Source organism: Vibrio sp. Isolate24 (assembly GCF_022398215.1).
Taxonomy (GTDB): Bacteria; Pseudomonadota; Gammaproteobacteria; order Enterobacterales; family Vibrionaceae; genus Vibrio; species Vibrio coralliilyticus_A.
In genome coordinates this window covers 115,344-230,686 of record NZ_JAKEUU010000001.1, presented here as the reverse complement: position 1 = coordinate 230,686, position 115,343 = coordinate 115,344, and the positions used below count along the sequence as shown (strand labels likewise).

General features: G+C 44.8%; 101 protein-coding genes (2 of these 101 cut by a window edge). 41 read left to right on the top strand and 60 right to left on the bottom strand.

Going from position 1 to position 115,343, the window contains the following annotated elements:
- Both L1D23_RS01025 and L1D23_RS01020 read left to right on the top strand, forming a co-directional pair.
- Positions 1-413, top strand: partial view of a YaeQ family protein gene (locus tag L1D23_RS01025; RefSeq protein ID WP_239863735.1) — the 3' portion only. The gene continues 127 nt to the left of window position 1, outside the view; 413 of the gene's 540 nt are visible here — the last part of the coding sequence; its start codon lies off the left edge, out of view; its stop codon occupies positions 411-413.
- Positions 406-942 (top strand): hypothetical protein, encoded by a 537-nt coding sequence (locus L1D23_RS01020; RefSeq protein WP_239863734.1) that lies wholly within the window; start codon positions 406-408, stop codon positions 940-942. The genes L1D23_RS01025 and L1D23_RS01020 overlap by 8 nt, the downstream gene beginning before the upstream one ends.
- A 41-nt stretch (positions 943-983) precedes the next feature.
- On the opposite strand, the gene hmpA is transcribed toward L1D23_RS01020, so the two are convergent.
- The gene (hmpA, locus tag L1D23_RS01015) at positions 984-2,156 is read right to left on the bottom strand and encodes an NO-inducible flavohemoprotein (RefSeq protein WP_239863733.1); all 1,173 of its coding nucleotides are present in this window, start codon (positions 2,154-2,156) and stop codon (positions 984-986) included.
- Between the two features lie 245 nt (positions 2,157-2,401).
- Between hmpA and norR (L1D23_RS01010) the strand changes: the two genes are divergently transcribed.
- From norR (L1D23_RS01010) to L1D23_RS00975, 8 genes are all read left to right on the top strand, one after another.
- The gene (norR, locus tag L1D23_RS01010) at positions 2,402-3,991 is read left to right on the top strand and encodes a nitric oxide reductase transcriptional regulator NorR (RefSeq protein ID WP_239863732.1); all 1,590 of its coding nucleotides are present in this window, start codon (positions 2,402-2,404) and stop codon (positions 3,989-3,991) included.
- 103 nt (positions 3,992-4,094) lie between these two features.
- On the top strand, positions 4,095-4,454 hold the full coding sequence (locus L1D23_RS01005) for a glutaredoxin domain-containing protein (RefSeq protein WP_239863731.1): 360 nt from the start codon (positions 4,095-4,097) through the stop codon (positions 4,452-4,454).
- A 20-nt stretch (positions 4,455-4,474) separates the two neighbouring features.
- Positions 4,475-5,122 carry an HAD family hydrolase gene (locus L1D23_RS01000; protein ID WP_239863730.1) on the top strand — a complete coding sequence of 216 codons (648 nt, stop codon included), beginning with the start codon at positions 4,475-4,477 and terminating at the stop codon, positions 5,120-5,122.
- Positions 5,123-5,188: 66 nt separating this feature from the next.
- Positions 5,189-5,809 (top strand): NAD(P)H-dependent oxidoreductase, encoded by a 621-nt coding sequence (locus tag L1D23_RS00995; protein WP_239863729.1) that lies wholly within the window; start codon positions 5,189-5,191, stop codon positions 5,807-5,809.
- Positions 5,806-7,725, top strand: a complete 1,920-nt coding sequence (locus tag L1D23_RS00990; protein WP_239863728.1) for a monovalent cation:proton antiporter-2 (CPA2) family protein — start codon at positions 5,806-5,808, stop codon at positions 7,723-7,725. Before L1D23_RS00995 ends, L1D23_RS00990 begins: the two co-directional genes overlap by 4 nt.
- A gap of 53 nt (positions 7,726-7,778) precedes the next feature.
- Entirely contained in the window at positions 7,779-9,113 is a 1,335-nt protein-coding gene (locus L1D23_RS00985) for an MATE family efflux transporter (protein ID WP_239835460.1), read from the top strand.
- A gap of 193 nt (positions 9,114-9,306) precedes the next feature.
- Entirely contained in the window at positions 9,307-10,197 is an 891-nt protein-coding gene (locus L1D23_RS00980) for a DMT family transporter (protein ID WP_239863727.1), read from the top strand.
- A gap of 52 nt (positions 10,198-10,249) precedes the next feature.
- Entirely contained in the window at positions 10,250-10,873 is a 624-nt protein-coding gene (locus L1D23_RS00975; protein ID WP_239863725.1) for a glutaredoxin, read from the top strand.
- Positions 10,874-10,928: 55 nt separating this feature from the next.
- Here the strand turns inward: L1D23_RS00975 and L1D23_RS00970 are convergent, their stop codons facing one another.
- Entirely contained in the window at positions 10,929-11,282 is a 354-nt protein-coding gene (locus tag L1D23_RS00970; protein ID WP_239863724.1) for a hypothetical protein, read from the bottom strand.
- A gap of 63 nt (positions 11,283-11,345) precedes the next feature.
- Positions 11,346-12,524 carry a multidrug effflux MFS transporter gene (locus tag L1D23_RS00965; RefSeq protein ID WP_239863723.1) on the bottom strand — a complete coding sequence of 393 codons (1,179 nt, stop codon included), beginning with the start codon at positions 12,522-12,524 and terminating at the stop codon, positions 11,346-11,348.
- A gap of 113 nt (positions 12,525-12,637) precedes the next feature.
- On the opposite strand from L1D23_RS00965, the gene L1D23_RS00960 reads away from it, so the two are divergent.
- Both L1D23_RS00960 and L1D23_RS00955 read left to right on the top strand, forming a co-directional pair.
- The gene (locus L1D23_RS00960; protein ID WP_239863722.1) at positions 12,638-13,531 is read left to right on the top strand and encodes a LysR family transcriptional regulator; all 894 of its coding nucleotides are present in this window, start codon (positions 12,638-12,640) and stop codon (positions 13,529-13,531) included.
- A 109-nt stretch (positions 13,532-13,640) separates the two neighbouring features.
- Positions 13,641-15,500 carry a GGDEF domain-containing phosphodiesterase gene (locus L1D23_RS00955; protein ID WP_239863721.1) on the top strand — a complete coding sequence of 620 codons (1,860 nt, stop codon included), beginning with the start codon at positions 13,641-13,643 and terminating at the stop codon, positions 15,498-15,500.
- Positions 15,501-15,520: 20 nt separating this feature from the next.
- Here L1D23_RS00955 and L1D23_RS00950 read toward each other — a convergent pair whose 3' ends face one another.
- Positions 15,521-16,009 carry a hypothetical protein gene (locus L1D23_RS00950; protein WP_239863720.1) on the bottom strand — a complete coding sequence of 163 codons (489 nt, stop codon included), beginning with the start codon at positions 16,007-16,009 and terminating at the stop codon, positions 15,521-15,523.
- 30 nt (positions 16,010-16,039) lie between these two features.
- Positions 16,040-16,552, bottom strand: coding sequence for a nicotinate-nicotinamide nucleotide adenylyltransferase (locus L1D23_RS00945; RefSeq protein WP_239863719.1), 513 nt, complete (start codon positions 16,550-16,552; stop codon positions 16,040-16,042).
- Between the two features lie 110 nt (positions 16,553-16,662).
- On the opposite strand from L1D23_RS00945, the gene nadE reads away from it, so the two are divergent.
- Positions 16,663-17,490, top strand: a complete 828-nt coding sequence (gene nadE / locus L1D23_RS00940; RefSeq protein WP_239835470.1) for an ammonia-dependent NAD(+) synthetase — start codon at positions 16,663-16,665, stop codon at positions 17,488-17,490.
- Positions 17,491-17,536: 46 nt separating this feature from the next.
- On the opposite strand, the gene L1D23_RS00935 is transcribed toward nadE, so the two are convergent.
- The 5 genes from L1D23_RS00935 to L1D23_RS00915 all read right to left on the bottom strand — a co-directional run bounded on the left by L1D23_RS00935 (position 17,537) and on the right by L1D23_RS00915 (position 22,591).
- Positions 17,537-18,205 (bottom strand): LuxR C-terminal-related transcriptional regulator, encoded by a 669-nt coding sequence (locus L1D23_RS00935; protein WP_239863718.1) that lies wholly within the window; start codon positions 18,203-18,205, stop codon positions 17,537-17,539.
- A gap of 169 nt (positions 18,206-18,374) precedes the next feature.
- Complete coding sequence (locus L1D23_RS00930; RefSeq protein WP_239863716.1) at positions 18,375-19,370, bottom strand: trypsin-like serine protease; 996 nt, start codon at positions 19,368-19,370, stop codon at positions 18,375-18,377.
- Positions 19,371-19,436: 66 nt separating this feature from the next.
- The gene (locus L1D23_RS00925; protein ID WP_239863714.1) at positions 19,437-20,402 is read right to left on the bottom strand and encodes a trypsin-like serine protease; all 966 of its coding nucleotides are present in this window, start codon (positions 20,400-20,402) and stop codon (positions 19,437-19,439) included.
- Between the two features lie 188 nt (positions 20,403-20,590).
- The gene (gcvT, locus tag L1D23_RS00920) at positions 20,591-21,709 is read right to left on the bottom strand and encodes a glycine cleavage system aminomethyltransferase GcvT (protein ID WP_239863712.1); all 1,119 of its coding nucleotides are present in this window, start codon (positions 21,707-21,709) and stop codon (positions 20,591-20,593) included.
- A 258-nt stretch (positions 21,710-21,967) separates the two neighbouring features.
- Entirely contained in the window at positions 21,968-22,591 is a 624-nt protein-coding gene (locus L1D23_RS00915; protein ID WP_239863710.1) for an XRE family transcriptional regulator, read from the bottom strand.
- A gap of 384 nt (positions 22,592-22,975) precedes the next feature.
- On the opposite strand from L1D23_RS00915, the gene L1D23_RS00910 reads away from it, so the two are divergent.
- The 3 genes from L1D23_RS00910 to gcvP all read left to right on the top strand — a co-directional run bounded on the left by L1D23_RS00910 (position 22,976) and on the right by gcvP (position 27,673).
- Positions 22,976-24,271 (top strand): serine hydroxymethyltransferase, encoded by a 1,296-nt coding sequence (locus tag L1D23_RS00910; RefSeq protein WP_239863708.1) that lies wholly within the window; start codon positions 22,976-22,978, stop codon positions 24,269-24,271.
- A gap of 37 nt (positions 24,272-24,308) precedes the next feature.
- A complete protein-coding gene (gene gcvH / locus L1D23_RS00905) occupies positions 24,309-24,689 on the top strand; it encodes a glycine cleavage system protein GcvH (RefSeq protein WP_006961445.1) in 381 nt (126 codons plus the stop codon).
- Between the two features lie 119 nt (positions 24,690-24,808).
- A complete protein-coding gene (gene gcvP, locus L1D23_RS00900; protein ID WP_239863706.1) occupies positions 24,809-27,673 on the top strand; it encodes an aminomethyl-transferring glycine dehydrogenase in 2,865 nt (954 codons plus the stop codon).
- A 180-nt stretch (positions 27,674-27,853) separates the two neighbouring features.
- Here gcvP and L1D23_RS00895 read toward each other — a convergent pair whose 3' ends face one another.
- Positions 27,854-28,129 (bottom strand): hypothetical protein, encoded by a 276-nt coding sequence (locus tag L1D23_RS00895; RefSeq protein WP_239863704.1) that lies wholly within the window; start codon positions 28,127-28,129, stop codon positions 27,854-27,856.
- Between the two features lie 719 nt (positions 28,130-28,848).
- On the opposite strand from L1D23_RS00895, the gene L1D23_RS00890 reads away from it, so the two are divergent.
- Positions 28,849-29,937, top strand: a complete 1,089-nt coding sequence (locus tag L1D23_RS00890) for an alpha/beta hydrolase (RefSeq protein ID WP_239863702.1) — start codon at positions 28,849-28,851, stop codon at positions 29,935-29,937.
- 464 nt (positions 29,938-30,401) lie between these two features.
- Positions 30,402-30,875, top strand: coding sequence for a GNAT family N-acetyltransferase (locus tag L1D23_RS00885; protein WP_239863700.1), 474 nt, complete (start codon positions 30,402-30,404; stop codon positions 30,873-30,875).
- A gap of 380 nt (positions 30,876-31,255) precedes the next feature.
- On the opposite strand, the gene pulA is transcribed toward L1D23_RS00885, so the two are convergent.
- The gene (gene pulA, locus L1D23_RS00880) at positions 31,256-37,300 is read right to left on the bottom strand and encodes a pullulanase-type alpha-1,6-glucosidase (protein ID WP_239863699.1); all 6,045 of its coding nucleotides are present in this window, start codon (positions 37,298-37,300) and stop codon (positions 31,256-31,258) included.
- A 413-nt stretch (positions 37,301-37,713) separates the two neighbouring features.
- The gene (locus L1D23_RS00875) at positions 37,714-38,193 is read right to left on the bottom strand and encodes a MarR family transcriptional regulator (RefSeq protein ID WP_239863698.1); all 480 of its coding nucleotides are present in this window, start codon (positions 38,191-38,193) and stop codon (positions 37,714-37,716) included.
- 128 nt (positions 38,194-38,321) lie between these two features.
- Here L1D23_RS00875 and L1D23_RS00870 point away from each other — a divergent pair, with 128 nt between their 5' ends.
- Positions 38,322-39,230: an EamA family transporter gene (locus L1D23_RS00870; RefSeq protein ID WP_239863697.1), complete on the top strand. Its 909-nt coding sequence runs from the start codon at positions 38,322-38,324 to the stop codon at positions 39,228-39,230.
- Complete coding sequence (locus L1D23_RS00865) at positions 39,227-39,820, top strand: NAD(P)H-dependent oxidoreductase (protein ID WP_239863696.1); 594 nt, start codon at positions 39,227-39,229, stop codon at positions 39,818-39,820. Before L1D23_RS00870 ends, L1D23_RS00865 begins: the two co-directional genes overlap by 4 nt.
- A gap of 55 nt (positions 39,821-39,875) precedes the next feature.
- Here the strand turns inward: L1D23_RS00865 and L1D23_RS00860 are convergent, their stop codons facing one another.
- Both L1D23_RS00860 and L1D23_RS00855 read right to left on the bottom strand, forming a co-directional pair.
- Positions 39,876-40,442 carry a hypothetical protein gene (locus L1D23_RS00860; protein WP_239863695.1) on the bottom strand — a complete coding sequence of 189 codons (567 nt, stop codon included), beginning with the start codon at positions 40,440-40,442 and terminating at the stop codon, positions 39,876-39,878.
- 171 nt (positions 40,443-40,613) lie between these two features.
- The gene (locus tag L1D23_RS00855) at positions 40,614-41,306 is read right to left on the bottom strand and encodes a flavin reductase (protein ID WP_239863694.1); all 693 of its coding nucleotides are present in this window, start codon (positions 41,304-41,306) and stop codon (positions 40,614-40,616) included.
- Between the two features lie 346 nt (positions 41,307-41,652).
- Between L1D23_RS00855 and L1D23_RS00850 the strand changes: the two genes are divergently transcribed.
- The gene (locus L1D23_RS00850) at positions 41,653-41,958 is read left to right on the top strand and encodes a DUF6482 family protein (RefSeq protein WP_239863693.1); all 306 of its coding nucleotides are present in this window, start codon (positions 41,653-41,655) and stop codon (positions 41,956-41,958) included.
- Here the strand turns inward: L1D23_RS00850 and L1D23_RS00845 are convergent.
- Positions 41,952-43,493, bottom strand: a complete 1,542-nt coding sequence (locus L1D23_RS00845) for a sodium:solute symporter (protein WP_239863691.1) — start codon at positions 43,491-43,493, stop codon at positions 41,952-41,954. The genes L1D23_RS00850 and L1D23_RS00845 overlap by 7 nt on opposite strands.
- Before the next feature lie 338 nt (positions 43,494-43,831).
- On the opposite strand from L1D23_RS00845, the gene L1D23_RS00840 reads away from it, so the two are divergent.
- From L1D23_RS00840 to L1D23_RS00830, 3 genes are all read left to right on the top strand, one after another.
- Positions 43,832-45,127: an MFS transporter gene (locus L1D23_RS00840; protein ID WP_239863690.1), complete on the top strand. Its 1,296-nt coding sequence runs from the start codon at positions 43,832-43,834 to the stop codon at positions 45,125-45,127.
- A gap of 99 nt (positions 45,128-45,226) precedes the next feature.
- Positions 45,227-46,243, top strand: a complete 1,017-nt coding sequence (locus tag L1D23_RS00835) for a nuclear transport factor 2 family protein (RefSeq protein ID WP_239863688.1) — start codon at positions 45,227-45,229, stop codon at positions 46,241-46,243.
- Between the two features lie 171 nt (positions 46,244-46,414).
- Entirely contained in the window at positions 46,415-47,293 is an 879-nt protein-coding gene (locus L1D23_RS00830; protein ID WP_239863685.1) for an AEC family transporter, read from the top strand.
- On the opposite strand, the gene soxR is transcribed toward L1D23_RS00830, so the two are convergent.
- The gene (gene soxR, locus L1D23_RS00825; protein WP_239863683.1) at positions 47,264-47,731 is read right to left on the bottom strand and encodes a redox-sensitive transcriptional activator SoxR; all 468 of its coding nucleotides are present in this window, start codon (positions 47,729-47,731) and stop codon (positions 47,264-47,266) included. The genes L1D23_RS00830 and soxR overlap by 30 nt on opposite strands.
- A 114-nt stretch (positions 47,732-47,845) precedes the next feature.
- On the opposite strand from soxR, the gene L1D23_RS00820 reads away from it, so the two are divergent.
- Positions 47,846-49,057, top strand: coding sequence for an MFS transporter (locus L1D23_RS00820; RefSeq protein ID WP_239863681.1), 1,212 nt, complete (start codon positions 47,846-47,848; stop codon positions 49,055-49,057).
- 140 nt (positions 49,058-49,197) lie between these two features.
- On the top strand, positions 49,198-50,790 hold the full coding sequence (locus L1D23_RS00815) for a bacteriohemerythrin (protein ID WP_239863679.1): 1,593 nt from the start codon (positions 49,198-49,200) through the stop codon (positions 50,788-50,790).
- A gap of 131 nt (positions 50,791-50,921) precedes the next feature.
- Here the strand turns inward: L1D23_RS00815 and L1D23_RS00810 are convergent, their stop codons facing one another.
- Positions 50,922-52,631, bottom strand: coding sequence for a S8 family peptidase (locus L1D23_RS00810; RefSeq protein WP_239863678.1), 1,710 nt, complete (start codon positions 52,629-52,631; stop codon positions 50,922-50,924).
- Between the two features lie 514 nt (positions 52,632-53,145).
- Here L1D23_RS00810 and L1D23_RS00805 point away from each other — a divergent pair.
- Positions 53,146-53,625, top strand: a complete 480-nt coding sequence (locus tag L1D23_RS00805; RefSeq protein ID WP_239863677.1) for a PaaI family thioesterase — start codon at positions 53,146-53,148, stop codon at positions 53,623-53,625.
- Between the two features lie 47 nt (positions 53,626-53,672).
- Here L1D23_RS00805 and ompW read toward each other — a convergent pair whose 3' ends face one another.
- From ompW to L1D23_RS00735, 14 genes are all read right to left on the bottom strand, one after another.
- The gene (gene ompW, locus L1D23_RS00800) at positions 53,673-54,317 is read right to left on the bottom strand and encodes an outer membrane protein OmpW (RefSeq protein WP_239863676.1); all 645 of its coding nucleotides are present in this window, start codon (positions 54,315-54,317) and stop codon (positions 53,673-53,675) included.
- Positions 54,318-54,569: 252 nt separating this feature from the next.
- Complete coding sequence (locus L1D23_RS00795; protein WP_239865340.1) at positions 54,570-55,820, bottom strand: peptidoglycan DD-metalloendopeptidase family protein; 1,251 nt, start codon at positions 55,818-55,820, stop codon at positions 54,570-54,572.
- Between the two features lie 219 nt (positions 55,821-56,039).
- On the bottom strand, positions 56,040-56,339 hold the full coding sequence (locus tag L1D23_RS00790) for an isoamylase early set domain-containing protein (RefSeq protein WP_239835990.1): 300 nt from the start codon (positions 56,337-56,339) through the stop codon (positions 56,040-56,042).
- 100 nt (positions 56,340-56,439) lie between these two features.
- A complete protein-coding gene (locus tag L1D23_RS00785) occupies positions 56,440-57,057 on the bottom strand; it encodes a hypothetical protein (RefSeq protein ID WP_239863675.1) in 618 nt (205 codons plus the stop codon).
- Between the two features lie 154 nt (positions 57,058-57,211).
- A complete protein-coding gene (locus L1D23_RS00780) occupies positions 57,212-58,465 on the bottom strand; it encodes an FAD-dependent oxidoreductase (RefSeq protein ID WP_275667187.1) in 1,254 nt (417 codons plus the stop codon).
- A complete protein-coding gene (locus L1D23_RS00775; RefSeq protein WP_239863674.1) occupies positions 58,465-59,847 on the bottom strand; it encodes an FAD/NAD(P)-binding oxidoreductase in 1,383 nt (460 codons plus the stop codon). The genes L1D23_RS00780 and L1D23_RS00775 overlap by 1 nt, the downstream gene beginning before the upstream one ends.
- The gene (locus tag L1D23_RS00770) at positions 59,844-60,164 is read right to left on the bottom strand and encodes a (2Fe-2S)-binding protein (RefSeq protein WP_239835987.1); all 321 of its coding nucleotides are present in this window, start codon (positions 60,162-60,164) and stop codon (positions 59,844-59,846) included. Before L1D23_RS00770 ends, L1D23_RS00775 begins: the two co-directional genes overlap by 4 nt.
- A gap of 275 nt (positions 60,165-60,439) precedes the next feature.
- Positions 60,440-61,723: an HD domain-containing phosphohydrolase gene (locus tag L1D23_RS00765; protein ID WP_239863673.1), complete on the bottom strand. Its 1,284-nt coding sequence runs from the start codon at positions 61,721-61,723 to the stop codon at positions 60,440-60,442.
- Positions 61,724-61,747: 24 nt separating this feature from the next.
- The gene (gene amt, locus L1D23_RS00760; protein ID WP_239863672.1) at positions 61,748-63,931 is read right to left on the bottom strand and encodes an ammonium transporter; all 2,184 of its coding nucleotides are present in this window, start codon (positions 63,929-63,931) and stop codon (positions 61,748-61,750) included.
- Positions 63,932-64,756: 825 nt separating this feature from the next.
- Entirely contained in the window at positions 64,757-65,782 is a 1,026-nt protein-coding gene (locus L1D23_RS00755) for an HEXXH motif-containing putative peptide modification protein (protein ID WP_239863671.1), read from the bottom strand.
- Positions 65,783-67,018, bottom strand: coding sequence for an MFS transporter (locus L1D23_RS00750; protein ID WP_239863670.1), 1,236 nt, complete (start codon positions 67,016-67,018; stop codon positions 65,783-65,785). It lies immediately after the preceding gene.
- A 707-nt stretch (positions 67,019-67,725) separates the two neighbouring features.
- Positions 67,726-69,270 (bottom strand): M28 family metallopeptidase, encoded by a 1,545-nt coding sequence (locus L1D23_RS00745; RefSeq protein WP_239863669.1) that lies wholly within the window; start codon positions 69,268-69,270, stop codon positions 67,726-67,728.
- Positions 69,271-69,352: 82 nt separating this feature from the next.
- On the bottom strand, positions 69,353-71,692 hold the full coding sequence (locus L1D23_RS00740; protein WP_239863668.1) for a M4 family metallopeptidase: 2,340 nt from the start codon (positions 71,690-71,692) through the stop codon (positions 69,353-69,355).
- A 729-nt stretch (positions 71,693-72,421) separates the two neighbouring features.
- Entirely contained in the window at positions 72,422-73,297 is an 876-nt protein-coding gene (locus L1D23_RS00735) for a LysR family transcriptional regulator (RefSeq protein ID WP_239863667.1), read from the bottom strand.
- 158 nt (positions 73,298-73,455) lie between these two features.
- Here L1D23_RS00735 and hisC point away from each other — a divergent pair, with 158 nt between their 5' ends.
- Positions 73,456-74,574 carry a histidinol-phosphate transaminase gene (gene hisC, locus L1D23_RS00730; protein ID WP_239863666.1) on the top strand — a complete coding sequence of 373 codons (1,119 nt, stop codon included), beginning with the start codon at positions 73,456-73,458 and terminating at the stop codon, positions 74,572-74,574.
- A complete protein-coding gene (locus L1D23_RS00725; RefSeq protein WP_239863665.1) occupies positions 74,558-75,331 on the top strand; it encodes an ABC transporter substrate-binding protein in 774 nt (257 codons plus the stop codon). Before hisC ends, L1D23_RS00725 begins: the two co-directional genes overlap by 17 nt.
- 33 nt (positions 75,332-75,364) lie before the next feature.
- On the opposite strand, the gene L1D23_RS00720 is transcribed toward L1D23_RS00725, so the two are convergent.
- The 8 genes from L1D23_RS00720 to L1D23_RS00685 all read right to left on the bottom strand — a co-directional run bounded on the left by L1D23_RS00720 (position 75,365) and on the right by L1D23_RS00685 (position 81,589).
- A complete protein-coding gene (locus tag L1D23_RS00720; RefSeq protein ID WP_239863664.1) occupies positions 75,365-76,159 on the bottom strand; it encodes a transporter substrate-binding domain-containing protein in 795 nt (264 codons plus the stop codon).
- A 210-nt stretch (positions 76,160-76,369) separates the two neighbouring features.
- Entirely contained in the window at positions 76,370-76,795 is a 426-nt protein-coding gene (locus tag L1D23_RS00715; RefSeq protein ID WP_239835977.1) for a YccF domain-containing protein, read from the bottom strand.
- Positions 76,796-76,822: 27 nt separating this feature from the next.
- The gene (locus L1D23_RS00710; RefSeq protein WP_239835976.1) at positions 76,823-77,116 is read right to left on the bottom strand and encodes an antibiotic biosynthesis monooxygenase; all 294 of its coding nucleotides are present in this window, start codon (positions 77,114-77,116) and stop codon (positions 76,823-76,825) included.
- Positions 77,117-77,156: 40 nt separating this feature from the next.
- The gene (locus L1D23_RS00705; protein ID WP_239863663.1) at positions 77,157-77,885 is read right to left on the bottom strand and encodes a sulfite exporter TauE/SafE family protein; all 729 of its coding nucleotides are present in this window, start codon (positions 77,883-77,885) and stop codon (positions 77,157-77,159) included.
- Positions 77,886-77,977: 92 nt separating this feature from the next.
- A complete protein-coding gene (locus L1D23_RS00700; protein WP_239863662.1) occupies positions 77,978-79,522 on the bottom strand; it encodes a cryptochrome/photolyase family protein in 1,545 nt (514 codons plus the stop codon).
- A 77-nt stretch (positions 79,523-79,599) separates the two neighbouring features.
- Positions 79,600-80,817, bottom strand: a complete 1,218-nt coding sequence (locus tag L1D23_RS00695; protein WP_239863661.1) for an MFS transporter — start codon at positions 80,815-80,817, stop codon at positions 79,600-79,602.
- 9 nt (positions 80,818-80,826) lie between these two features.
- The gene (locus L1D23_RS00690; RefSeq protein WP_006961513.1) at positions 80,827-81,009 is read right to left on the bottom strand and encodes a hypothetical protein; all 183 of its coding nucleotides are present in this window, start codon (positions 81,007-81,009) and stop codon (positions 80,827-80,829) included.
- A gap of 166 nt (positions 81,010-81,175) precedes the next feature.
- Positions 81,176-81,589: a rhodanese-like domain-containing protein gene (locus L1D23_RS00685; RefSeq protein ID WP_239863660.1), complete on the bottom strand. Its 414-nt coding sequence runs from the start codon at positions 81,587-81,589 to the stop codon at positions 81,176-81,178.
- A gap of 121 nt (positions 81,590-81,710) precedes the next feature.
- Between L1D23_RS00685 and L1D23_RS00680 the strand changes: the two genes are divergently transcribed.
- Positions 81,711-82,649, top strand: coding sequence for a helix-turn-helix domain-containing protein (locus L1D23_RS00680; RefSeq protein WP_239863659.1), 939 nt, complete (start codon positions 81,711-81,713; stop codon positions 82,647-82,649).
- A gap of 109 nt (positions 82,650-82,758) precedes the next feature.
- Entirely contained in the window at positions 82,759-84,288 is a 1,530-nt protein-coding gene (norR, locus tag L1D23_RS00675; protein WP_239863658.1) for a nitric oxide reductase transcriptional regulator NorR, read from the top strand.
- A gap of 261 nt (positions 84,289-84,549) precedes the next feature.
- Here the strand turns inward: norR (L1D23_RS00675) and L1D23_RS00670 are convergent, their stop codons facing one another.
- Both L1D23_RS00670 and L1D23_RS00665 read right to left on the bottom strand, forming a co-directional pair.
- Positions 84,550-85,032, bottom strand: a complete 483-nt coding sequence (locus L1D23_RS00670; RefSeq protein WP_239863657.1) for a hypothetical protein — start codon at positions 85,030-85,032, stop codon at positions 84,550-84,552.
- Positions 85,029-86,195, bottom strand: a complete 1,167-nt coding sequence (locus tag L1D23_RS00665) for an MFS transporter (RefSeq protein WP_239863655.1) — start codon at positions 86,193-86,195, stop codon at positions 85,029-85,031. The genes L1D23_RS00670 and L1D23_RS00665 overlap by 4 nt, the downstream gene beginning before the upstream one ends.
- Before the next feature lie 146 nt (positions 86,196-86,341).
- On the opposite strand from L1D23_RS00665, the gene L1D23_RS00660 reads away from it, so the two are divergent.
- From L1D23_RS00660 to L1D23_RS00645, 4 genes are all read left to right on the top strand, one after another.
- Complete coding sequence (locus L1D23_RS00660; protein ID WP_239863654.1) at positions 86,342-87,250, top strand: LysR family transcriptional regulator; 909 nt, start codon at positions 86,342-86,344, stop codon at positions 87,248-87,250.
- Between the two features lie 118 nt (positions 87,251-87,368).
- The gene (locus tag L1D23_RS00655; RefSeq protein WP_239863653.1) at positions 87,369-89,216 is read left to right on the top strand and encodes a M3 family metallopeptidase; all 1,848 of its coding nucleotides are present in this window, start codon (positions 87,369-87,371) and stop codon (positions 89,214-89,216) included.
- A 368-nt stretch (positions 89,217-89,584) separates the two neighbouring features.
- Positions 89,585-91,246 (top strand): hydroxylamine reductase, encoded by a 1,662-nt coding sequence (gene hcp / locus L1D23_RS00650; RefSeq protein WP_239835963.1) that lies wholly within the window; start codon positions 89,585-89,587, stop codon positions 91,244-91,246.
- A 61-nt stretch (positions 91,247-91,307) separates the two neighbouring features.
- Complete coding sequence (locus L1D23_RS00645; protein ID WP_239863652.1) at positions 91,308-92,339, top strand: hybrid-cluster NAD(P)-dependent oxidoreductase; 1,032 nt, start codon at positions 91,308-91,310, stop codon at positions 92,337-92,339.
- Positions 92,340-92,425: 86 nt separating this feature from the next.
- Here L1D23_RS00645 and L1D23_RS00640 read toward each other — a convergent pair whose 3' ends face one another.
- The 9 genes from L1D23_RS00640 to L1D23_RS00600 form a co-directional block, all read right to left on the bottom strand.
- On the bottom strand, positions 92,426-93,799 hold the full coding sequence (locus tag L1D23_RS00640) for a YjiH family protein (protein ID WP_040121942.1): 1,374 nt from the start codon (positions 93,797-93,799) through the stop codon (positions 92,426-92,428).
- Between the two features lie 293 nt (positions 93,800-94,092).
- Positions 94,093-94,992, bottom strand: a complete 900-nt coding sequence (locus L1D23_RS00635) for an AraC family transcriptional regulator (RefSeq protein WP_239865338.1) — start codon at positions 94,990-94,992, stop codon at positions 94,093-94,095.
- Between the two features lie 71 nt (positions 94,993-95,063).
- Positions 95,064-98,153, bottom strand: coding sequence for an efflux RND transporter permease subunit (locus tag L1D23_RS00630; RefSeq protein WP_239863651.1), 3,090 nt, complete (start codon positions 98,151-98,153; stop codon positions 95,064-95,066).
- A complete protein-coding gene (locus tag L1D23_RS00625; RefSeq protein WP_239863650.1) occupies positions 98,150-99,292 on the bottom strand; it encodes an efflux RND transporter periplasmic adaptor subunit in 1,143 nt (380 codons plus the stop codon). The genes L1D23_RS00630 and L1D23_RS00625 overlap by 4 nt, the downstream gene beginning before the upstream one ends.
- Positions 99,282-100,169, bottom strand: coding sequence for an ABC transporter six-transmembrane domain-containing protein (locus L1D23_RS00620; protein WP_045986534.1), 888 nt, complete (start codon positions 100,167-100,169; stop codon positions 99,282-99,284). The genes L1D23_RS00625 and L1D23_RS00620 overlap by 11 nt, the downstream gene beginning before the upstream one ends.
- A 95-nt stretch (positions 100,170-100,264) precedes the next feature.
- A complete protein-coding gene (locus tag L1D23_RS00615; protein ID WP_239863649.1) occupies positions 100,265-101,254 on the bottom strand; it encodes a succinylglutamate desuccinylase/aspartoacylase family protein in 990 nt (329 codons plus the stop codon).
- A 251-nt stretch (positions 101,255-101,505) separates the two neighbouring features.
- Positions 101,506-102,504 (bottom strand): succinylglutamate desuccinylase/aspartoacylase family protein, encoded by a 999-nt coding sequence (locus tag L1D23_RS00610; RefSeq protein ID WP_239863647.1) that lies wholly within the window; start codon positions 102,502-102,504, stop codon positions 101,506-101,508.
- 13 nt (positions 102,505-102,517) lie between these two features.
- Positions 102,518-102,946, bottom strand: a complete 429-nt coding sequence (locus L1D23_RS00605) for a MarR family transcriptional regulator (RefSeq protein WP_239863645.1) — start codon at positions 102,944-102,946, stop codon at positions 102,518-102,520.
- Positions 102,947-102,955: 9 nt separating this feature from the next.
- The gene (locus tag L1D23_RS00600; protein WP_239863643.1) at positions 102,956-103,582 is read right to left on the bottom strand and encodes a cytochrome b/b6 domain-containing protein; all 627 of its coding nucleotides are present in this window, start codon (positions 103,580-103,582) and stop codon (positions 102,956-102,958) included.
- 126 nt (positions 103,583-103,708) lie between these two features.
- Between L1D23_RS00600 and L1D23_RS00595 the strand changes: the two genes are divergently transcribed.
- Together L1D23_RS00595 and L1D23_RS00590 are read left to right on the top strand one after the other, a co-directional pair.
- Entirely contained in the window at positions 103,709-104,143 is a 435-nt protein-coding gene (locus L1D23_RS00595; RefSeq protein WP_239835953.1) for a cytochrome c, read from the top strand.
- A gap of 94 nt (positions 104,144-104,237) precedes the next feature.
- Positions 104,238-104,903 carry a hypothetical protein gene (locus tag L1D23_RS00590; protein WP_239835952.1) on the top strand — a complete coding sequence of 222 codons (666 nt, stop codon included), beginning with the start codon at positions 104,238-104,240 and terminating at the stop codon, positions 104,901-104,903.
- A 32-nt stretch (positions 104,904-104,935) separates the two neighbouring features.
- Here the strand turns inward: L1D23_RS00590 and L1D23_RS00585 are convergent, their stop codons facing one another.
- From L1D23_RS00585 to L1D23_RS00575, 3 genes are read right to left on the bottom strand one after another with little or no spacing between them, the layout of a single operon-like run.
- Positions 104,936-105,841 (bottom strand): DMT family transporter, encoded by a 906-nt coding sequence (locus tag L1D23_RS00585; protein WP_239863641.1) that lies wholly within the window; start codon positions 105,839-105,841, stop codon positions 104,936-104,938.
- A gap of 1 nt (position 105,842) precedes the next feature.
- The gene (locus L1D23_RS00580; RefSeq protein ID WP_239835950.1) at positions 105,843-106,586 is read right to left on the bottom strand and encodes a 2OG-Fe dioxygenase family protein; all 744 of its coding nucleotides are present in this window, start codon (positions 106,584-106,586) and stop codon (positions 105,843-105,845) included.
- Positions 106,587-106,598: 12 nt separating this feature from the next.
- Complete coding sequence (locus tag L1D23_RS00575) at positions 106,599-107,813, bottom strand: argininosuccinate synthase-related protein (RefSeq protein ID WP_239835949.1); 1,215 nt, start codon at positions 107,811-107,813, stop codon at positions 106,599-106,601.
- 105 nt (positions 107,814-107,918) lie between these two features.
- Here L1D23_RS00575 and L1D23_RS00570 point away from each other — a divergent pair, with 105 nt between their 5' ends.
- On the top strand, positions 107,919-108,830 hold the full coding sequence (locus L1D23_RS00570; RefSeq protein WP_239863639.1) for a LysR family transcriptional regulator: 912 nt from the start codon (positions 107,919-107,921) through the stop codon (positions 108,828-108,830).
- A 57-nt stretch (positions 108,831-108,887) separates the two neighbouring features.
- Here L1D23_RS00570 and L1D23_RS00565 read toward each other — a convergent pair whose 3' ends face one another.
- The gene (locus tag L1D23_RS00565) at positions 108,888-109,106 is read right to left on the bottom strand and encodes a helix-turn-helix transcriptional regulator (RefSeq protein ID WP_239835947.1); all 219 of its coding nucleotides are present in this window, start codon (positions 109,104-109,106) and stop codon (positions 108,888-108,890) included.
- Between the two features lie 10 nt (positions 109,107-109,116).
- Complete coding sequence (locus L1D23_RS00560; protein ID WP_239863637.1) at positions 109,117-109,644, bottom strand: DUF2975 domain-containing protein; 528 nt, start codon at positions 109,642-109,644, stop codon at positions 109,117-109,119.
- A 161-nt stretch (positions 109,645-109,805) separates the two neighbouring features.
- Between L1D23_RS00560 and L1D23_RS00555 the strand changes: the two genes are divergently transcribed.
- Positions 109,806-110,147, top strand: coding sequence for a hypothetical protein (locus L1D23_RS00555; protein ID WP_239863635.1), 342 nt, complete (start codon positions 109,806-109,808; stop codon positions 110,145-110,147).
- A gap of 112 nt (positions 110,148-110,259) precedes the next feature.
- On the opposite strand, the gene L1D23_RS00550 is transcribed toward L1D23_RS00555, so the two are convergent.
- On the bottom strand, positions 110,260-111,876 hold the full coding sequence (locus tag L1D23_RS00550) for an NAD(P)/FAD-dependent oxidoreductase (protein WP_239863634.1): 1,617 nt from the start codon (positions 111,874-111,876) through the stop codon (positions 110,260-110,262).
- A gap of 209 nt (positions 111,877-112,085) precedes the next feature.
- Here L1D23_RS00550 and fdxA point away from each other — a divergent pair, with 209 nt between their 5' ends.
- On the top strand, positions 112,086-112,409 hold the full coding sequence (gene fdxA, locus L1D23_RS00545) for a ferredoxin FdxA (protein ID WP_239835943.1): 324 nt from the start codon (positions 112,086-112,088) through the stop codon (positions 112,407-112,409).
- A 64-nt stretch (positions 112,410-112,473) separates the two neighbouring features.
- On the opposite strand, the gene L1D23_RS00540 is transcribed toward fdxA, so the two are convergent.
- Both L1D23_RS00540 and L1D23_RS00535 read right to left on the bottom strand, forming a co-directional pair.
- Positions 112,474-113,211, bottom strand: coding sequence for an RNA methyltransferase (locus tag L1D23_RS00540; RefSeq protein WP_239835942.1), 738 nt, complete (start codon positions 113,209-113,211; stop codon positions 112,474-112,476).
- A gap of 134 nt (positions 113,212-113,345) precedes the next feature.
- Positions 113,346-114,524, bottom strand: coding sequence for an MFS transporter (locus L1D23_RS00535; protein ID WP_239863632.1), 1,179 nt, complete (start codon positions 114,522-114,524; stop codon positions 113,346-113,348).
- A 213-nt stretch (positions 114,525-114,737) separates the two neighbouring features.
- On the opposite strand from L1D23_RS00535, the gene L1D23_RS00530 reads away from it, so the two are divergent.
- Positions 114,738-115,229 (top strand): GNAT family N-acetyltransferase, encoded by a 492-nt coding sequence (locus L1D23_RS00530; protein WP_239863631.1) that lies wholly within the window; start codon positions 114,738-114,740, stop codon positions 115,227-115,229.
- A gap of 30 nt (positions 115,230-115,259) precedes the next feature.
- On the opposite strand, the gene L1D23_RS00525 is transcribed toward L1D23_RS00530, so the two are convergent.
- On the bottom strand, positions 115,260-115,343 hold the 3' end of the coding sequence (locus tag L1D23_RS00525) for a phosphotransferase (protein ID WP_239863629.1). Its footprint extends 894 nt past the window's final position; the window shows 84 of its 978 coding nt (coding positions 895-978); the start codon falls outside the window, past its right edge; the stop codon is at positions 115,260-115,262.

The following is a 115,343-nucleotide window of genomic DNA, read 5'->3' as shown; positions in this document are numbered from 1 at the left end:
GTATATTGGCTTATTGTATTAAATATCAGCCTGAGTTGGCTTTTACTAAAGGTCTATCATCGATTGAAGAACCTGATCTCTGGATAAAGGATCTAGATGATTCTATTTTGCACTGGATTGAAATCGGTGAGCCTTCGCTGGATCGTATTAAGAAAGCGACACGCTTAGCCAAACGAGTGGATATATTCACATTCACAAGTAAGTCAGATGTCTGGTGGGAGCAAACAAAGAATAAATCCCATCAGTACGACGCTCATATTTATCGCCTCAGCTCAGAGGGTATTGAGTCTTTATCAGAAGTGGTTGAACGTGGTATGGATTTATCAATCATGATTACTGGCAATAGCCTCTTCATTGACTGTGATAAAGGCTCATTTGAAGTTCAGATTGAGACACTACAATCCAATGACTGATCTTCATCAGGCATTTGCGTCGATAGGTGCCGATGCCATTAACGCAGTAGCCGAAAACCCAGCCCTGTGGCAACAGTTTTTGCAACAACACACTGCCTTATTCGAGAAAGTGAAGCAGCATAAACCAGACAGTGCGGACGAATCCCATTTACTCGGTATTATGACCAAAGCACATATTGAATGTCTGTCACGTATTGAGGTCAATCGCGAAGCCGTCAAGGTCATGTGGCAAGCACTGCACGAAAACCTCGGTACAGACAACGCTAAACGCTTTGAATATCAAGATTACCAGATGCTGACTCTGGTTACTCATGTATGGCTCTACGTCCAAGGTTACCTCAAAATGGACTTCAGCCTTGCTAATGACCATGCTGAAACAACAGCACAATTACAAGGTGACTTATCTGGTTTGGACGTAGACACGATTCGAACTCAGTTTCTTGCCAGTTATTACCTCGGTTCAGACAATTCTCCGATATCAGAGCCTCACCATCCGATTTGGGACTGGTTTAAAAAGATCTTCGGCTAATCCCTCAAAGGGCTTCCTTTTCAGGAAGCCCTTTTTGACCTTTATAGATAGGCGTGAGGACCGAAGACCTCATAATGAATACGATCTCGCGACACGCCCAATTCCTCTAATTGTTTAACCATGACTTCCATGAATGCGACGGGACCACACAGGTAAAAGTCGCCGCGGCTGAGTGGTAATTCGGTTTCCACTGCAGACAAGTTCATCTGACCTGAGAAATGCGCTTGGCCATCCAGGTACCAGGTATATTGCTGCCAGCTATTCTCTCTAACCAACTGCTCTGTCTCTTGCTTAAACGTATGCTGGTCAGCACTGTGACATGCATAGAGGTAAGACACGTCTTTTTTGCCCATATCTGCCAATGTTTGCAACATCGCCTGAATTGGCGTTGCGCCAACACCCGCCGAGATAAGGACAACTGGTGCCTCTTTTTCCTGATAATAAAAATCACCTGCTGGCGCATACAAATGAAGCGTATCGCCTTCACTCACTTCTGCGTGCAAGAAATTAGACACTAGACCATGATGCTCTCCCACTTCACGCTTCACAGAAATACGGTAGTTTTTGCCGTTAGCTTTTTGCGACAAAGAATACTGGCGAATCTCGTTGTGCTCACCAGAGGAAGGCTTCACTTCTACCCCCACATACTGACCTGGGTAGTAATCTAGAACATCACTACCATCCACTGGCTCAAGCACAAAACTGGTCACAAATTCTGATTCTGGCTGCTTCTTCTTTACAACAAACTCTCGTGCGTTTTCCCAACCGCCCACCGCTTGTTTACGCTGAAGGTACAGTTCCCCTTCACGATCAATAAATACTTTTGCTAAAAATAGGTAGGCCGCTGTCCAAGCTTCTTCCACTTCTTTAGTAAACGCCTCTGACGCCAATTCTCGTAATGTTTCAATCAAGTGGTGCCCTACAATTTGATAATGCTTCGCTTGAATATTAAAGCTAGTATGCTTGTGCGCTATACGTTCAACTGCGGAAGTCAGTGCATCAAGGTTTTCGATATTCTTCGCGTAAGCCGCTATGGCTTCAAATAGCGCAACACTTTGGCGACCGGTTTTCTGATGCGTCATATTGAAAATATCTTTAAGCTCAGGGTTGTGCGAAAACATGCGTTGGTAAAAATGCTGTGTCAAAGCCGGGCCCGCACCTTCAAGCAAAGGAATAGTACTTTTTACGACTTCGATATGTTGATTGTTGAGCATTTTCATTTTCTCCTCATATGGGTATTATCTTTTTCCCCTTCCAAGAGCACAATTGATGCCAAGTTTGAACATGGCCTAATCAATTGGATTATCAAGTATTATTTGTTATTAAAAAGTCATAGTGACACTGTTGAACCATGTCTAAATGACTCTATAATAAAATAATCACATAATGATACTGGTTACTTTTACTTCATTCTATTCTCAGCCAACGTAACCCACGTATTCAGGAGCCTAGCTGTACCATGCAAGATATTTCAGTATCCACTCTGATTGATATGACAATCGGCCTAGCAACAGGTCACAATGAACATGACCGTTTCAATAAATTGCTTGATGCTATTCGAAAAGCTATCCAGTGTGACAGCGTTGCATTGCTCTCCTTACAAGGAGACACCTTGGTGCCCCTCGCGATTCAAGGACTAACAAGGGATACATTGGGACGCCGCTTTAGAGTCGATGAACACCCTAGGTTTGAGGCCATTTGCGCTTCAAAATCCGCTGTACGCTTCGATGCGGATTGTGAACTTCCTGACCCATTCGATAACTTACTTCTTGATTGCGATGGTGATTTACCCATGCACGCCTGTATGGGCTTACCCTTACTGTATGCTGACAAGTTACTTGGCATTTTGACTCTCGATAGTTTGACCCCCAATGTTTTTGACCAGATCCCTACTCGCAGTTTAGACGCTCTCTCTGCAATCGTGGCCTCAACTCTCAAAGTTGCGATGACTGTCAGTCAGTTGGAGCAGCAAGCCAAACAGACTCAACAACGATTTGAAGAACTCAATGAAGATGCATGGGAGCGCGAAGGGGGGGAGATTATTGGCGCAAGCGATAAGATGGCTACGTTAAAGTCCGATATAGAGGTCGTTGCTCCATCCAACTTCAACATTCTGATCAATGGCGAAACAGGGGTAGGCAAAGAGTTGGTCGCGCGCAGTATTCACCATTTGTCTCATCGTCGTAAACAGCCTCTGGTCTACGTCAACTGTGCAGCCATCCCTGAGAACTTAGTTGAAAGTGAATTGTTTGGGCACGTAAAAGGCGCATTCACTGGGGCTGATAAATCACGGCTGGGCAAATTTGCGCTTGCAGATGGTGGTACCCTGTTTCTCGACGAGATAGGTGAACTACCACTTGCCGCACAAAGCAAAATCCTTCGGGCTTTACAGAACAACGAAATCCAGCCGGTTGGTCAGGACAAGGTCGAGACAATCGATGTGCGTGTGCTCGCAGCGACTAACCGTAATTTGAAGGAAGAAGTCAGCCAAGGTCGTTTCCGTTCCGATCTCTACCACCGCCTCAGTGTTTACCCAATCAACGTACCGCCGCTTCGTCAGCGAGAAGGGGATATTGTCCTGTTAGCCGGTTATTTCCTAGAGCAAGCTCGTCGCAAGCTAGGTATCGTCCAAATCAAGCTAGGGAAAGAAGCTCAGCTGTTACTGTCGCGCTACAACTGGCCGGGTAACGTAAGAGAGCTAGAACATGTAATCAACCGCGCCGCTCTAAAAGCTCGAGCGAGAGGTAACAACCGTAAGCTGATCACCGTTTCTATTGATGATATAGGCGAACTCCATTCTCTCCCTGTAGAAGACTCCGTGGTAATCCCTAACTCAACTGGGAGCATGCCAACCATCGACTGGACTAAAGGGCTGCGCGAGTCAACGGAAGAATATCAGCGACAGCTCATCACTCTTGCCCTGACCGAAGCAGAGTACAACTGGGCAAAAGCCGCACGACAACTAAAAACCGACCGAGCAAACTTAATTAGACTGGCAAAACGACTGGGTATAACAGTCACTAAGCAGCACAAGATAAGTACTAATTAATCGGTAACTTGGGTACAATGCCAACGCTCATTATTAGCAATACAAAAGTGGGGCAACACCCACACTGAAGTCGTACTATTTATCTGTATTTTAAAGGAATATTATGAAGTTTATCCGTTGGTTCCTTGGCCGTATTATCCTCTTGCTTAACTTTGTATTTTCACCAAAAGGGGTGAAGCGTTCACAAGAAGAGCAACAAGCGGTCAATGAAAAAGCACAATCGCTTGCCTTGTACCAGTTTGAGGCATGCCCATTTTGTGTGAAAGTTCGCAGAGCTATGAAGCGTCAATCTGTCAATATTGAACTGCGTGATGCGAAAGCAAACCCAGCCCACCGTTCAGAGTTGGAAGCTGGTGGTGGCAAAGTGAAAGTACCTTGCTTAAGAATTGAAAAAGAAGGCAAAGTGGAATGGATGTACGAGTCTTCTGATATTGTTGCCTACTTGGAACAAGAATTTGCTTAAACCACAATCAGGAAAGTGCCATGGATGTCATTCCTCTGGACATTGCCAAAATTAAAGCGATTGTCTTTGATCTGGACAACACCTTGGTCAGCTCAAACCTAGACTTTCAGTGGTTAAGAGCTCAAGTCGGCTGCCCAAGGGACGTCGACTTGCTCACTTTTATCGACAAGCTGGATTGCTCTCATTCGGCGCTTAGAGCGAAACAGCTGGTACTGCAGCACGAATTGGATGATGCCGAACACTCAACTCCCATGCCTGGATGCCTCGCACTACTGGACTTTATTGCATTCAATCATCTCCATACTGCGATTATTACTCGCAATTGCCAACAGGCTTCCCAACGTAAAGTTGACCACAATCAGCTCAATATTTCTCGTATCATCAGCCGTGAACACTTCCCACCTAAACCGGCGCCAGATTCATTGCTTGCACTCGCCAGAGAGTGGCAATTGCCCCCAGAGCAAATCCTTTATGTGGGTGACTATATGTATGACTTGCAAGCGGCAAGCAATGCGCGTATGCCATCTTGTCTCGTCACTCACGGTAAGCCAACCACATTCAATCAACACGCTTCATTGAGCGTGGATCATCTGCATGATCTCCTCGATTTGTTCTCAGACAAATATCTACAGACAGTTGAAACCATTTCGTCAGCCACCAAAAAGTAACCAATGGTTAAAAGTTGATCGATATGCCACAATAAAACTTTCAGTCTACGATCTGCGAACTGGATAATGTCAAAAAATAAAGTTTTAGTGCTCTATGCGCACCCCTCTCAACGACGTTCCGAAGTTAACCAACCGCTGTTTCAAGCCAGCCAAAAAATTGTAGGGGTAACCGCTGTAGACCTGTATTACGAATACCCCACTTACAACATCAACATTGATCGTGAGCAGCAACGCTTAATCGATCACGATGTTATTGTGTTCCAATTCCCACTGTACTGGTATTCAACGCCTTCAATCTTAAAGGAGTGGCAAGACTTGGTACTGGAGTACGGGTTTGCTTACGGCCATGACGGTACAGCCTTACATGGCAAGAAATTCCTATGTGCACTGACGGCTGGTGGTCAGGAAGAGGCATATCAATCCGAAGGCTACAACCACTTTACCATTCGAGAGCTACTTCATCCTCTAGAGCAAATGGCAGCCCTCACAGGAATGGATTACCTAGCGCCATTTGCTTTATTTGGCTCACGTACTGCGAAAGAAGATGGGCGTATTAAATCCCACGTGCAGGCTTGGCAACATTTACTGGGCGCCTTAGTCGATGACAGAGTTGATTATCACAAGGCCGCGGAGGTAGAGAAACTTTGCCACTGCCTTGATGAAATTATTGTTGGAGGCGTTCAATGACCAGCTATTTCCTACAAGCATTCATCTATCTTATTGCGGCCGTGATCGCCGTTCCTATCGCTAAGCGGCTGGGCCTTGGTTCAGTGCTCGGTTACTTGATTGCAGGGGTAGTCATTGGCCCGATAATAGGTTTGGTTGGCGAAGAGACCACCACTATTCAACACTTCGCTGAGTTTGGCGTGGTTATGATGCTATTTTTGGTTGGCCTAGAGCTGGAGCCTAAAATGCTCTGGTCAATGAGAAACCGACTATTGGGCTTAGGCGGCTTGCAAGTAGGCGGCACTGCTGCTGTGATTACGGCAATCGTCCTCGTCTTTGAGCAACCATGGACAATTGCCCTCGCGATTGGTTTGATTTTCGCTCTTTCCTCAACCGCTATCGTCCTACAAACCTTTAACGAGAAAGGGCTGAACAAAACCGAAGGCGGGCAAAATGCCTTCTCGGTATTGCTTTTCCAAGATATTGCCGTTATTCCTATGCTGGCTTTTATCCCGTTATTGACCCTCCCTGAGTTGGTCGAACAAGCACAGCATGCCGTAGGCACTGCGGCAAAGCATCATGACGAATTGAGCTTGGTTGCCGGATTGCCTGGATGGGCATACGCCTTCGTGATTGTCGGTTCAGTGATCGGTTTGGTCGTCGGTGGACACTATTTAAGTCGGCCATTATTTCGTTTTGTCGCAAGCTCAGGGCTTAGAGAGATTTTCACTGCGACGGCTTTGATGTTAGTGGTTGGCATTGCAGCACTAATGAGTTTAGTCGGGCTTTCTCCTGCTCTTGGGACTTTCCTTGCAGGTGTCGTTCTGGCCAACAGTGAGTTTCGACACGAGCTGGAGTCCAATATCGATCCTTTTAAAGGCCTGCTGTTAGGTCTGTTCTTCATTACTGTTGGCGCAGGCATCAATTTTGGCATACTGTTCAACGACTTCTTTTTTATCATCAGCTTAACTTTGGGGGTTATGCTACTAAAAGCGGCTATCCTGTATCTGTTAGCATTTATCTTTAGAATAAGAAACAGCAACCGCTGGCTATTCACACTCAGTCTTGCACAGGCTGGTGAATTCGGTTTCGTGTTACTCAGTTTCACAGTGCAAAATCACGTCATTCCACAGGATATTGCGCAAACTTTGTCTCTGGTAGTAGCACTTTCTATGTTCCTTACTCCAGGGCTCTTTATCTTATTTGATAAAGTAATTTTACCTCGCTTCGAGCTTGAATCGAATGATCGTGAAACAGACAATATCGAAGAGAAAGGCACCGTTATCATTGCTGGTATTGGTCGATTTGGACAAATCGTTAACCGTTTACTGGTGGCCAATGGGGTTAAAACGGTTGTCCTTGATCATCAAGCAGCACAAATCGATGTTGTACGTCGGATTGAAACTAAAGCATATTTCGGTGATGCCACTAGGCCAGACATGCTACATACTGCAGGTATCGAAGAGGCCTCTATGCTGGTTATCGCGATTGATAACCCAGAAGCAAGTGTCGAGCTGACTAAATATGTCAAACACACCTATCCTAAGGTAGCTGTGTTAGCCCGGGCGTTTGACCGAGGCCATGGGTACTTGCTACGTCAAGCCGGTGCTGACATTATTGAGCTTGAAACCTACCATTCTGCCCTTGAACTTGGATCCCAGGCCTTGAAAAATCTTGGTTACCACCCATTTCATGTAGAGCAACAAAAAGCCGCCTATCGCCAAATTGAGGACAAAAAATCTGACGCGCTTTATCAAGCTTGGGAAGACGACTCTGAGGGCGAGCGATTTGACAACAATTACCGAAAACTCTTCATGCACCTTGAAGAACAAATAAAGCAGGCGATGAACACTGATCGCTCAGACAAGCACGAAACTGGTGAGCGAGGTTGGACACCGCCCCCCAAAGGTTACGCTGAAGAGTTCAAAGAAGAATGATTTCAGACCGGGGCAATGCCTCGGTCTTTTATTTTACCGAATGATTAAACAATATGACTGCTACATACATTGAAACATCCCCATCTCTGGGGCAACAACTATTCAAGATGACTTGGCCGATGTTATTTGGTGTGTTGTCTCTGATGAGCTTCCAACTGGTTGACAGTGCATTTATTGGCCAACTCGGGGTGTTGCCACTTGCAGCACAAGGATTCACATTGCCGATACAAATGATCATTATCGGTATTCAAGTGGGGCTAGGTATCGCAACAACGGCTGTCATTGCGAAGGCGATAGGAGCCAAAAAAACACGCTTTGCCCACCAGCTTGGCGGTTTAGTGATTGCGATAGGAACCATCGGTGTTGCCATTATTTCAGTTCTGATCTATCTGATACGTGTTCCTATTCTTCAGTTACTCAGCGCTCCTGAAACAATCTACCCTGTTATCGATAGCTATTGGCTCTACTGGCTAGCCAGTGCATGGACCGGGGCTCTACTCTACTTCCTTTACAGTGTTTGCCGAGCCAATGGTAATACTATGCTGCCAGGCACGATGATGATGGTCACCAGTGTACTTAATCTTATACTGGATCCAATTTTCATTTTTACTCTCGATCTCGGGCTGAACGGCGCTGCCATCGCGACCATTATCGCCTTTGGTATCGGTATCCTGATCGTTGCACCTAAGGTCACACGTAAACATTGGATGAGCTTTGACTGGAGTGATCTCGACATCATAAAGAGTGTGAAATCTATTGGTAATATCATGGGGCCAGCAATGATAAGCCAACTCCTTCCCCCTCTTTCGTCGATGCTAGCTACAAAATTACTCGCAGGATTTGGTACTGCCGCGGTTGCCGCATGGGCACTGGGCTCCCGGTTTGAATTCTTCGCCATTGTCTCGGTGTTAGCCTTGACTATGTCCATGCCACCGATGATCGGACGATTACTCGGGGCCAAAAACATCGCTGATATTCGCCGTCTGGTCATCATTGCTAGCCAGTTTGTGGTCGGATTTCAACTGCTGATTGCGTTGCTGACTTGGCTGTCGGCAGATTGGCTAGCCTCTCTAATGACCAGTGAAGCGCAGGTCTCTGAGATCCTTGTTTGGCACCTACTAATCGTCCCTTTCAGTTTAGGGCCACTCGGAATATGTATGTTGATGGTTTCCATTGCCAATGCACTCGGTAAGTCTTACACCGCCTTAACCATCTCAGCGCTTCGCCTTTTCGCCTTCTTCCTACCTTGCCTATGGTTAGGTGCAAAAATAGGTGGTATTGAAGGGCTTTTTTGGGGAGCTCTCGCTGGGAACATATTCGCTGGAGCGAGTGCATGGCTAATGTATCAAAAAGCCCTGAAGCAAATTGAAGAGAAGCTGGAACAATAGAACAGATTGCGGCTACCCACATTTGGTTTTATCTGGCAACAAAAACGCCCCAAAACGAGTGATACAACACGCTGCCAAGCAATATGCAAATCTTGTTTCTTCAGTTTTTTGATGAAGTACAACAGGATAGGCTGATGACGTACTCCTAAGAACATCGTATGATTCAGCCTATTATTTTTTTAACACAACGATTATGGCTTCAAAATCCCACCACCCTATACAGGGCGCGAGCTGGATGCTCACTGCAGGCTTGGCTTTTGCGTTGGTAAACAGCCTCGCACAAATCGCCAGCATCAATTTTGGCTTATCTTCGACAACCGTCGCTTTCATTCAGTATGCGATCGCATTAGTTGTGATTCTACCTTACCTAAAAACGCTAGGTATTAGACGCTCCTTACGCACTGAGCATCTCGGCTGGCATATTTTCCGTGTCTTTCTTTCTGTGATTGGTATTCAACTTTGGCTATGGGCACTCGCCTATCCTGTCCCAATTTGGCAAGGCATTGCCCTATTGATGACTTCACCGCTGTTCGCAACCGTTGGCTCTGGCCTGTTCCTAAAAGAAAAGGTGGGGCTCGCTCGCTGGAGCGCGACACTCGCTGGATTCATTGGTGCAATGATCATTCTTGAGCCTTGGTCTACTGATTTTAGCTGGGCAGCATTACTACCCATTGGCGCCGCTTTCTTCTGGGCTTGCTATTCCTTAATGGTTAAGAAACTGTCTTCTAATGACTCCCCCTCTACCATGGTGGTTTATCTGCTCCTTCTTATTACCCCTTTTAACATTCTACTGGCTATCCCTGACTGGCAAACACCCTCTGGCGGGACTATTTGGCTTGTGCTGTTCGCCGCTGGAGCACTGACTGCATTAGCTCAATGGGCTATTGTAAAAGCGTATTCCGTGGCCGATGCATCGTTTGTTCAACCTTTTGATCATGCAAAATTACCACTCAATGTGCTAGCAGGTTGGATCGTGTTCAGTTGGGTACCACCAGGTAGACTGTGGTTAGGAGCCGCCATCATCATTGCATCTGTCGCTTTTATTACTCAATGGGAATCAAAAAAATCCCGCAAATTGAAATAAATATCAGCGCGCGCCGTTCTATTAGTTAAAGGCATTTAAGGGAGAGAGCTCTATGACAGATCCAATCAAAGTAACACTATATCGCTGGGCCGGTAGTTGGGGACCGTTCAGTGTAAAAATTCCATGTGGCGAATGCACCCTGACCAAAGACATTCTCAAAGATACATTTGAGAACGAATTGGCCGATGTTCCCGTTGAATTGGAAGTGAAAGATTGGCTCTCTCATTGGTGGGAACCGTTGAAGGTTGGAGCTTGGCATGCTCCTATTCTTATGGTCGAAGGCAAAGTGGTCAGCCAAGGTGAAGCCTTGAATCGCGGTGTGTTGGTTCAGTCTATTATCCAAGAATGGACCAAACGCGATACGTTGAAAGGGAACATTGTCTATGGAAAAGCGACCTGCCCTTACTGCGTGAAAGCCAAGAAGTTACTTGATGACGCTGGAATTGACTACCAGTATCACGATGTCGTTAAAGACAGTGCGGCTCTGTATCGCATGATCCCGGAGGTGAAAGCCATTATCGGAGAAAAAACACCAGTAACCGTTCCTCAGATCTGGCTTGACGGTCATTACATCGGTGGCGCCGACAATCTGCAAGCTTGGCTAGCGGAAAAAGGGTTAAGTGGCGTACCCGACAATGTGGTCACTATGGATAACAACCAAAGCTCCGTTGGTTAAAAAAAACAAAGCCCCAAATATGGGGGCTTTGTTTTTACAGAAAACGTAAACTCGACTATTTAGCGCGTTTGGGTTGTTGGTACGTTTTACCTGCGGCCTGATAGGTGTCTTTACGCTTTACATCGAACATTACTTCAAAGAACCAAGCAACAAAGCGAATCACGTCATCGCCTTCGTTCATCACATGCTCAACGTATTCTTGTTCTTCACCCTGCTCATTTTCTTGCATCGTCACATGGTAAATACGCTGTTCACCGTCAACTTCTGCTAAAGCAAACTGACCAGTAAGAGACTGCGCCGCCTCAGCAACGTCTTCATTTTCATGTTTTTTCAACACTTCAAGAGCTTGCGGTAGGTTCTCTTTTGAACAAAGTGCCGTGACTAATTCTTCGAACTGTTTATGTTCCATCGTCGACCTCTCAGATCGTCTTTTCAATTATTGGGGCGCATTGTATCAGCCACCCAACGCCTTTCAAGCAAACTCTTGTTGGGCAGTAGCCTTAACTCGGCTTGAGTAAAGCACCATTGCCATGATACTGGCTGATACCATATAGAACATGCCTAATGCAGATTGACTCTGTATCCAATTTTCAACTAAATACCCCCCCAGTACACCAGCAAGACACATCTGAATGGAGCCAGTCAGGGCAGACACAGAACCTGCTTGCCTTTTATGAGGAACGAGTAACAGGCTGATTGACAAAGGGAATGATAAGCCTTGTGCTATGGTCATCCAAGTGAAAGACCAGATAACATTAAACAGGGTAAAGCCCGTGAAGATTAACCATCCTCCAGAAGCCATCATGATAAAAATGGCCAACGCCATAAGCTGCTGGGTACTTAAATAACGGTTCAAAACATTTAAAGCCAGTGTCCCTACGAGTAATCCTGCAGACGGAATAACCATTACCGAACCGTACTCTGCGGCGGTTAACCCCAACTCATGCTGTAACATAAATGGCATAACTGATAAAGAAACCAGACAAGCGAGGTAAGTTGTCCAGTTATAACTCGCACTACTGAGCACTTGTTTGTTCGTCATCAATTTACCGTAGTTCTTCACCACTTGCCTGATTTTAAATGGGGAACGACCATAACTCATAGTCTCAGGTAAGACGAGGTAACCCAATATAAAAATTGCCGCCAAGTAGAGCAGAACGAATATGAATACCGCTTCCCAACCTAGATAGAATGCCACCCAACCACCAAACACCGGAGCAATCACCGGCATAATAGAGGCGGTGACCGAAACATAAGAAAGGGCCTTGGTCAGCTCCGCACCGTCGTAACAGTCGCGAAGTACACTTCGTCCTAGGACCGAAGCACTTCCCGCCCCGAGTCCTTGTAGCAAACGTCCAAACACCAGCATCCACAAGTTATGAGAGAACAGCACACATATTACCGTCCCGAACAGATAGACTCCTTGTCCAAGGAGAAACACGGGGCGACGCCCTATCGCATCGGATAGCGGGCCATAGAACAGTTGAGAAGCCCCAAAACCGACTAAAAATAACGTCACAAGAAGCTGTACGTCAGCTTGATTGATCTGCAACGTTTCGCTGATCATAGGTAAGGATGGTAGATAGATACTCACGCCGACTTGGCCCGTTGCAATTATCATCATCGCCAGCAAAATTGGCGTTTTCTTCATAGCCTCACCTCGTTGCATCTGTATGCAATAAAGTTTAAATTCGTTGCTGATGAATGATAATATCCTCAATTGGAAACTGATTATTTCCTAATAAGAATCAATTGGAGAATGCCATGGACTGGATACAAAGTGTTCAAAGCTACATACGAGTAGTGGATGAAGGCAGCTTCAACGGGGCAGCCAGAAAGATGAACACTACCAGCTCAGCGATCAGCAAACGTGTCCATTGGCTGGAAGAACGTATTGGCGTGCAGTTACTTAAGCGGACAACTCGAACCGTCACCCAAACGGAAGCTGGTGCTTTATTTTATGAACGAGCGAAGGTCCAAATAGAAGGTTGGCAATCCATCGTAGATGAAACCCGCTCAGTCAATCAGACACCCGCTGGGCTGCTTAAGATCGGGGCAACCATTGCCGTTGGTTCTAAATTTCTAGTTCAGTATCTGAATGATTTTCTGCAAATGTACCCTGACATTCGCATTCAGTTAATCACCACCACTCCCGGCCAGCTACCTGAGCTCAGCCTAGATCTGTTCATCAGCCGTGAGATTGAACAACTTAACTCACTGAGTTTCAAAGCTTCAGCCCTTTTCGAACATAAAGCAGGATTTTATGCCTCTCCAGACTATCTAGAAAAGTATGGTGAGCCCAAAACCATAGAAGAGCTGACAGCACACAATGCTTTGATATGGGGAGAACGGCCTCATCGAGAAATCACATTGACTAATGGCAAAAAAATAGTGTTATCGGGTAATCTTGCGACCACTAACCCGGAAGCGCTTTTTTATGCTGCCAAAAATGCCATGGGCATCTTAATTTCCAATGATGTCATGATCAAAGATGAGCTCAAAACCGGCACATTGAAGCGGATTCTTCCCCGAATAACCGCAGATGAAGCCACCGTTTACGCTTATTATCCGAAGCTTGACTACCAACATACCCGAACCAAACTATTTCTGGATTACTTAAAGGAACGTTTGGCCAAAGAGCAAGGACAGTCTCATTGAATCCAAAAAGATTTTATTGATTTGAATTATTATGAGACTTGTACCATATTTTAATTGAACCAATACCAACAAATAAGTGATTTTAATCACGATAAGGTAGGTTAATTAAATGGCTAGGTTACAAGGAAAACTCGCATCTATTGATTTAGATGTGGTGAATAAAACGCTCCAGCTCGATGGTTCAGCGCTGCTGGATCAGGTCACCCTTGTCCTAAACAAACATTTTGAATCCTTTTGCACTTGTATCATTGAAATTGATAAATTCAATTTTAATGCGCATACCTTGTCCTATGCATGTAATCAGACTCTGAATAAACCGACCTCATATTCTCTACAGGGCACCCCTTGTGCCCATGTCAGTAAATCCGAGCTCGATTATGTCCTATATGCCAGTAATGTGGAGCAAGACTTCCCTGAAGATGTGTATATCCGAGACCACCAGTTACAAGCCTATCTCGGTGTGCCTTTGAGGACCCGTTCAGGTGATGTACTCGGTGTATTGCTTTCTACATTCAAGGCTCCTATTGAAACCAGCAAAGAGCTCATTTACTACCACACTCTTTTTGCGCACGTCATTGTGCACAGTTTGAGAGCGAAGTGGCTTTCCGCCCGATCTGAAAGCTTGGTTAATCAACTGAGTTATGAAGTTTCGCATGACAACCTTACAGGCTTACTCAATAGAAGCTTCTTGTCAGACAAATTGGAAAGATTGTCAGAAACCAGCAGTGATTCATTCACACTCGCTTACGTCGATATCGACAGCTTTAAATCCATCAATGATTTATATGGTAATTACGTTGGCGATCAGGTCATTAAGTTTGTCGCCCATGCTATCGAGTCATCGATACACGACAAGCAACTTGCCTTTAGAATTGCTGGTGATGAATTCGCATTTATCACTTACAGCGGCGATCCACTTGAAGTATGCCGAAACATTCTCAGTAAGCTAGAGTCGGGGTACAAAGACCCTGCCCACAACATTAAAGTCAGTGTCAATATAGGTATTGCACGCAGAACGGATAAGAGGCTGACTGCTGACCAATTAATTCTCAACGCCAGTTTAGCTTTAAAAGATTGCAAACAATCGAGGAACTCTCAGGTTCAATGCTATGACACCCACTTAAGTGCACAATACTACCGACGAACTATGGTGATTGACGCGTTACGTAACGAACTATCACCAGCGAACCTAAACCCATGTGAAATTTATGTCTTAGCACAACCGATTGTGCGCCGTAATCAAAGTCATTGGGATTATTTTGAAATTCTAGCCAGATGGGAGAGCAGTGAATTAGGAATGATTTCTCCATTAGAATTCATTGAAGCTGCCGAACAGTCAGGGCTCATTATAGAGTTGGGAGAGCGTATTATCGACCTTGCTTGCCAAGCAAAAAAAGAGCTCGAGCAAGGGCTAGGCTATAAAGTCAAACTAGGCATCAACTGCTCCGCCCATGAACTCAATGATACTAATCGCTACTTGGAACATCTCACTTCAACAGTAAGTAAACACGGCTTTAAGCCTGAAGAGTTCACGATTGAGCTGACTGAAACTGTACTACTGTCACAAACCAATGAAGTAAAATTCATACTTGAGCAACTACGTTTGCTTGGTTTCACCGTCGCTTTGGATGACTTTGGTACTGGATACTCAAGCCTTAATTATATTCACAACTACCCAATTGACTGCATCAAAATCGACGCTACTTTCATTCGCAACATGCTAAGTAATGAAACCTCTGAACGTGTCGTCTGGCTCATCATTCAGCTGGCAAAACAGCTCAAGGTCGATCTGGTCGCCGAAGGGGTGGAAAACAAAGAAGCGTTAGATAAGTTGCACGATATGGGTTGTAGCCAAATACAAGGTTATTACTACTCACGTCCAGAAAAACCAAAGGCCATCATTAAAGCACAAGCTAAACATTCCGTACCCAGTGAGCAGCCTGCGGTAGTAAATATGTTCAAATCATAAAAAGTGGTAAGTGGAAGGCGTCAGAAGGGAAGCTCAAGCTGCATAATAACATCACGTTCATAGTCATCATGCCAGCGATAGTCCAAGCGTAACCTTGGCTCACCAAGTTTCTTTTCACCGAAGCCAAGGCTTAGTTGTAACCCATGACTCATAATCCAATCTTCAGTTTCGGACACATGGACTTGCTCTTCCAATTCGGACGGCATCCAGACCCCGATTCCGATATAATTAGAAGCAAGGCTTTGGCTTAAAATAGGGCTGGTCTCAGTTTGTAGAACCCAATCAGCCCAATAAGAGGAATAATCAGCCGAAGGCTCTTCAGACACCCATTGTTCAAAAGCATCTAACTTATCTGCCGTGTATTGAATACCATCGAGTAACGAGAAGCAGACGCCTTGCTGAGAATGAAACAACACCGAATCCGATTGATAATCAGTACTATACAGCTCACATCCATCCGCAGCATAAGAAACCAACCCCATCAGAAATATCAGTAAAGGCCCTTTCATTCACCACCAAAATAATTAGTACGACATTCCTTAATAATACTCTCTTTCGACCAATAATTGGTAAACTTTTGGTGTCACAAGTGAGTGAATGTCTTTCTTATCGCTCAAAGCCCTTCTTATGTCCGTACTACGCACTTTCACCGTTTCAGGACATGCCATGACTGACCATCGCCTCAATATTTCATCTGCTTTATAAAATTTAGCAAAATTAAATAGGTTATCCGGCCCGATAACAAAGGTGATGGCACATTCAGGGAACTGACGCTGTAGTTCCGTTAACACAGCAAAGGTTGTCACGCTCTGCTCTGGTTTATAGAGCACTTCCTCTACGCCACTTCGTTCGACGTTACTCGACTGTAGATCTTCAATAAATACATCAACTAGCTCGCACCGAGCTTTGTAATCAAGCATCTCTTTTCCCCAAGCATGTGAAATGCTAGGAATCAAAAGCACACGATCAAAATGAGTGAGTGATTCAATAACACTCTTGTGTCCAAGGCTGGGCGGGTTAAAAGCACTACCGAATACAGCGATTTTGTTCATTTTCTTTCCTGATAAATGTGAATTCATTGTTCACAGTTTTCTAATTTGTTCATTTAGGTATGATACTACCATCATTTTCTTAAAATCATTGCTTGCAGGAAGGAAACATCATGGAACAGCTCATCCGCGACGAGATGCGCGTATTGCCGTCAATCGACCCTAAATTCGAAATCTCGCGTCGTGTTGAATTTATTAAGCGCAAATTGCAGGAAGCAGGTTGCAAAGCATTAGTTCTTGGTATCAGTGGTGGTGTCGATTCGACAACATGTGGTCGCCTAGCTCAGATAGCCATTAATGAACTGAATGAAGAAACAGAAGGTGGGTATCAATTTATTGCCGTACGTCTCCCTTACGGAGAGCAAAAAGACGAAGATGAAGCACAAATCGCCTTGCAGTTCATTCAACCCTCACAATCGGTTTCTGTAAACATCAAATCAGGCGTTGATGGCTTACACGCAGCCTCTCATGAGGCGCTGGCACACACCAACCTTCTTCCAACACAAGCCTCCAAGATCGATTTCGTCAAAGGCAACGTAAAAGCGCGAGCTCGAATGGTCGCTCAATATGAAATTGCTGGTTATGTGGGTGGCTTGGTACTAGGCACAGACCACTCAGCAGAGAACATTACTGGCTTCTATACCAAATTTGGCGATGGGGCTTGCGATCTGGCACCATTGTTTGGTTTGAGCAAGCGTCAAGTCCGTGAAGTTGCTGCGACGCTAGGAGCACCTGAACTACTGGTGAAGAAAACGCCCACCGCTGATTTGGAAGAGCTTGACCCACAAAAAGCGGATGAAGATGCACTGAACTTAAGCTACGACCAAATTGACGACTTTTTGGAAGGCAAGCCTGTCTCTCAAGATGTCTCAGATAAGCTTGTCGCGATTTATCAAGCAACTCAGCATAAGCGTCAACCGATCCCTACCATATACGACTAACCAAAACGGGAGCTCAAAGCTCCCGTTTTACTCACGCCAGAGAACTCTACACTCTTTCTTCTAGTGCCACATTATTATTGGCCCACAGCAGTGCCTGAAGGCGGTTCTTAGCATTTATTTTCTTAAAAATATTGTGTAAGTGCGTTTTCACCGTATTCTCACTCACGAATAACTCGTCAGCGATTTGGAGATTGGAAGCTCCATGTCCAAGCAAGCGCATGATCTCTTTTTCTCGTTTGGTAAGATTGGCATAAGCTTGTGAGGTGGTAACACTATTTGCACAGCGAAAATGCTCGATATAATCTTGAGCAACTTTTCGTGATAGCCACATTTCGTCTTTCATAATCTTTTCCATGCCCCTGAGTAGCAAAGAAAGATCATCATCAATATAAAAAACACCCACTAAATTTCGCCATTTGAATAGCTGGGTCGAGGGGACATCTTTTGGACAGTTAATTACGATTTCTTTCGGATTCTTAGTGCTTAATGAGCGGATCTGACTGTAAACATCAAACTTCTCATCGTTCAGGTAGTGGTAGTCAAACAGAATGTAATCGCCTAGGATAGATGTCTTGCCTTCACATGCTTCAAGCTCTTCAATTGGAACAATCGATACATTTAATTGAATGCCTTGCTCTAAAGAGTCTTTAAACAATTTGGATTGCATGCTTATATCTGAAAGAAAGGTTATCTCGTGAGTACATTGATTTGCCATCTGCGAACTCTCCGGCTCAACTTATTATGTAATTTAAAATTATCTTTTAGTTATAAATAGTCAACACGACAAATCATTAATAGATGCTCACGCGCACTATTTGAGGCGGAGGTTTCAAATAATTATAGTAATTTCTCATTTATGATACTTATTTAAATCTCAATTATGCCTAATTAAGCTGGTTGAGACGCCTCCCTCTCAATGCGAACACTGCGATTATCAGCCATACAGCAAAGTTAACGGCTCCACCGCTACCACCATCAGAGCGAGCACTCACACTGTCATCGACATTACTATTCAAGACACGGTTACCATTGATTGTGGTGACGTAATACTTGGGTGTAACCTGCCCATTCATAACGCTATTGATCCAGCCAGTATAGTCATAGACATCCGTGAATACCGAAGTTACATTGAATGCCGTATTACCACATAAACTCGGGCCAAAACTGGTGATACCAACCTGTATGTACTGGCTCCCATTATACCAATAGACAGGCCCTCCCGAATCACCACTACAAGTGGAGTTTTGATAACCTCCAGATTCAGGACCACCAAAACAGATCTGCTTGTCCGTCAGCTTACTACCATACTCAGATTGACAACTACTCAGAGAGATATATTCCAAAGAGGTTTCCAAAAGTTGAGTCCCACCTGCGACATTACCTTCAATGTATCCATGACCAATTGCTTTGTAATCTGCGGGGCTGGGGAAACTGTTATTGATCGAAGTGTTGAGGAGAGAGGTGTAATTAGATACGGAAAGTGGCGTCTCAAGTTTAATAATGGCAATGTCATTAGGCCAAAGCTCTGAACTTGAATCAATATAATCATCCGGATAATAAAATTCTTCTGCTTTTGCCTGCTGAGTGGACAAGAAGTTCGATTCATCCTCCAACTGGGGAACCACCACGGTATACAACATAGTACTTTCATTGTCATAAATACAATGAGCAGCAGTTAAGACAAACTGGCTATTAAGCATAGTGGCACCACAATAACTCGACGTACTGTAGGTGTTGCCGTTGCGATAAAACAGGCTGGCAAAAGAAGGGTAATTAGTAATGTCCGCGTTACTGCCATTCACGATGTAAGGCGAAATTTCCATCGCCAGTAATCGGAAGCTAACCAGTATCAGGCTAAGGAACCAAATTGGCTTTTTCATCTTCCCGTCTCCCTTTCGCAACCATCAACTTTAAGTTTAGCTTACGAAAGGGCAACGGGCTGGATTCTAACTTGTTAGTTTTCTTCTAAATAGAGCTGCTCCGATAAATAAGAAAGATAGGAAGCCAAGAGAGCCACCGCCGCCGCTACCACCACTCTGTGCAGTATTATCAACGAGAGTGCGGGTGCCACTGCTGTCAGTTGAGATATAATATTTCGGTGTTTGACCACCGGATATTACGCTGTTGATCCATGAATTATAATCGTAAGTTTCTGTAAAAACAGAGGTGGCAGGCTCATTGATATCACCACAGTCAGTAGGTCCGAAACTCGTTATGCCAATTTGTACATACTTGCTGCCATCATACCAATAAACAGGACCTCCAGAATCGCCGTTACACGTCGAATTCTTGTATGAACCACTTTGTGCACCATCAAAACACAATTGCTTATCAGTAGAGTTACAAACGGACTTGTCTTCTAACTCCAAACTTGTCTCTAATAACGTACCATCAGAAGAGACATTACCTTCTATCAGACCATGACCAATTGCCTTAAATGAATCAGAGCCGTTATTTTGGGCATAAGTATTATTTTCCGTGGTATTCAATAAGTATTGATAATCTTGAGTATTAAGCGGCGACTCCAATTTAATAATGGCAATGTCGTTGGGCCACCTTTGCTCTTCAGAATCAACATAATCATCAGGGAAATAAAACTCTTTAGCTCTCGATGATTGATAACTACCATAAGGATATTGCGACTGATCAGTTAACTGTGGGACAACCCAAGTATGTAGGTTTTGACTATTATCGTTATAAATACAGTGGGCAGCCGTTAAAATATATTGCGAGTTAATGACTGTTGCGCCACAGTAATTTCCGTACTGACTACCGTCATCGTAGTAAAGACTAGCAAAGGAAGGGTAATCACTAATGGATGCCGTTGTACCATTAACAATATATGGGTTGACGTCAAATGCGAAGCTCTTAGAAGCTAGGACAAAAGGCAAAAGTATGGATAGCTTTCTCATACAAATTTTCCATTCAATTATTATCATTAATATCAAATGACGATAATCTATCACATCCAGATGACTTCGAGCTATTTAATGACCTAAGCTACCTCTCGTTTTAGAGTATTCAGTTGATATGAGTACCAATAAAAAGAGTTCACCTAAGTGAACTCTCTGATATGACGTCATAGAATTAAATTTTTCTATCACCCACGGTAATAACGTTGTGGAACAAATGGCATTTTTTCAATCGTCATAGGCAGTTTCTTACCACGAACATCTGCAAACAGCTCAGTGCCAATAGTTGCAAGATCTGCGCGAACGTAAGCCATTGAAACCGGCTTTCCAGCACTTGGGCCTGCTGTGCCGCTTGTCACAATACCGACTTTGTTGTCATCAGCGTCAAACAGCTCAGCACCTTCACGCACAGGCGCCTTCGTCTGGCCGACTAGGCCTACACGCTTACGTGATACGTCTTTAGTTTCAATCTGTTTAAGGATGATATCCGCACCAGGGAAACCACCAGCGCGCTCGCCATCTGTACGACGAATTTTCTGAATACCCCAAAGAAGGCTTGCTTCTACAGGTGTCGTCGTTGTATCAAGGTCGTGTCCGTATAGGCACAGACCACACTCTAGACGTAGAGAATCACGTGCACCAAGGCCAATCCATTCCACTTCTTCTTCCGCTGTTAGCTTCTGCGCAAGTTCTTCTGCATACGTGTTCGGCACAGAGATTTCGTAACCGTCTTCACCTGTGTAGCCACTACGGCTAACAATGCACTCAACGCCTAGGATGTCTAACTTCTTCACATCCATAAATAGCATCTCGGCTACTTCTGGGTTGAAACGCTTAAGCACATCGACTGCTTTAGGACCTTGAAGAGCCAGCAATGCGCGATCATCGATGATCTCTAGCTCAACACCCGTTGGTAAGTGAGCTTCAAGGTGATTGATGTCCTGCTCTTTACACGCCGCGTTAACCACAACAAATAGGTGGTCACCTAAGTTTGCCACCATTAGGTCATCCATGATGCCGCCTTCTTCATTAGTAAAGAAAGCATAGCGCTGGTTGCCCTGTGGTAGGTCAATGATGTCAACTGGAACTAACGACTCAAGAAACGCTGCGGCACCTTCACCGTGCAAACGAAGTTGTCCCATGTGAGACACATCAAAAAGACCCGCAGCGTCGCGAGTATGTAAGTGCTCTTTCTTTACACCCAGTTTGTATTGGACTGGCATGTCGTAGCCTGCGAAAGGAACCATTTTCGCACCAGCTTCTACGTGAAGCGTATGAAGTGGTGTTTTGAGTAGATCTTGAGTCATTGTTGTCTCCATTTAATCAGGTTCGTTTTCCGTTCAAGGAAACCTTGTTTCCAATAATAAACACGAGTGGAGAATTTTTGCACCATTAACAACAGGGGAACAGTCTAAAGTGTGACATTTAACATCATATTCACATTCAAAGGGGCAAAAAGAAAGCGCCATTTCAGGCTATCTCTGCCTGAAATGGCGCTATTGTACTTATATAAACGACAAAGGCAATCGTTTGCTTTCACTATACGAAATTCTTTATAAATCGCATTATTTAGCAGTCACCCACAAAATATTAGCGTCTTTTTCACTGGTCGAGATCAGCATATGCCCCATATTCGCGTCATAGTAAACACTGTCGCCTTCACTCAATTCTACCGGCTCGTAAAACTCCGAATAGAACATGACTGAACCGGACAAAATCAGCAAAAACTCTTCACCGTCATGACGTACCCAATCACCGTACTCTTCAAAGTTTCGCGCATGAACTTGGCTTTTAAAAGGCATCATTTTCTTATTGGAAAGCTGAGTCGCCAAGAGCTCATGTTCGTAGGTCGGTGTCGGGTGTGGTTTTCCCTGCTTATTCTTAGTGATATCCCTACGTCCTGTTGCCACCTTTTTTCTAGGTGGTTCAAAGAGTTGAGGCATATCTATCTGCAATCCAAGCGCCAATTTTTGCATCGCCTGAAACGTAGGAGAAATCTGCTCATTCTCAATCTTGCTCAAGGTAGAACGCGCCAGCCCAGTACGTTGACTTGCCTCTTCCAGAGTAATCCCCAACTTACCGCGAATATCCTTGATTCTCTCGCCCAATTTTAGGGGTTCGATATTTTGATCGGCAGCTTCTTTCGCCAATGTCAAAGATGGGTACTCATCATAGATATCTTCGGGCATGTTTCCCTCTTATTAAACGTCCACTTCCTGTTCCATTTTCATTGTGCCCGAACATCATCAGAGTGGAAAGATGAGCACAGGAAATAAACCGTGCTCTTGGTAACAATTTTAGAAACCATGTTTCCAATAGGAAATTTTTGGTTGATTGTTCCTGTAACAACCGCTATGTTACCAACTTGTTAGTTGTAGAGATGCGATTTCCGAGCTGACTGATAGATTGATTTAACAGTGAGATTCGGCTTTTCCCCCGAGATTTGGCACATCGCTTAGGGGTATAGAATTCACCCTGTCTTCGGTGTTTTGAGGGCAGTAAACAGAAAGAGGACTAACGAGAACGATAACCCTATTAATAATCTCGTTAGCACGAATGGAAGGTCATCTACCATGAACAACACTTACCAAAATCACAGCCTAGAGAACTTTTTCTCGACTAATCTTGCTGCTACAGACGACGCGGTTTTCGCAGGTATCCAAGCGGAAAACACTCGTCAGAACGAACAAATCGAGCTCATTGCTTCAGAAAACATTGTTTCTAAAGCAGTGATGCAAGCTCAAGGCACTTGCCTAACCAACAAATATGCAGAAGGCTATCCTGGTCGTCGTTACTACGGCGGTTGTGAACATGTTGATACCGTAGAAGCCATTGCGATTGAACGTGCTAAACAGCTGTTCAAATGCGATTTTGCTAACGTTCAGCCTCACTCAGGTGCACAAGCAAACGGCGCAGTTAAACTTGCTCTGCTTCAACCTGGCGACACTATCCTTGGCATGTCTCTGGATGCTGGCGGCCACCTAACTCACGGTGCGCGCCCTGCTCTTTCTGGTAAATGGTTCAATGCCGTTCAGTACGGTGTGGATCGTGAATCACTAGAAATCAACTACGAAGATGTTCGTGCTCTAGCCCTTGAGCACAAACCAAAAATGATCATCGCTGGTGGTAGTGCTATTCCTCGTACTATCGACTTCGCAAAATTCCGTGAAATCGCTGATGAAGTTGATGCGATTCTAATGGTTGATATGGCGCACATCGCAGGTCTGATTGCAACTGGTGCTCACCCTAGCCCACTACCACACGCACACGTTGTCACAACGACAACGCATAAAACATTGCGTGGCCCACGCGGCGGTATGATTCTGACCAACCACGAAGACATTATTAAGAAAATCAACTCGGCGGTATTCCCTGGCCTTCAAGGTGGCCCACTGATGCACGTTATCGCAGCTAAAGCCGTCGCTTTCGGTGAAGCTTTGGGCCCTGAGTTCAAGACTTATATTGATTCGGTGATCAATAACGCAAAAGTTCTCGCTGAAGTGTTGCAAACTCGCGGTTGTGACATTGTGACTGGCGGAACAGACACGCACCTAATGCTGGTGGACCTTCGCCCTAAGGGCTTGAAAGGTAACAAGGCAGAGGAAGCGTTGGAACGTGCGGGGATCACATGTAACAAAAATGGCATCCCATTCGATTCAGAGAAGCCTATGATTACATCGGGCATCCGTTTGGGGACGCCTGCGGGAACAAGCCGCGGCTTTGGCGCTGAAGAATTCAAACTCATCGGTAACTGGATTGGCGATGTACTGGACGGATTGGTGAACAACCCTGAAGGTGACGCAGAAGTAGAACAACGCGTTCGCAAAGAAGTGAAAGCGCTGTGTAATCGCTACCCACTTTACCAATAAACAATTTAATCAAAGTTATATTTTTGGAGATTAAGCAATGGACAACACACTGAAGTTTGCAGATAGCCACGAGTGGGTACGTGACAACGGTGACGGCACAGTAACTATCGGTATTTCAGAGCATGCACAAGAAATGCTAGGTGACGTTGTATTCGTAGACCTACCTGAAGTTGAAGCAGAGATCGAAGCGGGTGATAGCTTCTCTTTGGTTGAATCTGTAAAAGCAGCTTCAGATATCTACGCGCCAATCACTGGTGAGATTCTAGAAATCAACGAAGAGTTAGAAGATAGCCCAGAGCTAATCAACGAAGAACCTTTCGAAGGCGGTTGGATTGTTAAAGTGAAGATGTCAGACGCATCAGAGCTAGACAATCTGAAAAGCGCAGAAGAGTACCTAAACTCGATCGAAGACGAGTAATTAGGACGAGTTTAAAGCTGCCCCCGAACGGGAGGCAGCTTTTTTTCAAAGTTCGGACGTATAATTATTTATATCAGTAATGATATCCGATACCCGAATGATGGAGTAGGTAAAGGACAATGACTGAATTACTTCAAAGCCTCAGCACACAAAATGAGTTCGTTGCTCGCCACAACGGCCCAAATAAATCTGACCAACAAAAAATGTTGGATGCGATCAATGTTGCCAGTCTTGACGCACTGATCGACGAAACCGTACCAGCTCAAATTCGCCTAGAACAGCCAATGACAATGGCTGAAGCATTGAGCGAAGCAGACATGCTGGCTGCGATGCGTGAATTCGCAGATCAAAACCAAATTAAACGTACATTCATAGGTCAGGGTTACTACAACACCTTTACGCCAAACGTGATTCTACGTAACGTATTGGAAAACCCAGGCTGGTACACAGCTTATACCCCTTACCAACCAGAAATTTCTCAAGGCCGTTTAGAAGCACTGCTGAACTATCAGCAAATGGTGATGGACTTGACGGGAATGGATATCGCTAACGCGTCTCTTCTTGATGAAGCAACTGCTGCTGCTGAAGCTATGACACTATGTAAGCGTGCCGGTAAGAGCAAGAGCAACGTTTTCTTCGTCGCAGATGATGTTCACCCGCAAACGCTAGAGGTAGTTAAGACTCGCGCCAAATACATTGGCTTTGACGTACTCATCGGCTCCCTTGAGTCACTTCCGGAACAAGATGTCTTCGGTGCACTGGTACAGTACCCAGGTACTACGGGTGAAGTCCGCGACCTGACGGACATCATCGCCAAAGCACAAGCCAACAAAACACTGGTTGCCGTCGCCACTGACCTACTTGCTTCAGCACTATTGAAGCCAGCAGGCGAAATGAGTGCAGACGTTGTCATCGGCTCCGCTCAACGTTTCGGCGTGCCTATGGGTTACGGTGGTCCACACGCAGCCTTTATGGCGACACGTGACAAGCACAAACGTACCATGCCTGGTCGTGTTATCGGTGTATCTATCGATACAAAAGGCAACCAAGCGCTACGTATGGCCATGCAGACTCGTGAGCAGCACATCCGCCGTGAGAAAGCGACATCAAACATCTGTACGGCTCAGGCGCTACTGGCAAACATGGCGTCATTCTACGCGGTATACCACGGCGCAGAAGGTCTACGTACTATTGCTCGTCGTACTCACCACATGACAGCTATTCTTGCAGCTGGTCTGACTAAGTCAGGCTATGAGCTCGCGCACAACAGCTTCTTCGATACCATTACTATCAACACTGCTGGTAAGACAGAAGAGCTGTACGCGAAAGCACAAGCAGCAGACATCAACCTACGCAAGCTAGACGGCAAGCTAGGTGTGAGCTTCGATGAGACAACGACAACAGGCGACATCGAAGCGCTATTTGCCGTATTCGGCGTAAAAGAAGAAATCAACGCGCTTTCTTCTGAAATCGCAGGCAACGAGTTCGCAGCAATTCCTGAAGCGCTTCGTCGTACTTCAGAATACCTAACTCACCCAGTGTTCAATACGCATCACAGCGAAACGCAGATGATGCGTTACCTGAAACAGCTTGAGAACAAAGACTTCTCGCTGACGCACGGTATGATTCCGCTGGGCAGCTGTACTATGAAGCTGAATGCCGCGGCTGAGATGATCCCTGTGACTTGGCCTGAATTTGGCTCAATTCACCCATTCGCACCAATCGAACAAGCAGCGGGCTACTCAGCTCTAGCGAAAGACTTGAAAGAGAAGCTGTGTGAAATCACAGGCTACGACGATTTCTCCCTACAGCCGAACTCAGGTGCGTCTGGTGAGTACGCAGGTCTCATCGCGATTCAACGCTACCATGACAGCCGCGGTGAAGGTCACCGTAACGTTTGTTTGATCCCAAGCTCAGCGCACGGTACTAACCCTGCGACAGCCTCTATGGTCTCAATGAAAGTGGTCGTAGTGAAATGTGATGACAACGGTAACATTGATATGGCAGATCTTGCCGCTAAGATCGAGAAGCACAAAGACAACCTGTCTAGCATTATGATCACTTATCCTTCTACGCACGGTGTATACGAAGAGCAAGTGAAAGAAGTGTGTGAAATGGTCCATGCGGCTGGCGGTCAGGTTTACCTAGACGGCGCAAACATGAACGCACAGGTTGGCTTGACGTCTCCAGGCTTCATTGGCTCTGACGTTTCTCACTTAAACCTTCACAAAACCTTCTGTATCCCACACGGTGGTGGTGGTCCGGGTATGGGCCCTATCGGTGTGAAATCACACCTAGCGCCATTCCTTCCTGGCCACATCGAAAACGGTGTTGAAGGCGAAGACTTTGCAGTCTCTGCGGCAGACCTAGGCAGTGCTTCTATTCTACCTATCTCTTGGGCTTACATCGCCATGATGGGTGAAGCTGGCCTTACAGATGCAACTAAAGTTGCGATTCTGAACGCGAACTACATGATGGAGCGCTTACGCCCTCACTACCCTGTTCTTTACCGTGGTACGAACGGCCGCGTAGCACACGAATGTATTATTGATATTCGTCCGCTTAAAGAAGAAACAGGTATCAGCGAAGAAGATATCGCGAAGCGTCTAATGGACTACGGCTTCCACGCACCAACTATGTCGTTCCCTGTTGCAGGTACGCTAATGGTTGAGCCAACAGAATCCGAAGATTTAGAAGAGATCGACCGCTTCTGTGACGCGATGATCGCCATTCGTGAAGAAATGAACAAAGTGAAGAATGGCGAATGGCCACTAGAGAATAACCCTCTGGTTAATGCACCGCATACTCAAGTTGATCTGTCTGCTACAGAATGGGATCGCCCATACTCGCGTGAGCTTGGCTGTTTCCCTTCACCTGCCACTAAGTCTTGGAAATACTGGCCTACCGTTAACCGTGTAGACAACGTATACGGTGACCGTAACCTAATCTGTTCTTGTCCTAGCATCGAGAACTACGAAGACTAAGTTATTGCTCCTGTACAGATAAAAGTAAAAGTATCCACCGGCATAGCCGGTGGTTTTTTGTATAGAGAAAAAACTCAGCTAGGCTGAGGGTCTCTATACAAAAAAACCAGCGACGATGTCACTGGCTGATATGTGCTTAGTTTGTACAGGCTAGCGGTTAAGGTACGCAACTATGGCGAATTACTGCTTCTTACCGCTTACTTGTACGTAATCGATGCCAATAATACGGTTGATGATACCCATAACAGAGCTTGTATCAGAATTTGTTGAGTGAATTGTTTCAACCGTAGCGTCTTCTGGTACTAATTCCATTGCACGATCTTGAGTGTTACCAGGAACTTGGAAACCGACAATATTGAAGCTTTCAGCGTGCGCTGTGTAAACTTCATCGTTATGAGTAATACCTGAACAACCTGCTAGAGATACAATGCCTAAGACACACAATAACTTTTTCATAAAAATACCTTAAGGATAATGGAGAGTTAAGATAGTAAGTCTATGGTTCCAACTGCCAACAACGTGTGAATTAACGTTTAAAGGTTTACTTTGCTAATATTTAATTTTAGCTGTAATGACAAAACATCTACGACAGAGGCATAATTATCTAGACTAAATAAATTCATAAGGAAACAGTATCCCTATCAATGTGGAGCATTATTCCAGAGCTGTTTTGTAATTACTGTATGAGTTTGTAAGACTAATTGTTACATAGCTAATAATTCCCTTACTAGATAACAATGATAAATACCTCACCCTGACAAGCCCTTACGGTTGTATTGTATTGAGCACAGATATCCTCTAACCATGGTCACTCTTGGTTTGGTTACACAGCCATCAGTCTCTGTTTCTAAACCACCGAAATAATCAAGTCGTCATTGCTTACGGTCAACATTAAGATTATACCCTTGTAGTACTTTTAACTTATACGAAGCTACGTAAGTAAGTCTTTTTTTAGTTATTCAATATTGCATATTGAGCTAAGTATCTTCGTGATAAGTGACTGAAATTAACAATCAAATACTTTTCAATCTAGTCAACGAATTCAATTCTGATATGAGTTTAATCAGAAAAAAAGATAATGACCAAAAACACATACAAACTCTTACATTCTCAGGACAGATAATTTAATAGACAAATAATAGAGTTTTCCTCACTTAAATTTTTGGGAAAACGACATGAACCACTTTCGAAATATATTATTTGCGTTACCTTTTATTCTCTTAGTTGGATGTAATTCAGGTAAAGAGACAACCAAAGCTCAAGTGAAGCCCAAGGCTGATTACGTATTTTCATCAGCTAAACTTGAAGAGTTGTTAAAAGAGCAACAAGAGCTCCAACAAGAAGCCATAAAGCTTGATTATGATGGTGTTCAATATAAGACCATCTTGTTTGCGGAAGATATCAGTGGTGTGCAAAAAGTAGTTAAGATTGCGGATAGCTTAGGTCAAAGTGTGGATCTATACCTTCCTGATGCTGGATTTGGTGACTGTGCAATTTATAGTGAGGGTAATTTTATTGATTTTTTTGATTGTGGTGCGGCTCAACGCTCAATTGGAAATGATACAACGTTAATTAAAACAACGACGAATACTAAAAAACAAGTGACACTTGAATATCACAATGAAGGGATCCAATACGTTACTACCCTCGGGTCTACCATTCTGAATAACACCAAAAATGGAAACAAGGTAACGATCACTACATCCTTTGCCTTCAACGCATTTTATCGTGATGTACTTCAGGACACAGGCACTGTTGAGCGTATTAGATCTACTCTTGGCGCGACAACTTATTCACAACTTTTCGATATCGTTAAGCTATATCAAGGTTTTGAGATGACTTTGAAATTTAATAATCATATCGGTGGTAGTGCTGATGATGATATCAACATGTACACTGGTCTCATGATAAATAGAAATAATATGGCCACAATCGTTACTCCAGTGGGTTCTGTGTTTTCTGGCGGCACAGATCTATTCGCAGCGGGTAATCCACGAGTGTTACAACGAGCAGACAACACTAAGGCCATTGAGTTAAATAAGCAAATCGGTGTGCATAGCTGGGGTGAGGGCAATAAAACAGCCAAAGAGTTCCCTTACACTAACGAAAGTCATCGTAAACAAGCAACTTACTTTAAGCAAACGCTGGGAGAAAAGGGTATTGATTTCTATATTTTCACTTTGGATTCTGCACCGGCAAGTGGCGAACATTGGATGACCAAATCTGACTCAGACAAATATAGTTTCATCACCCATATTGAGTAGATTCATCGGTACTCGCGTTATTTGGCACGGGTCATAAAGCCAAATATTAAACGCTTACCATTTAAAAAGTTAGGACTTCTCTAGCGTACTGATTGTTGGTAGAAATCAGACTTACCCTAACCAATTAGCGCAGAGCTAAGAAGGCGAAGAGCAAGTCCTCACAAGAGAAGTTGTGAGTAAAATATGGAGCTCATATTTCTACAATGGAAACAGATTAAATAGGAAAACAGGAGCTTCCACCATCATGATTTGAGAACGTCACCCTCTATTGTGATCATTTATCTCGGTCAAAAACGATTGGTGAGCTCCGGCATGCTACAGATAAAGAACCCTATCAGTTCGGTAGCAAACTTCGATTAAAGAAAGGAAAAAAGATATTACTTTTTATAGCTCAGGAATTGCCTATCAAGATCTTTATATTGCGTAAATAGCTTTAGATAAATACCTATCCGAGGAAAATAACCATGAATAACGCTAGCTTTTTAAAAGTAAACGGCAACATCATCGATGATATAATTGATCTCACGGTGGAAGAATCTCAAAAACATCTCATTGCTAGCAACGCAGAGTGGCTTGCGCAGGCAAGTTTCAACGACAGCAGTATCAGCTACGCCATTTATTTAGACCAAAAGCCGGCAGGGCTCATCTCCCTTATCGATCCAAGACTACTCGACAAGTTCGATGATCACTTTCAAAAAGAGCACTTGTACGTGTGGCGTGTCATGATTGACCATCGCTTTCAAGGTAAGGGATTGGGAAATCAAGCGATTAACTTCAGTAAGCGATATGCTTCAATTATCGGTTTACAAGGAGTGTCCCTGACCACAATGGATAAAGAAGAAGGTAATGCGCTCTCTGTTTATCAAAAGCTTGGCTTTACCCCGACAGGCAGAAGGCTTGATGACGAAATTGAATTAATTTTTAGTTTCAATAACTAACTTAAATTTATATTACATTATTAATTAGCAGGTAAAAGTATCCACCGGCATAGCCGGTGGTTTTTCATATTCGCCTACTGGCTACCCCCCTAGCAGGCACGTGGGGGTGCCTATAACTTTTTCCTTCGGCCCGCAAACCGGCTACCTGAATACGGGATCGATAATTGCTCTCCCAACCGCTAAATAAGTTTTAAAAATAGCGGTGGAGCCCAAATAGTTTCATGTACCAAAACCATTTTTGAGCACATATAAAAAATCCCCACTAAATAAGTTAGTGAGGATTATCATACGATCTAAAGTTCGTTCAAGTCCTAAACCGGTCGGCATTATTCCACACAAGGAAAGCCTTGTTCATATCAGTCGTAGTGACCATAGCGACGTTATTTGACTAAAAGAAGTCGCCCTGTCAGAGCTGGAACAGAAACCGCACCGGATGTTGCCTGAACATTAATAAGCTCACCACTCATCAAGTCTTCAAATTCGTCTGTCGATTTGACTCTTGTTAAATCGACATTGAGTGTTTGTTCCGATGTTGATGTGTTCAGCACATAGATAATCTGCTCATCACCATTCACTTTCAGGTCAGCATACAGGTTGTCATCCAACCATAAGTTGCGTCGTTCACCCGTATAAAGCGCCGGATGTTCACTACGAACCTGCATAATTTGAGTCAGATAGTTTTTCACATCTTGTTGCTCAGCAGTCAGTGTCACCCCAGTCACGCCTTGAACTTTCGCGCTTGAGCGAGCGACATGATCATCACACAGCCCCTGAGAGGCACAATCTGATGTAACCTTGTTCGAGAAGTTAGCGACTTCGTCACCAATCTCTTCACCGTAGTAAAGTGTGATTGGTCCAGAGTAAGCAGCTAGAAAGCTAAACGCGGCTTTGTGTCGCTTGACTGCTTCACCAAGATTGCCACGCTGAATCAGGTCACCGAAGCGCACCAAGTCATGGTTACCAAGCATTAAGTTTGGCATCGCATGGTAAGGCGATTTGGCACGGCTGTTCCACTCTGCATCCAAAACACGGGCATTGTTGCTCGCCCCTGATTCTTCGACCGCCAGAGCTTGAACTAAGCCGTAACGTAACGGGAAGTTGAACGCAGACGCAAGGCCCGGTTGTGCGTCACTGCCATAGGTTGTTGCCGTAATCTCATCGGCACCTTTCCAGACTTCACCGACCATGTAGCCCAGTGTTCCCCATTGCTTACCAGCATTCTTATTGTCCAGTGAGGTTTGCTCTACTGCAGCTCGAATGTTGCGCCATACCTCAAGTGGAAGCTGATAAGATTGGTCTAGACGCCAGCCGTCAATACCAAACTCTTTCACCCAATAAGTTGCCACCTCTGTGAAGAAGGCTTCACTCGCTGCATCTGGGTAATTCACATACATACCCGGGTAACCCTCTTCCCCTCTCAGGCTTGGTAGCTTACCCGTTGGGGAAGGTTTCACACCAGTAAGGTTAGTATGACCGAACACCCCATCTAAAAGCACGTATAGACCTTTAGCGTGAGCAGCATCAACCAGTTCTTTCAGCTTCTCATTGGTGCCAAATTTAGGATCGACATTGAAGTAGTCACAAGCAAAATATCCCGTGGCGTCAAGGCGATCATCACCAGCCTGGCCCGCACAAGAATCAAACACAGGTGTTAGCCACAACGCATTGACGTTTAAGCTTGCAATGTAATCAAGACTGTCAATGACGCCCTGAAGGTCTCCATTGTGGTGCGAATTGCCGTAGCCCACACCATAGTTATGGTCTGGGTCTCCATCGACAAATGACTCTACCATCACCTGATAGATCCTCAGATCACAAGCTTTGCTGTCATCCTGATAGCAGGCATAGTCAAGATTTGTATCTACGACAGATACTACCAACGCGGATTGGTCTGAAGCGTCTAACGTAAATTTGTATACGCCTTGCTCGGTCACTGTCACCTTGATATTGCCATTACCTGCATCCTCAAGTGTTACTGAACCGTTGCCAGTTGAGAAGCCACCAAAACCAAGATTGATCGTACTCCAGTCAGAAGAAGCCAGTTTGAACTCATACTCTCCCGGAGTGAGGTAGCCTTCAAAGGCGTACACACCGTCACCCTGATAGGCCATTTCATCACTGGTACTCCAGCCATTCCTTGAGCCACGAACGTATACTTTGGTAGAGCCGTAAGGCGCAACATCAACTGGCTTACTATCAATATTCAGCCCTTCTCCTTGCGCACCATTTTGCGTCTGGACAAAGACAGCCGCAGTTAATGGTGGAATAGTGAAAGCGCCGTCTTCAAACTTCGCCTGCTTAACGACTGAATCAGACGAGGCTTTCAACACAGGATGCAACTCAAAGCTTTGTGCTCCAGAAATCTGAATGGTTTGTGCTGAAGTATTGGCATTAATCGCAACAACAATTGAGTCGAAATTGCTATCAAGGTCTGCGCCTGCACTCACCCCATCATTCACCGACATCACAATCATGCCCGGTAATGTCAACGGCCCAGTATTATGGAAACGCACACGCTTCAAGACTTGCTCTTCACTCACTAAGCGAAGCAATGGCGTGCCGGAACGAATGTTCAGCAGTTCCTTGAAGACCTTGTCTGTCCAAGCAATATGCTCCGGAGTTGCCACGGTATTCGGGTTGCTAATGATTGATTGGATAGCACTCCAGTTAGCCTGATCTTTGTCAGCACGTGGCAGACCAATGTTCCAGTTATTCGTTTGCTTGCTGAAATCGACTTTGTTGTACCAATCACCACTGTCGTAGCTATCACGCTCCATGGATTTAGAGCGCAGTAATTCAGACCCCATGTGCAAGAATGGTACACCTTGTCCGAGCATTACCGTTGATAGGCCTACTATCTGCATACGTGCACGGTCTGCTGGCGTAGCGCTGGCATCGGCTTTGTACTGGTTGAAATCCCACAACGTTTGGTTGTCATGCTTTGAAACGTAGTTAATGGATTCTTGAGGATCGAGCGTATAAGCCGCACCCTGCCCTCCATACTGGAAATCACGTCCGTACACAGTCGCGCCGCTATACGTTTCCAACGGGTAGTTTTGCAGATTGCCTGTCATACCGTAACGGATAAGATCCATCTTCGATTTCAGATCATCATTGAATCGGCTGCCCGCATTAGCAAAACCCGGATTTTCAAGCAAGGCATCACCACTATCGAATGGACCCCCACCGCGTACGCCATCACGTAGACGATCGTTGTAAGTCCCTATTCCTGTGCCCGCCATCGGCCATTGGGTTGCGTTTTCACCACGTTGACCATCAGCAACTTCTCCAAAGTTCCAACCTTCGCCATAGAACCAAGTATCTTCATCTACTAACTTGGTTTTCTCATACACGTGCAGCATGCTCGACTTCATCAGGTGTCCCATCAAATCGAAGCGGAAGCCATCAATCTTATAGTCCTGAGCCCACATCACTACACTGTCTGCCACCAGTTTCTCGAACATGCGGTTCTCAGACGCAGTGTTATCACAACAGGTTGAGTTCTCGACAGCACCTGTGATCGGGTTCAGACGATGGTAGTAGCCCGGTACAGTTTTATCGAGCACAGATTTGTCATACAAACCTGACGAGTAGGTGTGGTTGTAGACAACATCCTGTACCACTCTGAAGCCCATATCATGAAGCTTCTGCACCATCTGACGATACTCACGAATACGCGAAATGCCATCTGTTGCAACAGCATAGCTGCCTTCTGGTGCGTTGTAGTGGAATGGGTCATAACCCCAGTTGAATCCATCCAGTGGACGAACATCTGCGAGCAATGCCTGCGCTTCGCCACTGTTAGGGTCCGTTTGTTCTAACAAAGACAGAATGGTTGCACCGCGTGAAGTACCATCGCTACACAACTTGGCATCAGGATTAATACCACAAAGTTTTTCTACGGTATCGGTCAGGTTCACCGCCTTCGCCGGATCTTCAGGGATGGAAGCCAAATCGTAAGTCGGTAGAAGATGGATCGTTGTCAGGCCCGCTTCTTTTAACGATTTCAATTGCTTAACACTGTCACGCTCATCTTCTAAGAAGGCCAGATACTTACCGTTGTTCGCTTGCGTACCCTGTGTGTCGCTGACACTAAAGTCACGTACATGGAGCTCGTAGATGATATGATCTTCCGGATTTTCCAGCTCTGGAATCGATTGACTGTCCCAACCTGCCGGCTTGGTTTCATCATCAGTGAGATCAACCAGTTGAGAGTGCAGACTGGACGTGCTCAGAGAGAGAGAATAAGGGTCAGTGGTCATCATCCACTCAACGTGGTCGGTTTTCGGATGGTAAGCCTTCACACGGTAACGATAGAACACATTCTTCAGTGAAGCATCACCTTGGTAATGCCAGATACCGGTTGCAGGGTCGAGAGTCAAACTGAATGGCGATTGTGCGATTAGTGCTTTATCCTGATCGTACAAATACAGTTCAACATCCTGAGCTGTTGGCGCCCAAAGTGCAAAGTTCGCACTATCGCCTTCCATCCAGCTACCCAGTTTTGCTTCATCCGCATCATTTGTCCCTGCGGTGTAAAGCGTGTCGACAACACCCGGAATCTGGACACGAGTTGCGACCAACGGTTTGCCTTCATCATCGAGTGCCACTGCAATTAGCTGTGTTTTCAGCAACGCTTTGGCCGTTTCAGAATCGACATCCAGATAGAAACCGACACGATCTTTCAGGTGTGGGAAGTCAGGATTATCAACGTTGCCAGCAAATGAAATGTCGTACTTGATAAACTGTTCTGGCTGGTTGATATCACCATTACCCGCAGCACGACTCCAGATTTGATAACTGGCTGCTTCACTATGATCAAACCAAGCAATGGAATTCACATCGAGCCAGTGAGCTGCTGCACCATCAAGTTTCACCACAACTTGCTCATCTGGTGAGTATTTAACGACTGAGCTGCCGTGTGTCGTATAAAGTGTATTACCTTTAGCAAATTCAGCCTTCAGATCATCACCACCCAGCGCTTTTTCGTCACCTTTATGCACGATGAAATTCATACATGCACCGTGATCGGATTTCAGCGGCACAACATACTTAGCACCATATTGCGGGTCGATTTCTCCCCAGGCGTATGGGTTGCCCCAATCTACGCCGTTTAAGGCGTCAGGCGACACTGCCTCACAAGATGCGTTATTCCACAGATGAAGCCCCCAGTCCGCGTAATTACCATCATCTCGTTTGTAGTAAATGACCGATTCAGAATAAACAGGGGCAGGCTCAGATGAACTGTTATCCGGGCTGGTTGGGTTTGGATCAATGCTGTCTGGGATCCCATCTCCATCATCGTCGCTAGAGGCAAAGTCTCCTAGCCCATCGCCATTGGTGTCTTTACTTTCAAATCGATCTTCAGGGAATGCGTCCACGCCATTATCGGCACCATCACCGTCTATATCACTGTCTTCGCTGTCAGTGATGCCATCACCATCACGATCGGCAGGTTGACTGGATGCCGAGTAAGGGTCGGTTCCTAAACGAGCTTCTTCTTCATTACTCCAACCGTCACCGTCGATATCCGAATCATGCACATCTGGGATTTTGTCGCCATCAAGATCGGCGGGGAAGCTCGCCGATGAGTAAGGGTCACTCGCAAGATCTAGCTCAACAACATCACTGAAACCATCGTTATCATCGTCCGTATCCGCATGATCACCAATTCCGTCATTATCGGCATCTGCCGACTCTTTAATATCGGTTGGGAACAGATCAATCGCATCGGCTACGCCGTCACCATCGCTATCTTGCGCGATAACCGGCACACCTTGCTCATCCAGCATTAACGTCTTGTTAAGCAGTTCATTACGACTACGTTTAAGCTCTTTTCCTAATGCTTTACTGCCCAGCTCCAACGTATCCGCCAGTACTTCCATATCCTGCTCTTCAATGGTTTCTGGCAGTAATTGTGTTAACGCCTTCGCGCTTCTTGCGACGACCACCTCTTGCTGATCAATATAATCGCTTTCAATATCTAGGTGTGGCTGTTTGAGTTGTCGACGCAGTTTACGCAGTGCTTTACGTTCGCTGACACCTTGCTGCATTTGCGCAGCAATGTAAGTCGAGAATGGTGTGACCAAAGAGTAATGGCTCGGTGCCATCAAGGTATAGTCTCTTGTCACAGCGACACCCGGAATATCAGCGTCAATCGATACGCCTCGTTGGGTTTTAGCGACAAGATAAACGTCTTCGTCTTCGATATTTAGACCTTCAAGGTCAATGGCAGCATATCCGTCTTTATCAGTGACGGCTGACGGTTCATAACGGTCTTGTCGACCATTTCCGTTGACGTCCAGCCAGACAGATGCCTTTTCGATGTAGCCATCCATCACGTTGACTTCTAGCGGGTCATTACAACCTGCCAAAAGCCCAAGTGACGCCATAGCTAGGCTCAGTTTTGTTAGCTTGATGTTCATTTTTATTTCCATTTATATTCACGTTCCACGAGCGATAAACTTTTCTGTTTGGTTAAATCGCTTCAAGCTAACGTTATATTTTTAAAACAGTTAATTTCCTCATCCTATAAAACTGATTGAGTAGGCGTAGACGGAGGGGAGGAGAAAAAATTTTAGAATCAGGCTCACAATTACAGCCCTGAAAACGATCGAAAAATTACTCAGATGATGTGCAATCAGTGAGAAATCTGACACTTTGTAGTGACGAATAAACCAACCGCTGTAGGATTACAACAAGCTGTTTCAATGTTAAGAAATAGGATCTTTCACACAAACTCCACCCTGCTCACCCAAGAATAAGTCGAGTTTATGTGAACATAGCTCACGAGTAACAAAGTGACTCCCATACGAGCCGCTCTCATTTGATGTGATGTTTATTGATTGGCGAGTAAGATTCTTCGCAGCATACTGGCGAGCTGTTCTTTTTCTTGTTCATCAAACATGTTCAACATTCCGTTCATATTTGATAAGTGCGACGCCAAGGCATCATCGACTAATTGAGCGCCCTGCTGGGTAAGCGCTACTTTACAACTGCGTCTGTCATCGCCGCTTGCTAATCGCTCAACCAAGCCTCGTTGGACCAACTTTTCAATCCGAGTGCTCATCGCTCCTGATGAGACCATCAAGGTTTTGTACATTTCTGTTGGTGTCAGTGGTTGCTGATTTCTCATCAATGTCGCAAGAATATCAAACTCCAGCATACTTAATTGGTGGTTTTTAAACACCTGTTCCAACCGGTTATGCCACAGTCCGTGAACACGCATTAAGCGCCCAATAATCCCCATGTCAGAACAATCCAATTCAGGTTTAACATCACTCCACTGACTCAATATACGATCAACAGGATCTTGCATTTTTTATCTCTCCAACATTATCTTTTCAAGAAGATACTTGATAAAAAGACAAAACTCCATTACTTTATAAAAAGTATCTTTTATTGGAGATACTTTTTGTAGAGGCAAATGCACGAATGGAGGCACACATGAGGCGTACTCAATTATTCATTACATTAGCGATGACGGCCCTCGCTCCAATTGTTTGGGGTAGCACTTACATCGTTACAACCGAACTGTTACCTAAAAACAGCCCTTTACTGGCCTCAATGCTACGTGCTTTACCTGCCGGAATATTATTAGTGTTATTTTCTCGCACTGTTCCGAGGGGAAGTTGGTGGCCCAAATTGGCTCTACTTGGCTTGCTCAATATCGGGTTCTTCTTCTACTGCTTATTCTATGCCGCCACTTACTTACCCGGTGGAATGGCAGCATTGATCATGTCCATACAACCTATATTGGTCATGGGGCTGAGTGTGGTACTACTAAGAAACAAGCTAGCAGCGATTCAGTTGATAGCCAGCGGTTTAGGGATAGGTGGCATCGCAATGCTCGTCGTCAATAACCCTGGTCAACTCAATACCTCGGGAGTTGTTATGGGGCTGCTCGGTACCGTTAGCATGGCACTAGGCGTAGTGTTAACAAAAAAGTGGGGACGACCTGAAAATATGTCCTTACTGAGCTTCACTGGCTGGCAATTGTTGTTTGGCGGGCTGATGCTACTCCCTGTTGCCATCAGTGCCGAGGGGTTACCTCAGCAAATCACGTTAGCAAATGTTGTCGGTTACAGCTATCTGGCAATTATTGGTGCCATGCTCGCCTACTCACTTTGGTTCCGTGGAATTGAAAAGCTCAGTACAGTTTCGGTCTCATTCCTTGGTTTTCTCAGTAGCGTTTCAGCTGTGACGCTCGGCTACCTATTTCTCGACCAAACACTGACTTGGCTACAGCTTATCGGAGCGTTAAGCGTATTAATTTCTATTCTACTGGCTACATCTTCACCATCACATTCAACAGAAAAAACCAATACTTCATTTAATCGAGAGGAACTCGCATGAAACTTACTATTGTCTCAGGCAGCCAACGTGCTGATTCGCAAAGCTTACAAGTTGCCCACTATCTATCAACACTCGCGAACTCGGAGTTTGCAGAAATAGACATTCTTGATCTTCACCAATTGAATTTACCCCTCTGGAATGAAGGAGTATGGAGCGGTAGTGAAGAATGGGCACCTTGGAGAGAACTTGCACAACAGCTACGCAGCAGTGATGCCTTTATCTTCATTACTCCTGAATGGCATGGTATGGCAACGCCCGCTTTAAAAAACTTCTTGATGCTCTCTACAGCTCAGGAGATGGCACATAAACCTGCTTTAGCCGTCAGTGTGTCAGCCAGTGTGAATGGTGTCTATCCCATCAGTGAACTACGCTTAACTGGCAGTAAAAACAATCATGTATGCTTTCTTCCAGATCACTTGATCTTCCGAAATGTTGAAAGCCTCCTCAACAAGGATGGAAGCGTCAATCATGAAAGCTTTCAAATGCGGAGCGAATATACAATCAAACTATTGTCTGCATATGCGCATGCATTGAAACCAATCCATCGCGATATGCTAGAGGCAGGAAAGCCGTTTTTATACGGAATGTAAAAAGGGTGAGCAAGCTTGAGCACGTGTATCCGTGCTCAAGAATCTAAGCTAAACATCAGCCTTTAACATTCGGCTGATAATGATATTTTTCGATATTTTCACCAGTGATCACCTGAATTTCAAAAGGTTTACTAGTATCTAAGCCTTTGGTAGCAAGTTTTGAATCGTTACGCCACAGGCGTGAGGGGTAGTCCATATTCGGTACGTCACCAACAGCATCAAAGACACCTCGCTGTATGACTTTTCCATCCTGAACTAGCAAGACTTTATATAAGTCTCGACTAACTGAATTAATGGTTTCACCGTAAACTCGGACAATAAATGCACCATTTGAATAGAGAGAATTTAATAGTTGCGCTTGCTGCTCACTATTCTCTTGCAAGCGCAGAATACTTTTCGCCTTTTGGTTATTAACCCCTTTCGATTGTTCACGGGAAATATACTCAACAGATGTCACTATAGATTGAGACTGATCGAGCGCCATATTATAAGTAGTATTATTGACATCAATCTCAAACTGTTTATTCAGGCCATACGCATCCTGTTGTACTGAAGCGCCCGTGCTCTGACAACCCGCTAGTGCGACTAATACTAAAGCACCAACCATAGAGCTTCTAAACATTATTACTCCAACAACTGACAATATAGCTATAAAACGCGATGATTATACATATTAACAACTTATATAAAAGTCACTTATGGAAGCAATTTAATACTTATTAACTAATTAGTTGACATGGTGAATAAAACTTAGGCGTTATTCTGAGAGATGTATTAATAATATCATTGAATTCTATAAATCCGTTTCAGATTTCAAAGCTAACCAAGAAGAAGGATCCCCTTCTAACGTCAGTGGGTGTAATGGTAAACCGGGCTTTGCATAGCTCAGTCTATACAGCCTTTGTGTTACATGGTAACTATCTAGCCCAGATATCGTGACCGATTCCATAGATTCGATATCAACATATCCGTCAGGTTGAATAAACTGATCCGGTATTAGGATTTCTTCCACTTCCCCTATTACTAAGCACGTATTATTTGCAGTGATATCAATGTATTCACTGAGCTTTAAACCGATTTTTAAATTGCTCTCCAACACATATGGAACGGGGAAACGCTCAGAAAAGTACGGAGTTAGCCCTGTCTCATCAAACTCTGACTGCGTCCTTGAGTACCGTGCTGATGTTTGATGTGCTGCTCTTGCAATGTCTGATCCCACCGAGTTGATAGAGAATAACCCAGATTGCAAGACGTTCTCAAGAGTGTGCCTATCAACGGTATTTGGCCTACTGACAAAACCAAGAAGAGGAGGCGAAGAACCAATATGGACAACCGAACTAACAATCGCAATATTGTTGTTGCCCTGTTCATCTTGGGTTCCAATCAAATTAGCGCTTTTAAAGCCAGATAAACTGTTTATTAGCCTAGCTCTCTTTCGTTCATCCATGGCTGAGAGTTGAGACTTGGTAAAATTTTTATCTTTCATTATTTATCATTTGAATCCTCTACGTCATCAGTTAATAGCACATAGTTAAGCCGCTAAATAGGCAAGAAGCAGAAACAATATCGCAGTCACTACCAAGGTTGGCTTCAACATAATGTACTCTCCAAAATTCATAATTCGAACTCTTTCTACGGCTCACGTATTCCATCAGATCAACGGTCCCTTACACACGCGTGTTTGCGGCTGCATTGAACGGAGAATGTACTGTGAACCATAGGTCACGTTAGCGAGATGAGGTTAATCTTTTTCACCGTATTCTTCGTATCAAAAGCTGGTACGAACAATCGATATAACCCCATCAATTAATTAGACACAAATGGTGAGCGCAGTGAAAATAAGTTTGAGTAAGCTAGAAAAGTTATTCTTTATTGATAAGTTGATTATTCACTCTCTGGATTTGTCGCTGTATCAGGCATCTGTTGTGATAGATGAGGAAGAATATTATGTAGCGGATGAGCAAGGGCAAATACTGAAAGCCTTATCAGTGGTTGAAATGCAAAAGAAATGTTCAAAGTTAAATGTCACTAAGCAATTCTTGCGACATACCAGTGCCTACGACGAGATGGTAGGTACCCCAGTAAGTAACTTCAGTAATGCTCTAGAAATTCTATTAATCGATAACAGATACTATTGAAGAACTGCATACAACCAGTCTGGAAGAATGAAACTGGCATAGATGGTAATGATGGCAAACAGCAGCAAACCGTAATGGCTGATGTTAGGCGTTGCAAAAAGATGCTTTTGATTTTGAATAAAGGTGATTTGTTCGGAAGAATTTCGTCCCCAAAAGCGGCTCGCAACAATACCAAACACTAGAAAAACTACAGTGCCTATTGGCGCAAACCAAGGCCAAGCCACCTCTGCATACCTCGCTGCAAACACGGCAAATACACTGACAATACTGCCTACAATCACCCCTATCTCGTTCGATTTAGACCAAAACAAACCAAGCACAAAAGAGCCTAGTCGAATGCCGACAAAAATGGACGTAAGGCTGGCAATAGTTTTCAACACAGACTCATTGGATACTGCCAGTAACGCAGGCACAACGACCATCGCCGCAGCAAGAAGGCTCGTCTTACGGGCAACTGACTGGTAGTGCTGAGCTGCTGCGTCACGTTTAATAAAACGTTTATAGATATCGAATGTAGCTACTGTTGCCATCGAGTTGTAAGTAGAGTCCAACGTCGACATCGCAGCGGCAGCCAATGCCGAAATAATCAAACCTACAACGACTGGATTTGTATGATTAAAAACGAAATCTAGAATCACTTCATTACTATTATCAAAGTTTTGATCTTGATAAAACACACTGAGCAATACGCCGATCAAGGCAAAAAAGAGGTAAATGAAAAAGGCGCCATACCCACACAACAGCATCGACTTCTGCGCAGTGTGCTCATTTTTGGTTGCCAATGTTCTTTGAATAATGAGCTGATTGGTGCCATAAACACTTAAATGTAGAAAGCTCACAGCAACTACCCCAGCCCATAGCGTCGTATCAACACCCAAATCAAAGTCTGCATTAATAATATTGAGGTGCTGCTTCGAAAGGTGCTCTGCAGTATTGATGTCCATCAGTAAGATAACCAGTATGGCAATACTTCCCATTACTAACACCACAGATTGAAGCATGTCTGTCCAGATGACTGTTGATATACCACCCGCATAGGTGTAGCAAGCAGTAAAAAGACTGATATAGATAATAGCTTCGGAAATAGAAACGGGCAGAACCTGGACAAGAATCAGGGCGACGGCATACAGGATCACGCCAGCAGAAATACACTGAACAATCAGAAACACCATTGAGTTGATCGTTCTGGCATAAACACCGAAGCGCAGCTCTAGGTACTCATAGATTGAGGTCAGACCGAGCCTATAGAACACAGGAACAAAGAAAATAACCGCAAAGAAAATTACGATGGGATAGTTGAGGTGAATACTCATCGCTTCCATACCCGAGCTGTACACCCAACCTGGCATTCCTACAAACGTCATTGCGCTAATGTAAGTCGCGAGAATCGAAACCCCAGCAGTAAACCAACCAAACTGCTTATCTCCAGTAGAAAAGTCCCCACCAGCACGGCCACGTTTATTAACTAAGTAGCTGATCAGTATGGTTATAAATATATAAACAGCAACAACTGCAAAACTTGAGTACGTAACCATTTTTAAATTTCACCTGATAGCATAGTGCCGTAAATCACGTACTCATCATACTTAAAAGGATCTGATACTAGGCATTTCTTCACCATTACTGTGATTACTGTCACTTGATTTGATTTCTTTTCACACAGCAACTGTTAGAACACTCAAAATATCGATCTTGATCACCAAAAACAACAAAATGGGTACGCACTCATTTTAAAGTTGATTTTGATCACGGATCCAATCACAGCAAAAAAACTATGATCCACAGCGAAATACAGAGTGGTCAGATCCGAGAACGATCGTTTTAATTCTGACTTACAAAACTAAAAAACCGAGTAAATAGAGGTTTATCGGTCATGAATTCGAAAAAACACATGAGCGAAGTTCCTATAATTCAAAGGGTCACCGCCTATCTAGCGATACTAGTCGGATACTTTTTCTATTGTTATAACTTTGTAATTATTGACTACGTACGCCCATACATTGTTGAAGCCTATGATGGCATTAGCCTGTCTGATACTGCTCAATTCTACACCTGGCAGTCAGTAGGCGCGCTGATCGGGGCGTTGAGCTGTGCCTGGTTTGCTACCAAGTTTGGTAAAAAATCAACTTTGATTACCATCACAGCTCTAAACGGCGGTGCCACCATCATCAATATGATGTTTACCGACTATACAACCTGGGCAGCGATGCGATTCATTATTGGATTATCGTTGGGTGGCTACTTCACGGTGGCAGTCAGCTTAATGATTGGCCTATTTACCCCAACGGTCCGAGGTAAGCTAACGGCATTTGCTTCATCGATGTTCTCAGTCGCTCTGATGGTGATGGGGGCTTATGCAGCGTTCATTTCCAGCATTGACGCTCCATGGGAAAGCTTGATGTGGGTCGGCGGTATCCCTCCATTAGTCGCCGCAGGAGCGATGATTTTTGTCCTACCAAGTGACAAAAAGGTCATCGCCTATGGTGAAGAGGAGCAGGTTTCTGAATCAGGCACATCCACTCCAGCTAAACAAGGTTCTTGGGGAGAAATGCTCAGCAAGCCCTATCGCACCTTGACCGTCACCTGTCTTTTATTGGCAGGCCTTAACTTCTATGGCTTCCAATTCTTCAGCGGCTTCGTAACCACTTACCTGAAAGAAGTACGTCAGTTTGATGGAGCCACTATCGGAGTCATCTTCTCCATTTCTGCTTTTGGGTCTCTATTTGGAGCCTGGGTTTGGGGAGCAATCGCCGACAAATATGGACGAAAAGTGAACGCATTCGGTTTCATCCTCGCAGGCGTGATGGCTTCTGTATTCTTTATTGCGCCGAGTGACGTCATGATCGGGAGCCTGAACATGCTGGCTATCCTCGGTTTAATCTACAACTTCGGCTTATCTTCGTCAGCAGTGTGGGGTGGCTATTTCTCTGAGCTATTCCCTGCACACCTTCGCAGCTATGGCGCCGCTCTGTTCCATGGAGGTCGAATCATCGGCATGTGGGCGCCAATGGTATTGATCTTTATTCAGGAACGTACCGACCTACAAACTGCTATGTGGGGCTCACCGATTGTATGGATTGTCGCAGGCTTGCTCTGGCTATCACTGCCAGAAACCTTGAAAGGTGGCTTATTCGACAAGAAGAAACGAACGCAAGCCGCTCAAGCATAACTGAATCAGATTTTCCGGCCTGAACACTGGGCGGGCTGGTTCCAAAAACTTTTCGAGTCCTGTTCCAACATCTGGCTCGACGTATCAAGAGAGCAAATTATGGCTAAATATCAAGAAGCAAAACGCGTCGTACGTGATTATTTCAACGCAATGGAAAACGCGACTCATGAGAATGTTGCAGAAGTACTAAAAGCACATACCTCAGAAGATTACTTGTGGCGCGGAGTCTACCCTTTCCGCGAGCAAGAAGGAGCTCAAGCTGTCGCCGAGGTTTTCTGGGCGCCGTTGATGAAATCAATGACACGCATGCAGCGCCGTCAGGATATTTTTATTGGCGGTAACAACGAAATCAATCCTGATGAAATTTGGGTAATGAGCATGGGGCACTTTATGGGCCTATTCGATGCAGAGTATCTCGGGATGCGCCCAACAGGGAAGATCATGAACGTTCGCTACGCTGAGTTTAACTGCGTAGAAAACGGTAAGATCACAAAAACAGGTTTGTTCCTCGATCTGCTTGGCGTCATGGATCAAGCTGACTGTTACCCACTTCCTCCTTCAACTGGTCAGCATTTTGTTTATCCTGGGCCACGTAATCATGACGGCCTGCTATTTGAAGATGCACAACCGGAAGAAGGCCAAGCAACTCTCGACTTGGTTAACAAAATGGTCGATGACCTGTCTTCACTAAACGATAGCGGCGCTATGGGTTGCCCACCAGAAGTTCTCGAAAAGAGTTGGTCAAAAGACATGATTTGGTATGGTCCGTGTGGTATCGGCGCTTCTTACACAATTCCGCGTTACCAACAACAGCACCAGTTGCCATTCCGCAATAACTTGAAGGACAAGAAGTTCAACGGCCACGTTTGTCGATTCGCAGAAGGTAACTTCTCTTGCTTCTTCGGTTGGCCAAATCTTTCCAATACGCCAATTGGAGGCTTCCTTGGAATGACAGGTGGTGAAATCCGTGCTGACATGCAGGTGGTTGACGTGTATTACCGTGACGGTGACAAACTATCTGAAAACTGGGTCTTGATTGATCTTCCATACTGGCTGAAACAACAAGGCCTTGATGTATTTGAGCGCACTCAAGCAATCCTAAACCCTTCTCTGTAATTATCCCTCAATGCCTGAGCAACTCTTCGCTCAGGCATTGAATCTCAACCGACATATACACTCAGAAGTAAAGCATCTGGACGCAACAAAGCTTTTGTTAATCTCATCGCGTTAAATTATCCATTTATCAGGTACTTTGCTTAAAGTACTCAATCGCATTCAAGGACGAATATGTTGGAGCAGGTTATCGGGATTTTATTCCCGGTTTTCGCGTTGGTTTTAGTCGGTTTTTCTGTTGGACGCTGGCTCAAACCTGACTTTCGCCCAATCAATCGCATCAATATGGATGCGTTTACGCCAGCATTAGTGTTTTCGTCATTAGTCTCTATGCCGTTGGACACCGAACAAGTCCCGTTGCTCAGCGCTGCATTAATCGCGGTACTCTTGCCGGGGGTTTTAATGATCCCCATCTGTAAACTTGCAGGCCTGCGTTATAAAGCATGGGCTCCCCCTCACATGTTCCGCAACAGTGGTAATCTGGCGATTCCACTCTTCACCTATACCTTCGGTGATACAGCCTTGGCGTCCGCAGTGCTATTGTTCGTTGTTTCAGCCTGTATCCACGTGAGTCTTGGACTCGCGCTGCTAAGCGAAGGAAACCCTTTTAAGCAAGTCATTCGTATGCCGGTCTTTCTCGCTGCATTTGCCGCCATGGTGCTTAACCTAGGCGGGTTCGGTGTGTGGGAACCGCTTTATGAAGCGACGGCATTGCTTGGCCAAGCAGCAGTGCCAGTAATGCTACTCTCACTGGGTGCACAGATGTGTAATATGCGCTTGAGCGGGCTTAGAGTGGGGATTTTCTGCACTCTTCAGTCTCTGGCAACGGGTGCGGCTGCTTTCTGGGTAATTTATACCTTTATCCCTCTGCCAGCCATGCAGCTACAAATGATGGTGCTGTTTACTATGCTACCGCCCGCTGTCATGAATTATATGTTTGCAGAACGATTTAACATCGAGCCGAATCGTGTGGCATCTATGGTACTGTTTGGCAACTTCTTCAGTATTCTAACCTTACCACTATTATTGACTTTCGCTCTGTCCCTCGGCTGACCATTCTTCGGGATTAGTGAGCATTGTTTTCCCTTTGAATGTTTCAGCACGGACGTCCTGTGGATTATAAATGGCACAAGATTCCATCGATAAACAGCCACAGCCTATGCAGCCTCCAAGGTCATCCTGTAATGCTTTAAGCTGTTGAATTCGATGATCCAACAAATCATGCCAACCTGAGGCCATGCGCTCCCATTGCTGACGATTGGGGGCTTGATGTTTAGGTAAATGAGACAGGGACTGGGCAATCTCTTCCAGTGTCAGTCCGACTTCCTGCGCTGCTTTGATTACAGCGATTCGACGTAACACACTGCGGTGATAGCGACGCTGATTGCCTTGATTTCGCCAGCTGAAGATAAGCTCCTTCTGCTCGTAAAAGTGGAGCGCAGAGACTTTTACCCCAGCACGCTTTGCGACCTCTCCGACGGTCATTTCCATATACCTCTCCCTCCTTTCTGCTATTTCAGTTAAATAAACACAAAAAAGCGCTTTACCTTAAGTTAACTTGAGGTTTTAGAGTAACACCAAGTTGGCTTGCAGTGGAGAATAACAATGCAATTAATTATGAAAAATAGAACCATGCCCTACTTGAGTGGCCGTTTCTTTGATGGAATTTCTTCCGGTTTATTTATGATGGCTTTACCTTGGGTCATGCTCGAACCGCCAGGCATGGGCCCTTTTGTGGCTATGGTCGCCTTAGCGTGTACAGCCATTTCTTTTTTCCTGACCCCTTTGTTTTCCACTCTTATCGACAGGCATTCAAGAAAATCGCTACTAGTACTGGTTCAGATTTTACAATCATCGACAGCCGCCATCGTCATGTTGGCCTACGGATTAGGCATTGAATCAAACTGGTTGCTGGCTACGGCACAATTAGTCTTCTGGGTTTCAAGCAACCTTGCTTGGACTGCAAACAACGCTTTTACACAGGAAAACTATGACCGACATGAGTACGCGGCGATTTCAGGCAAACAGGAAATTATTCTACAGGGTACTACGTTGGGTGCTGGTGCGTTGGGCGTTGTCTTACTGCAAATCTGGGGCATGCTCGAATTTGCGGCGTTTGCCGCGGCAGCGTCTGGCTTATCAACGTTAAGCTATCTAGTGACGCCATATCGTCAGAAATTGCGTCAGAACAAAACCACATCCTTTATTGGCCAAATGAAAGAGAGTAAGGAGATATTCACCGCTCAGCCTCGCTTTTACGCATTCTTATTACTCTCAGCATTGAGTTATCCTATCCTGACCTTTTTGGGTAAGCTGGTGCCGATCTGGTTTTCAGAAGTCGGGATCTCGGGAGACTGGTATGCGGGCTACAACATTGCCTTTGGTTTAGGATCATTGATGACAGGTTTGTTTGTCGCCAAATTGCTCAAGCTGGCATCTCACCAGTCCACCATGCTCTACTCAATGGCCATAGCGTCCGTAATGCTGATTGGTATGAGCTTCTCTGCCCACCCAGCATACTTATTGATATTCACACTGTTCTTCGGTTCATTTAACGCACTCAATCGCATTGCCCGAACTAACTGGATGCACCACACAATTAGGGTCGAGCAGAGAGGTCGAGCCGATGGTGGCCTACAAATGTTTGCGACCATGGCACAAAGCATAAGTTATACGGTGATCGCATTCTTAAGCCATTACGGCCTCACACAATATGGCTTCATGCTGGCTGCGGTCACCATGATTGGGGCTGTGCTGATGATGAAACAGTTAAACAAACGGGACGATCTTGCTCCTGAGATCGTGGTTCAAAACTAAAAATTCATCAGGCAGTCTGAGAAATTCAGACGGCTTTTACAAAAAATAATAAGAATACGCACCTACTAGGTAGGGATATCCCAATATTTCGCCTAAGTTTATTAGGTAGAACAGTGAATATACCACCAAGGAGTTGGTGCATGTTTAACAGTGTTGCCGAAAAGTTCAGTCAGTACAATCCTATCCAATGGGTTGTGCTCTTCTCTCTTCTTGCCTTACCCGCCGCGATATACTTATTTCATGCTCAAGCTTGGCTTGGGCTACTACTTCTTATTCTTTACCATAGCGTGATACTAGCGATGTTTTATGCTTTAAGTCAGATGCTTAATCAAGTACGAAGTGCTGCGAGACAGCTCTCAGAGGGTGATCTCACGATTCGTATCCCAGTTGACGATCCCGACTCACACTCTCTATATCGTACCGTCAATCGAATTGGTGAAGATATTTCTCGCACCGTTCACGCACTTGGAAAATCGACCGACCGATTGCTCGATGTTGCAAATACCGTTCAAGAAGATTCTGAAATATCACAAGCTGGGGCTATCGGACAGAAACAAGACGTCGACAGCGCGAAATCCATTACCAGCCAGCTTTCAGACATTACCCAACAAGTCTCTGAACATTGTGAATCGACCGCTAAGTTAGCCAATGAAGCTAAATACAAAGCCGATCAAGGTTCACGCGACATGGTGGCACTGGAAGAAGCACTCAACAGCGCCAACCAACACATCGAGAATTCTAATGAGCATTTTCAGTCTTTAATGGAAGAAACCACACAAATCAGCCAAGTTATGGAGACCATAAGCAGTATTGCTGATCAAACCAACTTACTGGCACTCAATGCCGCCATTGAAAGTGCACGAGCAGGCGAGCAAGGGCGTGGTTTTGCAGTGGTCGCCGATGAAGTCCGCACTTTGGCGATGCGAACTCAGGAAGCTACTGAAGAAATCCATGAGAAGATCAGTAACCTTCAAGCAAAAACTGACGATGTACTTGAAACAATGAAGGAAAACAAATCTAGTATGGACAAGTCTCTCGCTCTAGCTTCTACAGCAGAGGAGACATTCAGAGAGCTCAATCTTCAAATTGATGAAGTGCGCTCATATGGCCAGCAGATTGCTAGCTCTTCAGAAGCTCAGCTGAATCAAACTCAAGATCTTGATCATTGTCTTCAGCAAATAACCCAAGAGTCAGACAACAACGTACAATCTACTCGCGAAACATTACGTGCCAGTATTACTGTTCGTAATTTATCTGGTGAGATTAACTCTTTACTTCATAGATTCGAAACGGATCACAAACAAATCCAACAAGAAGAAGCCAAGCGCGACAAGCTGATGGAGTGGAATGATCAATTGGATATTGGGTTGGACGAGATCAACCGCCAGCATCAGACTCTACTTCATTTAATTAATGAGCTGTACCATTTACTCAGACACAATTATGGGCTGCCTTCAATCAAGCGTGTCGTTCAAGGCCTTATCGACTACACGGCTAATCACTTCAAGTACGAAGAAACACTTTTTGCTCAAATTGGCTATGAACAAACGCAGGAGCATATTGATAAGCACGCCCAACTTGTCAATGAGGTGCTAGCGTTTCAGAAACGGGTTGAACGTGGGGAAGACATCGGTGAAGAGTTGATGAGCTTTCTCAAAAACTGGTTAAGCCATCATATTATGAGGGAAGATAAAGCCTATACAGATAGCTTCAAACGAAATGGATTAAATTGAACCGTCACCAAACTGCACAAAGCATTACCGCTCAGCATATAGGCTTGTCGCAAACCTACTAAGGCCAATGAAAAACGCCCGATGAAACTCATCGGGCGTCCTACTTAACCAGTTAGATAAATTTTTATCTATTAACGGCTTTCTAGCTCTTCGAAAATCGCTTCTGCATCAACGACACCACCGGAAATAGATAGCGTGCTGAATGGCACAAGATCCTCAGGAGAAGACGGCTTCTTAACCAGCAACTCAGGATAAGTACGTGCTTTACTCATCAGTAGTTCTTTAAGCTCGACTGCCGATAGATCTGGGTAATGAGACCATACCATTGCCGCTACACCAGAAACGACTGGTGCAGCCATACTTGTCCCACTGTACGCAGCATAATTGTTGTCTGGTGTTGAAGAAAGGACTCGGTAACCTGGCGCGAATACATCCACGGTTTCCTGACCAAAGTTACTGAAGCTTGCAACTAATGAATCATCAGCATATTTCGCTGAAGCACCGATATCCATCCAAGTTGAAATTGGCTTAGACCATGAATGCTTAGCAAAACGGTTCGGGAAACTTGGTTTAATATCGTTATCATTACGACTATTACCTGCTGAGTGTACAATTAGCACACCTTTACGCGCAGCATAACGGAAAGCATGGTCAACAATGAACTTACGTGGTGAGTAGCTCTTACCAAAACTCATGTTGATAATTTTAGCTCCATTATCAACAGCATAACGAACCGCGTTCGCGATGTCCTTATCCCTTTCATCACCATTTGGTACCATGCGTACCGCCATGATTTGCGCGTGATCGGCAAGACCATCAATACCAATACCATTACGACGTTCTGCGGCAATAATACCCGCTACGTGGGTACCGTGCGCACCAACTGGCCCTTTAACGTCATTATTACCATAGCCCTTCTCCCACGGGTTATTGATGTCATCCATTACGATGTCACGACGCGTATCGAAATCAAGGTTGTAGTGGTAATCGAGAGATTCTTGGTAACGGCTTCTGCGTGACTCTAGGTAATCAAATGAGTACCAAGAATCAAAGACATTGAGTAAACCTTGTGCCGCTTCAACAACTTCAGGGTTAGAGTGCGTTAACAAAACTTGTAAGCCATCTACAGTGAAGTCTTTGTGGTCAGTCAATTGAGTAATTTGATCTTTGTACTGATTGGCTTGTTCAGTAGCGGAATTGACTAGATCCAGTGAGCTCTGGTTATACTCCACCGATTCTAAGTAATCTGCTTCAACGGCCTCGTAGTATTCACGCTTTTTACGAGGGATCCAATGACCTCCTTCTTTAAGCTCTAAATATTTTTTGTACTCACGAGTGACTTCTAGCGTGTCTTGATCAACATTCACACCCAGCGAGTTACCAAGAAAATTCCATCCATGAACATCATCGATGTAGCCGTTGCCATCATCATCGATACCATTACCCGGGATTTCGTCTTCATTGGTCCAAAGTTTGTTTTTTAAATCTTCATGGTCAATATCAACACCAGAATCAAGCACCGCAACAATCACAGGCTGCGGTTTTAGAGGGGGTAATAGAGACTCATAAACATAGTCAGCACCCACACCTTGAAGACTTGAGTAATTCGCTGAAGCATTGAACCAGTCTCCACGATCGGCGGACGGGTTGCTCATCATGCGCATTGAAAATGGCGCGATAGGTTTAACTGGCTTGGGCGAGTAATCTTCAACAATATTGCCTTTTACGTCTTTGATAAAAGGTGAGTTTGCTGGAACTGGTTCAACACTGACGCTGGCTGAAACCGATGCTGAAGCCATGATAGCGACAGCAAGTGCGGAAAGCTTATATCCGTTTTTCATTCTGTTACATCCTATTTAATTATGTGCTTACAAAGCGAACAAAAGATAAAATGCAACTCATATAAGATCATTCACAAAATCAATTAAATGAGTTTAAGATCTCACTAACATAGATATTTACCGCCTAAAATTTGAGATAAATTCTATTAACAAAAAAATCACTTATATAACGAACGGCATTTATTAAGATGTTGTTTTCATTGATACAATTAAATAAATCGTCTCATTAACCATTTCAATTAAAATAACAGTTTACAAACATAAACCTCATAAAGGGCGTTATATTTAATTTCTATAATTTTATTTTTAAAAAACTCAGTAAAAGATAAGTATGATGGAATATATCTCTCTTAATTCATTATCCTTTATCAGTGTTTGTTGCTACTGCACTAGCAACACTTGAGCAGACACTCACAGAATTGCCAAGCTAGCTTGAAGTCTAATCATCTCCTGCTTTACTAGACTGAGTACTAATCTGTGGAATGAATTCGACAAAGACATCTGAGGGTCCCGCATGGAACAGAACAAAGCCTTTCAGGAACAGATCCCCAATAACCATTGTTTTGGCTGTGGATCTGAAAATGCGCTCGGGCTGCAAATCAAGAGTTACTGGCATGGAAGCAATGAGTCTATTTGTACCTTTACACCGTTACCTCATCACAGCGCAGGGCCACTACACTTTCTTAACGGTGGCATTATTTCTACCATTATTGACTGCCATTGTGTCTGTACCGCTATTGCCAAGGGCTATAAGATGCAAGACAGAGAAATTGGCTCAGGGGAAGCCATTTGGTTTGCGACTGGTAGCCTAGATGTGAAATTTCTCAGACCAGTGCCAATTAATGAAGATGTTAAGCTCATCGCTTCCATCATCGAAGCAAAAGATAGCAAGATCGAACTTCAATGTGAGCTTTTTTCTGACGGCATACTTTGTTGTCAGAGCCATGTGGTCGCCGTAAAAGTACCGAGTGAATGGTTCCAAACAAGGGGTTAACCAAAAAAGCCAGCGTAACAATCGCTGGCTTTCTCCTGCTAGACGAATTAAAACTTGTAACCAGCACCAATCATAAATACCCATGGGTCAATAGAGACATCAACCGATTGAGTACCTAGCGTAGCATGATCGAATGTGGCGGTTGTATCGATATCCGCATACCAAACTGCGCCATTGATAAACCAGTCCTCGTTTATCATGTAATCTAAACCTACATTTGCTGCTAACCCCCAAGAATCATCTAACTTAAGATTACTTAAGGTTGCCGCTGTACCGTTACTGTTAAAACTTTCATCAAAGAAGGTGGTGTAGTTAATACCAACACCGACATACGGACGAAGCTCGCTGTTCGCTTCACCAAAATAGTATTGAACCATAAACGTAGGTGGTAAGTGCTTAGTTTCACCAATATCTTGATTGAGCAAATCCGTTGAAATGGTATGTTTGAAAGGTGTTGCAGCAAGCACCTCTAAACTAATGTTATCTGTAAACATATAACCAAAAGTAAGACCGATTTGTGTGTCTGAGTCCACTTGAAGCTCTTTATCAGAACCTAAGATTTTATCACTGCTGTCGTTTGGAGAGACCATCGCCAATCCCGCGCGAACAATAAAGTCACCTTCTTGGTGAGCAAGAACATTACCGGAAGCAAGCGCAGCAACCACTGCTAGGCCACATACAGTTTTTTTCATTGTTGATTTCCTTACGTAGGGCTTATTTTAATTAATGATTGAGGGAATCTTATTTATTGTGGAGTGCAAACTAGCACACAATAACCCTACTATTTTGATGGAAATCAATTTGTGAAATTTATGGATGATCGATTTACATTTGTCTCGATATGATCACTTTTTCGGTGCAATTTGATGACGTTTATGTAATACAAAGCTTATGTGTATCACAAATAAAAAAAGCTCCCGAAGGAGCTTTGGGACTCTAACCATTTAACTGGTTGTCTTAGAGTCATTCTGGCTGGCCAGTTGAATTTCTTGCTGTCGAAGCATGGTGTCCAACTCGTCACGGCGGGCTTTAAAAGCCATCATTTCATTTTTCGGAACTGAGCTCGCCATTGGGATATTAGCTGTCATCGCATTGACTGGTCGACCTCGGTCAATGAGTTCATAGTGAATATGCGGCCCTGTAACTCGGCCGGTCGCACCCGATAGACCTATTCGCTGACCACGAGAAACTTTCTGGCCTTTACGCACTAAAATCTTACTCAAATGAAGATAGCGAGTTTTATAGCGGCTGCCATGCTGGATGACAACGTAATTGCCTGCATAAGGATGTTTACGTGTCATGACAACGACACCATCGCCCGTTGAGACAATTGGCGTACCTGTTGGAGTAGCCCAGTCGGTCCCATTATGTGGCGCAATACGCCTCGTTACAGGGTGTTTACGCGTAGGGTTAAAATTAGAGCTTAGGCGATAGTGACCACTCACAGGCTTACGCTGGAAAGCGCGCTGAAGGCTATTACCATTCTTATCGTAATATTGACCGTCTGAGTGAAGATAAGCCGTTACCTCTCTTCCACGGTTATATATTTTTACCGCCTGGAGCTCTTTGTTACCCGTCAATTGGTCGCCAACATATTGCTTGGAAAGCACCACCTCGAACACATCACCCGCACGCAGATCACGGGAAAAGTTAAGCTTGTCTTTTAATAAAGTAACAATTTGCTCGTTTTCAACACTACCTAAACCTAAACGATGTAAAGACTGAGAAAAACTACCTGCAATTTCTCCCACCAGCGCCTGTTCTTTCCAAGTACCCGGAATCTTCACATCAGTAAATGCATAGCTACCATCGTCAAGTAGGCTATACACTGCTCGTTCAACAATGCTGAACTCAAGTTCCATTTTTGCAAGCCGCTTAGTTTCGGCGTCTTGCCAGAATCGTAGGGTATTTCCCGGTTTTAACGTATCCAGAGCGAGATAGTTCAGATCTGTTTCCATTATCTTCATCAGCTCACTATATCCGAAGCCGAGCTGATCAAAAATCGTACTAAGATTATCGCCTTTGCGAATCACATATTCATAATTCGGCATTTCCTGAACCACATCCGTATCGTTAAGCAAATCATTAACGATGGTCGATTCAGGTAGCGAAAGATCAATAGTGCGCTGATATTGGCTGCTTTTGTTTGTTGCAGATAGCATCAATATGGCAACAATAGGAAGACTCAAAAGCATCACTTTTCTCGACTTGGAGAGCTCTCTAAAGCGAGATGTCAATCTTTGGGACTGCACAATTTGACCTTTTACATGGTTAAAACAAAGGCATAAGGGTACGAATTTCTACTCGGCTTGTCACCTAGGGAATGTCATGTTTGGATCAAAAAAAGGCGCAAACGCGCCTTATAGATGTGCCTCATGAATGATAGTAATCACTCACTTTCATATGTATTTATATTACTTATAGGTTAAAACTAGCCCGTTATCGGAACCAAATCCGTTTGGTTGATACTGATCTGCATTCGGATCGTTAATCCATCTTTCGTTATCCACCAAGTAACGGAATTGGAACTGACTATCCTTTGGCAAACGTGTTTTGAACTTATACGATTTTGATTTAGCCACTTTTTTCATCTGCGTTGGCTGCCAATCTAAGAAGTCAGCTACAATAGCCACCGATTGTCCAACCTGCTCTTCCGACAGCTCGAACGTCACTTCAACTTCATCTTTAGTTTTAAAGAAGCGCTTATTAATCATGATTTACTCCATTAACGACAATAACAAATCCATCTCATAGCTTGTTAGGCCAAATAATAAGTAATCCGTACCACATGCACAATACCGTATTGAACACTGATTACTCGACACGCTCTAGGCTATCTTGCCCAGTCAGTTCGAAAAGTATAGCCGTTGAAATCGTTGGTTCTTGCGCCATTGATTGATCAGCATCACGTTGTTTAATAATGAGACGGAGGTTGTGCTGCTGCTTCTCAAGTGTCTCCACCACTATTCTGTCTCCCAAAAATTGCGCTTCTCTTGAAATCATGCGCTTTCGAAACTCGTCATAATGAAATGTGGCAAGATAGTAGAACACACCGGAGCCTTGATTTGAGACTGTCAATATCGAAGCCAATAAAGTTGGTGTCACCTGAACCATCTGCTTGGTATTCACGGTAATGGTACCCCGCTCAGCACCATCTTCATATGTGCCACTGGCTAACCCCGTCTCTGGGTCAAGCTTTTTCATAAAGGAATATGCCTGACTATCAGGTACTTTCACTGTCCATGGGTTAGTAGTTGAAATACCAAAGACAGAATGCATAACAGCGTCGCTACTTGCAGCTTGATTAGGAAACTTAGCCATGATCTCTTCATCAGAAAGACTAAATCGATACAGGCCGGCGATAGTGACAACTATTAATAAGAGAATAGGGATCAGAAGGATAAGAGGAATGGGTAAAAAGCGCTTTTTCATCTTGGAGTATGTCTTATCAGATATTTGATACGGGTAAGCGCCATGTTAGCAGCAAGGCCAAAGAGATAAAATGGGACATCAATATTCACTAGGAAAACAGCAAAAATGAGACAGCAATTGTGCTGGCTCATTTTTTATTTAGAAACAAACTCGTTTATAAAGCATGATCGAGTTGGTATTTACCAATCATCTCCCCCTCGCTGTTTAAGAAACGTTGATAGGAGAAAGGTGAAATATCAACGCAAGTCGGCAAACTTCTCACAAGCTCATCGAGAATTCTCCCCGTTATCGCTGATGTCAACATACCAGTTCGGAAATGCCCGCAAGCATTGAGGTAACCCTCCACTCCCGGCACTGGTCCGATAATCGGTAGCTCATCTGGAGAACCCGGACGCAGCCCTGCCCAACAACGTTTGATGTTCATGTTTTTTAACGCAGGAATAGACTTCATGGCTCCTTGTCCTAACTGCTTGATGTATTTGATGTCATTACTGGTATCAAAGCCTCGTTCTTCCGTTGTCGAACCTATCAGGATCTCACCATTATCTTTCTGCGCGATATAGCAATCACTGGTCGTCAAGCAACCGTTGAGTAACTTCGGTAGTTTCTCAGTAATAATGACCTGACCTTTCACTGGGAACACCGGCAGCTTATAGCCTGTCGCCCATTGACTGATCGTCTCCGCCCAAGCACCTGCAGCGTTGACCATCATTTTACACGGTAAGACACCTTGTTCAGTTTTTACTGCTGTGACGCGGTTGCCCTGTCTCTCGATTCCAGTCACTTTAGTATTGAGATATAACTCAACCCCATTTTGGCGTGCAGCTTCCAGATAGGCTTCGTTAAGGCGATATGGGTTAATTTGGTGATCACAGTCGAACTCCATCGCGCCAATAGCCTCTTTGGAGACGTTAGGCTCCTCAGCATGCAACTCCTCTTGTGAAACCCATCGAACATGGTCATGACGATCAGGGACCGCTGCTGCGATCTGTTCAGCGTACATACGATCATATTTATCGAACATCACAAACTTTAGCCCTGTGCGTTCAAACTTGAAGTCAACACCATGCTTTTCAACCAACTCTTCATAGAGAGCCGGATACATTGCGTTAGACATCATCGCCATATCGAAGAAAGGTTCAGGCATGATATGAGGATTCATTTCCGGCGCTTCATTCGCCCCCGACTCCTGCATTTGTTTGGACAATGTCTTAAATAAGATAACGCCACAGCCTAACCCTGTTGACTCACCCATTGCCCATAATCCCCCAGCTGATGCTCGGGAAGCATTTCCAGGATATTTAAAATCAACAACGGCTATTTTTAGATCCTTCTGACGGCTCAGGAAGTAAGCAATGGATGCGCCAATAACACCACCACCACAAATGACTACATCGTACGCTTTCATTATTCCTCCTCCAGCGCTGAAAATGGGATTGGATCAAGTGGAAACCTTGGGCGAACTAAGCCTTGCTCCTGACTGAACCCTTCTTTCTTTAATCTGTCGTAACAATAATGGGAGCAGGTCTTACCCTGACAGTCACCCATAGTCGCTCGAGTACGCATTTTTAAAGTGACAATGTCTCGACATCCTTGAGCAATCGCATCATCGATGGCCTTTTTCTTCACTTGCTCACATCGGCAAATCACCGTGTCTTCATCAGGCAAAGAGAGTAGCCCTAGTTCGCGGAAACCGGCATTATCAAACGCTTGACGGAAGCGATAGAGACGAGACAACTTACGGCGCATTGCTGCAATGTATTGCTCTGCATCTGCGCCCCCCAGTTTTCCCATCTCACAAGCAATGGCTTTCGCGGCGATTTTACCCTCTAACATAGCGGCATCTGCACCTGCAATTTTGGCACTATCTCCCGCACAGAAGATGTTTTTCTGACTGCTACGCTGCCATTCATCCACCACAGGGATTGCACCACTCATGTGGTCATATTCTATTTCCAGCCCAATTAATTGAGCCAATTGCGAGCGCGCAGCAAAACCGTATCCTACCCCCAAGGTATCAACGACATGCGTGACCGCTTGAGAATGATCTGGGTACCAGTTGTCATCATACGGTGCGACCGTCACTTCATTCAGTTGGCGAACGCCTTCTGCTTTGACTAGCCCCCACCCATAATGCAGTGGAATGTTATGTTGCTTGAGGTACCACATCATAGACAGGCCATCCAACGCTTGCTGAGGACGATTAAGCATCGCCAGCGTTTCTTTAGCTATTGATGAAAACTTAGCCGCTTCATAAATGGCCTCAACCTGACAACCTGCTTTATGTAACTGGCAAGCCACCAATACCAGCAGTGGGCCACTGCCCGTAATCACCACTTTATTGCCAGGTCGGACTAAGCCACTCTTCAACTGTAACTGTATGGCCCCCAACAGCATAACACCCGGAAGCTGCCATCCAGGGAATGGAATGCTTCGCTCCTGACATCCTGTCGCCAACAACAAATGGTCATATTCAATATGAGATAGCTTGTGATCATGAGTAACCAATAAATTGTTTTCTCCTAAAGGCCCAAGCACTCTTGTCTGGGTTTTTAAGTCGATAAAAGATGCGTTACTCTGATAATCCTCCTGCAGTTTGTCCATCGCAGTGGTTAATTTTTCATCTAGGTGGGGCATGTCTGCTGTTTTGCGCCATGGACCACGATAGATCACTCCACCTGCTTTAGGGGCTTCATCAATAACGGTGGTATGAATCCCAAAGCGTGCCAATTCAGTCGCTGCCGACATGCCTGCCGGTCCACCACCGATGATCACCACTTTCTTCGTCATAGCTCACCCCCTTGCTCCAGCACAAAATTACGGCTGGTCTCAACCTTCATATCAGGTTTGACGATAGTCTGACAGGCTCTTTGTTTGTGGCGACCATCGATATGCAGAAGGCAGCAATGACAAACTCCCATACCACAATATGGACCAGACTCTGCACCATAATCGTTGGTCATCAACTGACGAATGTTCGAAGCCAATAAAGCACTGAGCACGCTCTCTCCTTCAACCGCCGGAATCGGTTTTCCATCAACATTAATGGTGAAGGGCTTATCGAGCACCTTAGTAATATCTTGGTTTCTTTTTGTAATAGATTTCATATACCTCTCCAATGCAACAAAGCGCATACGCATCATACCCATAATAAAGATAAGGAAAATGATCAAAAAAGACGCACTTTCAATTTAAAAAGAACCATCACAGTTATTAAGGGAAATACTTGTGCTACTAGTCAGTATCTCATCAGACCACTGCTGTTATAGGAGCGTAAAAGAATGGGTTATTTAGAAAGGTGGACTTCAACATACGGGGGAAATTGATACACGCTAGGCATTTTTTAAACCTAAATGCACATGTCAATGTCATGAAATTAACTCTAGATGACATAAACAAAGTGTTGGACTTTAGATTCTTCAAGTTCAAACAATCTATCCAACATTTCCTGATTCAGTGTACTTCCTCTTTTAATAAGAATATTGCCATTGGGCAGAGAAACATCTCGTTTAATTTCAATTCCTGGTTTTAGATCGCTAAGACTTACACAACATTCCAGTGTTCTCGAATTATTCCTACGTTTATCTTCCAACATATGAAAATAGGCCTTAAGAATGACAGGATCATAATGAATCTTTGATTTCTCTTTCATCACACTCTCAGCAACTGCTGGCAAACAAAGCTTTGTTCTATCACCATGATTCACTGTGAGATAATGATAATCCTTAACCACTCTTATGAGCCTTGCTAAAACAGGTATTTGCTCTCCTATTAATCCTTTGGCAAACCCTGAGCCATCAACATTTTCATCCTGATACTGTATACCTGAGAGAAGCGGCTCAAAGAAAGCATTAGAGGAAAACAGTTCCGCAGCTTTGGGGCCAAAACTACAAGGTCCGATATGATGTGCTTCGTATACCGGTGACGACTGCTGGTTCAATTGGCAAAACACCAATCCAATCGGGTGAAGTAAGGCCGCTCTATAGGCCTGATCACTAGAGACATCAGAAGATGACATGTAGCTGACCAACTCCTTGGCATGATTCGCTATGCGCAATAGATCTGGCTTTTGAAGGTAGCCACTATCTACAATAACGTTCACCAGCACGTTTAATGTGCTGTGCATTAACTCGTTATACTTATGGTTTACGCCTTTAGATTTCAGCTCTAGCCCATTAATATACTGACTCTTTTCCGCAAGTTGCCTTTTTAAACTCTCATTATCTCGCTGAAGCTTTGTATTAACGACTTCTTGATGCTTCACATACTTCTCAATACCCCCCATCATCTCAAACTGGGACTTGAGTCGAGATAATGTCTTCTTTACCGCTTCGTTTTCCCAAGGTTTAGACAGTACATAACTGATACTTCCTTCGTTAATTAAAGCCATGAAATCATTATTAACAACACGACTTGCCAAAGCGACTCGTACCGCACTAGGTTGAACGTGCTTAGCCTGAGAGAAGAATTTAGGTCCATTCATAGAAACCATATTCAAATCTGCAACAATGAGAGAAACTTCGTGATCATTAAGGTATGCAAGAGCATCGACTGGATTATTGAATGCCACAACACAGAAATCTTTTCTCAATAAACGTGAAAGCGCACGAGTTATCTGTACTTCGTCATCCACAATAACCAGTTTTACTAAACTCTCCTTATCCATACGGACTTCCCTTTCAATTGATAGTTAGTTTGATATTGGCAAATGTACGGTGAACTTAGTCCCTTTACCGACTTTGCTCACAACATCAATTTTACCTCCATGGTTGTTCACGACACCATGACAAATAGATAACCCTAGCCCTGTATTGCTTGTCTCTGCTCGCGTACTAAAAAAAGGTTCAAATATCTGAGATATATTTTCTTCGGGAATACCAATACCACTGTCAACTATATGAATGACTAACTCTTTTTCTGAGTTACTTGTTATTACCTTAATTGCCCCCAGTTCATTGCCAATAGCCTGTAAAGAGTTCACAAGTAGATTCACGAAAAGCTGTTCAAGTTGATGAGAACTGCATGAAACCAGTGCATTTTCAGCACCATAAGACTCAATAATCTGACAGTTAGACTCGATGCGTTCTGACAGGCTCTCAATCGCAGATGATAAAATGACATGAACATCTTTCAAATCAAACGGCTCATCACTGTAATCTGAAAACGTCTTGATATTGGAAAGGATATTATCAATTTTTAAAGCCCCTTCGGATGTCGCTTTAATCAGCTCATCACTATCTTCAAAGACAAAGTCCAGATCTTCCTCCGCACAAATTCGATCTATCCGATTCAACACTTCCTTGGCGACTACAGGATGCGCAGATGCCGCAGCAGCAAACGTTTTGTATTCCGTCACTAAAGTTTTAAAAAAACGATTGTAATCTTTAAGCGTATTAATATTACTCAAGACATAACTGATAGGCCCATTGATTTCCCTCAAAAGTCCAGAGCTGACTTGACCTAAATTCGACAACTTTTCATCTCTCTCTAACCTCGCTTCCATCTCTTTAATACGCTGATTTGACTCAACAAGAGAATGGTGTTTTTTCGTCACTTTGACTAAGGCATCTTCGAAACGCGTTAACACTCGATTGTACTGGCGTGCAATCATTCCAACCTCTGACGTTGGGTCGTAGCTAATTCGTTGGGTAAAATCACCACTCGCTTCTTGATGCTGCATGACCGTCACTAAGTCATAGAGCTCGCTACTGGCTTCGTGCGAAGAGATATTCAGCCCAACTACCTCTTCATCCTGCGGCACTCTCAAAGGAATCAACTTATTAATTAAGTAGAAAGCCAAATAACTGAGAGGAAAAACAAATGCACTGGTTACGCTAATGCCAAATATCTGAATCACGATTTGGCTGAGTCTGTCTTCAGCGACCAATAATCCTGAAAAAGCGTCTTGAGGAGCAAAAAAGGCGACAGCCAAAGTGCCCCAGATCCCATTCGCCAGATGAACCGGTATCGCACCTACTACATCATCGATCTTTTTGCGGATTAAAAAATGGTGGGCAAAGGTATAAATCACAGCCGCAATCATACCTATTGCCACCGCACTAGGGGCATTGACTAAATCACAGTTGGCAGTGATCGCCACTAAGCCCGACAAAATACCGTTGCAGAAATGGGGGACGTGTACTCGCTTAACCAAATACAATGAAACTAACGCTGATGTCAGCCCCCCCATCGCCCCGGCAAGGATAGTATTGAGGATGATATTAAAAGTATTGGCACTAAACGCGAGTGAGCTGCCAGCATTGAACCCTAACCACCCAATCCATAAGAACACGACCCCTGTGACGGTCTGTACTAAGCTACTGTGGTGGAAGGTTTTACCGTCCTTAAAACGATCTAATCTAGGGCCTATCACAATCACGGCAGCAAGTGCTGCCCAGCCACCAACTGCGTGAACAGCGGTTGAACCCGCGAAATCTACAAAACCGTATTGAGCTAACCATCCGTCGTCTGCCCAAATCCAGTGACCGACAGTCGGATAAATAAAAGTTGCAATTAAGACAGAAATCGCAATATAGCCCTTCAAGCTACCTCGCTCTGCAATCGCTCCAGAAATAATGGTGACTGATGTGGCACAAAAGACCATCTGATAGAAAAAAAATGCTCCTTCATCGACAGTGTTAAATGCTGGGAGCATGAACTGACTGGTCCCAAGTAATCCTTGCCAAGAATCACCAAACATAATGCCGTAGCCAAGCAGCCAATACAGACCCAAGACCACCGCTAGGTCGATTAAGTTTTTTGCAGCAACATTGACAGTATTTTTTCTGCGCACCGTTCCCGCTTCTAACAGCAAAAAGCCAACCTGCATCAATAAGACAAGTAACGTACACAAAAATACGAACAATGAATTCATAATACTTATATGTTTTCAGCCATTAGATTAGAAAGCTGAATCTACACCCATGTGATTGCATATAAATATTAATATAGTCGTAAATTCAACATATTGGCTCAGAATAGCGATTTAGAGTGACTGGAGACAGAGAGGGATTAAGTCGTGGTATAAAAGCGTGTTATCTATATCAAATATCTTCTGAGTACATGGGAAGCTTACGTGAGCATTGGGCGAGTATGATTACCCTGACAGCAGTCGTATCATTGCTCCTACCAAGGTGCTCGTAACAGAAATCAATAAGCTCATCCAGTAAGCGTTCAACCCAAACCATGTGGCTTTGAGTGTGAAATTCATATCCTCGGTGGTGTCGATGATATAAGGCAGACTTCCGACTCACCTAACCATTTTCATAAGCGAAATAACTACTTGAAAGAACCTTTGTAGTAGGTATTTCAAACTCATTGGTGCCCCGAAATGAGTTTCGACCATGACTTCAGAACAGGCTAGCGCACCTCGTTTAATCAAATTACTGTAATCGAAAGAAAAAGCGTATGCGCCCCATGAACCCACAGGGCGATATTACTAATGTTTAAAGTTCCGAGGCAGGAGTGTATCGATATCTGGCTCTGGTTTTGCCATTTCAATTCTCCTTTGAGTAGGAGTCTTGATCTTATTCTTCACGCCTAACTATTTGAATGCGGGCTTCATGACGCGCTTACAAATTAAGAAGCAAATAGAATAGGAAAGGTATCATGTCGATGCTTTTTTGGTTTTGACTGAATGTGCATTACATACACACTCAAAGGACTATGTATCTTAGAGCTATTACATGGATAACTGCATTTAAACTCGATACTGGCATTCTCTGACCAAGCTAACACAATCGTTCATTACCTTTTGGCCAAATGGTGTAAGCCTCCCGGATTGTTCAATCACCTCAACGGTTTGAAAAAACTTCTCTGTGAAAGGAAGCTGGTTATTCGCTTCATTATAGTGACTACTAATATCACTCTGTTTGAGCTCAATATCAGGATTGGACAACAAATGGTTAAAGCCATAGATGGTTCGTGCAAGCACAAACATCGCATGATATACCCCGCTGATCGGTCTCTCGTCCTTTCGAAATGGGGTATAAAACACTCCGTCATCACTGGTGATAATTGGCTCTTGATGCCACAGTTGATAGAGTAAGTTATGGGCTGCTTCATGAATGATGTGTTCTGCTAAACGACTCCAGTGTTCAACATCGCTTTTTAAATAGCGAATATTGAACATACCGAGCATACTCAGGTAGCTACCTGCATTAACATGCGGCGAGCTGATTATGTGTATTTGAGATACAACCGTGTTTATTTCCTCATACAAAGCAGGGCAGGAGCTCTTTATGTATGATAAACACTTCTGTACTTGCTCTAGGGTATACTGAAACTGGTCTCTATTAGGAGTGGTGATCCCTTGGTTTCTTTCCACCAAATGCTCGCCATAACACTCCATGTGATCAGCGGCTATTAATGATTGAATAACTTGGTTTGTAAATATCTGGTATCGCTCACCAAAAGGGACAATTTCAAGAGAGCTCGGACTCTCAGAACCCAACTCCTTGAACAGATGATCGAATGTATCCTGAAGTTTGAAATCGGATCGCTCTACATTCCTGGCCATATACTCATGGTATAGGAAGGCTTGCGGCATGTTTTTACGTAAAGCAGAGCGGTTTTGAGTTAGGAATGTCTTAAGCTTCGAATCATCCCGCCCAGAGTATTCATAAAGATAGTTAAAGCTGTCTGTAATTCCATCCAAGTTAAGGTCGATAATGGTATTGGCATTGTGTGAATTAGGGGTCGCCCAGTTTGTTTTTGTAATGTCCATTTACTTGAAAGCCTTTGGGTAGTTTTGGGTGTAGTAATGCTCAAGGTCATCATCGCCCTGTTTGAGAGCGTTTACTGATTCCTTTGAGAAAGTGATAAACGCGAGAGATAGGATAATGAGTACACCCATGAACATGACAAGGTTATTGATATCAAGGAGCGTGTTATCCAGTATGTAGCTGAACGTAAAGCTTCCGATCGGAATGCTGAGTATACATAGCGTGAAAATAGCGGATTCAATTCGAGCTTTATAATCATGTGGTACGGCATGACCTCTCAAAGAGCTAAATGGTATGCCTTTTATAGTCAATCCCATCCCAGAGCAGAACAGAGCGAAGGCTTTGAGATAAGCGTGCTCAAGTGAAGCGAAACCGATAACACCAAGTCCTATCAAACATCCTCCCAATAACACTTGATGGTATCGGGTAAGCCAAGCGGTAGCTCTGATCGATATCGTTCCTCCAAGAATCATTCCTATTGCAATCGCTGATTCAAATAGAACGACATAACCCACGTTGTTATTGAGTCCGTGTTGAACATAAATTGGGATGATGACCGATACCAAGGGTGTCAAGATGAAATTGCCCACCATCGCAGATAGGCAAAACATGACCTCCGGCTTTAGTCTTCTAAGACTACGAAACCCTTGAGTGATTTGAGTTGCTTTATTTGGTGTTTTTTTGCTTTCAATGGGTGCTTTAGGGAATGTCATAGATAGCACTAAGACTAGGGAAAGAAAGTAAAGAGTCGCGGTAACATACAGAGAAACTTCTACCCCGATGGCATAAATAACACCCCCACCGATGACCACGCCGATAATGACTTGCAACGAGTTTAATGTGGAAGAAAGGCCAATGGCCTTTGTTAGCTTCTCTTTACCAACGAGTAAGGGGATAAGACTATTTGGAGCAGCTGAGATAGCACTGTTAAAAATCGAGAGGAGTGAAACAATGAGTATGCAGCTTAGCAGTGATTCATAACAATAGGCCAATAGAGCTGAAGCTAAAAGAGAGCCAATGCTAGAGACCAGAATAATAGTTTTTTTTGAGTACATGTCCAGTAGAAAACCGGATATAGGTAAGAAGCATATATTCGCAATCCACATGATCGCGACTAAAGCGCCTACGCTCTCAGCTTGACCGAAAGACTGTACTATCGCCCATATGATGACAATTGTCGTACTACGAAAAGCAACGATGGAGGCTAAGTGAGAAAAAATATATAGATAATAGTTCATCAAATCGCCTCCATTGACTAGATTAGTTCTCGACGACCTTCAGTACAGGTGAGCCGTTTTTTTTTACTGAAAATAGTTTCGATTTGTCTAGCTTCTTCATGACATATTCCTTATGTGATTCATTGAAATGTAACAACCGTGTTAATTGATTGTTGCATAAACTTGTACCTTGAGGGAGGGAGCTGAGGCAAATCATATTATAAGTGATTTCTTGAATATGCTATCAAGCTCATATTTTTTCTTTCATATATTGATAGGGCGGTTAGTTGAGCTTCATACTTTCTATTATTCGCTGAATGTAGCCTTCGAGATTGTATGTAGTGGACAAGTGAAATTGGTCAATACACTAGAGATTTTGCAGTATTCCAATTAATTCGTTAAACGCTAATTTAGTAATTCCTATGACTCATTTATATCCAAAAACATGTCACAAGCAGTGGTCAAGAAAATCATAAATACCTTGCGAGTAGTGAGCTATACGAGCATCAGGAGTGGCTTTATGGTTTTATCATCATTTCCTTTTAACTGGATGGTAGTTTAACGCAGTAAGTCCATCGTCTTGCTAAGCCTTAGGGATCAAAAAAACGTACACACCATGATACCTGGTATGTACGTTTTGAAGAGCCACAAGAAGCATTGTGAGTAAAAGGCTATAACTCACACGCGAATGATATATTCTTTACTCCCATGGATAGACTTTTAGATAGTTACTTGTCTTGATCTTGTGCATTTTCAGGGCTAAAGCTAGCCACAATATCGACTTCATCAAAGTTGCGGTAACCACGAATCATAATGTTGAACTCACCAGCTGGTTTGTTAAACACGCACTGTTCGTTGCTGCCATTCTGGAACGGACGACAGTCATACTCTGTTTTCGAAACCGGACCTTCATAGGTCACATATAGATCCGCATCGCCACTGCGTGGGCCTGTAATGGAAATCGTGACTTCGCCCGGCTCAGTAGTGCGGAAAACAAAGAACTGTTCGTCGAAGTAACCAGATGTTAGGTTCTCCACTGGTGTACCGTTTTCTAGCTCCTTCACTGGCGACTCTGCGTCATCCAAACTGGTTTCCACCAAGTAAGCAATGGCTAACTTAGCAAATTTAGTCGCATGGCTTGCGGTTGGATCGGAGTTCTCCAGCGTGTCGTGCTCAGTGTGAATATGCGGGTTGTAATCATTGAACATGGTTTCAAACGGCATCGCTGACGGGTAACCCGCGTTATGCCAAGAAGCGTGATCCGAACAAGCGTAACCACAGCGGTCAAAATCATAAGTAATTTCACTCGCATAGGTATCAATCAACTCGCTGAGAAATTCGGTTAAATTCGCATCTGTGTAATCGCTGATGAAAGTAATATCATGAGCCGAACCGTTATAGTTGGTCATATCCAGTTGCAAGGCAGAGACCACATCCGCCTGCTCGCCTTTCAGCGTTTGAGCGATGTCCTGAGAACCTCGCAAGCCCACTTCTTCTGCAGCATAGCCGTAAAACTTGATGGTGCGATCTGGCTGGATACCACTAGCAATCATAAGACGCAACGCTTCTGTCACGGTTGCAATACCCGAAGCGTCATCATCGGCTCCCGGTGATATTGTACCTTCGGTTGTCCATGACCCAACTGTTGAATCTAGGTGACCACCCACCACAACAATCTCGTCTGGATGCTTGGCACCGACTAAAGTTACTTCAACCGATTTCTGTGGGTAATCACTGTGTGAGATTTGCTGAGCTGAAGCATAAGGTACATCCTTAATCTCTTCTTGCCAGCGCTCTAGCAACCAGTCCGATGCAGCGATACCCGTAGAAGTGGTATAAAAACGGTTAGTAAAGCTGGTTAGGTTTTCAATGGTAGTCACCATGTTGTTTGGCTCGACCTGTGCAATCAACGACTCGACCGTGTCGTGGTGGCTGATCACCGGCTTCTCAAACGTACTCATCGACAGTGGCATACCCGCCGCTTTCATTGCGCTTGCCTTGTCTGCATGCACCATATAACCACCACAACGGTGCTTTGCTTCATGCATATGGCTGGAGAGTGCCGCTAACTGTTTTTGATCAATTTGAGCGACTACGGCATTTGAATTAGCAGCAAATCCGCTGTACACGGCTGCACCATGCTGCGTGATCAAATGCTGAGCATCTGCATCCGTGGTAATCCATACTTCACCATCTTTAAGTACGTTAGCATCTGATGCTGCAAAGGCTGAAGCGCTCCCAAATAGAGCTAAAGCTAATAATGTCTTTTTCATAGCAGAACTGAGTTCCTTGTAAATTCTGTAGACGTGATACAAAGCAGGGCTCCATTCGGAGCCCTGTCGTTTTTAGAATGGATTAGTTGGCTTTGATGAAGCGGTAGCGCTTCGTCTCAGAACAAACGTCACCTGAGGTACATACTTGGTACTCAACATCAATCGTGCCGTTGTGACGGAACTTATCGACGTAAGAAGTAAATTCAGTTGCACCCACCACTTTGCCGTTACGCTTCACAACAAAGTAGTCGTCTGTTAGGTATTCCCAAGCCAGCTTAACGCGTGCCTTGCCATTAGGCTGCTTGTTACCAAATTGCAGTTTGAGTGGGAACGCGTCTGTTGCCGTATCTTCAATTGTGATGGTCTTGTTGGACGTCGTTGCAGCACCTGCATTATCCGTTACCGTCAGAGTCACAACGTAATCACCAGCTGCCGCGTAAGTGTGGCTAACCACTGCACCTGACTGAGAGTTACCATCACCAAGGTTCCACTGGTAAGAAACAATGTCACCATCGCTATCACTACTTGTGCTGGTTAGGTCAACTTTCTTGCCTGTGACAACATGGTCGAATGAAGCGACTGGTGGAACGTTAGTGCTACCAGAGTCAAACGATGCTTTCAGGTTTGCATCGGCATATTCTGAGTAACCGAACACGTTGACGGTATAGCGTCCTGCCACTGGATTTTCAATGACACAGATTTCATCAGTTACCGACTCACTCTTACAGATGTTTTCCTGCGAGTTTGGCGCATAATCAAGGCCAACATAGATGTCTGGATCACCCGTTGAAACACCAAGTTCTACCGTTAGCTTATCTTTACCTTCAGGCACTTCGATGTCGAAGTAGGTCTTCGAACCTGTACCACCAGCAACAGTCACGGCTTGGCCATTTTCTAGACGTTGGTACTCTGGCTCTGGCGGAAGCGGTGGCTCTGCACATGGTTCTACGCCTACAATATCAAATGCTGCGACAACATCGTCAGAGTTGTAGCCTAGGTCATTTGCGGCATTTTTCACGCCACATGCACCTTGCCAGAAGTCGCTGTCTTCTGCCCAGTAGATCTGGTTCGCCAGAACAAACAGTTCGAACGCTTTTTTCGTATCCCAGCCTTGAGTAGTAGCGATGTGATAGAAAGCTTTATTGAATACACCAGAACTGTAGTGAACGTTCAGTCCATCGTAGTAATCAGAAGCGTGGTTGATAGAAGATCCATCACGTGAAGGATCGTCCATATAACGCAGTGCACCGTCTGCTTTGAAGATGTCACGACCGACCATCCAGTCGTTGGTCCCTTTCATGTAGTATTCAGCAGCTTCACCTGCGATATCAGAGAAGGCTTCATTCATACCACCAGACTGATTCGCGTAGATAAGACCTGAGTTTTGCTCAGTGAAACCATGGCTGACTTCGTGCGCAGACACATCCAGGCTCACCAATGGATAGAAGTAACTTTCACCGTCACCGAAGGTCATCGCCTGACCATCCCAGAAGGCGTTTTCGTATCCGTTTCCGTAGTGAACACGCATCATCAGTTTGAATGTCAGCGGCGCTGTATCAAACCAATCTTTGTACATGTCGAATACAACGTTACCGAAGTAATGCGCATCGTTCAGTGGTGAAAAAGCACCGTTGATTTCTTTGTGCTCGTTGCGCGGACATTCGTAGGAATAAGGCGTTGTACCTGATGTTGCACCGTTTAGATCCACAGTGACAACGTTATCGGACTCCATCACACACTCGGTGCCGTTTTCCGTCACATCAAGATAGTGGTAATCGGTACCGTATTCGTACTGACCTGTTTTCTCGTTACCACCAGGGCCGGTACCGATTTGGGCATGGGCAATACCTTCCCAACGGTCGATGATTTCACCGCTGTGCGCATCCAACATAGTAAACGGACGCGATGGGTGTGCTTGACCTTCAATCAGGTAAGAGATTACGTAAATCAGACGAGTTTTATCGCCGTCTTGATACACGTAAAGATCGTCTTTGGCGTTCGCTAAAGATGGGCTCGCAGCGACACCTGCTTTAAGATCTTTGCTTGCCAACTCAAGTGCTTGTGCGCGATTTAAAGAAGGCTTTACGAACTTGCGATCAACGCCTGCCATCTTCACGTATTTGCCCTGAACGGCTTTTAGGGCACCACCTTGGGCACTTTGCGTTGCGTTTAGGTAGTGGCCCCAAACAGGCACTCCCCAGATGTTTTGCTGGACTTTAACTTTGTAGATGCCACGCTTCTTCAGATTCACTTCTTTTACCATTTTGAAGCTGGAAGCATTGTCGACACCAAGCTGAGAATTCAGCCCAGAAAATGATGTAAAGTTGATTGGTTTGCTTAAATAAACTGACTCACCGGCATGTGCAGATAGTGACATCGCACTGGCTACGGCTACTGCCAAAAAATGCTTGGCTATTTTCATTATGATTCTCCTTATCGTGGCATTTTATAAATGCCGAGGAGAAACATATCATTAACAATTAAAATTAATACTCACCATTCTTAATAATTATTTAATAAACCAAACAAGCGCACAATATAATTAGCATTTATTTTATAAATCATACAATAAATCAATTAAATCCAACCTAAAAACAAATATTGTTAAATGTATAGATTAAAACCTCACAGTAAAAATAACGGTTATTTGTATTATACAAATAACCGTTATTGACTTAATTATCTAATTCCAATTCAATCAATAAAATCAGTTAATTATTGAATGCAGTAAGAGATTAGACAACAAACCATCATAGAAGGATATTTATTTAAATATTAATCTTATTAAAAATAAATGAGTAAAATAATATTTATAATCACGTAAATAGCACACTGCATTCAAAATATAAACCACACAACAATGATGATTATTGAATAAATCGAATTTGGCTGAATAATAATATTAGTGCGACCAAGAGTTGAAGTATAAAGCATGAAACGAACACCGCTTGCTCACCAAAGCTAGCAACCATATACCCTGACGCTGCTAAACCAAACGATATGTATAGAGCAAGCTCTCAATATCTCAGACACAGTGACAGCGCCCGCGCTGCTCGCTAACGGCTGGATAGACTTCAATCAGGTAGTGATGAAATAGGTGACTCGCTGAAGGTTATGAACCATTTGATAGCGATACAAAACATTAGAAAGTTTAGTTGTGCGCCAACCAGTCAGATAACGCTTTGACCGAGTCATTCGGCTCTTGATTTGCCGAAAGCAAAAAGTAACTATTGCCAGAGCGGATACGTTTATCAAACGGGCAGAGCAAGCGGTTTGACTTAATATCCTGATCCGCCAAGGTCACATCCCCCACGGTCATCCCAAACCCCTGCTGTGCCGCATGCATTGCTTGATCTAAAGTTGCAAATGTCTGATTGCCCGTTCCTTTCAATGCCGATTCATTGCTGCTGTCGCACCACAAAGCCCAGTCCGATTGCTCTTGATTTGCATGTAACCACATAAAACGATTAACCAAGGTATCTTGTACTGGGTCATCCTCCTCAACACACTGCGACCACAATTGAGGCGAGCAAACGGGCGCTAAAATTTCATCAAACAACAAGGTTTGCGAAACCTGCTTGCTTCGAGCTGGTTTACCATAAACGATCACCATATCGAAGCTATCAAAATCAGGGTGCAATTGATGTTTAGTAGTTGAAGTCAACTCGACATTCACATCTGGGTTAGCTTGCTGAAAGTTTGCCAAGCGAGCCAGTAACCAAGTGGTAATACAACTCGGGGCAAGTAATTTGACCCGGTTGGCACTTTCGGACACTTCCCTAACTGAGCGTTGCAAGCGCTTAATAATGTCTTGCGCCAGCGGAAGGAATAGACTCCCTTCAGGCGTCAAAGCAAGTCCTCTAGCGCGTCGATAAAACAGGCTAACTCCCATAAGAGATTCCAGTGATTGGATCTGTCGGCTGACCGCACCCTGTGTCATGTTGAGCGACTCGGCGGCATGGGTGAGATTGAGGTACTCAGCGGTAGCCAAAAATGCCTGCAAATTTTTCGTCGAAGGTAATCTCATTTTTCACCATCCAATAAGCCATGCATTTATTGCATAGCTAGTATGCCTTTATTTCGATTCTCCTCAAACAAAACTTTGACTACCTTTTTATAAAATAAGAAATTCTAGTTATAGATCTAACTTTAACTAGATTAGTTATGCAGTAAAGGAATAGAAACATGATGTCGCTGGCAGATAAAATTGCACCCGATAATATAAAAAAATTAATACCTTATCAGTCAGCAAGACGAATTGGTGGCTCTGGTCGACTGTGGCTCAACGCCAATGAGTTAGAACAACCACTTCATTTTAACGAACAGCAAAATGCGTATCACCGCTACCCTGATTTTCTACCTCATGATATCGCCTCCGCCTATCAGGATTACTGCCAAACCCGAAACCCTGCTCTTGCTGTCAGAGGCGCTGATGAAGCCATCGATCTACTTGTGCGTACGTTCTGCCAACCGGGTCAAAGCCGTATTGCTATCTGTAGTCCGACTTATGCAATGTATGAGTTTTGTGCAGATTCACTGGCCGTTGAAACGATCGACGTCCCTTTGCTTGCACCAGACTTTGCTCTGGATGTTGAGGGGGTAGTTAAGGCTGCCGAGTCAGCGAGTTTAATTTTTCTCTGTTCACCAAATAATCCAACCGGACAATTACTGAAACGACACGATATTTTATCCATTCTTGAGCAGACACAAGAACACGCTCTGATCGTCGTTGACGAAGCATATATTGAGTTTGAGCTTGAAGAAAGCGTTGTCAGCTTAATCGAGCAATACCCTAATCTGGTTGTTATTCGTACTCTCTCTAAAGCCTTTGGCCTTGCAGCCGTGCGCTGTGGTTTCATCATCGCTGATACATCCGTGATGAACTACCTCAATAAAATGCTACCACCTTACCCAATGCCGGATAGCTCAGCAGAAATCGTATTAAACGCACTGAGCTCAGAGGGTTTGGCCCAAGTCAGGGCGAATACCGAGAAGCTAATCGCTACCAAAGAGTGGTTTGTAGAACAGATTCAGTCATTTGAATGGATTGAGAAGGTGTACCCTTCTGCTACCAACTTTATTTTAATCCGTACGCGACCTGATGTTGACCTTTTCAACTATTTGCTTAATGCCGGAGTTGTGACCCGTAATCAAGCCCATGAACCGAGCTTGAAACACTGTGTACGGATCACGATTGGTTCACAAGAATCTATGCAAGAAGTCGCTACCATCATTAGCCACTTCTCAAACCCAGTATCAACGAAAAACAAAGACAAGGATTTCAACCATGAACAAAGTGCTTAGTGTGATTGCCTGTGCAGCCACTCTTCTGTCTACACCCACTTTTGCAAAACAAGTGCGCTTGGCCTCTGATTTCACTTACCCACCGTTTAACTACAAAGATCCAAACGGTAATCCAACAGGGTTCGATATCGAAATTGCCGATGCATTGTGTGCTGAAGCAAAATTAGACTGTACTTGGGTTGCTCAAAGCTGGGACTCGCTCATCCCGAGTCTGCTGGCGAGAAAGTCGGATGTGATCATGGCTTCGATGCGCATCACAGAAGAACGTAAAAAGCGGGTGCTATTTACCAACAAGTACTACCAAACACCAGCTCGGTTCGTCACTGCAACGGGCACTAAGATTGATATTTCGGAGAAAGGATTAAAAGACAGAGTTATAGGCGTTCAAGGTGGCACGATTCATGACCGCTATGTGACCGATAAATTCGGCGATGTCGCCGAGATCAAACGCTATACAGGTCAAGATGAAGTCTATATTGATATGGCCACCGGCCGACTTGATCTGACTTTTGGTAACTCTGATCAACTTGCCTTGGCGTTTTTGGATAAAGACATTGGGCAGGGGTTTGAGTTTGTCGGCAAGCCCGTGACCGACAAAGCTTACATCGGTGAAGGGACTGCTCTGGCACTGCGTCAGAAAGACAAACTGTTGGCCGATAAATTCAATAAAGCGATAGCCGCTATCCGTGCCAACGGTACTTACGACAAGATTGCGCAAAAGTACTTCTCTTTTGACATCTACGGCGAAGAGCTGTAAATCCATTTGGGCCTGTTATCAGGCCCCTTTTTATCACTTTGATGCCAGCTCCTGATAGCGGAGCATAATCGGGTTCTCAGGCTGGTAGGCCTCAATCAATGAAGACAGCTCTCCCTCAGCCTTCAACTTTTCAAAGCTTTGCCTCAGCGCTTCCACTACTTCAGGTGACGTTTGCTTACCTGTGACCAACCACAACGCTTTACACAATGGTTTTACTTTCATCACTTCAACAAAATTACTCGGATCGAAGCCGTATTGCGCCATTCGGTAAGGATAGCTGACCGTCACTAAAGGGGCGTAGTCAACCCGATTAGCTCGCAACAAACGAATCGCGTCCTTACCGTAGTTCACTGGAATGATCTGCTTAAAGCCCAAAGACCGGATCAACTCTTCAAAAGACCCTTCTGTTTGAGCACCAAAGCGATAATCCTTGAGTGCTTGTAGTTGATCTGTTTTGAGGCTTGGACCATTAATGTGGCGAAAGATACTGACTTCATATGGCGAAACTTCACCAATCCAGTGAAATTTATCTTCTCGTATTGGTGTGCGTGACACAGATACAAGCAAAGCATTCTTACGAGTTTGCGTAATTCGCATTGCCCTTTTCCACGGCGTAAAATGGACCTGATGCAGTGTCATTGGGAGGGTTCGAGCAGCATCTTGTACCACAGCTTCGACAAATTTGATCACGTATCCTTCTGCCACACCATCGACTTCCACTTGTAACGGTGGAAAATCCTGAGTGTAGAGAGCCAACTCCACGGGATGGGGAGCAGCATAACTGGCAGTGGAGACGATCAAGCTTGACGCACTGAGGATAGTTTTCATCTTTGTTATCCAGCGCAGCATTGAGTGTTTATTCTATTATTCAGCAGCAAATCGAGCGCACTACTATAAATGACATTTATATCGGGTCAATGTCATACCAGTGCAATATGTCGGATTAGATTGTCTCTTTTATGGGAGAAGTGAAAGAGTTTCTTAGTAACCATCCAATATTGGGATCAAGAAAGCAGAAAGCCCCATTCGGGGCTTTCTTTATTTAGAATATTTTGCCATTGCAGCTTGCTCTTTAGGTACCACAGTTTTTCCAATTGGCGCCAATGAAATATACGCCAGTTTGAGGTGCTGAATCGCAAATGGGATACCAATGATGGTCACAAAACACGCCACCGCCGATAAGATATGGCCTATCGCAAGCCAAATACCCGCAAACACAAACCAGATGATATTACCAACCAAACCAAGCGGGCTGGTTCCAATGTCCATTTCATTAGTCAGTTCATCTCGAGCAATCGCCTCTTGACCAAACGGGAAGAAAGAAAAATTCCCCATCACAAAACACGCCCGCCCCCACGGAATACCCACGATACTAATGAAAGCCAGCAGGCCGAAGAACCACCACATCAGGCCCATGACAATGCCACCAAGCAAAAACCAAATTATATTGCCTATCGTTCTCATAACCTTATTTTCTCCTTTTAGAAAATCTTAGCCGAACACACTCTCATAATGTTCTACGGTCGGGAATGGATCATAAAAGTGATGTAACAGCGCTTTCCATTCCTGATACTCGGCAGATTGTCTGAATCCGACTTCATGGTCTTCCAAGGTTTGCCAATTCACTAACAAAATATAGCGCCTCGGGTTTTCTATGCAACGTTGCAATTGATGAGAAACATAGCCTTGCATGCTAGAAATAATGGCCTGAGCTTTTGAAAAGTTTTGTTCAAAATCTTTCTCCATATCCGGCTTCACATCCAGAATTGCGACTTCTAGTATCATGGTTTTTCCTTAACCTAAGATGAACATCAATAAAAATGGCTTATACCAAACCTTGCCAAACTGCTGTCGCACCACTGACGGTACAAAGTAACAACGCTCCTAGGCGAATCTTTTCTTTGGGCAACGACTGAGTCGTTGCTAGTGCTAGCTTATAACCCAACCACGCAGCAGGCAGTAACGGAATACTGATCCACAAGTGGTGCATCGTCAAAAAACCCGCTGGCATTTGGATAATCAATGAAATGATTGAACTGAAGACAAAAAAGGCCGACAAATTGCCTCTTAATTGATTTGCCTCCTGATGTTGTAACAGTAAAGCCATTGGCGGTCCACCAATCGCTGAGCTGGTGCCAAAAAAGCCAGAGAAGAACCCCGCAATACCCATACGGATTGGGGTCGGTTCGATACGAAAAGGAAGAAGGCTCACCGTAACTGCCAGCAGTACCAACAGACCAAGCCATAATGCCAGCAGATCGGTAGACACCATCACCAGCAACACACCACCCGCTATAGAGCCCGGTACACGACCAATTAAGGCCATCTTAAGCCCACCGATCTCGACATTAGCTCTATGTTTCAACGCGTTAAGAATAGAAATGTAAAGGGCGACTAAACAGATAGGCGCGGGAACATAATCAGGCGAAACAAGGAACAGCAGTGGTGCGGCAACAATCGCTAAGCCAAAACCTATCGCTGTCTGTACGAATGAGCCAAGGAAGATCAGAAAGGCAGCAGTCAATGCCTCTGCCGTTATCCATTCAGCAAACATATTGATAAAAACCATTGTAATCAAAGGCCTTCATCATAATCTAATTTGCGCTCTAGCACGTTTTTATTTTTCACAACACGCTGGCGATAGGGCTACAAAGTTTCAATATGCTCTAAATAATACTCTGCCTTTTGCAAAATCTCACTTTGTGCATGGTCATCAAGATTGTCCCAAGATCGATAAATAACGCCAATACGTGGGTTCTGCGTTAGCATTTCTCTGTGTTTGTGCATGAAGCGCCAATACAAGCTATTCAACGGGCATGCGTTGTCCTGCGTTTTTTCACTATGGTTATAATGGCATCCTTTACAGTAGTCACTCATTCGATTGATGTACGAGCCACTCGCAGCATAAGGTTTAGTTCCCACAATGCCACCATCCGCGAACAGAGCCATACCTCGGGTGTTAGGCATTTCTGCCCATTCAATCGCATCCACATAGATACCGAGATACCATTCATCAACCTGGGCTGGGTCAATCTCTGTTAACAAACAAAAGTTGCCCGTCACCATGAGTCTTTGAATATGGTGCGCATAGGCAAAATCCAACGACTGTCCGATGGCTTCCTTCATACATGCCATCTTCGTCTCTCCAGACCAAAAATACTCAGGCAAGTGGCGTTTAGCGTCGAAGTGGTTGTGCTCAGCATAATCTGGCATATTGGCCCAATACACGCCTCGGATGTATTCCCTCCAACCGAGTATTTGACGTATAAAGCCTTCTGCCTGAGAAATATCAATGTCTGGGTTTGACTCATACGCTGACAACGCACTATCAATCACTTCGAGAGGGTGAAGCATTTTGCTGTTTAAGGCGAAGGACAATCGACTATGGTACAGCGACCATTTTGATCCATGCGCCTGTGTCATTGCATCTTGAAACCGACCAAAGTTAGGTAGACATACGGAGCAAAAGTGGGCAAGCAATGTCAAACTTTGATTGCGGTTGATCGGCCATAACAATGGGCCTTCAAGTTGCCCTATGGTGCTGATATTGTGCCGCTCAAGCGACGCTCTAATCTCGGTGACATCATTGCCAAACATTAGAGGGGTCGGCAAACGCTCTATATCCACTGCTTTGAGTTTGTTGCGATTGTTCGCATCGTAATTCCACTTTCCACCTTTAGGTTTTCCATCATCCATTAAGATGCTGAAATTTTTTCGCATTTTACGATAGAAGTGCTCCATCATAATGTGCTTTCCTTGAGTAAAGTGCTGCTCAATCTGCTCAAAAGGAAGAAGGAAGTGTTCACTCTCTGTACGTTGAATACGGCAGCCTTGTATCTCTATTTCATCGAGGAGCGTTGCTAAACGAAACTCATCTGGTCTTTGATACTCGAACACTGTTGCACCAAACTCTTTGACATAGTGATGAACGAGTTGCGAGACATCAGAAAATTCCAAAGTTTGGTCCAGATTGAGATGCAACACTTGGTGACCGTCTTGCTGAAGCTCACGCGCAAACGCCCTCATGGCAGCAAAAAATGCACACACCTTTTGCACGTGATGCCTAACATAAGTAGCTTCTGGGTGAAGTTCTGCAATCAAATACAACACTGACTGGTCAACATCTTGAAACCAAGAGTGACGTGCATTGAGCTGATCACCAAGAATGAGACGGATAGTATTAAAGGTCATTTTACTTACCTCCTGACTTTTCTCTTTCACGTTAGTACGTGAAAAACAGGAACTAAGACTTGTGGTGAATAAATTTATTACGCTACTGCAAAGCGTCGAACAGGCTTGTCGTTGATTGGCAGGTGAATAATCGCCGCAGCAAACGCGAAAACAACTGTTGACCACCAAATGGGCTCATAAGAACCGTAGTAATCATAAATACGACCACCAGCCCAAGCCCCTAAGAAACTGCCGACCTGATGAGTGAAAAAGACCAGCCCATAAAGCGTCGACAGATACTTAGCGCCGAAGATCTGCCTCACTAAGCCAGACGTCAACGGCACCGTACCGAGCCAGCAAAAACCGATGGCCGCACCAAATATCGCCGCTGTGTGCTCAGTGACTGGCAACGTCACAAATGCGCCAATCACCATGGTACGCATCAGATACAGCGCAGACATCACATGGCGTTTGCTGAATTTATCACCCATCACTCCCCAAAAATAAGAACCGAAGATATTGAAAACCCCGACGTAAGCGAGTGCCATCGCAGCCGTTGAGGCTGGTAAGTGTTTGTCCGCCAAATAGCTAGGCAGGTGCGTCGCAATGAACATCACATGGAAGCCACAAACGAAGAAACCAAGATGGATCAGCCAATAGCCTCTATGAGCAAACGCTTCTTTTAACGCCTGCTTAAGCGTCAAATTATCTTCCTTTATTTCACTAGCAGAGTTTCCTTGGCTGGCCACAGTTTTCGGCGCTCGCATAAACAATGCAAATGCGATCATTGTTGAGCAGAGAATAGCGAAGCTCTGTAATGCCCCTTGCCACCCCAAATCACTCAGCAGCATCTGCGCTCCGGGAATCATAGCAAACATACCAAAGGAGCCTGCAGCAGTGGTCAAGCCAAATGCTTTTGCTGCGTGCTCCGCAGGGACAACTTTAGCAACAGCACCAAGGACAATGACATAGCTGGTTGCGCTCAGGCCCAAACCAACGAGAACACCAAGTGTCCAATAAAGTGTTGAAGGTTCGACAGCGATAGAGGTCAAATACAGGCCGACGCCATACGCGATAGCACCTGCAATGATGATGCGTTTAGCACCAAACCGGTCGGCAGCCATACCGACAAACGGCTGAAAGACACCAAACAACAAATTTTGCAGCGCAATAGCAAAGCTGAAAAATTCACGTCCTGTTTGAAAGTAATCGGAAACCGGCATCATGAAGATGCCAAATGATTGCCTGATACCCAGGCAGATAACCAGAATGGCGATGCCTAACCAGACCATTGCTGGAAAACGGAAAATGCTCATGAACTTACCCTAATGATGGTGATGATGAGAATGGTCACCGGACATATCGTGACTTTGCTGGTGGCAACCGCTATTGATGGCCTGCTCGGCTAACAGTTCCATCAGACGCGGGGATTGATGGACGGCCAACAGAGTTAGGCAAAGCAATACCGTCATTCTCACTAGCTGAGCAAAAAGTGATTGAGAAAACATGATTCATAGTCTCAGCAAGAAAATAAAGAGCGCGAAGTGTATTGAGCCTCTCGATGTGACTCAAATGACATTTTCACAATGACTCTATGCGCTATACTCATAGGGTTATTGTCGATGCATCAATAAACCGTTGCACGCTAAGCCCACACAGAATCAACTCTAGCCACTAAGCGCATATTTCAACCTCCTGTTTAACCAGCTCAAACCCTTCATCAAGCCAGCCTGTGACTCCCCCAATCATTTTTTTCACAGGTCTACCAAGTTTTGCCAAACGAATAGCCGCCTTCTCGGTGCTATTACAGTGTGGCCCCGCACAATACACCACAAACTGTGTGTCTGGTGGAAAGGCACTCAGGCTCTTTTCATTCAACCTCGGTTGAGGAATGTTAATCGCTCCCTTCACGTGTCCTTGCGCAAACAGTTCTTCTCCTCTGACATCAAGCAACACAAAATCCATACGATCATTGGTGATGGCATGATGAACATCCCAACAGTCTGTTTCAAACTCCAATAACCGACTGAAATGCGCCAGCGCACGCTCACAACTGGCGGCTGGAACTCTAGTTACTGCACTTGTCATAACGTCTCCTTGTTTGTCTTTTGAATCATTATTGCGTTCAAATGAGCAACTCAACACTGGCCTAAAGGTCAATATTCGATAATAATCAGCCAAAGACTATCGCTCACTAACGAGTTTTCAGATGATCAAAGTTGCCATTCTTGCCCACTCTCACATCACCTTGTTTGAAATGTCCTGCGCTGCGGAACTGTTTGCCTTGCCTCGACCAGAGTTCGATCCTTGGTATGACTGCGAGATCATTAATATGGAGAATAAAGATTTTGAAAGCACAGGCGGTGTTACTCTCAGGACGAAATTCGTCGAGAGTTTAAAGAGTTACCACACATTGATCATTCCCGGCTGGCCAACTGGTGACTACGAGATTCCTCCCTTGATTCAGCGCGAAATTCGTCAGTTTGTCAGCGATGGTAAACGCGTTTTGTCACTCTGTTCAGGCTCTTTTTTACTTGGGAAACTCGGACTGCTTAAAGAACGTAAAGCCACCACACACTGGATGTATGAAAATGCATTTCGTGAGCAGTTCCCTGATGTCGAATACCAGAAGGATGTGCTTTACGTATTGGACGGGCAGATTGGGTGTTCGGCCGGAAGTGCATCTGCCCTCGACCTTGGTCTAGCAATTATCCGTCACGACTACGGCTATCAGATTGCCAATCAGGTCGCGAAAAGGCTGGTCATATCTTCCCACCGAACAGGCGGACAAGCGCAGTTTGTTGAAACACCCATGCTCAAAGTTCCGGGGACATTTTCACAAGCTATCGCCTGGGCTTCGGCAAACCTGGACAAAGCCATCACTGTCGAAGACTGGGCTCAACAAGCCAGCATGTCTCGACGTACTTTTGATCGTAAATTTCGCGCCAGTTTCAGCCTTTCCCCTAAAGAATGGCTAATCCAACAGCGCATCGAGAGAGCAAAAGGCTTGCTGGAAACCGAGTCCCTACCAATCGAACAATTGGCTAACCAAGCAGGGTTTGAAAACGCCGTCACCATGCGCCATCATTTTCGCCGCTTGGTGGGCGTTTCGCCACAGAAATACAGAGCGCAGTTTGGTCAAAACTGAGAGAGAAATTGACCTTAATCAAACGTATGGCGTTTCTATCCTTTGTGACGATGTGAAAACGACAACGCGCTGATAGCATGGCTGACGTCGTTCACCACCGAAGTCAGCTATGGATGCAAAAATGAATCAGGTTCTATTGGAAATAGCCCTCAACCTGAGCTCTAACCTCAACAGCGAAGCCCAGTATCAGCATTTGATTGATGGAATTGATCGGGTATTTCCATGCGATGCCAGCGCGCTATTCATTTTGGATCAGGATGGATTTCTCACCCCCGTTGCGGTGAAAGGCTTGTCCACCAGCGTCCTCGGTCGACGGTTCTTTCCTCAAGCGCACCCGAGGCTGGAAGCAATCATGGCAAGCAAGCAACCGGTTCGGTTTAGCGCCGATTGTGAGCTACCAGATCCCTTTAGTGGTATACTACTCAGCGAAGAAGCAGAGCTAGATGTGCATGACTGTCTTGGTTGCAGCTTATACGTGGATGGACAACTGGTCGGCATACTGACACTGGATTCGCTCAACATCGGTGCATTTGACGCCATAGAACCAATGACCATTGAAACGTTTGCAGCACTGGCGGCTGCCACGTTACGCAATATTGGCCAAATTAAAGCGCTCAAAGCACAAAATCGCAAACAACGCTCTGTCACCCAAACCCTGATTCAGCAAGCTCGCTCAAAACAGGGTGAGATGGTCGGCCTTAGCCCTCAAATTCAACAACTTAGAACCAATATTGCCACCGTCGCTCAATCAGATTATGCCGTTCTGATCACAGGTGAAACAGGTGTAGGGAAAGAGTTAGTGGCTCACAGTGTCCATGCGCAATCAAGCCGCCGAGACAAACCAATGATTTACGTTAACTGCGCCGCTTTACCCGAAGGCTTGGCAGAAAGTGAGCTATTCGGCCATGTCAAAGGGGCATTCACCGGAGCCAACAGCTCACGAGCAGGTAAATTCGAGCTGGCCGATGGCGGCACCATTTTTCTTGATGAATTGGGAGAACTACCTTTAGTTCTGCAAGCGAAGCTGCTGCGTGTGATTCAGCAAGGTGAGTTGCAACGTGTTGGTAGTGACAAGCATTTACTGGTCAATGTCAGAATCATTGCGGCAACGAACCGTTCACTTGAAAATGAAGTCGAACAAGGACAGTTTCGCGCTGACCTGTTCCACCGTCTAAATGTGTTCCCGATTTCCGTTCCAGCGCTACGCAAGCGCGAGGGTGATATCCCTGTTCTTGCTGGTTATCTTTTGGAAAAAGTTCGCAGCCAGTTCAACATCCCTAACTTGCATTTACATCCAAAAGCACTGGTACTTTTGGAGAGACAGAGCTGGCCCGGTAATGTACGAGAGCTGGAGCATACGCTAACCCGCGCAGCGTTAAGAGCCATTCAGGAGCAACAGCAGATTATTCACCTCAATCACTTTGACGGCGGCTTTGAGAATACGGATGTAAAAAGCACATCACACTACCTGCCGCAAAGTAGCCAAGGAATGAGAGACCTCGTTGAGTCTTACCAGAAAGACCTCATTGTTCACGCTCTGGAAAAATCAAACCGGACATGGTCTAAAGCGGCAGAGTTTCTACAAATGGACCGTGGTAATTTGTACCGAATGGGGAAAAAACTAGGCGTTGAAGCCTAAGTTCAATAACACATAGGTAGGCCCGCAGGCCTACCTGATCTCTCACAACCGTCTAACAAGACTAAGCCAAAGAAAGTGTCGCCTCCGAACAGCCCCCTTTCTGGTGTGCTTGCCTTAGCTTTTCCTTTAGATAAATAATGAGTTCATCAACAGCTACCTGAATAATTGTCCCGTCCTCACGACATTTTATCGCTAGGCTGTTTTCGGCTCGCTCTTTGTCTCTCGCTGCATTTACATATTCCAACCTATGTTGTTGAAACTTCAATCTTCCAACAACTGGGTTGTGTTGATCATTTTGAGAGCTTGATGATAGAACACTTCGATCAAAACCAGAGTCGAATCATGCTCTTGCCATGTAAACCTGGAGATACGACCTTGGCTCTGAATGCGGTCACACTGCTCCGAATGACCGATTGTAGGAAGTGAACACTCAATAAACTGATAAGGGCTGCGCGAGACTGAATGATAGGAGAAAAGCAATTGCTCTCCCAATGATTGACCTTCTAAGCCGCTATACGCAGCGACTGTCTTTTCATGTTTAGAAAACAAAGTTGATTTGGCCCAAACCAAAGGCAAAGCACCATCACAAAGTATCACTTCCCGAGTGTAAACCGAGCTTTGTCTAACCATACGTATTAGTTGAATCTGGAAATCTTCACTCGCAGAACGTAAAACCTGTGTCAGTGAGCCCAAGTCTTTCATTGCTTGAGGCACACCTGTTGAGTCAATCACGCGGAAATTCATGCCACTTCCTCCACAACCGTGTCTCTGAGGTCAGGGACGAACTTGAAGCACAATAGGCTTACCACACCAATTAAACTACCCAGCAATAGGAAAAAACGCTCTGTACCAAACAGGTTTTGCAAATCGAGCACGAAGGCGCTCAACGCCTGCCCCAGAAAATAGAACATCACAAAACCGCTCAGCACGGATGTTCTCTGCGCTGGTATGCTCGTCTGAATAACCAGGTGAGTGAGCACTGGCAGCAATAATCCAAACCCAATACCTGTGCTGACTAATACTATGTACGCGCGCCAATCATATTGTGTTTGCGACAACGCCCAAAATGAGGTGGTGAAACACATGAAACAAAGTGCCATGACAAGTTTCTCACCATAGTTGATGACGCCATGTCTAAAGAAATACGCTACGAAGGCTGACAACAGACTCATCGCCCCCATCGCCAACCCCGTTTCAGAGCTGTTGAAACCTTGAGACGTTTTCAATAGATAAGGTAAGCCAAGCAATACTAGGTAGTATGACAACATACCCACACACCCGAGTAGATAAAACGGCAAGACCGACCTAAATCCCAACCAGCCTAATTTAGGCCGAAATTGAGTACGCCCTTTTTTACTTGGGGGAATTCCTTTTAATGACAGTGCAAGTGTCAGCAAAGCAATCAGGTAAATAGTAAAAGGCAGTCGCCAATGCAAGGAAGCTAACCAACCGCTAGCAACGACAAACGCAATCCCTCCAAGGTTGACCGCAATGGCCTGTTGAGAGATGAAATGCACTCTTTCCTGACCTGAAAAGTAGTCGCTAATCAACTGGTTGATCACCGTCATGCAGATGACGATACTTGTCCCGAAAATGACTCTTCCAACAAGCAGCGCTGCTAATGAATCCAGCCACAAGCCACTACTACCCGCGACTCCATAAAATCCAAGCCCTAACATTAAGCTTTTCTTCTCCCCCAAGTGGTCAATCATACGACTCACAAATGGCGCAAAGCCAATGACCGCAATGGCGGGAAGCGTCATTAACAGTGAAACGCCAAATGGGTCATCGAACACATGATTTAGTTCAGTCAAAGACGGCGCAATCGCAGCATTGGCCATGACGAGTAAACTGCTACCAAGTAGTAAACAGGCTCGGGTTAAGTTAGGAACTGATGAGGTTTTCATTATTGGCCTTAAGTAGGGCTGACATAGGCCAAAGGTTAGAAGTTTTCACTCAAGCCAAATAGCGCAAAATTGGCAACACAGCGTTGCTTTGGATATAGGTTTCAATGTGTTATTAAAGAATCAAATTGAGAGAGAAAGCAGATAGTATGGACTGGAACCTAAACGATCTTCCGATATTTATTGCCGTCATCGAAACCGGCAGCGTTTCAAAAGCAGCAAAAAGGCTTGGCAATCAAAAATCCAGTGTCAGCCGAGCCATAAACAGATTGGAAGAGTCGTTGAATATTAAACTGCTTGAGAGAAACAGCCGACATCTGAACCTAACCTCAGACGGAGAACAGCTATACAATCAACTTAAGCCGCTGATGCAGAACCTGTCTGCAATCAAAGAGCAAGTTCCATCGCAAAGTCTATGCGGCACTCTCCGCATCGCCACTACGTTCGCCTTTTCTCGGGAAATATTGTCACCTAACCTTAAGGCCTTCACCGAACGTTACCCCGATATACAGCTATCTATTCGCAGCATGTCGCACCGTGCTCACTTACTGGAAGACAAACTTGATCTCGCGATTCAGCTCGGTGATTTAGCCCCTTCTGGTTTTTATGCCAAAAGGCTCACTGTTGTGAAACTACTCTGGTTCTGCACACCTGAATACTTGCTGGCGAATCCAGAGCTCCAATCGGCTACGTTGGAGACTTTGCAACAGCACGTCAGTTTTTATCACGATCAGGAGAATAACCAGTCGATGCTGTACTCAACAATGACTGATGGCAGTAAACAAACTATAGAGTTTAAACATGCCAACCAACTGGATGATGTTCTTCTGGTACGAGATATGGTCGCATCTGGCAGTGGCGTTTCCCTGCTACCTGACATTTACTGTCGTCAATTGTGTCGTGACGGTAAGCTGGTACAAATCGCCCATGATCTTAACGTTTTACCGCATGTGAATATTTCAGCCGTTTACGCTAGCAAAACCACCCATTCTCCTCGTTTAAAAGCCATGCTCAACTTTATGGAAGAAATCACTGCACAGTACGTTGGCGAGTGTTAAACGTAAACTCGCTCAGAACTAGATATTGAGAAAACATCAAAAACACCACCTATGTAACTAATTTCATTATATAAGTCGTGTCATAATAGTGCTTCACACCACCATTTTATGGACTGAAATGACTGCAACTCAATACCTCAAAGATCTCAACCAGCGTTACCTAGACGTGCATCGTACCAAAGAAGATTTGTTCTGGGACACCTACATGGGGATCAGCAACGAACATGATCGTTTTGCCACTGCACAAACCGCATGGACTCATTTCCTGAGTAACGCCGATCAAATTGCTGACATCAAACAACAGCTCAGCACGCTCAATGAAATAGCCGACTTAGAAGAGCGTAAACAAACTCAGATAGGGCTTGAAGGCTGGCTAGCCACTTTCCGCTCACACGCTATCGAAGGAGATAAAGCTCAGGCACTCAAGACAGAACTGATCGCATTTGAAACGGAACTATTTGAGAAAAAACAAAATCATGCACTGGTTTACGTCAACGAGGAAGGAGAACAAGTTGACGCCTCTTTACCAGCACTACGCTCAACCATAATGGCAAACGAGAATGAAGCCGTGCGCCAGTCAGCACATCAAGCATTGTTAGATGTTGAGCAATGGCTACTTGGCAATGGCTTTATCGATTTAGTCAAACTGCGTAACCAGTTTGCTCGCTCGTTGGGGTACGACAATTTCTTCGATTACTCAGTACTGAAAAACGAAAAAATGACCACCGCTGAGTTGTTTGCCATTCTGGATGATTTCGAGCAGCGGACCAGACAAGTTAATCTCACCAGCTTAGATAAACTCGCCAGTGAGAAAGGCCAAAATGCGCTCACAGGTTACAACTTCAATTACTCTTTTTCTGGCGATTCGATGCGTGAGCTGGATCCATACGTTCCGTTTTCCAAGTCACTCAGACGCTGGGTAGAATCTTTCGGTCGGCTGAACATTGATTACTCTGGTGCAGAACTCACCCTAGATTTGCTGGATCGTCAAGGCAAATACCAAAACGGTTTTTGCCACGGCCCGATACCTTCGTTTTATGACGACGGGCGATGGATAGCGGCCAAGGTCAATTTCACTAGTAATGCAAAACCCGATCAGATCGGCAGCGGTTATGATGGCATCAACACCCTTTTCCATGAAGGGGGACATGCCGCGCACTTTGCCAATGTCAAAATGAACGCACCTTGTTTTTCTCAGGAGTTTGCACCGACGTCCATGGCTTATGCCGAAACTCAATCTATGTTCTGTGACAGTTTGCTGAATGATGCTGACTGGCTGAAACAATACGCTCTGGATGCGAATGGAAATCCAGTTCCAGACGAGCTCATTCAATCGATGATTAATAGCAGCCAGCCGTTTAAAGCGTATCAGGAACGCAGCATTTTGGTGGTACCTTACTTTGAGCGAGCCTTGTATCAGCTTGGCGACGAGGAACTGACGGCACAGCACATTACAGCATTGGCTCGTCAGTGTGAAAAGCAGATTCTGGGACTAGAATGCAGCCCTCGCCCATTGATGGCGATTCCACATTTGCTTTCTGATGAAGCGTCCTGTGCTTATCACGGTTACTTGCTTGCCAACATGGCCGTCTATCAGACACGCGCTTACTTCCTCGACAGATTTGGGTACCTGACTGACAACCCTGAAATCGGCCCTTTGCTGGCAGAACATTATTGGCGTGCAGGCAATCACTTATCCCACAATGACACCATCAAGAGCCTGACGGGTGAAGGCTTCAATGCCAAGTATCTTGCCGAGGCATGTAGCCTCACCGCCGATCAAGCGTGGGAAATTCAGAAACAAAAGATTGCTGATTTAAACTCCCGTGAACGAACCGATGCCAAACCGTTGAACGCAAAGATCAATATTGTTGATGGTGCTGATTGCTTAGCTGACAACGCTACCTCTGATGAGCTGATGTGTAAGCAGTTTGAGGACTACATAACAAAAATGTACGGCTGTTAATCTTCTCCATGAGCCAGATTCAGGTCTGGCTCATCTTCCATTCAATGGAGTTGATGTTAAAAATACATCGCGCGTTCCAGCTCATCCCATCATGACAATCATCATCTAACTATCTGTTTTACTCGCTTATCCTCAGCTCAAAATTCATACATTTTACTGACTATCTTATTTACTGTTTAGCTCTTAGCAGCATTCATTGATGTGTTATTTACATCAACATCGATGTCATTCAAACAACAACCTCATATCCAAACAAAGACAAAATTCTTAAATATCAACCACATAAATAGTGGCACGCTCTCTGCAATTCTAGCGCTAAACAAATCCAAGCGGCGTGACCGCATAAAAACTATTACTGGAGAAGCGCAATGTTCTGTATTCAATGTGAGCAGACTATTCAAACCCCAACTGTTAAAGGTTGTTCTTTCGCCCAAGGCATGTGTGGCAAAACATCTGAAGTTTCAGATCTACAAGATGTACTGGTCTATACCCTTGAAGGTGTTTCGTACTGGGCAGAACAAGCTCGTCGCTTTGACATTATTGATGACGAAGTTAATCAATGGGCGCCAAAAGCCTTCTTCTCGACCTTAACCAATGTGAATTTCGACCCTGAACGTATTCTTGAACTCGCTGCTCAGGCTGCGCAGTTTAAATCCCGACTTAAAGAGCAGACGCTCGCTGCGGCAAAACTGGCTGACGTTGAGCTTGATCCCGCACCTAAAGTCGCTAATTTCGAGTTACCAGCGAGTGCTGAAGCGATCCTAGAATTTGCTCCTCAGGTTGCGGTCAACCGTGGCTATCAGGAGATCAGTGAAGATGTGATTGGTCTACGTCTGCTGTGCCTTTACGGCCTGAAAGGTGCTGCCGCTTACATGGAACATGCACGCGTCTTGGAGCAAACCAATAACGATATTTACGCTGAGTATCATGAAATCATGGCGTGGCTAGGCACTGATCCAGAAGATCTTAACGCTTTGCTTGAATGTTCAATGCGTATTGGTCTGATGAACTACAAAGTTATGGAAATGCTGGACCTTGGTGAAACCACTACTTTCGGCCACCCAGAGCCAACTCAGGTCAACGTTAAACCAGTTAAAGGCAAATGTATTTTGGTTTCGGGGCATGACCTGCATGACCTAGAGAAAATTCTTCAGCAAACCCAAGGAACCGGAATCAACGTTTACACCAACGGTGAAATGCTCCCTGCGCACGGTTACCCTGAACTGAAAAAATACCCGCACCTAGTCGGCAACTACGGCAGCGCATGGCAAAACCAGCAGAAAGAATTTGCTAACTTCCCTGGTGCGATTGTCATGACGTCTAACTGTCTGTTGAACCCGAACATGGGCCAGTACTCAGATCGTTTGTTCACGCGTAGCATCGTTGGCTGGCCGGGTGTTGCACACATTGAAGGTGATGATTTCAGTCAGGTGATTGAATGTGCACTGGCGCAAGACGGTTTCCAACACGATGAAATTGAACACATGATCACCGTAGGCTTTGGTCGCAATGCGTTGATGAGTGCAGCCCCAGCAGTGGTTGAGCAGGTCAAAGAAGGTAACATTAAACACTTCTTCCTAGTTGGTGGTTGTGACGGCGACAAAGCAGAACGTAGCTACTACACCGATTTCACCGCCAGTGCGCCTGAAGATACTCTGATCCTAACACTGGCCTGTGGTAAGTTCCGCTTCAACAAAAATCAGTTTGGCGACATCAACGGTATCCCGCGCTTACTGGATGTTGGCCAGTGTAATGACGCCTATTCTGCCATTCAGCTTGCCCTAGCATTGTCGAAAGAATTTGATTGCGACATCAACGAACTGCCGCTAACTCTCGTGCTGTCTTGGTTTGAGCAGAAAGCCATCGTGATTTTGCTCACTCTGTTCGCACTAGGTGTGAAAGGCATTTACACAGGCCCAACCGCACCTGCATTCCTGACCGATAACCTCATCCAAATCATTCAGGATAAATTCGACATGCGCAGTATCGGCAATGTTGAAGACGATCTGAAAACTATCCTAGCAGCTTAATCCCTGCCTTTTAATAGCCCAGTCAGTTTGTTTGGCTGGGCTCTTTTACTTGTGAGGAATTATGATTCGCGAATGGCAAAATAACCAACCCGCCCAACTTCGTTGTGTTGATAAATGGCAGGAAACGTCAGATACCGTCAGCTTGACGCTGACCTCTGATACTCCCCTACCAAATGGATTTGATTTCAAACCGGGTCAGTTTATTTCGTTAGGTTTTGAGTTCGACGGCAAGGTGGAATACCGCGCGTATTCTATTTCTTCGTTACCGGGGGAATCGCATCTTAAATTGACCGTCAAACGAGTCGAGAATGGCTTAGTATCCAACTACATCATTGACCACTTCAATTCCGGAGACAGCGTCTTGGCACTGGCGCCGACTGGACCATTCAACAGCATCGATTGCCCACCGAAACATAAAGTGGCTTTGCTCAGTGCAGGTTGTGGCATCACACCTGTCATGTCGATGGCAAAACATTGGCTGAAAACCAAAGCAGACGTCGAGATAACCTTTATTCACATGGCGAAAAGCGCTGCTCAGACTATCTACTTTGATGAGCTGGAGTCCATGGATGCGCAATACCCAAATTTCCACCTAAAGTTACTGCTTAAAGACAATACAGGCACACGCCACCCGCAAGGGCGGCTCGACAGAGAGTGGTTAGCCAAACTCTGCCCGGACCTTAACCAACGCACAGTTTATCTCTGCGGACCAACTCTGTTTATGCAGGATATGGAGAGCAACGCGTTGGCACTGGGGGTTGAGGCGGCACAATTCCATCAGGAAAGTTTTACCCCTATCGAAGCTCATAATGAAAGCTCGTCAGATGGTGTTGTTCAGTTCGAAGTGCCAGCGTTTGGCGTATCAACAGAAGTCAGCCAAGGCGCTACCTTAGCTGACGTGCTGGAAGAAAACGGGGTGCCAATTATTATCGCCTGTCGCAGCGGCATGTGTGGATCCTGCAAATGTAAAGTGACTAAGGGCGAAGTCAGCCGAACCAGCACAGAAACGCTGACTGAAGAAGATCTCGCCAATGGTTATACCTTAGCGTGTTCTAGCCAAATTCAGTCAGATGTTGAAGTGGAACTGTGCTAGGAGCCATCAGCTTTGCCAGAGACAAAAAAACAGCCCGCTAAGTCACATCTAGCGGGCTGTTTCATCAAATAAGTTCAATTAAGACATCAGAAAATCCAATGTGCGACCAACACAATGATTGGCAGCGTAACTAGCGTTCTTAGCAGGAAGATAGCGACCAGCTCCAAAAAGTTCACTGGGACTTTACTGCTTAGAATCACAGAGCCCGTTTCTGACATGAAAATCAGCTGAGTTACAGACAACGCTGCCACAACAAACTTGGTCAGATCGGCATTAATCGTCGACGCTGCGATGATCGAAGGTACGTACATATCAGCAAAACCAACTAGCATGGTTTCCGCAGCAGCTGCTGCTTCCGGAACATTCAACGCGTTTAGCAGCGGAATGAACGGTGCACCCAGTAATGAGAATAATGGCGTCGTTTCAGCGACAACCAGACCTAAAGTACCGATCGCCATAACCACAGGCAACACGCTGATTACCATGTCCAGTGCGTTGTGCACACCTTCTTTAGCAACCGCCCCAAGGCTTTTCACTTTGCTTGCTCTGTGCAGTGCCAACTTCAAGCCAAAGCCCATAACCGACTGACCCGCAGGCACCAATTCGTCATTACGATTAGGCTTAGTACCATCAATGTACAGGTCTTTCTTATACGATAACGGTGGCAGATACTGAATCACCATCGCGGCAATCACACCAGACAAACAGATAGAGAAGTAGAATGGGACAAAGAAATTCTCTAAACCAACCTGAGTTAATACCACCAGCGAGAAAGAAATCCCAACCGGAGAAAACATAGTCGCGACAACCGCTGCTTCACGCGCAGTGTATTTTTTGTCTTCATATTGTTTACTGGTCAGAATCACCCCAACGGTGCCATCACCTAGCCAAGAAGACATGCAATCAATCGCAGCACGACCTGGCAAACGGAAAACTGGGCGCATAAAACGGCTCAGAACAGTACCCAGCAACTCAAGCAAACCAAAGTTGAGTAACAGTGGTAGCAGCAAACCAGCAAGGAAGAAAGTCACCAGTAAAGAAGGCAGAAGGTCATTAAGAACCAGCCCACCCGTGTTGCCGTTCCAAATCACTTCAGGCCCGATCTGATGCAATGCCATAAGAGTGAACACCGCACCTAAAACTCGAACGACTAGCCAAACTGGCGTCAGAACAAACAGTCTTGTCATCAATGCAGATTGAGTCACAAAAGTTGGCTTGATAAGACTGGCAAGAATAGAAGCGACCGCAGAGAAGCAAATCACAGCGGTGACGGTTGGTAAAATCGCATCCCCAAGGACCGCTTTGACGCCTTTCGCCATCAGCGCTAGCGGAAAGGTGAAGTTGCCATCAATGGTTAACGGTGCAAGGAAAAAGAAAAGACCCAACAAAGACGGAATTGCGAACATCAATATGTTGCGACTGTTTTTGTGGTTCTCTTCGGCTAAAAGTGTATCACTCATCTGACTGCTCCCTAGATGATTATATTTTCACAGTTAGTGAATAAGTTCTCTTTGCCGCAATTATAACGACAAAGATTTCACACTCAAGCAAATAATGAAAAATAATTCACTAAAAACGCATAATAATATAAATCAATACGTTATAGAGCTAAGACAATTGGTGGCATTTTGTACGAACGTGCTTTAACAATAACCACAGACTCTTTAATTACTTCCTTTTATATCGAGAATAAATATGATTATTTATGCACCACCTATAAGCAAGGTGATTAGAGTAGGACCGATGAATAGAGTTAGCGGATAATAGGTATCTGAAATGAAAACGTTGCCCCTCCTGTTAAGGTCAACTCAATATCACGAACCATTTCAATCAAAAAAGCACTGCTATCAATTTCCAACTTCTGCTCGTCTACAATCTCAAACAGCGCTTCTAAAGCCGCACTGTAAGCAACATCAGAAATCAGATACACCTCAGCGCACAGGTAGTACCCTTCAGGAATCACAAAATCGTAGAGAGCTTCGTCGACTTGCCAATCACCAATAAATGTCTCAATTTGGTCCCATACTTTTTCAAGTTGGTTAATCGGCGTTGCGCCGAGTAGATTGACAGTTTTTTTGCCATAGATTTCGATCACCGAATCCCAGTCAGGATCTTCCAGAGCGATCTTTTTCATACCTCGCTGAGGGTACCAAATCAACTCAGTCGGCATAGACTTAGCCAGCTCTGTCTCAATCGACTGCTGACCACCGGGATGAGCAAGCTTAGCGATAAAATCAGCGGTCTCTCGCGGTGTGGACTCATAACCCATTTTGCGAATTTGTTTCGCCGTCACTCCAAGCTCTCTCTTTAAAGCCTTGCCTAAGGCCTGTGAAGAAGAGAAACCACAGTAGTGAGCAATCTCCATCACACTCCAAGGTTCATCATTGAGCAGCAGATTCACCGCGACTTGCAGTCGTAATCGGCTAAGATACTGCCCCGGCGTCTCATGAAACAATTCGCTAAACTGACGATGGAAATGATAAGGCGATATTGCGCTCTCAGTAGCTATTTGCTCCCACGATCTGTGTTCTGCCAGTTCGTCATGCATCAACTTCAATGCGTGAGCAAATCGCTTTCTAAGATGCTCTGGTAATGGCTCTAATAACGCAATTTCGGGCACCAGTTTAAATGCAGGTTTCTCTTGTTGTGACATAGATACGGGCCTCACTGGGGCGACCAGATCACTATCGCCCGTCAACCGGATAAAATCAATCACGCTCAGCATTAGGCTCCCTCTAATGCCAATTCATCTTCGACAGGCTTTGGCGCTTTACGACTGGTCATCCCCAGCAGTATTGGGATCAGGAGCAGGGTTACCGCCGTGGCAAATAGCTCACCAAACACCAATGAAACCGCTGCAGGTTTTAAGTACTGTGCTTGCTCTGCGGTCTCACTGAGTAGCGGCAGCAAACCACATACCGTAGTAATAGTCGTGAGGAAAATCGCCCTCAATCGACTGGTACCAGCCGTCACTAAAGCCTGTTTAAGCGGCACACCGCTGCGATACTCAGCATTAAAGCGCGTGATCAGTACCAATGAGTCATTGATCACTATGCCCGTCATTGCCATCATGCCAAACATCGACAGCAAACTGATTGGCAGATCCATCAAGTAGTGACCGAAAATAGCACCAGCAAAACCAAATGGAATCACTGCCATGATGATGAACGGCTGCCAGTAAGACTTCAGCGGAACCGCCAACAAGATGTAAATCAGCAGAAGGGTCAAAATCATCGCGGAGCGGAAGCCATCTGAGACTTCACCAATCTCTTCAAATTCGCCGCCTGCTTTGATCCGAACTCCTGGATACTGCTGATGCAGCGTTTTGATCTCAGAGCTAAGCTGAGCCATAGTCTGCTCAGGCGCCTGAACGTCTCGGTTCTGCTTCCAATAGAGGTTTACTACTTGCTCACGATTACGTCGGTAGAGTATTTGAGGCTCCTGCTCATGACGAAATTCAGCAATATCACCGAGTAAGACACTCTTCCCTTCAGACAGCAACACCATAGTCTGCTCAAGCTGAGCGAGGGTTTTACGCTCTGAACGAGGATACTGCAGCAGCACCTTGGTTTCTTGGCCTTGTTCCAACAAGCGATGAATTTCTCGCTCACCAAATGCCTCACCCGCCAATCGAGCCAACTTGTCCTGCGTCAGTCCGAGCTGCTGACCGTATTCATTCAGCACTAGCCGCACCTGAGGCTGGCCGCTTTTACCATCATCATAAATATCCGCCACGCCAGGCAAAGCACCCAGTTTGTCCGCCAATTGGCTACTGACGCGCTTAGCAAGTTCACGGTCGCTGGATGATATCGAGATGAATGTTCCACCAGCAGGCGCTTCAGCCGCACTAAACTGAACGGAATACGCTCCTTCAATGCTTCCAGTATGAGTACGCCAGCTATCGGTCAATAAATTACCCGGCAAGAGGCTCAGGGCTTCACTGGTTAGCTCGGCGGTCACTTCCACCTCTCCATAACCATCCGACCACGCAAGCAGGTTTACCACGGGTGGCTGGCTCAACGGATAGTCTCGCATCAGCTCGTCTTCGACGTTGATCATCGCCTGTTCAATTTGATCTAAGGCTTTCTTTTGTAAAGGTAAAGGGGCACCGTCTTCTAGCTCAACTTTCGCGGTAACGTATCGACCGGGGATCTCGGGGAAAATGGCACTTCGAATCGTCCCAGTCGACCACATGCCATACGCCAGTACGATAGCGGCGACAAAGCCCAGCAGTGATGCCAGTTTGTAATCCAACACCTTTTCCAAGGTAGGCTTGTACACTCTGAAATTGAACCACTCCAAACCGCCTTGAGCCACAGATTGAATGCGAGAGAAAATGCCATTAGATTTTTTACTCACGGACAACTGTGCTAGGTGCGATGGCAGAACAAACTTACTTTCAATCAGAGAGAAGATCAGCGCAAATATCACCACAGCGGAAAACCCAGCCAGAATCTTGGCAAAATCGTTGTTAATCCAAAGCATTGGCGAAAATGCCGCAATAGTGGTCAAAACACCAAATACCGTTGCAACGGAAACCGAGTGTACACCGTGCCATGCCGCTTTGCGCCCGCTCAAATGTTTGCCTCGCTGCTCGTGAATGGCCTCGCCTACGACAACAGCATCATCGACTAGGATCCCCAATACCAGAATAAAGCCAAACAACGTGATGTCATTGATGCTGTAGTTAGCCAATTGCATCGCTCCTAAGGTACCTGCGATAGCGACTGGTATACCCACGGCCACCCAAAATGCCAGTTTCAGCTCAAGAAAAATGCCCAGTAAAACCACCACAATCAAAAGGCCTTGCCACGCATTATCACCGAGCCTGAACAGTTGCTCTTCAATATAGGGCGCCATGTCTGCCATGGTGTTCAGCTCAATGTCTGAAGGCAGTATTTTGCGTTGCTCCGCCAAGGTATTCTTAATTGCATCGCTCACTTTGAGCAGGTTGTCAGTCTGGCTGGTACTGATCAGCAGAGCGATTGCGTTGATGCCATTATTACGGACGATGGAGCCACTGCGCTCATAGCCACGACTCAACTTAGCGATGTCACCTAAATAGACGGTACCGGATGGACGAGAGACGATCGCCAAACGACGTAGTTTCTGCACATCATCAGCATAGCCATCACCACGGATAACCATGCGCCCTTTATCACTGATCAACTCACCCGTGCGAGACTCTAGCGACATCTGTCCTATGGTGCTGGCTAAATCTTCCAGACTCAAACCCAGTTTCTTGAGCTGCGCTGGATCTGGCTCAATGATAAGTTGTGGCTTGCGACTTCCCCAGTTGGATACTTTAGAAATCTGGGGATTACTTTTCAGCGCTTGCTCGACCTGTCTTGCGATGGGTTGAAGCTGCTCATCGCTGCGTGGCCCTGAAACGACAACAAAGGCGGCCAAGTTAGTAAATTCATTTCTAACCACCTGAGGCTTTTCAGCTTGAGCAGGAAAACCATTGATCGCATTCACTCGGTTACGTACATCATCCAGCAGCTTATTGAGGTCGGCGCTGCTGGTTTTCCGTACAACAACACTCGACATACCAGCGCTAGAATCACTGGTCACCTGTTTAATACCAGAAATGCCACTGATCGACTCTTCAATTCGCTGTGTGACACTCTCATCAATCTGTTTAGCTGTACCTCCCGGGTAGGCAACACTAATCACAATAGATGACGGCGCAATCTGCGGAAAGGACTCCACACGGAGTTGACCAAACGCCATAACACCACTGGCGATGATCGCGAACATCAACAGATTCGCCCCTACTGGGTTGTTGATAAACCACTTAGTCAGCCAGCTCATTGATTACCCTCCTGCTTCGCGACTAATATCTGCGCAGCTTGAGGAGCGACTTGCTTCCCCGGTAGCATCGACAGCAGTGGGTATACCACCACCTGACGTGCCTTAGCGCTGTCCTGATCAAAGCGGGCATAAACCTGATTACGCGCTTGTCCTATTTGCGTAATCCACTCTTTCTGCAATCGGGTCTGCTCATCAATTGTCCAGACGTATCCATCTCGTGTGATCGCACTGAGTGGCAAGGTCACAATTTCAGGCCGTAAGCCGAGACTAACGATGACTTTCACCTGTTGATTAGGCAGCAAACGAGTCATTCCTTGATAAGGCTCGCAAACAGACAAAACCACTTGTCGCTGACGTGTGGTTGGATCAGCCTGCGGCGAGACATATCGAACCTGTGCCTGCCACTCGCTGCCATCTCGATTCACAATTTTAATCTCAGGTTGATTCAACGCGGATTGCACCTGTTGCCAGTGAAGTTCCGAAACAGGCAGCTCGACATCCAGTGAGTCGCTGGCGGCAAGTTCAAAAGTCACCTGCCCAGCTTCCAACCATTCACCGGGGCTGATGTTACGACGCATGATCACAGCATCAAACGGCGCTGCAATACTTGCTTCCTCAAGCAACTTTGCTGCACTGGTGTAAGCCTGTTTGGCCTGCGCCAGCTCTGCCTTGGCTGCCAACACCTGTGGCTCACGGCGAGCAAACGGTGAGCTTTTGGTCGGTGATAACATTTTTAACGCGACCGTTTGTTCGTGCTGTGCCTGTTTAAGGTTTAGCTCTGCCTGCCTAACGCTGCTGTTCGCCTGAGCCAGATTAGACTCTAAAGCGCTGGTGTTGAGCTTCGCCAACAAGGTCCCTTTTTTCACCAGTACACCCGGTTCGATATCGGGGTTCAACCACGCTAATTGAGCACTGCTTGAGGCCTTAAGCTGGATCGGCCAACGCGCGGTGGTTGTTGCCAGCAAAGTCAAATTGGAATCGTGATCTTCCGGCGTCACTTGCAGTACCGAAACGGGGGTTTTGCTCGGCGTTTTTTGCTCAATCACAACTGGCTGAGGCTCTAAAACATCTACAACCACCAATGCCGCGAAAATTGCCCCGCAGCCAGCTAATATTGCAAGAGTCTTTTTAAATTTCATAGGGCTTCTCCTCTACAGCCAATTGAGCGGGGGTTTGATTTAGTCGTTGGCTGATCTCCATCAGACGCGACAAGGTTTGCAGTGTGATAGGCAGCATCACTGCTGTTTCCACGAATTCCAGTGAGTAAGTTACGATGGAAAAAACCTGACCCACAGTAGGATCAGTAAGAATGCTCACCATCCAAAGGTTGGTTAGGACTGCGGCAAATAAGACTATAAAGATCAGCCCATACACCAGCGCTTCGGTATCGGAAAGTTTGATTTCACAGCGTTTCAAGCGTTCAAAGTGCGTTCTAATCGCCGCAAAAGGCTGACCGCTGAGCACTCGAACCTGTTGCTCTAACTGATCATTTAACGCGCCATTAAGTCGCGTAAACGTTTGATGGAACAGGGCGTAAATCAGCAGCATACTCAGCCCTGCGATCAACACGCATAATGCAAGTTTGATGTGAAAAGTGGCGAGAATGACAACGGTAGCGACCAACTGCACAACGGCAGTAATCAGCGATGGTAAATCTTCTTCTAGAAAATCTACCAGCTCGCGGGACATGGACAGTCGGGCGTCTTTGACTGATACCGATTGACCGCGCAAATTACGCTCAACCAAATTGGACAACCGCACTCGGATCCCGCCATAAACGCGAGTATCGTAAAAACGACGTGCAACGCTGATGACCACCAGTACAAACAAGATCGCTGCAAACATAAGCAACGGCTGCAAGTTTTGCTTAAGCACACCATCAATAGCAAAACCGATAAACAGCGGCAGCAAAATCATAAATACGTTCTCAGCCAGAACCATCAGCCAAGTAAACATGACTTTAATAGGACTCAGCCGGATAACGGACCGAAGTGTGATGGGTTGATTGAACAGCATTATTGACCCCACAAATGAATGTGGCGCCAGTATTACCAATTATTAACCAGAAAAAGTGTCCCAGATTGCTGTTTTGGGCAGCAAGCTTTTTTGTTTTATTTAATCATCCGCACAATCAATGATCCCGGAGCGCGCAAAGCTTCAAGGTTATAGCTAAGAACCGTGCCTGATTCTGGGGCGTGATAATGTGCGACGTCGAAACCCAAACTATTGTACTGAACCGCCAGAAGCTGACCTTTCTCAACTTGTTGCAGTAAAGATACCTGCGGCTCAACAAAACCGCCTTGCTCAGCCCGAATGCTGATGGTCTGGCGGCCTTCAATGCAAGGTGTTGCTTCAACGACTTTCCCAGACAGCACTTCGTAGTAACGCAATATGTTCAGCACTCCTTCAACTGCTCGTTGGACCATGTCTGCATCATGATATCGACCTGAACCCACTTCGACCGTAATACTTGGCACTTCATGTTCGTTCCATGTTGTTTCCAGAACACCAGACTCACCGGGATCATTGAGAATCACATCAGGATTCATGAGCTTTGCTAGCTTCATCGCTTGGTCAACCCGATAGTCAGCAAATACATAGAGAGGGTAACTGGTTCCTGTAGTCTGGGTGTGTAGATCTATCGCCACCTCTGCGTTTGGCTTTAGTAAGTTTTGCCATAAGTTATCAAGGTAACGTGCGGCTTCATTCCCAGCTTTGTCACCGGGGAAAAAACGGTTAAGGTTAGAAGAAGAGACATCCGGATCCACTGTCTGAAAGTCACGGCTGTGATGAAGAATACCACTCAGATTTATCGCAGGAACGATAGTGACGCACCCTATCAAAGGTTTGCCGGCCAAAGCTTTTGCCACTTTCAACGCCGTCACAATACCGTTTTGCTCATCACCGTGAACACCAGCAGTGATCATGATTTTACGACCCGGCCTATCACCTTTAAAAACTCGTACAGGCATTTTCTGCCAAAGCCCTAATGCATCCGTGGCAACCGCAAAAAGGAATGAATGTTCTCCAGCAGCTAAAGTGTCAACGTCAAGTGAATGAATAGTGGGGCAGTGTTCCATAAGAGAGGCAATTTCAGACATACTCAGAATTCCTTATACAACAGAAGCGAGTACCTGCTCGCCTTGAAAAACAGCTCACTCTAATCTTTGTTAGCAACCATGGATAGTAACAAGGTGGATTTTTGTTAGGTAAGTAGCGCTACCTGACCAGAGAAATAGGTCACGAAGAGATTACAAAAATAAAAGTAAGTTACTATTTAATATTAGGTTTAAATACTGTTCCGCTTCTGGTCAACCAAAAGATATAATCTATTCCTAACCGAAAATTATAACTAATCAATCAACCGGACAACCAATGATCCAGGCGCTCGTACCGACTCAACATTATGACTAATCACTGTAGCTTTGATTGGGGAGTAGTAGGTTTGAATTTGATCTCCGAAACTGTTGTACTGAGTCGCTAAGATCTGGCCCTTGTTGACAAGTTCCATCAATTCAACGTGACAAATGACAAACCCTCCCTGCTCAGCACGAACACTGGTAATCCGCTCTCCTTCAACACAAGGATGAGCCACCTTTACCACTTCACCTACAATGAACCGATAATCTTTGAAAATATTCAATACCCCAGTAACGGCGCGTTGCACCATGTCTAAGTCCGTATAGCGACCTACCCCTACTTCAATTGTGATAGAGGGAATACCAGCACGGTTATAGACCGTTTCCAAAATACCCGGATCTCCCGGATCGTTGAGGATAACATCTGGATTGATCAGTCTTGCCATTCGAATGGAATCATCCAGTCGATAGTCAGCAAATGCATAAAGAGGGTATGCTGAACCACTGGTTTGAGAGTGAAGGTCAACCGCGAGATCGGCATTTGGTTTGAGTAAGTTTTCCCACAGGCTGTTGGCGTAGCGACTGGCGTCATCTCCATTCGGATTACCGGGAAATACGCGATTAAGGTTTGTCGATGAACTATCAGGAGCCGCAGAATGAAAGTCTCGACTATGTCTTGCAATACCTGATAAATTGACCGCTGGTACTATAGTAATACAACCTGAAATGGCTTTGCCTTCCAGCTCTCGAGCCAACATTTGCGCAGTTAAAATACCATTTTGCTCGTCACCATGAACACCCGCAGTGATCATAATACGCTTCCCTGGCTTTGCACCTTTAAATACTCTTACGGGAAGCGTTTGAGGGTGACCAATCGCGTCCGTCGCAACCGCAAACCAAAACTTATGTTCTCCCGGTTCAAGTGTATCCACATCCAACGCTTGTATAGTCGGATACATAGGCACAATGCACTCATTCAACGGCTTCGTCATTGATCTTCTTTCCTTAAATAGCAGCGACCATCTTTTGTAACAAACGAATGATTTCTCGTTGCTCTTCAGGCTCAAGTGAACTCAGCATCTTTTTGTTGATCGCCACCGGAATGGGAGTCAAAGTTTTTCTTAGGGCTCTGCCCTCATCAGTCAGATATATACGAAATGAGCGGCGACTATTAGGATCGGCTTGCCGCTCGACTAGACCTAATTTCTCAAGTTTATCGAGAGTACGGGTCGTCGTGGAGTTTTCTACTTTAGATTTTTGAGCAATTTCGCGTTGCGTTACACCCTCTTCCTCCCATAAACACATCAAAGTCGGCCACAGAGCAATCGTCAACCCATGTTTCTTTAATTCTGTATCAAAAGTTTTGGCAGCGTCATTCGCCATTACGTTGATCAACCAGCCAAAACTGCTTTGTCTGTCAAATTTCTCACTCATCCAATAGATTTAAAAAGTAAAGGCAATAATCGTCATAGTAACTGATATTGCCAAAACTAGCACGAGCAATGCTCGAAGTTGAGAAACAAACTCAAGCCTTTGGTGTTGTGACAAACCTACCTGAACTCCCGTCACCATAGCCCAAGTAAGTGGCCTCGAACGAAATTTATAAACGAGAATGGCAACAACATGCACAGCAATTAATGTAGGTAAAACTTTTGCCAACATAAGATGCACGAATTCGAGAGCCCAAAACACATCGTCGCTCAACCAAACATTGGCTAATGGTAGGTTATCTAACATTCCCGATACGGCTAAGCCGGAAAGACATTGTAAAAATAAAGCAAAAATCAGTAATACGACCATCCACCCTCCAGCGGGGTTATGCCCCGGAGCGGCACGCTCTTTCCCCATGAGATAGCGCACAACTGCTTTAGGTGGGCGTAAAAACTGCCTGAAGCGACTGGTTTCGCTGCCAACAGCCCCCCAGAGCAATCTCCAGATAATCAGAGTGAACAATACCAATCCAGTTTGAACATGTGGACCATTACCAGAAAACCCACTCACCATTAGTGCAGCAAAGAGTATTGCTTGCAACCAGTGATATAGGCGTGTTGCCAAATCCCAAACTTTCACTTTCAACCTCCAATTACGACAAAAAACAACAACAATTTACATAAAAACAATTGCAATTGCAATTATTGCAATTTAAATTATACCGATAACAATAAGGCATCATAATCCTAATCATTGGAGAGACACATGAAACAAATATTCTTTAGCTTGCTTTTTTTAGTGCTGCCTTCAGCGTCTTATGCAGAAGACTTCACCGTACAGATTGATAAGCGCCAAGCAACTTTCGAAAGTATCGAAGTCACCAGCGAGTATGCAGAACAAACACTAAGCGGTAGTAAAACTGACTGGGAAAAGCTAACCCGTCACAGTCAAAAGTTGGAAGCCCATAGCCATGCACTACTAACCCTATTTCCTCAAGGAAGTCATGTAGGTAGTAAAGCTAAATCTGATATCTGGAGTAAGCCGAGTAAGTTCAATCAACTGTTAATCCAAATGAACCAAGGCTTTCAGGAGCTCTATAAGGCAAGTTTGGCTCAAGATATTAATCGAGCAGAAATAGGATTAAAAAATGCCCAAGATACATGTCGAAACTGTCATCGCAGTTATCGCTCGCGTTGGTAAGTTCAGATGAGTCACTAGAAAATGCTCGATTAAACCTTACTACACGAACTATTACCCACACAGCAATCCCTAAAAATAAATCAGGAAAACAGTCATGAAAGTCATTAAATCTGCAGCAATCATTACCTCTCTACTCATTTCACCCACAGTACTCTCTGCCGACTACGGGGTAGAGCTTATCTGGAATACTAACGATGCAGAACAAGTGTTAAAAGCACTACCAGAACAAAAAGCCGCTTTTGGCGAACTCATTGAGCAAGGAGATGTAAAAGATATGTTTGTTATCAACAGTAAAGTTGATAACAAACCAATTCAATTACTTAGATTTGTTTTGGAAGCGACCGATGAAACTCATGTAGAGAGTAAGCTAAAAGATCTGCCCATGTATGAAAAAGAGTTAGTAAAGATAAGTAACATTCGTCTACTCGGTTCAAAATGGCTCGATAACACCCCAGTTTATAATAACTATGGCGTTATTATCACGTGGAAAGAAGGCATAGAAGCTCTTGAAATGGATAGAGTGCTGGGCATTGACCTCCAACGAGTAATCAGCCTTAATCAAGCAGGATTAGTCACGTCTTCCTACCTTGATACCCAAAAGCTTTCCAATGGAGTTGTACGTCCTATTTACTCGGTATCATTCTTAGCCAAAGATGCTCAGCATGCTCGTGAGCTCAGTTACCAGTTTGAGGCAGTCACACTTGGCTATGCCACCATAGATATCCAGCATCTAGGTCACAAAATTAGCCTTAACCGATAATCAAAAAAGCGGACTGATAAGTCCGCTCTCTTCTAAGACTCTCGGGTAGATGTCACTACCACACTAAACAAAATTAGCGCCCCACCTATAACTTGTACTGGGGTTAATGATTCCTGTAACCAAGCCATGGCAAATATAGCACCAAATAATGGCTCGCTACCCATCAGCAAAGAAACCCGTGTTGGCGACGTTCGACGCACGGCATAATTCTGAACATAAAACGCAAATAGTGTACAAAACAGAACCAGATAACTGACCGTTAACCAAAACTCCATCGAAGTGGGAATCGAAAACTCCGCAGCGGGAAGATACGCAACTGCAAATATAATCCCGATCAAAGCTACAACTAAAGACTGGAGAGAAGTTAAGGTCGATGTAGTGATTTCTTTGCCTTCCGTAAACCTCTTGGTCATAGTGACCATTAGGGCCCTCAAAACAGCAGCGATGAGGATAAAATAGTCACCACTGTTAAGTGAAAGCTCAAAGCCTTTGTTGCTGGTCAATAATAACACTCCAACAACACTACAAACCGTCAATATCCACAACGTGTTGCTGACCTTTTTCTTATTGATGAATAATTCGGCAAAAGCGGTAAAAATGACCGATAAACTGATCAGAAACGCAGCATTGGATGCAGAGGTTTGGGATACACCAAACACCTCACAGAAAAAAATCGCCGATAGAATAAAACCGGTGGGAATCGCTATTTTCCAATCCTTATTCAATCCTCGGCGAAAGTCTCGAATCACCACAGGTAGCATACATAAAAAGGTGATCGAAAATCTTATGGAGATAAAAAGCAAAACACTGGTATAAGCCAACGCACTTTTGGTCAAGCCATAACTTGTCCCCCAAAAAATCGCTACCAGTAGTAGCAGCGATTCCGTAATAGGAAACCTTATATTTCCTTTCTTTAACGAATCAGCAGCCGTTGTCATTTCAATCCTCCATCCGTGTAAACGCTATTACGAGTACGTCCCTGTACGCGCACTTTTCCGAACAAACTGGTGTAATCGGCGTAACTTCGTGCATTGTCTGCTCATCGTCCGCCATAACTAAATCAAAGGTTTTATCCAACATAATCTGTTCACGAAAACACCCTTTAGCGTCAGTAATACTGGTTACACCACCAGCGATGTTGACTCGATTGATCATCAAAGACGCAATGAAAGTCACACCATCACGATGAAGCCCTTCCGGTGTGGGTTGCCCCTGCTGCGAGCTATTTGCGATGATCCGATACGGGTGCAGCCGTATATTCCAATTCACAGGGGTCCCCAGGGCATCGTCGTAGATGTCACTCATCATAAATAGCAACTTTGCTAGCAAATCTGATGTGACAAACTTATCGCTCAGTGGGGAAAAATGACGTTCAACATCACCGTTCAATGTATTAATGAAAGCCGGCTGAACATAAGGCTCATGCGGTAACAGGGTTATTTCACGCTGAGCAGCCAGCTTAGTGAATTGACCATAGCGCCGGTACCGATAGGTCCCGCCATCCGCCATATAATTGTCTCGTTCAAGTGAGCTCCAACACTGCTTAAAACGGATCACTTCATCGACATTGGTATCCAGCAGAGCGGTCATTTTTCGCCCCGACACAAAGACATAGTCTTCTTTGATAAGTGTGTGGCTGATGTCTGCCAAAGTCTTGGTGGCTGCGTCCTGAATAGAAGTCATCGGCGGTAATTCCTATACCCACTGACGATTTGATCTAGATTGACTATTGAACTTGAGCGCTCGTTGTGACCTTTGCTGAGCAATCTCAATTTCCCACTCGTCCCTATCACGTAGATACTTCGGCTCATCAGCCACTATCCCAGAGGGGATAAAGCTTCCTCTGGATAAGTTGAAAGAGACACTGCCAGAGATGGACTCGGCAGTGTGAGCGATGAACGCATAGCTTGCACACTGCAACATACTTCCCCAACGGCCTTCAACAGCCTCCTGAGTCCACATATCGTTATGCAATGCCTTCGCTTTGAGAACATCTGTAGGTAAAGTTGCTGTCTCCAGTAACTTATAAGCCTTTATCAGAACTAAGGCGGCGGGCGCTTCTCGCACCTCTAGTACCTTTTCATCCTGATCGAGATGATCGAACCCTACAAAACGACCAATCTCATACGCGCCAACGTAGTTGTTAATGAAGGCAATTAACTCTAGTAAATTAATCGGCTTATCATTCAGTGTGACAGGATAGCCCTTTCTGAAGCCGATCGTAATTTGATCATTGTCTAAATGTTTTTCTGGCTGCCACTTTGACCAGGTAAACAACGAATCTGAAACTACAAAATTTTCAGGGTCATCTAAAACCCCAGACTCGAATTCACGGCACCATAGATTTGAATCCCCGCTGACGTTTCGGGTCTTAAATCCCACTAAGCCTGAATGAAACAAAGCCTGTGCCTTATCTTCACGAGACAGTGCTGAGTACTCATAGGGGGAACCGTAATAACCATCAAAACCTGATGCTTCTATCGCACCATTAATACGACGCAAGCTATTTTGGGACTGGTTTGCTGTATGAATGATTGCATCACAACCTAAGCTCCCCGCCAACTCGACCGCCTTTTTCACTATGATAGGCCGTGATAAAGAGGAACTGACCGGATAGTCATTGAGGTACATTGCTTGCGCCTGTATTGCCGAGACTAAACTGTGTTCAACAAATTCCTGCCTTGCGTCGATAATCTTGAGATCAAAACCATAATGATCCGTAATTAACTTGAGTTTCGATTCTTCTATCCCATCGCCGAGGTTAACCGCGACTGCGGTGACTTTTACATCACTGCTTTTTAGTAGCTCCAGCACATAGGAGCTGTCTAAGCCACCGCTAAATAAGGTCAAAATATGATTAGCAACTTTCGCGACGGCCTTAACATCACCAACGCTTCTTATTTTTTTCACGCGTCACGTCCTTGGATATTCTGGGATACTGTCAATTGACTTAATTAGTATCCATAAGTAACTTGAACGAAACAATATAGCTGAAATGCAAAGGATAATTGCACTGTGGACACAAATAAATTAATTCCTCTCCTATCCGAGATGGCAATTTTCGTAAATGTGGTCGAATCTGGGAGCTTTTCAAAAACCGCTCAGAGGCTTGGTGTGTCACCTTCATCAGTCAGTCGTTCCATCACTCGGCTGGAAAGTGCATTGCAAGAAAAGCTGTTGGAAAGAACGACGAGACAGATGCGTCTGAGCACCACAGGACAGGAGGTCTACAGCTTGTGCAGTGACATGATGAACTCGGCAAAAATGGCTATCTCTGCTGCCCAAGTAGATAAAACTGATGTATCAGGCGTGCTGCGTGTCGCTGCACCTAAAGCCCTTTCCCGACAGGTTCTCATGCCAATGATCCTCAGCTTTATTGACCGTTTTCCCAACATTTCATTGCAACTGAAAGTCGCTGATCACTATATCGACCCTATTGGTGATGAAGTAGATGTCATCATTCACATTACGGATAAGCCGACTGAAGGTTTAATTGCAAAGCAGCTCAGTCAATGTCGCTTGGTCATGTGTGCCAGCCCTGCTTACTTTGAGAGGTGTGGTATCCCCACTCACCCCGAAGACATTTCCAATCACAACTGCTTGTGCTTAGGAGAAAATCCCAAGGATAGGGTGTGGGAGTTCACTAACAACAACAAAAAGCTATCAATGAACGTCGGTGGTTCATTCGCAGTCAACCATAGTGAAATTCGACGCGAAGCAGTATTGCGCGGTGTGGGAATATCGGTTTTCCCTGAGTTTGCAATTCAGTCCTATATTGATTCTGGGCAAGTGATTGAAGTATTACCTGACTGGCACGTGGGAGGAAACTATCAAGGAAAAATCATCGCCCAATATGCACAATCTAAGTACATTCCCAGTCAAATCAAAACTTTCATTGAGTATCTGCAAGATTGTTTTAATGAATAAGCCAATTAAAAGCCAGAGGCAAGCTCTGGCTTTGTTCTGTTGCTCGATTTTCAAGCATTAGCACTCATTATCAGTCGGGGAATACTCCAGAATATCTCCGGGTTGGCAATCAAGATGCTTACAGATAGCTTCTAAAGTCGCTAACTTGACCGCTTTCGCCCGACCATTTTTAAGCACTGATAGGTTTTGTTCAGTAATACCAACTAATTTTGCTAACTCATTGGAGCGCATTTTTCGCTTAGCTAACATGACGTCAAGGTTAATTACAATTGCCATAATTTTTCACTTAAATTGTCAGCTCACTTTCTTTTTGAAGCTCTGCCGCTCTTTCCATTACCACTGCAATGACGCGAACAATCAAACCAATAACAAACATTGTGATATCAGCGTCATTGACGTTAAAGGACATGCTCCAGTTTCCGTCATTGTACGACAATGCAAAGCTGAGAAGTATACCCATGATAAATTGAACGAAAGGTGTTGCCATCAGCAAGTAGCTGATCTTTTTGTAACATAGCGTGTTTTGACGCTCAAAGACCTGCCCTCTTTCATATAAGCGGAATAGAACTATTAATTGCCACAATAGAGCCATTGTCAGAAATGTTGTCAGCATACTTGGTAGAAAACCAATCAATGACCGCGTAAAACTCAAAGGCAACTCGACCTCTACTGGAAAGCTCGCCTCGAACCACTCCACATTCCATAGAGTTGCAGAAAACCAAAATACAGTATTCAACACAGCAGTAAAAATCAGAGAGAACCAAAATAGTACTAATAATTTTCGGCTGAATGTGCTTATCGATTGTTGTGTCATAAAACATCCTAGGTAGCATTAATTTGAGTACACCTTAAAGTAACAAAAATCAATTATCAATAAAAAATTATCGTTTTACGATAATTTTTTATTGCCCTATATTGTTTTTACCTATATTTTATAAAACGCAATATCTCAAACCCTTTTAAACAGGCACCACTATGATCAAATTTTTATGCATGGCCATTTTGCTGGCCTTTTCAACGAGCTTTGTAAATGCAGGAACTTTCCTTGATGAGATAACTGATGTTCTCCCCACCGAAAGTGTCAACCAGTCGCAATCATCTCCATACACGGAAGACGCTGCACCAATACAATCACACTATTCAGGTAGCGAATGTACCAATAAAACGCAGACACAATTAAATCGAGAAACGTCAAAGCAAAACGGCAACTCTAGTGAATGCTATATCACTGAGTTTCCAGATAGAGGGATCGAAACCCATATTCAATCAACGGAACAAGGGGATTTTAGTGTGGGGGTAAAATGGGAAATAGATTAACCAATACCAAAGGATAGCCACAGGCTCAGGCTTTCAGAATATCAACCTATTTTTTCTAAGGGGAAAAGCTCTTCTGTTATTACAGAAGAGCTTAGTAATTTGCTGATGTGAATTATGCCTTTTCTAGATCGGACACCATAGCCTTGGATAGGGCTTCAGCTACTTTGATGCCATCTATACCCGCAGAAAGGATCCCTCCAGCGTAACCTGCGCCTTCACCCGCAGGATAGAAGCCTTTGAGGTTTACACTCTGGAAGTCTTTGCCACGCTTGATACACACTGGTGAAGAAGTACGAGTTTCCACCCCTGTGAGCAAACCATCCTCAGATGCAAAACCCTTAATCTTCTTATCAAACGCCGGAATCGCTTCACGGATCGCTTCTATAGCGAAATCAGGCAGCGCTTTAGAAATATCCGTAAGGTGAATTCCCGGCGTAAATGATGGTTGAACATCACCGAGCTCACTTGGATCGCGACCTTTTAGAAAATCACCTATCTTCTGTGCTGGCGCATCGTAGTTTTCACCACCCAAAACGTAAGCACCTGATTCAAGCTCACGCTGGAAGCGGATGCCTGCCAGAGGGTCACCTGGGTAATCACGTTCTGGATCGATGCCAACGACAATAGCACTGTTCGCGTTGCGCTCTGAGCGCGAGTACTGACTCATGCCATTTGTGACCACGCGGCCTTCCTCAGACGTAGCGGCAACGACAGTACCACCCGGACACATACAGAAGCTGTACACGGTACGACCATTCTTACAATGATGCACCAGCTTGTAGTCGGCGGCGCCAAGAATTGGATTGCCCGCGTTAGGACCAAAGCGCGCTTCATCGATCATTGACTGCTTGTGCTCAATACGGAAACCAACCGAGAACGGCTTCGCTTCCATGTACACGCCGCGATCGTGGAGCATTTCAAAGGTATCACGCGCACTGTGGCCGACGGCTAGAACAACGTAGCGAGATTTAATCTCTTCGCCGTTTGATAGTGTTAAACCTGTGATTTTCTCGCCATCCATGTGGATATCATCGACGCGCGTACTAAAGCGAATCTCGCCACCCAGTTCGATAATTTTCGCACGCATCTTCTCGATCATGGTGACCAGCTTAAACGTACCAATATGTGGCTTACTGACGTACATGATCTCTTCTGGCGCACCAGCTTCCACAAACTCCGTAATGACTTTTCGACCATAGAAATTTGGATCTTTTACTTGGCTGTAAAGCTTACCGTCAGAGAACGTACCTGCACCACCTTCACCAAACTGTACGTTTGATTCCGTGTTTAGAGTGCGCTTACGCCAGAAACCGAAGGTATCTTTTGTACGCTCACGGACCTCTTTACCACGTTCAACAACGATAGGCTTAAAGCCCGCTTGTGCAAGAATCAGCGCGGCAAATAGACCACATGGGCCAAAACCGATTACTACTGGACGCTCTGTTAGGTTCTCTGGTGCTTTCGCTACGAACTTGTACTCCATGTCTGGAGTCTCTTTTACGTGCGGGTCGCTAACGAACTGCTCAAGAAGCGCAGCTTCGTTTTCAACGATAACGTCTAGCGTGTAGATAAGTAGGATGTTGGCTTTTTTACGAGCATCATAGCCACGTCTGAACACATTGAAAGAGATGACTTGGTCTTCAGAGATGCCAAGCTTCTTGGTAATGGCAGCAGTCAGCGCCTCTTCCTCATGATCGAGAGGAAGTTTAATTTCAGTTAAACGTATCATGTTGATGTCTCGTATAGATAGGTGTCTTAGCCAAAACCGTCTGACAAACGGTCAGCTCACAATGGCGCGCATTTTACGAGAAATTAAATTGTCTGTCATACTAAATCAGACAACATTAGTAACAATCACCGTGCTGGATATTGAATTTTAGCTTGGGATGAGTATCATCCCCATTCTTCGATTTTGACTAACTAAAAGAGCGGATCACCATGGCGTTCGTCGTAACAGATAACTGCATTCAATGTAAATACACAGACTGTGTCGCTGTATGCCCTGCAGATGCTTTCCACGAAGGGCCAAACTTTATGGTGATCAATCCCATCGAATGCATCGACTGTGGTTTATGTGTTGATGAATGCGACGCTAATGCGATTTTTCAGGAAGATGAAGTACCGGAAGATCAAACCGTTTACATTGAATTGAATGCAGAACTCGCCGAATTATGGCCAGTGCAAACCGAAGTAAAACCAGCTATGGATGGCGCTGAGAAGTGGAATGGCGTACCGGATAAATTAGGGATGTTAGAGAAGTAGATTCTCTATCTTCAGATACAAGAAAGCGCAGTGGATCACTGCGCTTTTCTGCATTCAGGACTTTTTATTCACCATGCTGGCGACGTAAGTTATCTAAAATGATCCCCGTTGCCATCGCCACGTTAAGTGACTCAGCACCACCAAAAGCAGGTATGGTGATCTTGTCTGTGACAAACTGAGCGGCTTGCTCACGAATACCGTGAGATTCACTGCCCATCAGCAAAATACCTTCGGCTGCAAACTCGACGTTATGTACACTCTCACCTTCAAGAAATGCCCCATAAACCGGTAAGTTAGCTTGCTCTAAATAGCTAGGTAGGTCTAATTGGCTGACTGTGACGCGACCAAAACTGCCCATAGTGGCACTAATGGTTTTCGGATTATACGGGTCAGCACAATCATTACTGGCAACGATATGCTTAATACCATACCAATCTGCAACACGAATGATCGTCCCCAAATTGCCAGGATCCGAGACACCATCTAAAGCAATCATCAAGCCCTGAGCTTTGGGTACGTCAACACAAGGGGTGTTCACTACCGCAATCGCCGCGTTATTGCTCACCAACGTACTTGCCTTCGTTAATTCATCTAATGGCGCTTCGATACATTCAAAATCGCTTAATGTTGAATGATGCTCTGCCAGAAACTCCGACGTAGCGAAGATCTGCTGTACCGTTAGTGAACTCTTTGCCAACTCAAGTACATTCTTCTCACCTTGGACCAAAAATAGACCATGCGCCTTACGTTGTTTCTTTTGGCCTAAGGCACGAAGTAATTTAAGTTGGTTTTTCGAAATCATAATGTATCCAAGGTGAAAGAGGGTGATACCCCACACTAAAGCGCGGCAATTATAGAGTAAAGCGCCACATAGCTAAAGGGCTGTCGCTAAACATCTCTTCACGGAAAAACGAAGGCTCTACCCTTGGCTTTTGCCTAACTCCAACGGAGGATACGCACTTCATTACCTTCTTCAGGTTTGGCCGGAATATTAAGCGATAGAAGAAATGATACCCCTGCCATCGCTGCGCCAATATAGAAAACCACTGAAGGCGAGATTAACCAGATCAAACCAAAAGAAACAGGAATGAATACCGCTGCGATGTGGTTAATCGTAAATGACACACCAGCAGTTGAAGCCATATCTGCAGGATCCGCTATTTTCTGGAGGTAGGTTTTGATTGCCAATGCTAGCGCAAAAAATAGATGATCGATGACGTACAACGCCGCAGCCCATTCAGCGCTTTGTACTAAACCATAGCCTACGAAGATAAGTACCAACCCAGTGTACTCGAACAACAGCGCCTTACGCTCGCCGACTTTACCAATGAATTTGCCTATTTTTTTAGCAAATAAGAAATTAAATAAATAGTTGATCAGAAACAGCATCGTGATATCAGCTGCTGAATAACCAAACTTTTCCACCATCAGGAAGCCAGCGAAAACGGTAAAGATTTGTCGACGAGCGCCACTCATGAAGGTCAGTGCATAATACAACCAATAACGCTTGCGTAAGACCAGTTTTTTATTTTGTTGGACTTGAGTTTGGAACTGCGGAAATGAAAAAGCCATCCAAACCACTAATAGAAAACCAATGCCACCAAAAGTAAGATAGACCCACTGGAAATCCATTTTCAGCATTTCCAGACAGACCCACAATGCGCCATAAGTCACCAGTGATGCTAACGCACCGACGGAAATAAACTTACCCAACATTTCCGGTGCTTCATCTTTCGAAAGCCATTGTAGTGAAAGAGATTGTTTAAGAGTCTCAAAATAGTGGAACCCTGTAGACATCAATAAGGTCGTCATTAACAATCCAAAAAGTGAAGGGAAAAAACCTGTCATAGCGGTGCCCAGAGTGAGAGCCCCCAATGCCAGCAACATAAACCGTTGTTCACGAATAAACATTAAAACAAACACTGCGGTAAAGGCTAAAAAGCCGGGAATTTCACGTACACTCTGCAAAAGCCCAATATCTGCGCCATCAAACTGTGCCTTTTCAATCACAAAGTTATTGAGTAGTGCCATCCAACTGGAAAATGCAATGGGAACGACGATAGAGATGATGATTAAGAAGTTTTGAGGGGTTTTCCAGCTAGCCGACTGTTCCATTTTGTTATTCCTTTTATTCGCTCAGAGACACCTTAATTCTTCACTAGTGAATAGACAAACTTATTTACAAATTAAACGTCCGTAGTACTCATAGCGTTCAACGTGCATCAGAGTAAAGTTTCACTTAATTAAAATAAGTTAAAACAATGCTTTATCTTTAAGTCCTTGCTCGTTATTGTTGAGCTATGTTTAACCAGTCGAGAAGGTAATAATATGGAAATAACAATTCGTCCGACTCAAGTCAGTGATGCCGCCGCAATGTGTGAGATCTACTCTCAACCTAAAGCACAACGCGAAACTCTCCAATTGCCCAAACCCTCTGTGGCAATGTGGACACAAAGACTGGAAAACATGCCTACCGGTATTTATAGCTTTGTCGCGGAATTAGATGGCAAAGTGGTCGGAAACATAGGTTTTGAGCATTCTCAGCGGCCTCGTACCGCTCACAGTGCGACTTTCGGTCTAGGTGTTCATGATGACTATCATGGTATGGGTATAGCTAGTAAGCTGATTGAAACTGTACTTGATTTAGCAGACAACTGGCTGCAAATAAAGCGCGTTCATCTCGAGGTCAATACGGATAACGAAGCGGCGATCGCGTGCTATAAAAAATTTGGCTTTGAAATTGAAGGCGAAGCGAAAAATTCGGTTTTCAGAGAAGGCAAATACCAAAACACTTATTACATGGCAAGGCTCAAACCATAGCCGTGTAACGACATTATGTTAAAGGCTTACTTATAGGTAAGCCTTTAACATATCAATAGCCCGATGAGCCAAAGCTTCCGTATAAGCATTGATTTTCCAATGATCCGGGCTCCA

Bases quoted from the DNA above. Each gene is read 5' to 3' on its own strand.
- L1D23_RS01020 (WP_239863734.1), top strand. From the start codon at position 406: ATGACTGATCTTCATCAGGCATTTGCGTCGATAGGTGCCGATGCCATT.
- hmpA (WP_239863733.1), bottom strand. From the start codon at position 2,156: ATGCTCAACAATCAACATATCGAAGTCGTAAAAAGTACTATTCCTTTG.
- norR (WP_239863732.1), top strand. From the start codon at position 2,402: ATGCAAGATATTTCAGTATCCACTCTGATTGATATGACAATCGGCCTA.
- L1D23_RS01005 (WP_239863731.1), top strand. From the start codon at position 4,095: ATGAAGTTTATCCGTTGGTTCCTTGGCCGTATTATCCTCTTGCTTAAC.
- L1D23_RS01000 (WP_239863730.1), top strand. From the start codon at position 4,475: ATGGATGTCATTCCTCTGGACATTGCCAAAATTAAAGCGATTGTCTTT.
- L1D23_RS00995 (WP_239863729.1), top strand. From the start codon at position 5,189: ATGTCAAAAAATAAAGTTTTAGTGCTCTATGCGCACCCCTCTCAACGA.
- L1D23_RS00990 (WP_239863728.1), top strand. From the start codon at position 5,806: ATGACCAGCTATTTCCTACAAGCATTCATCTATCTTATTGCGGCCGTG.
- L1D23_RS00985 (WP_239835460.1), top strand. From the start codon at position 7,779: ATGACTGCTACATACATTGAAACATCCCCATCTCTGGGGCAACAACTA.
- L1D23_RS00980 (WP_239863727.1), top strand. From the start codon at position 9,307: ATGGCTTCAAAATCCCACCACCCTATACAGGGCGCGAGCTGGATGCTC.
- L1D23_RS00975 (WP_239863725.1), top strand. From the start codon at position 10,250: ATGACAGATCCAATCAAAGTAACACTATATCGCTGGGCCGGTAGTTGG.
- L1D23_RS00970 (WP_239863724.1), bottom strand. From the start codon at position 11,282: ATGGAACATAAACAGTTCGAAGAATTAGTCACGGCACTTTGTTCAAAA.
- L1D23_RS00965 (WP_239863723.1), bottom strand. From the start codon at position 12,524: ATGAAGAAAACGCCAATTTTGCTGGCGATGATGATAATTGCAACGGGC.
- L1D23_RS00960 (WP_239863722.1), top strand. From the start codon at position 12,638: ATGGACTGGATACAAAGTGTTCAAAGCTACATACGAGTAGTGGATGAA.
- L1D23_RS00955 (WP_239863721.1), top strand. From the start codon at position 13,641: ATGGCTAGGTTACAAGGAAAACTCGCATCTATTGATTTAGATGTGGTG.
- L1D23_RS00950 (WP_239863720.1), bottom strand. From the start codon at position 16,009: ATGAAAGGGCCTTTACTGATATTTCTGATGGGGTTGGTTTCTTATGCT.
- L1D23_RS00945 (WP_239863719.1), bottom strand. From the start codon at position 16,552: ATGAACAAAATCGCTGTATTCGGTAGTGCTTTTAACCCGCCCAGCCTT.
- nadE (WP_239835470.1), top strand. From the start codon at position 16,663: ATGGAACAGCTCATCCGCGACGAGATGCGCGTATTGCCGTCAATCGAC.
- L1D23_RS00935 (WP_239863718.1), bottom strand. From the start codon at position 18,205: ATGGCAAATCAATGTACTCACGAGATAACCTTTCTTTCAGATATAAGC.
- L1D23_RS00930 (WP_239863716.1), bottom strand. From the start codon at position 19,370: ATGAAAAAGCCAATTTGGTTCCTTAGCCTGATACTGGTTAGCTTCCGA.
- L1D23_RS00925 (WP_239863714.1), bottom strand. From the start codon at position 20,402: ATGAGAAAGCTATCCATACTTTTGCCTTTTGTCCTAGCTTCTAAGAGC.
- gcvT (WP_239863712.1), bottom strand. From the start codon at position 21,709: ATGACTCAAGATCTACTCAAAACACCACTTCATACGCTTCACGTAGAA.
- L1D23_RS00915 (WP_239863710.1), bottom strand. From the start codon at position 22,591: ATGCCCGAAGATATCTATGATGAGTACCCATCTTTGACATTGGCGAAA.
- L1D23_RS00910 (WP_239863708.1), top strand. From the start codon at position 22,976: ATGAACAACACTTACCAAAATCACAGCCTAGAGAACTTTTTCTCGACT.
- gcvH (WP_006961445.1), top strand. From the start codon at position 24,309: ATGGACAACACACTGAAGTTTGCAGATAGCCACGAGTGGGTACGTGAC.
- gcvP (WP_239863706.1), top strand. From the start codon at position 24,809: ATGACTGAATTACTTCAAAGCCTCAGCACACAAAATGAGTTCGTTGCT.
- L1D23_RS00895 (WP_239863704.1), bottom strand. From the start codon at position 28,129: ATGAAAAAGTTATTGTGTGTCTTAGGCATTGTATCTCTAGCAGGTTGT.
- L1D23_RS00890 (WP_239863702.1), top strand. From the start codon at position 28,849: ATGAACCACTTTCGAAATATATTATTTGCGTTACCTTTTATTCTCTTA.
- L1D23_RS00885 (WP_239863700.1), top strand. From the start codon at position 30,402: ATGAATAACGCTAGCTTTTTAAAAGTAAACGGCAACATCATCGATGAT.
- pulA (WP_239863699.1), bottom strand. From the start codon at position 37,300: ATGAACATCAAGCTAACAAAACTGAGCCTAGCTATGGCGTCACTTGGG.
- L1D23_RS00875 (WP_239863698.1), bottom strand. From the start codon at position 38,193: ATGCAAGATCCTGTTGATCGTATATTGAGTCAGTGGAGTGATGTTAAA.
- L1D23_RS00870 (WP_239863697.1), top strand. From the start codon at position 38,322: ATGAGGCGTACTCAATTATTCATTACATTAGCGATGACGGCCCTCGCT.
- L1D23_RS00865 (WP_239863696.1), top strand. From the start codon at position 39,227: ATGAAACTTACTATTGTCTCAGGCAGCCAACGTGCTGATTCGCAAAGC.
- L1D23_RS00860 (WP_239863695.1), bottom strand. From the start codon at position 40,442: ATGTTTAGAAGCTCTATGGTTGGTGCTTTAGTATTAGTCGCACTAGCG.
- L1D23_RS00855 (WP_239863694.1), bottom strand. From the start codon at position 41,306: ATGAAAGATAAAAATTTTACCAAGTCTCAACTCTCAGCCATGGATGAA.
- L1D23_RS00845 (WP_239863691.1), bottom strand. From the start codon at position 43,493: ATGGTTACGTACTCAAGTTTTGCAGTTGTTGCTGTTTATATATTTATA.
- L1D23_RS00840 (WP_239863690.1), top strand. From the start codon at position 43,832: ATGAATTCGAAAAAACACATGAGCGAAGTTCCTATAATTCAAAGGGTC.
- L1D23_RS00835 (WP_239863688.1), top strand. From the start codon at position 45,227: ATGGCTAAATATCAAGAAGCAAAACGCGTCGTACGTGATTATTTCAAC.
- L1D23_RS00830 (WP_239863685.1), top strand. From the start codon at position 46,415: ATGTTGGAGCAGGTTATCGGGATTTTATTCCCGGTTTTCGCGTTGGTT.
- soxR (WP_239863683.1), bottom strand. From the start codon at position 47,731: ATGGAAATGACCGTCGGAGAGGTCGCAAAGCGTGCTGGGGTAAAAGTC.
- L1D23_RS00820 (WP_239863681.1), top strand. From the start codon at position 47,846: ATGCAATTAATTATGAAAAATAGAACCATGCCCTACTTGAGTGGCCGT.
- L1D23_RS00815 (WP_239863679.1), top strand. From the start codon at position 49,198: ATGTTTAACAGTGTTGCCGAAAAGTTCAGTCAGTACAATCCTATCCAA.
- L1D23_RS00810 (WP_239863678.1), bottom strand. From the start codon at position 52,631: ATGAAAAACGGATATAAGCTTTCCGCACTTGCTGTCGCTATCATGGCT.
- L1D23_RS00805 (WP_239863677.1), top strand. From the start codon at position 53,146: ATGGAACAGAACAAAGCCTTTCAGGAACAGATCCCCAATAACCATTGT.
- ompW (WP_239863676.1), bottom strand. From the start codon at position 54,317: ATGAAAAAAACTGTATGTGGCCTAGCAGTGGTTGCTGCGCTTGCTTCC.
- L1D23_RS00795 (WP_239865340.1), bottom strand. From the start codon at position 55,820: ATGCTTTTGAGTCTTCCTATTGTTGCCATATTGATGCTATCTGCAACA.
- L1D23_RS00790 (WP_239835990.1), bottom strand. From the start codon at position 56,339: ATGATTAATAAGCGCTTCTTTAAAACTAAAGATGAAGTTGAAGTGACG.
- L1D23_RS00785 (WP_239863675.1), bottom strand. From the start codon at position 57,057: ATGAAAAAGCGCTTTTTACCCATTCCTCTTATCCTTCTGATCCCTATT.
- L1D23_RS00780 (WP_275667187.1), bottom strand. From the start codon at position 58,465: ATGAAAGCGTACGATGTAGTCATTTGTGGTGGTGGTGTTATTGGCGCA.
- L1D23_RS00775 (WP_239863674.1), bottom strand. From the start codon at position 59,847: ATGACGAAGAAAGTGGTGATCATCGGTGGTGGACCGGCAGGCATGTCG.
- L1D23_RS00770 (WP_239835987.1), bottom strand. From the start codon at position 60,164: ATGAAATCTATTACAAAAAGAAACCAAGATATTACTAAGGTGCTCGAT.
- L1D23_RS00765 (WP_239863673.1), bottom strand. From the start codon at position 61,723: ATGGATAAGGAGAGTTTAGTAAAACTGGTTATTGTGGATGACGAAGTA.
- amt (WP_239863672.1), bottom strand. From the start codon at position 63,931: ATGAATTCATTGTTCGTATTTTTGTGTACGTTACTTGTCTTATTGATG.
- L1D23_RS00755 (WP_239863671.1), bottom strand. From the start codon at position 65,782: ATGGACATTACAAAAACAAACTGGGCGACCCCTAATTCACACAATGCC.
- L1D23_RS00750 (WP_239863670.1), bottom strand. From the start codon at position 67,018: ATGAACTATTATCTATATATTTTTTCTCACTTAGCCTCCATCGTTGCT.
- L1D23_RS00745 (WP_239863669.1), bottom strand. From the start codon at position 69,270: ATGAAAAAGACATTATTAGCTTTAGCTCTATTTGGGAGCGCTTCAGCC.
- L1D23_RS00740 (WP_239863668.1), bottom strand. From the start codon at position 71,692: ATGAAAATAGCCAAGCATTTTTTGGCAGTAGCCGTAGCCAGTGCGATG.
- L1D23_RS00735 (WP_239863667.1), bottom strand. From the start codon at position 73,297: ATGAGATTACCTTCGACGAAAAATTTGCAGGCATTTTTGGCTACCGCT.
- hisC (WP_239863666.1), top strand. From the start codon at position 73,456: ATGATGTCGCTGGCAGATAAAATTGCACCCGATAATATAAAAAAATTA.
- L1D23_RS00725 (WP_239863665.1), top strand. From the start codon at position 74,558: ATGAACAAAGTGCTTAGTGTGATTGCCTGTGCAGCCACTCTTCTGTCT.
- L1D23_RS00720 (WP_239863664.1), bottom strand. From the start codon at position 76,159: ATGAAAACTATCCTCAGTGCGTCAAGCTTGATCGTCTCCACTGCCAGT.
- L1D23_RS00715 (WP_239835977.1), bottom strand. From the start codon at position 76,795: ATGAGAACGATAGGCAATATAATTTGGTTTTTGCTTGGTGGCATTGTC.
- L1D23_RS00710 (WP_239835976.1), bottom strand. From the start codon at position 77,116: ATGATACTAGAAGTCGCAATTCTGGATGTGAAGCCGGATATGGAGAAA.
- L1D23_RS00705 (WP_239863663.1), bottom strand. From the start codon at position 77,885: ATGTTTGCTGAATGGATAACGGCAGAGGCATTGACTGCTGCCTTTCTG.
- L1D23_RS00700 (WP_239863662.1), bottom strand. From the start codon at position 79,522: ATGACCTTTAATACTATCCGTCTCATTCTTGGTGATCAGCTCAATGCA.
- L1D23_RS00695 (WP_239863661.1), bottom strand. From the start codon at position 80,817: ATGAGCATTTTCCGTTTTCCAGCAATGGTCTGGTTAGGCATCGCCATT.
- L1D23_RS00690 (WP_006961513.1), bottom strand. From the start codon at position 81,009: ATGTTTTCTCAATCACTTTTTGCTCAGCTAGTGAGAATGACGGTATTG.
- L1D23_RS00685 (WP_239863660.1), bottom strand. From the start codon at position 81,589: ATGACAAGTGCAGTAACTAGAGTTCCAGCCGCCAGTTGTGAGCGTGCG.
- L1D23_RS00680 (WP_239863659.1), top strand. From the start codon at position 81,711: ATGATCAAAGTTGCCATTCTTGCCCACTCTCACATCACCTTGTTTGAA.
- norR (WP_239863658.1), top strand. From the start codon at position 82,759: ATGGATGCAAAAATGAATCAGGTTCTATTGGAAATAGCCCTCAACCTG.
- L1D23_RS00670 (WP_239863657.1), bottom strand. From the start codon at position 85,032: ATGAATTTCCGCGTGATTGACTCAACAGGTGTGCCTCAAGCAATGAAA.
- L1D23_RS00665 (WP_239863655.1), bottom strand. From the start codon at position 86,195: ATGAAAACCTCATCAGTTCCTAACTTAACCCGAGCCTGTTTACTACTT.
- L1D23_RS00660 (WP_239863654.1), top strand. From the start codon at position 86,342: ATGGACTGGAACCTAAACGATCTTCCGATATTTATTGCCGTCATCGAA.
- L1D23_RS00655 (WP_239863653.1), top strand. From the start codon at position 87,369: ATGACTGCAACTCAATACCTCAAAGATCTCAACCAGCGTTACCTAGAC.
- hcp (WP_239835963.1), top strand. From the start codon at position 89,585: ATGTTCTGTATTCAATGTGAGCAGACTATTCAAACCCCAACTGTTAAA.
- L1D23_RS00645 (WP_239863652.1), top strand. From the start codon at position 91,308: ATGATTCGCGAATGGCAAAATAACCAACCCGCCCAACTTCGTTGTGTT.
- L1D23_RS00640 (WP_040121942.1), bottom strand. From the start codon at position 93,799: ATGAGTGATACACTTTTAGCCGAAGAGAACCACAAAAACAGTCGCAAC.
- L1D23_RS00635 (WP_239865338.1), bottom strand. From the start codon at position 94,992: ATGTCACAACAAGAGAAACCTGCATTTAAACTGGTGCCCGAAATTGCG.
- L1D23_RS00630 (WP_239863651.1), bottom strand. From the start codon at position 98,153: ATGAGCTGGCTGACTAAGTGGTTTATCAACAACCCAGTAGGGGCGAAT.
- L1D23_RS00625 (WP_239863650.1), bottom strand. From the start codon at position 99,292: ATGAAATTTAAAAAGACTCTTGCAATATTAGCTGGCTGCGGGGCAATT.
- L1D23_RS00620 (WP_045986534.1), bottom strand. From the start codon at position 100,169: ATGCTGTTCAATCAACCCATCACACTTCGGTCCGTTATCCGGCTGAGT.
- L1D23_RS00615 (WP_239863649.1), bottom strand. From the start codon at position 101,254: ATGTCTGAAATTGCCTCTCTTATGGAACACTGCCCCACTATTCATTCA.
- L1D23_RS00610 (WP_239863647.1), bottom strand. From the start codon at position 102,504: ATGACGAAGCCGTTGAATGAGTGCATTGTGCCTATGTATCCGACTATA.
- L1D23_RS00605 (WP_239863645.1), bottom strand. From the start codon at position 102,946: ATGAGTGAGAAATTTGACAGACAAAGCAGTTTTGGCTGGTTGATCAAC.
- L1D23_RS00595 (WP_239835953.1), top strand. From the start codon at position 103,709: ATGAAACAAATATTCTTTAGCTTGCTTTTTTTAGTGCTGCCTTCAGCG.
- L1D23_RS00590 (WP_239835952.1), top strand. From the start codon at position 104,238: ATGAAAGTCATTAAATCTGCAGCAATCATTACCTCTCTACTCATTTCA.
- L1D23_RS00585 (WP_239863641.1), bottom strand. From the start codon at position 105,841: ATGACAACGGCTGCTGATTCGTTAAAGAAAGGAAATATAAGGTTTCCT.
- L1D23_RS00580 (WP_239835950.1), bottom strand. From the start codon at position 106,586: ATGACTTCTATTCAGGACGCAGCCACCAAGACTTTGGCAGACATCAGC.
- L1D23_RS00565 (WP_239835947.1), bottom strand. From the start codon at position 109,106: ATGGCAATTGTAATTAACCTTGACGTCATGTTAGCTAAGCGAAAAATG.
- L1D23_RS00560 (WP_239863637.1), bottom strand. From the start codon at position 109,644: ATGACACAACAATCGATAAGCACATTCAGCCGAAAATTATTAGTACTA.
- L1D23_RS00555 (WP_239863635.1), top strand. From the start codon at position 109,806: ATGATCAAATTTTTATGCATGGCCATTTTGCTGGCCTTTTCAACGAGC.
- L1D23_RS00550 (WP_239863634.1), bottom strand. From the start codon at position 111,876: ATGATACGTTTAACTGAAATTAAACTTCCTCTCGATCATGAGGAAGAG.
- fdxA (WP_239835943.1), top strand. From the start codon at position 112,086: ATGGCGTTCGTCGTAACAGATAACTGCATTCAATGTAAATACACAGAC.
- L1D23_RS00540 (WP_239835942.1), bottom strand. From the start codon at position 113,211: ATGATTTCGAAAAACCAACTTAAATTACTTCGTGCCTTAGGCCAAAAG.
- L1D23_RS00535 (WP_239863632.1), bottom strand. From the start codon at position 114,524: ATGGAACAGTCGGCTAGCTGGAAAACCCCTCAAAACTTCTTAATCATC.
- L1D23_RS00530 (WP_239863631.1), top strand. From the start codon at position 114,738: ATGGAAATAACAATTCGTCCGACTCAAGTCAGTGATGCCGCCGCAATG.